Origin of the sequence: Mesorhizobium koreense, assembly GCF_031656215.1 — a bacterium.
In the GTDB taxonomy this organism is placed as follows: domain Bacteria; phylum Pseudomonadota; class Alphaproteobacteria; order Rhizobiales; family Rhizobiaceae; genus Mesorhizobium_L; species Mesorhizobium_L koreense.
This window is the reverse complement of record NZ_CP134228.1, coordinates 517,962-632,643: the sequence shown is the minus strand read 5'-3', so window position 1 is coordinate 632,643 and position 114,682 is coordinate 517,962. Positions and strand designations below refer to the sequence as shown.

Sequence of the window (114,682 nt, the reverse complement as noted above, 5' to 3'; positions counted from 1 at the left end):
CCGCGCCGTAGGAGAAGGCGGATGCACTGGCTGAATGCCGCAATCGGTGAGATCTACGGCCTTTTCGTCGACGACGGGCACTTCGCGCTCGCCATCCTCGTCTGGCTTCTCCTCATATGGCTCGCCGTCAGCCTGCTGCCGTCGCTTGCCGCCTGGGGCGGCCTCGTCTTTTTCCTCGGCCTTGCCGCCATCCTGCTCGTGAACGCAAGTCAGGCCGCCCGCCGGTGAAAGGATCGATGATGCCAGCGGCACCCATGTTGTTGACACGATTGCGCCAAGGGCGCACCTAGCCCTCAACCAGAAGATACAGCCGAACAGACGACAGGAAACGCCATGCCCGCCTACCGTTCCCGCACCACCACCCATGGCCGCAACATGGCCGGCGCCCGTGGCCTGTGGCGCGCCACAGGCATGAAGGACGGCGATTTCGGCAAGCCGATCATCGCGGTGGTGAATTCCTTCACGCAGTTCGTGCCGGGTCATGTGCATCTGAAAGACCTCGGCCAGCTCGTCGCCCGCGAGATCGAGGCGGCCGGCGGCGTCGCCAAGGAGTTCAACACCATCGCGGTCGATGACGGCATCGCCATGGGCCATGACGGCATGCTCTATTCACTGCCTAGCCGCGAGATCATCGCCGACTCGGTCGAATACATGGTCAACGCGCATTGCGCCGACGCCATGGTCTGCATCTCCAATTGCGACAAGATCACGCCCGGCATGCTTATGGCCGCGCTTCGCCTCAACATCCCCTGCGTCTTCGTTTCCGGCGGTCCGATGGAGGCCGGCAAGGTGGTGCTTTCGACCGGCGAGAAGAAGGCGCTGGACCTCGTAGACGCCATGGTGGCGGCCGCCGACGACAGCGTGCCCGAAGAGGACGTGAAGATCATCGAGCGTTCCGCCTGCCCGACCTGCGGCTCCTGCTCGGGCATGTTCACCGCCAATTCCATGAACTGCCTGACCGAGGCGCTCGGCCTGTCGCTGCCCGGCAACGGCTCGACGCTCGCAACGCACGCCGACCGCAAGCGCCTGTTCGTCGAGGCCGGCCATCTCGTCGTCGATCTCGCCCGTCGCCATTACGAGCAGGACGACGAAACCGTGCTGCCGCGCAACATCGCCTCCTTCGCCGCCTTCGAGAACGCCATGACGCTCGACATCGCCATGGGCGGCTCGACCAACACGGTGCTGCACCTGCTCGCCGCCGCGCACGAGGCGGAAGTCGACTTCACCATGGCCGATATCGACCGGCTGTCGCGGCGCGTGCCGTGCCTGTGCAAGGTGGCGCCGTCGAAGGCCGACGTGCATGTGGAGGACGTCCACCGCGCCGGCGGCATCATGGCGATCCTCGGCGAGCTCGACCGCGCCGGCCTGATCGACACATCCGTCGGCTCGGTGCACTCCGAGACGCTCGGCCATGCGCTCGCCCACTGGGACGTCATGCAGAACGATAGCGCCAATGTGCGCGACTTCTATCGCGCCGCGCCCGGCGGTGTGCCGACACAGGTGGCTTTCAGCCAGGAGCGCCGCTGGGACGAACTCGACCTCGACCGCAAGAAGGGCGTCATCCGCGATGCCGAACACGCCTTCTCGAAGGATGGCGGGCTTGCCGTGCTGTACGGCAATCTCGCCGAGGACGGCTGCATCGTAAAGACGGCGGGCGTCGACGAATCGATCCTGAAATTCTCCGGCCCGGCGCGCATCTTCGAAAGCCAGGATTCGGCGGTGAGCGGCATTCTCGGCGGCAAGGTGGCCGCGGGCGACATCGTGCTCATCCGCTATGAGGGACCGAAGGGCGGCCCGGGCATGCAGGAGATGCTCTACCCGACCAGCTATCTGAAGTCGAAGGGGCTGGGCAAGGCCTGCGCTCTGGTCACGGACGGCCGCTTCTCCGGCGGCAGTTCCGGTCTCTCCATCGGCCATGTCTCGCCGGAAGCCGCCGAAGGCGGCGCCATCGCCCTTGTACAGGAGGGCGATACGATCGAGATAGACATCCCGGCCCGCAAGATCCGTCTCGCCATAGACGACGCCGAGATGGCGCGCCGCCGCGAGGCGATGGAAGCGAAGGGGGCGGGTGCCTGGAAACCGACCGAAAAGCGCAAGCGCAAGATCACGATGGCGTTGCGCGCCTACGCCGCCATGGCGACGAGCGCCGCGCGCGGCGCCGTCCGCCATGTACCGGAGTGACGGCGCCGGTCTGAATTCAAGATCGCGGCTTCGCCAAACCGTGCTTGCCATGGCCGGCATGGTGTGGCAAATGTCCGCGGCGCTTCGGCCTGCTGCGGTAGCTCAGTGGTAGAGCACCCCCTTGGTAAGGGGGAGGTCGAGAGTTCAATCCTCTCTCGCAGCACCATCTTATCTTCCCGAGATCACTGAACGTTTCGCATGCGCGCGAGCCGGCGTCCCGAGAGGCTCTTTGCCAGACCGTCCACCGACCGGCTGCCTCAGTCGGGCGGTTTCCCCTCCTTCCATTTCAATCTCGAACTCCTTCGATCGGCGTTAGAGCGCCCGGGACCGTCACCGTCGACTGACCGGATTGCTTGAGCGGGCGGTTTCCGCTCAGCCGCCGCATGACCACGTAGAAGACAGGCGTGAGGAAGATGCCGAATGCCGTCACGCCGATCATGCCGGCGAACACTGCAATACCCATTGCCGAACGCATTTCGGCGCCAGCTCCGGTCGATAGCACGAGCGGCACCACGCCCATGATGAAAGCCATAGACGTCATCAGGATCGGGCGCAGCCTCAAGCGGCTGGCCTCGATTGCCGCTTCCCTCGACGTTAGGCCGGAAAACTCCAGTTCACGTGCAAATTCCACGATGAGAATGGCGTTCTTGGCTGAGAGGCCGACAAGCACCATGAAGCCGATCTGGGTGAAGATGTTGTTGTCTCCGTGGGTGAGCCAGATGCCGGCGAGCGCCGCAAGGAGCCCCATCGGCACGATCATGATGATCGCCACGGGCAGCGCGAGACTTTCATACTGCGCCGCCAGAACGAGGAAGACCAGAAGCAGTGCCAGGGGAAAGATGATAAGGCTCGAGTTCCCGGCGATGATCTGCTGATAGGTGAGATCCGTCCATTCGAACTCGATCCCCTTCGGCAGCGTTTCGGCGGCGATCTTTTCGACGGCGGCCTGCGCCTCGCCGGAAGAATAGCCGGGCGCCGGCCCGCCGTTGATATCGGCCGAGAGGAAGCCGTTATAGCGATTGACCCGCTCCGGCCCCGCCGCCGGCTCGACCTTCATCAAGGCAGACAGCGGGATCATCTCGCCGGACTTGGAGCGCACTTCGAGCCGGCCGATATCGTCCGGCCGGCCGCGATAGGGCGCATCCGCCTGTGCACGCACCGAGTAAGTCCGTCCGAAGCGGTTGAAATCATTGACGTAGAGCGAACCCAGATAGATCTGCAGCGTGTCGAATACGTCGGTGACGGCGACGCCAAGCTGGTGCGCTTTTGTCCGATCGAGATCGGCATAAAGCTGCGGCACATTGATCTGATAGCTCGAAAAGAGTCCGGCGAGCGACGGCGTCTGGTAGGCCTTCGCGAGAAACGCCTTGGTCGCGTCGTCGAGCGCCTTGTAGCCGAGGCCGTTGCGGTCCTCGATCTGGAGCTTGAAGCCGCCGATCGTGCCAAGCCCCTGCACCGGTGGCGGCGGGAACATCGCGATGAAGGCTTCCTGGAGCGCGGCGTATTTCTGGTTGAGCTGCATCGCGATCGCGCCGCCGGAAAGGTCCGGCGTGAGGCGCTCGGAAAACGGCTTCAGCGTGACGAAGACGATGCCGGCGTTGGAGCTGTTGGTGAATCCGTTGATCGAGAGGCCCGGAAAGGCGACGGCATGCTCGACGCCCGGCTGTTTCAGCGCGATCTCGCTCATCTTGCGTATGACGCTGTCTGTGCGGTCGAGCGTCGCCCCGTCGGGAAGTTGTGCAAAGCCGACGAGGTATTGCTTGTCCTGCGCCGGCACGAAACCGCCGGGTACGGTCCTGAACATGCCGATGGTTGTGGCGGCGAGGACGAGATAGACCCCCATCACCAGCGTCTTTCTCGACAAGAGCCGCCCCACGCCGCCGCTATAGGCTTTCGAACCCGCCCCGAAAGCGCGGTTGAAGCCGCGGAAGAACCAGCCGAGCGGAAGCTCGATTGCACGTGTGAGCCAATCCTTCGGCGCATCGTGGGCACGCAGAAGGAGCGCTGCGAGAGCGGGCGACAATGTCAGCGAATTGAAGGCTGAAATCACCGTGGAGATTGCGATCGTCAGGGCGAACTGGCGGTAGAACTGACCGGTCAGGCCCGAGATGAAGGCGAGCGGCGCGAACACGGCGACAAGCACCAGCGCGATCGCGATGATGGGGCCCGAGACCTCACGCATGGCGCGGTGCGCCGCCTCGAGTGGCGACAGGCCCGCCTCGATGTTGCGCTCGACATTCTCGACCACGACGATCGCGTCGTCGACGACGATGCCGATCGCCAGCACCAGTCCGAAGAGCGACAGCGCATTGATGGAGAAGCCGAAGAGATGCATCACCGCGAAGGTGCCGATGACCGAGACCGGCACGGCAACGAGCGGGATGATCGAGGCGCGCCATGTCTGCAGGAACAGGATGACCACCAGGACGACCAGCACAATCGCCTCGAGGAGGGTATGCACGACGGCCTCGATCGACGAGCGCACGAACTGGGTCGTGTCGTAGACGATGCTGTATTTAACTCCGTCCGGCATTGTCCGCTGGAGTTCATCCATTGTTTTGCGGATGTTGTCGGAAATCTGGATCGCGTTGGAATTCGGCGCCTGGAAGATGCCGATGGCGACCGCGGGCTTGTTGTCGAGCAGCGAGCGTAGCGAATAATTCGCCGCGCCGAGTTCGACGCGCGCCACGTCGCGCAGGCGCGTGACCTGCCCGTCCGCTCCCGTCTTGACGATGATGTTGCCGAACTCCTCGGCCGTTTGCAGACGGCCTTGCGCGTTGACCGACAATTGCAGGTCGAGGCCGTTCGAGCCAGGCGAGGCACCGACGATGCCGGCCGCCGCCTGCACGTTCTGTTCGCGGACGGCATTGACGACATCGCTGGCTGCGAGATCGAGCCTGGCGAGCTTTTCCGGATCGAGCCAGATGCGCATGGAATAGTCGCCCGAGCCGAAGACCTGCACGTCGCCGACGCCCTCGATGCGGGCGATCCGGTCCCTGACGTTGAGCACCGCGTAGTTGCGCAGATAGGTGATGTCGTAGCGATTGTTCGGCGACAGGAGGTGCACGACCATGGTCAGGTCGGGAGAGCTCTTGGTCGTGGTGATGCCGAGCTGGCGCACTTCTTCCGGCAGTCGCGGCTCGGCCTGGGCCACGCGATTCTGGACGAGCTGCTGGTCCTTGTCCGGATCGGTGCCGAGCTTGAAGGTGACCGTCAGTGTCATCTGGCCGTCGGTCGTCGTCTGGCTCGACATATAGAGCATGTTCTCGACGCCGTTGATCGCTTCCTCGATAGGTGTCGCCACCGTCTCGGCGATCACCTTGGGGTTGGCGCCGGGATATTGCGCTCTGACCACGATCGAAGGCGGCACGACTTCGGGATATTCGGAAATCGGCAAGGCGTTGAGGCCGAGCAGGCCGGCCACGAGGATCAGCACCGACAGAACCCCGGCGAAGACCGGTCGATCGATGAAGAATCTGGAAATGTTCATGTTACGTCCCCTGATTGGCGCGTGCGGCGGGCGAACTGGCCCGTGCATGGCCGGAAACCGGCCATGCTGGCGCGTTGGGAATTCGGATCGCTCCCGGCCGACGGGTGGGAAGCCGGCCGAAAGCTCAGATGGCTAGCGTTCGGCCACGTCTATTGCAGCCGGTTGTTCTACCGAGGCCATTGCGACCGGCTCCGGCGCGACGACCGCGCCGGGGCGCACGTGCTGAAGTCCATTGACGACGATGCGTTCGCCCGGCTTCAGCCCCGTCTTGACGATGCGCAGCCCGTTCGCCCAGTCGCCGAGAGCGATCTGGCGATAGTCGAGTTTGTTCTGCGGATCGACGACGAGGACGAACTTCTTGTCTTGGTCCGTTCCGACGGCACGCTCGCTGATGAGAAGCTGCGGCTGCGGTTTCGGCTGGCCGATGCGCACCCTTACGAACTGTCCGGGCAGGAGCAACCCGTCGGGATTGTCGAACACCGCGCGGAGCTGGACGGTACCGCTCGCCGTATCGACCCGATTGTCGATAAACTGCAGGTGGCCACGGACCGGCTCGCCGTCTCCATCAATCTCCATCTCTACGGGAATGCTTTCGGTCGCGCGCCCTCCTGACGGGTCGGACGGAAGTTCGGACAGAACACGGGCCACGACCCCTTCATTGACGTCGAAGCCCACATAGATCGGGTCCACGGAAACGAGCGTGCTGAGCACGGGAGATCCCGAGCCTGCGGCGACGAGATTGCCGACCGTGACCTGAAGCTTTCCGATCCGACCGGATATCGGCGCGCGGATCTCGGTATAGCCGAGGTCGAGTTCCGCCGATTGGAGAGCCGCCTGGGCGGAACGGAGCGATGCCGTCGCCTCATGGTAGGCGCTCATGCGTTGGTCGAGATCGCTCTGGGAGACGGTGCGGCTTTCGACGAGCTTCCGGCCTCGGTCGAGCTCGAGCTTGGTGAGTTCGACGCGCGCTTCGGCGGCCGAAACCTGGGCCCTGGCCTGGGCAACCGTCGCTTCGAAGGGAGCGGGGTCGATCGTCACGAGCACGTCGCCTTTCTTGACGAGCGCGCCCTCGCGGAAGTTGACCGACTGGATCGCTCCGGCCACGCGTGACCGCAGATCGACCCGGTCGACCGCTTCAAGCCGCCCGGAAAACTCCTGCCATGTGGTGACGTCCTGCAACTTCACCGTCGCTACCGATACCGAAACAGCGGCGGGCTCAGTGGCGGCGCTTGCACCGGCCTTGGCACCGTTGGATTCGTCGATGAGCGCGGTCGCGGCCAGGAGAGACAAAACCGCACCAAGTCCGGCGCCGGCAAGCAGTCGGCGGGAACCGAAAATCGTCATAGCAATCTCCTTTACGGCCTCCGGGCCGAAAAATGGGGGAGCGGCTCTCTCATGAGAGCAGCGCTCCGGTCTGTTGGAAGAACGCGGCGAAATCGCCACGGATTTTTTCCTCCCAATCCTGCCTGCCCCCTGCCTCGTCCGCATAGGCGGCCGGCCAGCCTGTCGGGCCGGTCAGAACATGTTCGCGCACGAGCACACCCGCCTCCCGCAGGCGCCGCGCGTAATTCAGGCTTTCGTCACGCATCGGGTCGTCTTCGGCCGTGATGACCAATGCCGGGGCGATCCCGGCAAGCCTCGTCGACAAGGCCGGCGCCGCGTAGGGATGGCAGGCCTTGGCGGCGAAGCCGAGATAGCGGTTCCAGCCATCGGCCCACTTGCATCGCCCCGCGCTCGGCTCCGTGGCGCGGAAGGACCGCGTCGCCATGCAAGGATCAAGCATCGGCGACAGCAGGATCTGCCCGCGAAGCGCGCTCATTTGCTGGTCGCGCGCCATCAAGGCGACGCCTGCCGCAAGATTGCCGCCCGCCTCCTCGCCTGCGACGAAAAGAAAGGATTTACGGTTGGCCAACTTGGCGCAGCGCCGCTTCAACGCCTCCAACACGTCGAAAACGAATTTGAGTGCGGCCGGAAACGGGTTGGCGTTGGCCAGCGCATACTCGACGGAAACCACGATGGCGCCGGCATCGGCCAATTGCCCGGCGACCCGCGCGCCGCTTGCAAGCGAGCCGCCTAGAAAGAGGCCGCCATGCAGATGCAGCACCAGCGGTGGCGTCTCCGGCAACCGGTCGCCGACATAGACCCTCACGGGAACGGGTCCCGCTTCGTCGCAATCGAGGATCTCTTCTTTGAAGGTCATGACGCTGTTCCACTCTTGCCTGCGAAGACCCGGCGCCGGTCCATCGGCGGCGGTAATATCGCATGTGCTCCTGCCAACTCACTGTCAGGATGGTTCGCCCAGCCCTCGGTGCGTGTCGGTTCAGCCCGCAACAAGTGGGATTGTTTTTGTGTTGGAAAAAGAAGCGAAGATCGGATTACACTGTTTCTGTCTGTGAATAATCGGCATGTAGTCGTGGAGGTTTCCAGTGGATCAGCTCGCGGCGATGCGCGCCTTCGTCAGGGTGGTGGAAGCCGGCACCTTCACGCGGGCATCGGATTCCCTTTCGATGCCGAAGGCGACCGTCACCAAGCTCATTCAGGGGCTGGAGGCGCATTTGCGCACCAAGCTCCTCAACCGCACGACCAGGCGCGTCCTCGTCACAACGGACGGTGCTCTCTACTACGAGCGTTCGAAGCGGCTCATTGCCGACATCGACGAACTGGACGGCAGCATGGCGTCTTTGCAGGCGCTCCCCAAGGGAAAATTGCGCGTCGAGATGTCAAGCGCGCTGGCGAGCATGATTCTCGTTCCGGCGCTGTGCCGGTTCCATAAGATCTATCCCGACATCCAGATCGATCTCGGTGTTTCGGACCGGGAGATCGACATCCTTGCGGAGAATGTCGACTGCGCCATACGTGTCGGACAGCTTTCCGACCAGTCCCTTATCGCACGCCGGATCGCCGAGATAAGTTTCGTGACCTGCGCGGCGCCGCTCTACCTGGAGAAATTCGGGGAGCCCCGGCATCCGCGCGATCTTGAAGACGGGCATCGGGTCGTCAGCTATTTTCGTCCGCCGAACGCCCGGCAGGTGCCTTTCGTCTTCACCCGCGACGGCGAACAGGCCGAAGTGACGGGCCGTTGCCTGGTATCGGTCGACGAGGGGATAACCTACGTGTCGGCGGCGCGAGCCGGCCTTGGGATCGTCCAGGCGCCGACCTTCATGGTCCGGGAAGCGATCGGCAAGAGCGAGCTTCGCCCTGTTCTATCCGACTGGCATCGCGAGCCGCTGCCGGTCTACGTCGTCTACCCGCCGAACCGGCATCTCGGCAACAAGCTGCGCGTCTTCGTTGATTGGGCCGCCAATCTCTTTGCCGGTTCCGGTATTGACCGAGGCCTGGACGCCTGACCGACTGGCCGCGTTAGACAGCGTCCCATGCAATGGACATATTGTCGGCCGCGGCGCGTAGCAGCGGAAGAACTTCTGCTATTCTCTCCTCGGAGAACCGGGTTAGAGGCGCGGCGACACTCATCGTACCGACAATCGCGCCACGAACACGGATCGGGACCGCCATCGCTCCGACGCCGGCCTCGGCCTCTTCGTGCGCAAGGCCATAGCCCCGCCGTGAGGTCATATCCAATTCCTTTGCAAGAGCCTCGATCGTGCCGATGGCCTTGGCAGTCCCAATTTCCTCGTGTCCCAGGCCAGCCTCGATCGCGATCCGGAGTGCTTGTTCGCGCGGCATGCCAGCCAGCCAGGCCTTGCCGTTTGCCGTCGCGAACGGAATGATCTTTTCATTCATGTCGGGTTCGTAGACAAGGCCCGAGCGGCGACCGCGCGAGGAACCGATCCAGACCAGCGTCCCGTTCTGAACCGTCGTCAGGCGCACAAGCTCCTTGGTGCGCTGAGCCAGATCGTCGAGGATCGGTTGCCTGAGGTCGACGGTTTCCAGGCGCCTGAGCTGGCGCTGGCCAATGAGGGCCATGCGAAGGGTGAGGTCATAGCATTCGCTCTCGCTGTTCTGGCGAGCCCAGCCATTGTCGATCAGCGTGCCCAGGATGCGATGTGCGGCACTCTTGGGAATATCCAGCTGATGCGCCATGTCGGATAATCGCAGAGGCTGGTCCGCCATCGCCATGACCTCGACCATCGCGAGAGCCCGGTCGACCGCCCCACTTGATTTCCTATTGGCTTCGGTCATGTGTGATCCCTGTTTCTCCCATGCAGCACGCCACGGGAGAGGAATATGTCTGTGACCTCCCCCGCCTTTTCCAGAAACTCGGCTTCGCGTTTCGCCGCCAGCCCGCGGGGACGGGGCAGCTTTATCTCCAGCACACGGTCGATACGCCCCGGTCTGGGTGTCATGACGATCACGCGGTCGGCAAGCAATATTGCCTCGTCGATCGAATGGGTGATGAACAAAACGGTCATCCGGTTCTTGAGCCAGAGATCCTCAAGATCGATCCGCATCTGCTCCCTCGTCAGCGCATCGAGCGCTCCGAAGGGTTCATCCATCAGGAGCAAACGCGGCTTGAGAAGCAGCGCCCTGGCGATTGACACGCGCTGGCGCATACCGCCCGAAAGTTCATGTGGGTATCGATCCGCGAACTCAGCCAGGCCCACGGATTCCAGGAGTTCAAGTGCGTTCGGACGCAACTGCTCCCTGCTCGCCGATGTCATCTCCGCTGGAAACAGGACATTGTCGATGACCGTCCTCCACGGCAGAAGAACGTGGTTCTGGAAGACAATGCTCATGCCCCGTGGCGGCTGCGTGCCTGTGTCGCCGAAAACCGAAATCGTCCCCGTAGTAGCCGCGGAAAGCCTCGATATCATGCGCAGGAGCGTGGATTTCCCGCAGCCGGACGGGCCTACCACAGCGACGAATTCGCCTTCCCCTATGGCAAGGTCCACGCGTTCCAGGGCCTGGATCGCAGCTCCGGCCTTGCCAAATGATTTGCTTACATTGTCGAGAACGACCCCTCGCAGATCATTCCGCTGCACCGGCATTGTCATCCTTTTCTCCTCCGCCGGCGAAAGACTTTACCCTGCGCCCGCACTTTTGATCGGCTACCACTTGACGGAACGATAGTCCATATGGAACATCGTTCCAATATTGGCTACGGCCTCGTGACGAAAGCTATGGGAATGGCGATCCGGCGGCAGACCTCCACCATCATCAGCCTTGTCGGCGCCGCCGTGGCGTGGGAACTGGCAGTCCGGCTTTTCGCGGTTCCGGAATATATCTTGCCGGCACCAAGCCGGGTCTTTTCCGATCTCGTGAAGAACCTCCACGTCGTTCTTCCGGCGGCCTATTTTACGCTGGAGCCGATGATCCTGGGCTTCCTCATGGCTGTTGTCCTTGGCGTCGCGGTGTCGCTTGTCGTCGTCTATTCGCACGTGTTCGAAGCGGTCCTCTATCCGCTCCTGGTGGTGCTGCAGATCATCCCGAAGATCGCGATAGCGCCGCTGTTCATCATATGGGTGGGTTTTGGGCTTCCCTCGAAGATCCTGCTCGTGTTCCTGCTTTCTTTCTTTCCGGTCGTCGTCAATTCGATCGTCGCGTTCAAATCGGTGGAGGCGGAACTCTATGATCTCGCGAGGAGCTATCGCGCGAACCGGCTGAAGATATTCTGGAAGGTCGAGTTGCCGGGGGCGCTGCCGTCACTTTTCGCCGGCTTCAAGGTCGCCGCCGCGCTTTCGGCGACCGCGGCGGTCGTTGCCGAATTCGTCGCTTCGGACAACGGGCTCGGCTACCTGCTCCTTGGCTATAACGGCAATATGAATACGAGCATGTCGTTTGCCGTGATCGTCGTCCTCAGCGTGCTCGGCCTTCTTCTTTATGGCGTGGTCGAACTGATCGAGCGCTGGGCAATCCCATGGCACGTTTCGCAACGGCGCGACGACTTCACCGTCGGCCAGAGCCCTGCCTGACCGCGCCTGTCGACCCACATGCAACTGACTTAACCGGGAGGATCCTAGACATGAGACTGATTGGAAAGACTATTGCCGCCGGGGCGCTTGCGCTGGCGTTTGGTGTCGCTTCCGCGGCACCGACATTGGCGGCAGACAAGGTGAGCCTTCGCCTCAACTGGCTGCTCAGCGGTGTCCACTCGATTTTCTACCTCGGTGTGGAGAAAGGTTTCTACAAGGATGCCGGCATCGATTTGACCATCGGCGAGGGTCAGGGATCGGCGCGCACGGTCCAGGTGATTGCGACTGGAGGCGATACGTTCGGTCTTGTGGACGGCGGCAGCGTGATCGCGGGAGCAAGCCGTGGCGCGCCGGTGAAATCGGTGCTCGGGATCATGAACACCTCTCCTTACGGCATGTCGTTCCGTGCCGATTCCGGCGTGAAAACGATCAAGGACGTCGAAGGAAAAACAATTGCCGCCACCGCCGGGGAAGCTTCCCTGCCGCTGCTGCCGGCGATCTGGAAGCAGAACGATGTCGATGCGAGCAAGGTAAAGATCCTGAATGTCGACGGTCCAGGCAAGATCGTCGCGATCCTTCAGAAGCAGGCGGACGGTATTCTTGCGGGCCTCGAGGGCCAGGTTGTCATCCTCAACCAGAAAGGTCTCGACCAGAAGGTCTTCTCTTTCGCCGAACTCGGCGTCAACACGCAGGGCCTCACCATCATCGCGAACGACGAGGAGACCAAGTCCAATCCGGATCTCGTAAAGCGCTTCGTTGCGGCGACCCTCAAATCGATGGAGGCCGCGAAGGCTGACCCGGACGCCGCGGTGGCGGCCGCCGCAAAGGCCAAGCCCCAGGCCGACCCCGAACTGCTGAAGGCGCAGTTGAAGGTCTCGCTGACATTGATACCGTCCCCGTCGAAGCCGGACGCGCCGCTCGGCCAGATGGAACTGGCGGATTGGCAGCGGACGCTCGACCTGATGAAGCAGTATCAGGATATCGAGACGGACAAGGCCGCGGACAGTTTCTTCACCAACGAGTTCATCGGCAAATAGCCGGCGTTGTCGCGGGCGTCATGGTGCGCCCGCGACGTATCCTTGCAGGCAGGTGCGCGGTGATGGATGCGGCAACATACGATCTGTCCGGAAGGATCGCCGTGGTGACGGGAGCCAATGGCGGATTCGGTACGGCAATTTGCCGGCGGCTCGAAGCGTGTGGCGCAACGATTGTCCGCTGGGACCTGAGGCAGGATGATCGCGGTGACGGTGTCGAAGTCGACGTAACCGACCAGATGAGCGTCGAGCGGGCCGCTGCCGTTCTTCGAGAGCAGCATGGCCGGCTCGACATCCTCGTCAACAATGCCGGCATCGTCGGCGACGTCCACCCGACTTGGGAAATTCCGGTCGAGGAGTTCCGGCGCATCCTGGATGTGAATCTCTTCGGTTCTTTCCTCGTCTGTCGCTCGCTCGTTCCGTTGATGATCGAAAGCGCGGCTCGGAGCGGGTTTGGGCGCATTGTCAACATGGCCTCCATCCAGGCGAAGGAGGGCATGCACATGGCGGCTGCCTACAGTGCCGCCAAGGCGGGCCTCGTTGCGTTGACCAAGAGCCTTGGCAAGGAACTGGCGCCCAGCGGAATTCTCGTCAACGCGATCACCCCGTCGGCTTCCCTGACGGCGATGAGCCGGGACGCACCGAAGGAACGGCTTGACGACATCCTGTCGCGTATCCCGATGGGACGCTTTCTTGAACCGGACGAAGTGGCGGCGATGGTTGCGTGGCTCTCATCCGAAGAATGCAGTTTCAGCACCGGCGCCGTTTTCGACCTTTCAGGCGGCCGGGCCACCTATTGAAGCGAGGTAGAATGGCGCTCCTTGGAAAAGCAGTCGTTGCCATCTGGAACGACATCACGCCCGAAGGGCGGTCGAACTTCATCGAGTGGCACAACCGGCAGCATATTCCAGAGCGGGTCGGCATACCGGGGTTCCATCGCGGCCGACGCTACATAGCCGAACATGGCGCTCCCGAATATTTCACGCTCTACGAAGCGGTGGATGAAACGGTTCTTTCCGGCCCTGGGTATCTGCAGAGGCTCAACAATCCGACCGACTGGACGCGGGAAGCGACCAGCGCCTTCCGCAACACCGAACGGGGCGTGTGCGGCATCGTTCATTCCATCGGCTCAGGCGACGGCGGTTACATGCTGACTGCTCGTTTTGATGCCGAAGCAGGAGAAAGAACAACGCTTCAGAAGCATCTGGTGGAGCGGCTCGGCGCCATCGAACGTCTTCCGTGGATCAGCGGGGCGCATCTGTGCATTGCGGATACCGCCGCAAGCGGTATCGAGACGGCAGAACGAAAAGGCCGTCAGGTGAGCGTGCCAAACTGGATCGTGATGATCGAAGGCTCGTCGGCGTCCATGGTCGAAACCGCTGCGTCCGAGCTTATCGAAGGGGATCTTGTCGCCAACGGGATGAAGGGGGCGTCTCAGCGCGGGCTGTATCGGCTGGAATATTCCCTTGCCGAGTTTGAAGGTCCCGGCATTGGGTGAATCCTACCCCTCTTCAATCCGGGACCAACTCGGCAGTCTGCTTGCCGGGCTCGCCCAATCAGGCGATCTCATTGGCCTCCCCGAGATCGAAGCACGTGGGCTTCTGCCGGAGAGCGTCGAGGACGTGATGCGTGTGCAGGCTGCTTCCGTGGAAGGGCATCCTGTTGCGGGATGGAAAGTCGCTATCGGTCCCGGCGGGCTTCCGGTCGCGGCGCCGCTGCTGAATCTAGTGAAAGCCGATAGTAGCAGGCATGCAACCTGCAACTGTCCGAACCTGACGGCAGTCGAGGTCGAGATTGCCTTTTGCCTCAAATCCGATCTTGCACCGGACAGAGTCTACGGGCGAGAGGACGTGCTCGCGCACATCGGTTCTGTTCACTTGGGCATCGAACTGATTGCACCGCGGCTCCACGAAGGAGACAAGGCGCCTTTCCTTCTTTTCCTGGCCGATCGACTCGGCAATGGTGGTTATGTGGTTGGACCCGAACTGGATCCTGCCGTGCTTGACATGCTGGCGTCAGCCGCCTCACGGCCATTAATGAAAATCCAGATCAACGGCACCGAGAAACAAGCCGTTTGTCCCGCCCATGCAAATGGTGACCCGCTGGCGCCCTTGGTCGCCTACGCCAACGCACAGAACGATCGTCTGGACGGGCTCCGGGGAGGACAATTCGTCACGACGGGAAGTCTATGCGGAGTCCTGCCGGTTCGGGGGGATTGTCGTCTTCAGATCGACTGGCTGGGCACCCTGTCGATCGATTGCCAGGATATCCAGCGTCCAAATCCGGCTGCTTCGGGTAGCCAAAGAGCAAGTCCGGGCTGCAGCCAGACGAGAAACATGCCGAAGATCAGCAGCAGGACGTAGGGTGCCGCACCTCCTCACGCTTCGCGCTTGCGCACCGTGCCGTAGACTATGTTCCGGTTCGATCCGTAATAGACTTCTGCCTCCACCACATTCCTATCGACCGCGGCGTTGATGATGTCCCACATGTCGTCGGCGGAGCGGAGAAGGAGCGGCCAGTCCATGAATGTCTCCATGTAACCGTCCGTGGTGATCTCGTCGCTGAAATTGGCGAACAGAAACCTGCCGCCGGGTTTGACCAGTTCCATTGACCTTTGCAGCAGGCGAACGCCGACAGCGCGCGGAAGATAGTCATACAGACCAGAGGCGTAGACGAGATCGAACGTACCGAGGCTGTACGCGCGCCTAAGAATACCGCGAACGGAACCGTCCCTCGCCTCGACCACGTTCCCGGCCCGATCACGGTTCACCACGGCCACGCTGACGGGATCCTGATCCAGGCCGACCCAGCGTTTCAATTTTCCCCGGGCAAGAGCCTCGGAAAGCTCTGTTTCGCGCAAATGGCCGCACGCAATCGCCAGAATCTCGGCCTGGTCGATGCGGTTGGCGGTCTCGTCGACGCTCTTCGCCAATATATCCCGTCGTTCGCGCCCGGCCACCGAACTCGGAGCATCGCTGGTATAGGCATAAATCTCCTGTCCAAGCGCGGATGACGACGCCACGATCCCGGCCGCGCTTGGGTGCTTGTAATAGATGTCCAACAAGCTCGCATCGCCCGAATAGCCACGCGGCTTCTCAAAGGACCAGCGCGTGAATGGATCCTGCAAAAGATATTTTGCGACACGATGCTCTTGGGCGAGCGGAATGAGCTGTCGCCAAACGCCAGGACTCGCTTCACGGCGAAGCTCGTGAAGCCTGCCCGCAAGACGATCGACGATGGGAGCAGCAGGCTGCTGGCCGGCGAAGCCCTGATAGGCAAGATCGAGGATAAGCGCCAGTTGGGCGGTCCGCTCGCGCAATTCGCCGGGATCTGGGGCGAGTCCGGATACTGGATCGTGCTTCCGGATCAGGTCGGACGTTATAAGACTGGATTTGTCTAATCTCAGTTTTGCCTTCGCCATCGAATGTCCCCGTAGCCGAATGAACAAGCATAGGCACGCGACCTCATAGGTGCGACGCTTTTTCGTAAAATTTTACATAATGCGCGAAATTGGGGCGAGGCTTGCCGCGTGTTGTCGAGAACGGGGTTAACGGTCGGTTAGCGACATTCGGGTTTTCTTGTGCGGGGCGATCCATTCGATCGCGATGCATAACCAGTTCTTTGTTACTTCGACCGTAAGGGGTAGCCGCCGAGGAACGCTTCAATGCATCTGTCGAAGGACATCGCTCGAAAAGTCTTCAAGGCTACCGCGCGTTCGCGCTGGAAGCCTGCCGATCCAACGCTTTGGGCATTGCTCATGCGGAAATATGCGGATCGGAACCGGACGATTCTCCGCTGGGGGATGGCCGCGGCCGTCCTCAGCTATATCGGCTATGGCCTCTTCGACTGGTTGTTGTTTCCGGATATCGCCGGGCGCCTCATCCTCACTCGCCTGACGCTTGGCCTGGGGTTCCTTACCCTTATCGAGGTGTGCGCTCGCCGGGGGGCAGAACTCGCTACCCTGCATCTCATCGCCGCGTCGGCGATCGTGGCCGGCGCCGTCGGATGGCTCGCTTTTGCTATCGGCACGAGCCATCAATCGGAGCTGTCCTATTTCATGGTGTTCGGGACGGTCTTTATCCTCGGGGCGAATCTCTTCTTCAATTTTCGCCTTTGGCTTTCAATCGCCTCCTCGGTCGTGGTGACCGTAGCCTTCATCGCGGCTGCGCTGTTCTCGCTTAATGCCGACATTGTGGGCCGGGCGATAGTGTCCGTCTACTTTGCGAATTGCTTTATCTTGTCGCTCTACCTTTCATGGCGGCTCAGTCTGGAGCGATATCAGGAATTCTTGCATACTCTTCGCGCTCAGGTTCAGGAGCGGGCTGCTCTGGAAAAGGGCGAAAAGCTGGGCGAAATCGCTAATACGGATCCGTTGACCGGGTTAAGGAACCGGCGGGCGATCGCGCGCGAATTCTCGGAATTGAGCAAGCAGTGGGCTGCGGGTGGTCGCGACATCGGCGACGACGCAATCGGCGTGTTGCTCATAGACGTCGACCATTTCAAGGCGTTCAACGACCGGCTCGGACATCAGGCCGGCGACGATTGCCTAATGATGCTCGCGGATGCCTTTGCCGAGACGGCATCCAGGCACAAAGCTATTGCCGGTCGCTACGGCGGCGAAGAATTCGTCGTTTTATGCCGGATCGAAGGGGAATCGAAACTCCGCGTGGTCGCGGAAGAATTTTGTCGCGCCGTCGAAAACCTGCGGATCTCCCATCCCAATCGCAGCGACGGCCATGACATTGTCACGATTAGCGTCGGCGCCACGCTGACACGCGCAGACAAAAGCATGGAGCTTCGTGTGCTTTTGCAAGAGGCGGACCGAGCTCTCTACGCCTCGAAGTTCGCAGGCCGTGCGACGTTGTCGATCTACGACCCGGCGGCCACCGACCAGGAAAGATCCGACGAAAATCTATCCCGCCTGCTGAAGGTCGCCGTCGACCGGGGGCTCGTTTCGGTGGCCTATCAGCCGATCTACGATATCGTATCCGAGCAAGTGCTTGGCCATGAAGCCCTCATGCGTCTGCGCGACCAGGACGGCAGCGACATCAGTCCGGAGGTTTTCATACCCGCCGCGGAGCAGAACGGCTCGATCGTCGAACTGGGCACATGGCTGATCGACCAGGCATGCAAGGACATGGTCGAGCACGAGTTGGGCTCGCTCGTGACGGCGAACGTGTCGGTCGTTCAGCTCAGGACGCCCGGTTTTCCCCTGCAGATCACCGATATTCTTGGCCGACATGGACTCTCGCCGCAGAAACTCGCGCTCGAAGTGACAGAGGGCAGCGACATTTTCCTCGAGGCGCGGGCCGCAAGGAATATCGAGCACCTGAGAAGTCTGGGTGTCCAAATCTGGCTGGACGATTTTGGAACGGGATTTGCAGGCCTCGCCTGGCTGCGCCGTTTCAAGTTCGACGTTGTCAAGATCGATCGCAGCTTCCTGCACGACTCCGACACGCCGCGAGGAGCCGGCTTGCTGCAAGACATGGTAAGACTTCTTCGCAATCTCGGCTACGCCGTGCTCATCGAGGGTGTGGAGACTGAACAGCAAATGATGGTCCTGAAGCAGATGGACATTCATTGGATTCAGGGTTTCCTCAAAGGACGCCCTGTCCCGATCGAGGAGGTTGGCCAAATGATGGAAGGGCCATTCGCCAGCAGGTCGGTGCCGAAAGCGCGAGCAGGGGTAAATTAGTCTCCGACCCCTTCCGCCAGGACGGTCGATATAGCGTATTGGCTTCTTGCCCGAGGGTCGAGCGAGACTGCGCCTGGTCGATCCGTTTCCGAGCGATAGAAAGCAGCCTCGATTCCAATGGCCGGGAATTAACTTGCACTCCGGGAAACGAGGAGGACGAAACAAGATCATGGCGATCTCGGTGCTCTCGCCCGTGACTGAGAATATGATTGTCGCCTTCGCACCCGGCGCGTGTCGCTTTCACGACCTTGCACCAGGCCGTTCCATGATGTGATGGATTTGTTCGAGGTGCTCTCCGGCTTGTGGCCGGAGGGAGAATTGGGAAGCCGGTTGATGCCGGCGCTGCCCCCGCAACGGTAGCGGAGCGAAAAACCCCGACGAATGCCACTGGATCCGAATGATCCGGGAAGGCGTCGGGAAGGCCTGACAAGGCCAGCTCCGGAGTCCGGAAACCAGCCTGGAACATGTTGAAACCGACTGATCGCGGTGGGCGGTCAAGAGGCGGAGCGTTCCGGGCGGTCGTGCCCGTGGCCATCCACCCCTCCATCACCACCAAGTTCAGTCCTTGTGCCAATTGCGAGGACGGACATGGACGCGCGCAACGAAATGCCGAGGCTGCTTGGCAGCCGCCGGCAAGGGTTTTCCCTTCAACAACCCTTCTACATCGACCCGGAATTCTTTCGGCTGGACATGGAACTGATCTGGTATCGCGACTGGCTGTTCGTCGGCCATGATTGCGAGATCGCCAGGCCGGGCAGCTACTTCACCTTACAGGTAGGCGACTATCCGATTGTCGTGGTGCGCGGGCGCGACGGCGCCATCCGCGCCCTGCACAACACCTGTCGCCATCGCGGCAGCCGGGTATGCACGGCGGAGCGTGGGAGTTCAGCACGGCTGGTCTGCCCCTATCATCAGTGGACCTACGACCTCGACGGATCGCTGATTTTCGCGCGCCAGATGGCGGACGGCTTCTGCAAGGCGGATTTCGGCATGAAGCCGATCGCCTGCGAGAGCGTCGCCGGCTACATCTTCATCTGTCTTGCGGACGAGCCTGCCGATTTCGCGCCGTTCCGCACGCTGATGGAGCCCTATTTCGCGCCGCATGACCTTGCCGAGGCCAAGGTCGCGCACGAGACGACGATCATCGAGAAGGGCAACTGGAAGCTGGTCTGGGAAAACAACCGCGAGTGCTATCACTGCGCCGCGAACCACCCGGAACTCTGCAAGACTTTCCCGGAAGCGCCGACCATCACCGGCGTGCCGAGCGTCGACAGCGATCCGGAAATGCTGGAGCACTGGGCGCACTGCGAGAGGGCAGGCCTGCCGTCACGCTTCCGCATCGACGAGGCCGGCCAGTATCGGGCCGTGCGTGCGCCGCTTCTAAGGAACGCGGTCTCCTACACGATGAGCGGCAAGCCGGCCGTGCATAGGAACCTGTCCGATGCCGTTTCGGCCGACCGCATCGGCACGCTCATGCTCTACCACTATCCGACGACGTGGAACCACGTCCTGGTCGATCATGCGACCACCTTTCGTGTCCTGCCGATCAGCGCCACGGAAACGGCGGTGACGACCAAATGGCTGGTCCACAAGGATGCGGTCGAGGGTGTCGATTACACCGTCGACGAACTCACCCATGTCTGGGCGATGACCAATGACGAGGACCGGCGCATCGTGGAGGAGAACGCCTTCGGCATCAAGTCGCCGGCCTATGAGCCGGGACCCTATTCGGAACTGCATGAGGGCGGCGTGATCCAGTTCGTCGACTGGTATGCGGGCTTCATGGAGCGGCGGCTGGCCGAGGGCGCGGAGCCGGCACTTCGTTCCGTCGCTTGAGGAGGCGGACATGAACGCCATGACAGAGCTTTCCCTTTATCGCCATCTAGACGAGATGACGCCGTGGGACGATCGGCTTCAGGTGCTGGAGGTGATCGGCATCGCCGACGAGGCGCCGGAAGTGAAGACTTTCGCCTTCCGTTCGGATGCGCAAACCTGGTTCCGCTACAAGCCCGGCCAGTTCGTGACGCTGGAACTGCCTCTTGGAGAAGAGCCGCTGATGCGCAGCTACACGCTGTCGTCCTCTCCGTCGCGACCCTTCTCGGTCGCCGTGACGGTGAAGGCGCAGCCGGACAGTGTCGGCACGCGCTGGATGTTCGAGAACCTGAGGGTCGGCGATCATGTCAAGGCCTATGGTCCGGCCGGCGACTTCTCGCATCATGATCATCCGGCGGCGAAATATCTCTTTCTCTCGGCCGGCTCCGGCATCACACCGATGATGTCGATGCTGCGATGGTTCTCCGACTGTGCGCCGTGGACGGACGTCGCCTTCGTCAATTGCACAAGACGGCCGCAAGATGTGATCTTCCGCAGGGAACTCGAACTGCTCGGCAACCGCATGCCGGGCCTGTCACTCGACTTCCTGGTCGAGGAGCGTTCGGGAAACGAAAAGTCCTTCGGTCACCGCGGCCGCATCGACGACAGACTGCTGCCGCTGCTGGTCGCCGATTTTCCGGACCGGGAGATCTTCTGTTGCGGGCCGGAGCCCTTCATGCGTTCCGTGCGCGACATGCTGGAAACCGCGGGCTTCGATATGGCCCATTATCATGAGGAGAGTTTCGGCAGGCCAGCGGCGATGGCGGTATCGCCGCCGTTTTCGGACGAACCGTCGGCCGATGCGCAGGAAGCTCCGACCCGGGAGGCAGTGGCAATCCGTTTCGCCGCCTCCGACGTCGAGGCGCAGTGCCTTCCCGGGCAGACCGTGCTTCAGGCCGCACGCGGCGCCGGCGTGCGCATTTCCGCCGCCTGCGAGTTCGGCCTGTGCGGCACCTGCAAGACGAGGAAGCTCTCCGGCGAGGTCGAGATGAGCCACAATGGCGGCATTCTCGATGAGGAGATCGCCGAGGGCTATATTCTCTGCTGCTGTTCCAGGCCTCTTACGCCGATCGAGATCGAAGCATGAGGCGCCGTCGCGAAGAACTCGTTACGCGCGGCCACTGGATCGACCGGGCAACCATGGCCCGGATATCGCCGCTGCCGCCGCCCGAGGAGGTGTTCGCCGACTGGCTGCTGTCATTGCCGCCTGACGTGGACATCGAAGCTGCGGCCAGGCAGCAAATCGAACTGATCGATCGGCGCGTGAATTTCCATCCGGACGTTCACTGCCTGCGTATGCTGCTTGTGGCTGTCGCGGGCGAAGGTGCCTGGCAACGATCTTCGAGGAATCTCTGAGGAGCGTCATGTACTGAGGCTGGCTTGCAGGCGCCTCTGGTCGCCCTCGCGGATCAGATTGCCTTCCCCGGTCGAGGTGAAGCGCTTGCGGGCCGCCTTGACGGCGGCCGGGCGAAGAAGCGAGCCGACATTATCGGCCCGGAAGGGAGGTGCTTCAGGCATGGATCTTCCGTTCTCCCCGCTGTGCATCGGTCGGCGATTTGGCTTGTGTTCTCAATTGTCTTGCTGCTTCCACCATATTGAGAAGTGCCGGGCGCACTTCTTCCCATTTGCGCGTCTTCAACCCGCAGTCAGGGTTGACCCAGAGCTGTCTGTCGGAAAGCCGATGGCGGGCAAGGATCAGCAGGTCGAGCATTTCCTCGACCGGCGGAACGCGGGGCGAGTGGATATCATAGACGCCCGGGCCGATCTCGTTCGGATAGCGATAGTTCCGGAACGCATCGAGTAGTTCCATGCGCGACCGCGATGTCTCGATGGAGATGACGTCGGCATCCATGGCCGCGATCGCATCGATAATATCGTTGAACTCGGAGTAGCACATATGGGTGTGGATCTGCGTTGCGTCGTCCACACCTGTGGACGCCAGGCGAAAGCATCCGACCGCCCATTCGAGATAGGATGCCCAATCGGACTTGCGCAGGGGCAACCCCTCACGCAAGGCGGCCTCATCGATCTGGATGATGCGGGCACCCGCCTTTTCAAGATCGGAAACCTCGTCGCGGATGGCCAGAGCGATCTGTTCGCATACGGCGCTACGGGCGATGTCGTCACGGACGAAAGACCAATTCAGGATCGTCACTGGACCGGTCAGCATTCCCTTCACCGGTTTCGCCGTCAGCGACTGGGCATGCCGCCACCAACGCACCGTCATGGGATTCGGGCGCGAGACGTCACCGAAGATGATCGGCGGACGCACATAACGGGAGCCGTAGCTCTGCACCCAGGCGTGCCTGGTGAAGGCGAAGCCGGACAGTTGCTCGCCGAAATATTGCACCATGTCGTTGCGCTCGAATTCGCCATGGACGAGTACGTCCAGGCCGAGGCCCTCCTGCCAGCGGATCGCCGCGGCTGTCTCTTTCTTCAGGAAGGATTCGTAGTCGACGAAACTCAGTTCGCCCCTGGCATGCGCTGCACGCGCCTTGCGAACCCCCGGTGTCTGCGGAAAGGAACCGATCGTGGTGGTGGGGAAGTGGGGAAGGCCCAGTCGCTTGTCCTGCTTTCCGGCACGTTCAACGAATGCGCTTTGCCTGCGCCTCATGTCCCCCGTGATTGCCGCGATACGGCCCTCGACCAGCGGATCATGCACCTTGAGAGATGCCGCCCTTGCGGCGGCGGCCCTGGCCGAGGCGCCCAGTTGCGACGCGACGACATTTTTCCCGTCGGCGAGTGCACGCGACAGGACAACCAGCTCGTCGGCCTTCTGGACGGCGAAAGCGAGCCAGGATTTGACGTCCGCGTCCAGCGCCGTCTCCAGCTCGAGGTCGATTGGCACATGCAGGAGCGAGCAGGACGGGGCGATCTCGATGCGCTCCGGCGGCCAGCCGGCGACAATCGGCCGAATCTTCTCAAGCATCGCTGGCAGGTTCGCACGCCACACATTACGGCCGTCGATCAAACCCAGCGACAGCACCATCTCCTTGCGTGCGAGCCGGCCGACCGCTTCCAACTGTTCGGCCGCGCGCACGAGATCGACGTGCAGCCCCGCCACGGGCAGCGAAAGCGCCGTATCGAGATTGTCTCCAAGGGCACCGAAATAGGTGGCAAGCATGATCTTCAGTTCCGGTGCGGCCTTGGCCAGCCTGCCATAGGCGAATCGGAAGGCTTCCTGTTCGTTCGGGATCAGGTCGAGCACCAGCGCCGGCTCGTCTATCTGCACCCAATCGGCGCCGGCCCTGGCCAGCCTCCTGAGGAGTTGCGCATAGACGGGAATCAACTTCGGCAGCAGGGCCAGTGGATTGAAGCCTTCCGCCGTCGATTTCGCCAGTTTGAGGAAGGTGACGGGGCCGATGATGACGGGTCGTGTATGGACACCGAGCGCCTTCGCCTCGAGGAATTCGTCCACGGGCTTTGTCGAAGAAAGCGCGAACGCCTGATCGTCGGAGAGTTCCGGCACCATATAGTGGTAATTGGTGTCGAACCATTTTGTCATTTCCAGCGCGGTAGCGCCATGTAAGTGGCCAGGATGGCCGCATCCTCCGGCTTCGCCTTCACTGCCGCGCGCCATGGCAAAGTAGGTGTCGAGCGATACCGGGCCTTCCTTCCAGCCGAAGCGTGACGGCACCGTGCCGACCATGACCGCCGTGTCGAGGACGTGGTCGTAAAGCGAGAAATCGTTGGACGGGATCTTCGTCACGCCCCGGTCGCGTTGCTCGATCCAGTTTTCGGCACGGAGCTTCTTCGCCATTGCGAGGAGGCCATCGGCAGAGGATTTGTCGGACCAGTAGGATTCCAATGCGAATTTGAGCTCACGCCTGCGGCCAATCCGCGGAAAGCCAAGCGTTGCGACAGGAACTTTCAGATCGATAGACATGCCATACCCCGATAACTGGGGCGGCGTGGCGATGAATGTCGGCGAACCAGGCCCTGAGGCCACAGACACCGCAGCCATCGGACACCCCGCCCGTGGACGTTGTTTGCGCCACGGCAGGTCTCCTGGCTCGCGGGTCATCGCCTCGGCCCGTCTTCCCGAAGCCGTTCGGCCTCAGTGACATGAATGGGCTGGGCTCGCCGCCTACAGTTGCGGGGGCAGCGCCGGCCTTCCGTGCGGGTTACCGGCTTCCCTCTTAGCCTCCGGACGATGATTGACCCGGAGGAACCTTGGCACGCCCATCATATTTGCGCCGCCGGCCGAGTCAAGAGGATATAAAGAGATGTTTATATCGTTACGTCTTCGCTATCTGGTGTCTTCAAGGAAAGCGGCACCGGCCGGATCTCGTCCTCATCCGCCCTTGACCGCTCCGGCGGTAAGGCCTTCCACGATCTGCCTCTGTGCAAAAAGGGTGAGGATCAGTACGGGCGCCGTCACCACCAGCGCGGCTGCCGATAGCGGCCCCCAGCTCACCTGTTCGTAGGAAAGCATGTTGTAGACGGCAACCGGCAGCGTGCGTGTCTCATGGTTGGCGAGAACGATGCCGAAGACGAAATTGTTCCAGGAAAAGATCACGGCCAGGATCAGCGCCACGACGATCCCGGGCTTGGCGATCGGCAGGGCGACCAGCCGGAAAATCTGCCAGGAGTTTGCCCCGTCGATGCTGGCTGCCTCCTCCAGTTCGATGGGCGTCGCCTCGAAGTAACCGATCATCACCCACACTACGATCGGCACGGTGACGACGAGGTGGATGATGACCTGGGGCCAGATCGTTCCAACCAGCCCGATCCACTGGAAGAGCAGGAAAAGCGGGATCAGATAGGAGAGCCCCGGCGTCATGCGTGCGATCATGACGACGATGGCCGCCTTGTCTGCCTTCAGCCGCGCGATGCCGTAGCCGGCCGGCACCCCGACGAGCAGCGCCAGGATGGTCGCGGAGCCCGTCACCAGGATGGAGTTCAGGAAATACAGGAAGAAATCGTTCTCGCGGAACACCTGGACATAGTTCTGCCAGGCAAAGCGGTCCGGTATGAGGATCGGCGGATAGGCGCCGTTGTCGATCTCGAATTTCAGCGACAGGGACAGCATCCAGATGAAGAAAAGCACCACCGGTGAAACGATCACCAGCGCTACGAAGAAGAGCGCTATCCGGTCCAGCAGGCGCGAAGTCATCTGGTTTTTGCCTCCGACCACTGCATGCGCGACCTGATCATGAGCAGCACCATCGAGAGCACGATGATAAGCACGAAAAAGACGATCACCATCGCCGACGAGTAGCCGATGTTGTAGTAGGCGAAGGCGGTGTTGAAGAGGTAGATGTTGATTGTCTCCGAGGCCGTGCCCGGGCCGCCTTGCGTCATCGCGTAGATGATGTCGAAGCTCTTCAACGCATCGATGGTGCGAATGATCGTCGCGACCATGATGAAGGGCGCGATCATCGGCAGCGTCAGGTAACGGAACTGCTGCCATGCGTTGGCGCCGTCGATCTCGGCGCTCTCGTAAGGTTCCCGCGGCACCGAAGCCAGCCCGCCGAGCACGATCAGCATGATCAGCGGCGTCCACTGCCATGTCTCCACCGCGACGAGGGAGGGAATGACGGTCCTCGGATTGAAGATCCACTCCTGGGCCGGAATGCCCACGAGCGACAGCAGATAGTTGAGCACGCCGAGCTGCGGATGGAACATCATGGTCCATACCAGCGAGATGGCCACCGGAGTCGCCATCATCGGCATGACGAAAATGCTGCGCAGAAAACCGCGCAGCGGAAAGCGTGCATTGAAGACGAGAGCCGAGAACGTGCCGAGGACCACCGGCGCGACCACCGACATCACCGTGTAGTAAAGCGTGTGCACGAGCGATTCCCAGAACCGCTCATCGCTCCAGAGATGCGCGTAGTTCGCCAGACCCACGAAACTGCGGCCCTGGCCGAGGGTCCACTCGTTGGCGCTCATCCAGATCGTGAATGCCCAGGGAAAGATGATGACTGCCAGCACCACGATCAGCGCCGGCAGCACGAACGGCCAGTAGTTGGGGGCCAGCCTGAAACGCCGGCCCACCAATTCCTCGCTGCCCGATGCCTGCGCCAAATCGGCCATCAGGCCTTTTCGCTCTTTTCGAGCACTGGCTTGAACGCTTCGGTCGCCTTCTTCAGTTCATCGGCCGGATCGCTGCCCGAAATCATGTTGGTAAGCGCGACGCCGAAGACGTCGCGGAACTCGGTCACCGGAATGATGACCGGCAGCGCCAGCCGGCTGATCTCGCCCGAGCCGACGACGGCGTCCACCCAGTCGCTGGGCATCGTGACGCCCTCGCGGACCTTCGGGTCGTTGAGGATCGACTTGCGGAACGGCACGCCTGCCCCAGCCTGCAGGAGCCGTGCGCCCATGATCGGCGACACCGCCCATTGGCAGAACAGATAGGCCGCCTCTTTCTTCTGGCTGGCCGCGGTAACGCCGATCCCGTCGCCGAATGTGCCCGAAGCATGCGCCTTCGGTCCTTTCGGCATGATGCCGTAGCCGACCTTTCCGACCACGCGCGACTTGTTGGGATCCTCCAGCGGCGGTGCGAATCCGACGCCGTCGAACCACATGCCGATCCTGCCTTGCAGGAAGGCCGATTGCGACTCCGCCCAGTTGAAGCCGGCCACGCCGGGAGGCGCCGACTTCGTCATCAGCCGCTGGAATATCTTCGCGGCTTCGATCGCTTCCGGCGTTTCGGTCTGCAATTGGCCTTTCTCGACCGAGTATTTGTCGAAGCCGAGCATCAGCGATGTCCAGACAGGCACGTTGGCGTTCTTCAGGCCGCGCGCCACGAAACCGAAGACGTTCTTGTCCCTGTCGGTGATCGCTTCGGCCGCCTTCATCATGTCGTCGAAGGACGCGGGATAATTTATGCCCTTGGCCTCGAATAGTTCCTTGTTCCAGTAGATGATCCAGTAATCGACCGAGAACGGCAGCGAGCGGAGCGTGCCGTCGCTGTCCTTGGCGAAATCGAGACCCGCCTGGGCGAAATCGGCTTCGGTCAGCCCCGCGTCGGTAAGCGACGGATCCTTGAGGTAGCCGCCGATGTCGGCCAGCCAGCCGGCCTTCTCGAACTGCCGCTTCTGGACGTGATAGCTGAGATGCACCACGTCGAAACTCGGCTTGCCGGAACTCAATTCGATCACGGTCTTCTGGCGCTGCTGCTGTTCCGGCGTCGCCTCGGCATTGACCTTCATGCCCGTCATTTCCTCGAATTCGGACATGTATTTGAGGAGCGTCTCGCTTCGCGGGCTCTTCACGAGGTTGACGTCGAGCGTCTGGCCGGAAAACTTCTTCCAGTCCACATCGGCGGAAAAGGCAGGCCGGCCGCCGAACATCGCAGCGGCCCCCAGGCCCGCGGCGCCGGCAAGGAATTCTCGCCTGGTCGCCCTGAACACATTCTTGGTCATCGTCTCCTCCATCTGTTTTCGTATTCTCGCGTTGTTTCGTTCGCCTTGCCGGGCTGCGAGCACCCGACGCGGCCGACTGCCTCCGGAGTTAAAATTCCACCGCCCTGCGCCGCGCGGTCTCGATATGACTTGCAATGGCCCGTGACGCTTCATCCTCATCGCGCCGTTCGAACGTTTCGATTATCCTCAGGTGCTCTCCCATCACCGCAGGGATCATGGGCACATATAAACGTGTTTCGGCCAGCCGGATCAATTTGATCTTGATCCAGTTCACCCGATACGCGTTGCTCAGGATCTCGTTTTTCTGCAGGTCGATGATCGCCTCGTGCAGGCTGAGGTCCACCGCCTCGGCGTCTTCCATCAGGTTGGCGTCGTCGCCGGCCTCGTGCCGTGAGAGGATGCGCTCGTGGCTTTCGCGCAAGGCGGCGATCGCGTCGGCGGAGGCATCACGGGCGAACAGCCGCGCCGCCGGCTCCTCCAGGAAGGCGCGGAACTGGAAGGCATTGCGCACCAATGCCAGATCCACCTGCGGAACCTGCATACCGCGCTGCGGGACGGTGCGGATCAGCCCCTCCGCTTCGAGCCTCGGTACAAGTTCGCGGATTGATCCGAGCGGAAAGCCGGTGATCTGCACAAGTTCGCGCTGGGTGATGAACTGGCCGGGCCTGATTTGCTGTTCGAGCAGGCTCTTCGTGTAGCCGCGATAGGCCTGGTCGCGGAGATTCTGGCCTTCACTGGCGCGGGTCTGCATTGGATTGCTCATCCCGCCTCTCGTTGGTCACGTTGCCAGGATCGTGTCGAATTCGGCCGCCGCCTTTCGCGCGAGCGCCGGATCGAGATCGGTGGCGGGCGGCCGCATCCTCCCATAGCCGCCATCCTTGCGGACATGGGCGGTCAGCGCCTTCACGGTCGGCAATACAGGCAGGCGGCAGATCATGTCGACAAGCCTGACGACCTTGTCGCTGTCCTTGCCTTCGTGGATGACGGGCCTGAGCAGGCCGGGCGCGACGTTGGCGAGCCCGCAGATGGAGCCCTGTGCGCCGGCGCGGACGGCACGCGCCAGGAGGCGTTCATCGCCGATAAGGATCGCCAATTCGCCGTGCTCGCGCAGGAAGGCTTGCGCGTCCTCCCAGCGTCCGGACGAATCCTTGACGCCGATGATGACGCCAGGGAAGCTCTTTTTCAGCCGCGACACCAGTTCGACGGAAATCGGAACCGAGGTCTGGCCTGGGATGTGATAGAGGATGATGCCCCGCGCCATCCGTCCGATACGTTCGATGGCGCGCGAGAACCAGGCGTAGAGCCCCTCGTCCTCCACGCCTTTCAGATAGAAGGGTGGCGCGAAAAGCAGGCCCCGCACGTCCGCGTCGAGCGCAAGCTTCGACTGGGACACCGCGTCGTCGATGGAGACGGCGGAGACCCCTGCATAGATCTTGTCGCCCATGTCGAGATCGGTTCCGGCAACGGCCGCCAGGATTGCCTCGCGCTCCTTCATGCTGAGGCCATACCCCTCGCCGGTGGTCCCGAACAATGTGAAGCTGTCGCAGCCTTCCGCGAGAACCTTTCCGGCGTGCGACACCAGGCGCGCCGCGTCGACACTTCCGTCAGCGGCAAAGGGCGTTACCAGCGCTGCGGATAGACCGAATATTCGATCGGATTTCATGTTGCCCAACTATGTTGCAACTAACATGTTAGACGGATGTCAGTGCGTGTCAAGGCCTCGAAACGCGCCGGAAGCCGGCGGTCATTGCACGACGGCCGTGGCGGTGAAGGTGTAGCCGACGCCGTAGACGGCTTTGATGGGCGCCGGAAGCTCGGTGCGTTCCTCCAGCTTGCGGCGCAGGCGGCTGACGACGGCGTCGAGATGCCGACTATCGAAGTTGGATTTCGGGCGAGCGACGATTCCCATCAGCTCCGCACGCTCGCAGATCTCGCCGGAGCGGCTGCATAGAACGTTCATGAAGGCGAATTCGGTCGCGGTAAGCCTGAGCGAACAACGGTTGGGCGCGATCAGCATCCAGTTTTTGCCGTCCAGCACCCACCGGTCGTCAACGTCGGGCGCGACCTCGGGCAGGTTGCCCGTCCGTCGCAACAAGCTGCGGATCGCGGCTTCGATCTCCCGCAACGTGCTGTCCTTGACGAGATAGATGTCTGCGCCGCTTTCGAACCCACGGATACGATCGTCGCTGCCGCCGAGCGCAGTCAGCATGACGATGCCGCAGGCATGCGACTTGCGGATTTCTGCGGCCAGTTCGAATCCGTTCCCGTCGGGCAGTCCGACGTCGAGGACAATGACGGCGGGAGAGCTGCCGTCCGTGAGCGCCTGGCGCAGTTCCCGCGCGGTTCCGACGCCTTCTGCCGTGAAGCCCGTCAGTTCCAGGAAGTCGGTAAGGTCCTTGCGCAGCCGCGGCTCGTCCTCGACGATCAGGATATATGTCATGCCGTCAGTTCCTCCGGCATGAGCCGATCCGCCGCTGCTTCTGACAGGGGCAGCCTCACGACGGCTGTTATGCCCCGGTCGTCGTTGGCGAGTAGCTGCAATGTGCCGTCGTGATAGGCGAGCAGCTTGCGCGACGTGTAGAGGCCGAGCCCGGTCCCTGTCCCCGCCACCGTATTGGAGGCCCGGAAGAAGCGCCGGCCGATCTTGTGAAGCTCGGCTTGCGGAATGCCGATGCCGCGATCGCGAATCCGGATGACGACGCATCGACCCTCCTTCCGGGCATCGATGTCGACCGGCTGGTCTTCCGGTGAATATTTGAGCGCATTGTCGATGAGGTCGATAAGGACGGTCGCCAGCATTTCGGGATCGGCGAAGAGAGAAACCGCGTCGTCATCCGCCCTGAAAACCAGGCGCTCGCCGCGTCCGGTCATGCCGAAATGCAGACGCACGTCGGCGATGAGGGAACCGGCCCGTATCGGCTCCGGCTGGAAGCCGCTGTCGCGGTCGTTGGCCATAAAGCGGTCGATCAGCGAGAACAGGCGATCGAGCGCCTCGCCGATGCCAGCAATCCGCTCCTTCGTCGCTCCAGGCGGCCTGTTACCGACAAGGCCGATCATGTCGACGGCGTTGCGGATGACGGCGAGCGGCGTGCGGAATTCGTGGCTGACGACCCGCATGAAATCCGTCTGCTCGTCGCGCAGCGCGCGCTCGGTCTCCAGGCTTGCATTCAATTGGCGTTCCAGCCGCCGCCGTTCCTGCACCTCCCGCGACAAGGCGGCGTTTTTCTCACGCAAGTCGGCGGACAGCCGCGAGCTGACCATGAAGAGCAGGCAGGCGAAAAACGCGATCAGGAAGAGCGTGCCCTGCAGCAGATACCAGGCATTGCGGTCGGCCAGCACGGGGCCGCTCTGGAAATCGGCTGGCAGGCGGTATTCGATGACGCTCTGGACGATGGAGGCCGCCATGTACTCAACGAGCAAAGCGATCGTGATCCAGCGCAGCAACGGCGGTTGCGTCCGGTCGCGCACAAGCCCAAGGCACATCACCGACATCAGGGCCACGGTGAACAGGGTGGACGTGTGGATGCGGATCGCCAGATTGTCCGGATCGAGCGCGACGGCTACGCTCCAGCACACGACATGGAAAGCCAGTAGCGAGACGCCGACCCAGCTATAGCGCGGCTGCCCGAGGAAACGGGCAAGCCCCTCGGCGAGAAGCACGAGGCCGAGCTTGATGATTGTGTTGGTGAGCACGATCGCCCATGCAGGCGGCTGTTCGGCGCGCACGAGCATGAGCAACACACCCGCCGCGATGGCGATGAAGCCTGCGGCCAGGAATTTCAGTTCGTAGAGACGACGCCATGCCCGCCAGACGAATATCCAGGCGACGGCCTGCAGGCTTGCCGTCGCCAGCGTGACGACCAGAACCGTCTTGAGATCAAGCATCCCTGCGCTTTCACACCGGGCCCCCTGCCGCAACCTCGTCCAGATTCGAAGCCGGAACTTTGCAGGTGTTGAACGGACGCGCAAGCGCGACCGGCAATTGCAAGAATTGGTCAGAATTCATTGGAATTGATCGGTGGAACTCGCGGACACATTGACCTTATGGTGGGATTTGATGCGGCGAACCTTTCCGCCGCGGTCGAGCGTTTCGGCCGCGGCGCGAAAGCTGAAAGGATTGAGCGGGCCGACGCCATGAGGAGGCGTTGCCCCGTGATCGTGCAACGTTCACCCGCCGTATGAAGCAGCCGCCGGCCATTGTGATGGTCCCGGCCATATTCGTGCGGGGGAAACATGGCGGTCGTTTCAGCTAACCATCGTTCGGCGGCGCGCATGCTCGCGCTTTTGTGCTCCACCGCGCTTGCAGGCGTGTTAGCCGGTCCAGCCTGGTCCCAAACAAGCTGGACCGGCGCTGTGTCAGAAGACTGGTTCGAGGCGGGCAACTGGTCAAACTTAGTGCCGGACGCGTCTGATAACGTCAATATAGATACCGCCACGCCCAATTCTCCTGTGATCAATGGCGGCGATGCTGCCACCGGGTGGTTGCTGGTGTCCCAATTCGGGATCGCCGAGTTGAGGATCGTCAATGGCGGCACGCTATCCAGCACGCAAGCGCGAATTGGCAACGATTTGGGCAGTCAGGGCAGCGCCACAGTTTCCGGACCCGGCTCGGCCTGGAGCATTCCCGGTGATTTCCTCGTCGGCACCGACGGCATCGGTAGCCTCACCATCACTGACGGCGGCGCAGTCACTTCCGGTAGATCGTATATCGGCGTTGGAGGATCTGGCGACGGTACGGTCAACGTGACCGGTGCGGACTCGGTTTGGAACGTGAATGGCCCGTTTGTTGTCGGCAACAATGGCGAAGCCGAGCTTAAGATCACCGATGGCGGATCGGTGGTCGCGCCAGCAATGCAGATCGCCAGCGCGCCGGGTAGCCAGGGGCGTGTCGCCGTTGACGGCAGCAACAGCACCCTGCTGCTAGCGAACAGGCTGACGATAGGCGCCGCCGGCGACGCGGCGCTGACTGCGGCGGATGGCGGCACGGTTTCCGCAACGCAGATAACGATTGCCGGCCAGGCCGGCAGCGTCGGTACGCTCAATATCGGCGCCGCGGCCGGTGATCCGGCGGCCGCGCCGGGGACCATCGATACGCCCTTGATCATCCTGGGCGAAGGCGACGGGACGATCAATTTCAAGCACACAGCCTCCAGCTACGTGTTTACGCCGAGTATCAGCGGCGCCGGAACCGTGAACGTGCTCCTCGGACCCACCATATTCACCGGCGAGAACACCTACACCGGCACGACCAATGTCATTGCCGGCGCCACGCTTCAGATCGGCAATGGCGGCAACACAGGTAGCCTGGCGAGCGACGCCGTCGTCAATGGCGCGTTGACCTTCGATCGTACCGGCGAGCTCACCTATGCCGGCGCGATCTCCGGCAGCGGGCGGTTTTCCAAACGCGGCTCCGGCACGCTGACCCTGACAAGTGACAATGAGATCGGTATTTTCACCGTGCGTGACGGTACGCTGGCGGTCGACGGCGGCACGTTCGACCAGCCGGATTACGTATCGGGGCGCGAGAACTATGTCGGCGAGAGCACCGGCGACGATGCCGCGCTCCTCATCACCAATGGTGGGAAGGTATCCACGGCCAACAGCTTTCTTATAGGAAATTCGGCAGGATCGAAGGGCAGCGTCATCGTCGAAGGCGACCAATCGCGCCTGGACATAGCAGGTGGCTTCGCTGGTTTAAGTGTAGGGTTTGGCGGTGACGGGACTTTGTCCGTTACCGAAGGCGGGCACGTTTCCTCTCTTAGTTTCCTGAACGTCGGCGGAGGCAATTGGGGCCAATTGGGCAATGGTCTTTTTTCGATCGACGGCGCGGGGTCGAGCGCGGAGATTGGTACTCTTACCATAGCCGGATACGGGGATGGCTCCACAGGCGCGGTCACAGTGTCGGACGGTGGCGTGCTAAATGCCCATGACACGATCCGGATGAGCCTAAATAACACCACCGGCTCCGCCGATCTCAATATCGGCGCCGCCTCGACAAACCCGGCCGACGCCGTAGCGCCCGGTACGCTCCATGCCCCGGAAATGGACTTTTACAACGACAGCGCCAGCCTCAATTTCAACCACACGGGCGACGCCTATGTGTTCGACACGCCGCTTGTTAGTATGAATGCGGGCGACGGCTTCGTCCTTCATTATGCCGGCGTTACCAGCCTGACCGGTGACAGTTCCGGTTTTTCCGGCGACACGATCGTCCATGGCGGCACTCTCAAGGTGAACGGGACGCTGGGCGGGATGGTCGATGTCGAATCCGGTGGCACGCTGGGCGGCAGCGGCACGATCGGAGGCAATGTAACAGTTGATGGCACGCTGTCGGCAGGCAATTCGCCGGGTACGCTGACGATCGACGGCGATTTGGCGCTGAATAGTGGTTCGACGTCCATATTCGAACTCAACACGCCGGGCGTGGTCGGCGGCGTCGGCAACGACCTCGTCAACGTCCACAACAACCTGACGCTCGGCGGCGCGCTCGACGCGCGCGTCGCGGCGGCTGGCTATTACCGGCTGTTCAATTATGACGGCACGCTGACGGGCACGTTCGATAGCGGCACGCTCACCGGCACCGGCGGCTTCACGCCGCTTTTCCCCAACAGTCCCGACATCCGCTACGACACGCCCCATCAGGTCAATCTGTCGGTGCTCGCAGCCGGGCAGACAATGCTGTTCTGGGATGGCACGAATACCACCGCCAACGGCACGGTCGACGGCGGTGACGGCACCTGGAACTCGGCCGGCGACAACTGGACCGACAGCGCCGGCGGCGCCAATGGCAGCTGGGGTGGTACAGTCGGCGTGTTCGCGGGCAGCGCCGGCACGGTGACGGTCGACGGCACGCAAAGCTTTGACACGCTTCAGTTCAAGACCGATGACTATGAGCTCACTGGCGGTACGCTCGCGTTGTCACCCGCGACGGGAACCACAGGCACGCTCAATATCGACAATGGTGTCTCCACGACCATCGCCTCCACCATCGCCGACGGAACAGGGAACAGCCTGAAGAAAGTCGGCGGCGGCACGCTCGTTCTGAAAGGGAGCAACACCTATACCGGCGGCACGCAGCTTTTCGGCGGAACAGTGTCGGTTTCCTCCGACGCCAATCTTGGCGATGCGTCCGGCGACCTGACCTTCGATGGCGGTACGCTGCGGAACACAGCGGACCTGACGACGGCACGTAACATCACGTTGGACGCGGGCGGCGGCACGTTCCAGGCCGATGCCGACCTGGCGCTGAACGGTATGATCTCCGGCGCAGGCAGCCTGACCAAGGCTGGAGCTGGTGTACTGACGCTGTCGAACGCCAGCAGCTATGACGGAGGCACCACGATCTCGCAGGGACAACTCACGGCAGCCGCCACCGGCGCGCTCAGCACCGGCGCCGTGGACGTGAAGGATAGCGCCGCGCTCGCCTTCATCAACGACAACACCAGCGCCGGGACCTCGCCATCACGCTGGGCGATCACTCGACCATACGCTTCAACGATGCTTCTTCGGCGGGAACGGCAACGATCGCTAATACGCAAGGCTACATCAATTTCTACGATACCGCCGCCGCCGGAAGCGCGACGATCGTGAACGATTTCGGCGGAACCTCGTTCAATGCCAACTCGTCCGCAGGCAATGCCGACATTACGGCCAAGAATAACGGAACGATCGACTTCTACGACATTGCCACGGCCGGCACCGCAACGCTCACCAGCATGGCCGATGGCTTGATCCGGTTCCACGGTGACACTACGGCGGATGACGCCACCGTCGTGGGCAAAGCCGGCGGGTTGATCGACATTTCCGACCTGACCTCCAGCGGCATCGGCATCGGCTCGCTGTCGAGCGACGGCGAGGTCGTTCTCGGCTCGAAAGCCCTGACGCTGGGCGGGCTCGGCAAGGACGACACCATCGGCGGCGCCATCGCCGACGGAACGGACGGCACTGGCGGTTCGCTCGTCAAGATGGGTACGGGCACGCTGACGCTGAACGGAGTGAACACCTACACGGGCCTGACGACCATCGACGACGGAAAGCTCGTCGTCGGCGACGACGGCCATGCGACGGCAAGCCTTGCCGGCGAGGTCTTCGTCAACAGCGGTGGTACGCTGGGCGGCATCGGTACGGTGGGGTCGACGACAGTCGCATCGGGCGGCACGATCGCGCCGGGCAATTCGATCGGCACGCTCACCGTCAAGGGCGACATCACCTTCGAGGCCGGCTCGACCTATCTGGCCGAGATCAACCCGGCGCTCGACAGCGATTTGATCGACGCCAGCGGCATGGCCACGATCAATGGCGGCACGGTCTATGCGGCAAAAGTCGCCGGCGTCTACACACCCGGCAGCCGCTGGACCATTGTCGGCGCCGACGGCGGAGTGACAGGAGCGTTCGACACGCTCGATCAGAACATGCCGTTCGTCGATCTGGCGCTCGCCTATGATGCCACCCATGTCTACATCGACGCCACGCGTAACGCAGTGGCGTTCTGCGACGTGGCGATGACCTTCAACCAGTGTTCGACGGGTGACGGCCTCGAAAGCGTCGGCACCGGCAATTCCCTCTATGACACCGTTGCAGCCCTGCCGGACAAGGAGAGTGCCCGCGCCGCCTTCGACGCGCTCTCGGGCGAGATATATGCCTCGACGAAGTCGGCGCTGATCGAGGACAGCCATTTCGTGCGCGATGCGGTGAACGACCGCATCCGTTCCGCCTTCGGCGACCGGTCGGCGCCTCCCATGCCGGTCATGGCCTATGGCGAGGGCGGCCCACGCCTCTCCCCGCCTGATAGCCCTGGCCCGGTCGCCTGGGGCCATGCCTTCGGCTCATGGGGTTCCTTCGACGGTGACGGCAATGCGGCGGCCATGGATACTTCCACGGGCGGCTTCCTCGCCGGCATCGATGGCGGGATCGCTTCGGATATCCGCCTCGGCTTCCTCACTGGATACAGTCATTCCACCTTCGACGTCGATGGTCGCTCTTCCTCCGGCTCGAGCGACAATTACCATCTCGGCCTCTACGCCGGCGCCAGGTGGAATGCGCTGCGCCTGACGGGCGGCCTTGCCTATACCTGGCACGATATCGAGACGGGCCGTTCGGTCGCCTTTCCCGGTTTCAGCGACAGCCTGACGGGGGACTATAGCGCCGGTACCTTCCAGGCCTTCGGCGAGGCCGGCTACAAGATCGGTATAGGCGCCGCCTCCTTCGAACCCTTTGCCAATCTCGCTTATGTCAACCTGCATACGGACGGCTTCACCGAGAAGGGCGGAGCGGCAGCGCTCCATGTCCGCGGCGAGACCACCGAAACGACCTTCACCACGCTTGGCATCCATCTCGCCTCCGCCTTCGACCTCGGCGGCATGAAGGCGAAGGCGCGCGGGACGCTCGGCTGGCGCCACGCCTTCGGTGACATAACGCCGCTCTCCACCCAGGCCTTTGCCGGCGGCGACCCATTCGACATCGCCGGCGTGCCGATCGCGAAGGACGCCGCGCTCGTCGAGGCCGGGCTCGACCTGAACCTCACCGAAGCCGCTACCCTCGGCATCGCCTATCAGGGCCAGTTCGGCGACGGCGCGACCGAGAACGGCTTCAACGCCAGGCTCCAGGTCAGATTCTGACCCGGAATGACCCCTGGCGGGAAGCCGCCGCACGATCCGAAAACGCCATGACCCCTCGGGGTCAGATCGGGACTTTCACGGCTCTCGAGATTGACGTCGATCGCCTTTGCCCGGCGTAATGCGGGTGTAGCGGATTGGGGCGATTGATGCGGCAAGGCAGGATATGGCTTTTCGGCGAAGTCGCTGCCTCGAGCGTCGGCCTCGCGCTCGCTTCCGCTGGACCGGCCTTCGCCCATGCCGGTGACGCCGGCTTCGTTCTTCTCTTGCCGACGGGCTACTACCTTGCCGGCGGGGCACTGGCGGTGGCGCTGAGCTTTGCCATTCTGGCCGCGGTGCCGCCCGGCCCCCTTGCCCGGTTGGCGGAATGGCGCGGCAAGTTCTTTTCCGTGCCCATCGAATGGCGGCTTGTCCTTTCCTGGCTTTCCTTTGCCGGCTTCGTGGCGCTCCTCCTCGCCGGCTGGTGGGGTAGCCGCGACCCGCTCTCCAACCCTCTGCCTCTGGTCTTCTGGACCATCCTCTGGGGCGCGCTCGCGATCGTGGAGGGGCTGGTCGGCGATTTCTGGTTCTGGATCAACCCTTGGTACGGTCCATATCGGCTGCTCGCCGCGGCGCTCGGACGTTTCGGCGCGGAGGACCGCGACCGGCCGCTACCCGGCGGTCTCGCCTATTGGCCGGCGGCGGTTCTTTTCCTCGCCTTCGCCTGGCTGGAACTGGTCTACCCGGCGCCGGAGGACCCGGACCGGTTGGCTGCCGTCCTGCTCGCCTACTATCTCGCCAACCTCGTCGCCGCGCTCGCCTTCGGCTATTCCGCCTGGATGCGGCAGGGCGAATGCCTTTCGGCCTTCTTCCTCATGATCTCGCGGCTCGCCGTGCTTTCGGGCCGCAAACAAGATGGCGCGCGCGATCGCCCGATCGACGTCGCCTTACCCGGCGCCCGCCTGGCCTCCGCCGAGGCGCTTCCGCCGAGCGGCATCGTCTTTCTCCTGCTTGCATTGAGTTCGGTTTCCTTCGACGGACTGTCGCGCACATTCGCCTGGCTCGGCCTCGTCGGCATCAATCCGCTCGACTTTCCCGGCCGCTCGGCGGTCGTCGGTGTCAACACGGCGGGGCTGGTCGGCATGGCCGGCGCGCTTTGCGGCGCCTTTCTCCTCGCCGTGTGGCTCGGCCAGCTTCTTTCCGGCAGCGCCGTGTCGTTCAGGCGCGCGGCGGGAACGCTCGCATGGTCGATCATCCCGATCTCGCTCGCCTACCACATCGCCCACAACCTCACCGAAATTCTCGTCAACGCCCAATATGCGCTGGCCGCCGTCTCCGATCCGCTGGCGAAGGGATGGGACCTGTTCGGCACGGCCGGCATGTATGTCCATGCCGGCATCACCGCCGGTTACGATTCGGCATGGGCGATCTGGAATACGCAGGCCGCGGTCATCATCGCCGGCCATGTGCTGGCGGTGCTCGTCGCGCATGTCATCGCCTGGCGCCTGTACGGCACCGCCAGGAAAGCGGTACTGAGCCAGATCCCGCTTGCGCTCCTGATGGTCTTCTATACGGTGTTCGGACTGTGGCTGCTCGCATCGCCGACCGGCGCCTGAACGCGCCAAGTGATTGAAACATGGGGCTTCGCGGCGCTCTATTGCCAGCCGGAATGTTTGATGATTTAGTTTGTACACATGCAATTTTCCACCTGTCCGGAACAGCGGGCGGAAGGCATGAAAATGCGGTCGGGATCGAACAAAAAGGGGAACCGGCATGACCGACAAGCACAAATCCAGCCTCATTCTGACGAAGCCGCTGACGCGACGCACGGCGCTGAAAGGATTGGCCGGGGGTCTGGGCGCGGCCGCCGCGCTCGGCACCGCGCCGGGCTTCGTGCGCTACGCGCAGGCCGCCTCCTCCGCGCCGATCAAGATCGGCTTCGAATGCCATCGTACCGGTATCGGCGCCGCCTATGGCCGCTGGTACGAGCGCACGACGAACGCCGCCGTGAAGCTGATCAACGACGCCGGCGGCATCAACGGAAGGCCGATCCAGCTGATCGTCGAGGATGACGGCACCGACGCCAAGCGCGGCACCGAGGTGATGGAGAAATTCGCCTCCGAGCATAAGGTCGACGTCGTCTTCGGCACGCTGTTCTCCAACGTCGTCATCGCCAACGGGCCGACGGCCGGCGAACTCAAGATGCCCTATTACGTGGTGAGCGAAGGCCATCAGGTCGCATCGGGCAAGATGAACCGCTACGTCTTCCAGCCCGGCATCACCGACGTGAAGTCGCAGGTCATGTCGGTTGCGCCCTTCATCGTCGGCAGCCTCGGCAAGAAGGTGACGCAGATCTTCCCCGACTACGCCTTCGGCTACGACCACCGCGACAACCTGCCGCCGGCAATAGAGAAGGCTGGCGGCAAGGTCGTGGCGCAGATCGCCATTCCGCCGACCGAAAAATCCTTCACCCGCTATTTCCCGCAGATTCCGACCGACACGGACGTGATCTACCATGTCATGGTTGGCCCGGCCGTTCTCACCTTCGTCAAGGAGATGGGCGAGTTCTACGGCTCGAAGGGACCGCAGCTTTTCGGCTTCATCGATTCGCTGGAAGCGGTCGACATGGCGACGCCCGGCCTCGAATTCCTGAACGGTAGTCATTTCTGGGAAGGCTCGCCGCGCTATCTGCAGGCGAACGATGGCGAGGCGCAGAAATTCTACCGCGACCATGTCGGCATCGACGACAATGGCGCCGCCAAGGGCGATCCCAAGGATGTCTCGACCGCCGGCCATATGTTCGGCTGCTGGGAGACGCTCTACGTCATCAAGAAAGCGATGGAAGATTCCCGCTACCAGGGGCCGGACGACAAGAAGAAGCTGATCGAGGCAACCGAGGCGATGACCGCCTTCGCCGAAAGCAAGGAGCATCCGCAGGGCGACAAGACCTTCAACGGCAAGATCCATCAGTGCTTCGGCCACCAGAACATCTCGCAGTTCAAGGACAAGAAGCTGACCGTCGTGCACCGCACCTCGATCGAGGACGGTATGTACGAACCGGAAGGCGACTACACGACCGAGAAGCTGTGAGGCCGATGCAGGGCTGCTACCCTCCCGTTTGCGGCAGGGCAATTGCGCATGAAGATCGACCCCCACTCCGATCAGCTTCGCTGACCACCTCTCCCCCGATCGACGGGGGAGAGGAAGCGCCGGCCGCAAGGCATGGCTCCCTTCCTCTACCCCACGAATGTGGGGGAGAGGTGGCCCGCGAAGCGGGACGGAGTGGGGGTTACCCGGCCATATCCAATTGCTCTGTTCTTCCCCTGGAGAGTGCGAGCACCCCCTAAATGGCCTTCGGACCCCATCTCCTGCTCGCCGTTCTTGAAGGCCTCGTCAGTTCCGCCGTGCTGGCGCTGACGGCGCTCGGGCTGTCGCTTGTCTTCGGCGTGATGCGCATCGTCAACGTCGCCCATGGCGAGTTCTTCATGCTCGGCGCCGTGTTCGCCTGGTGGTTCTCCACCATGGTCGCCGGCGACCCGGCGCTCGGCTTCCTTCTGGCGCTGGTGCTGGCACCGCTCGTGGTGGGTGCGATCGCGCTCGTTGCCGAGCGGCTGGTATTGCGCCGGCTGAACTACGACCCGGAAGCGACCATCGTCGCCACCATCGGCATGCTCTACATCTTCGAACAGCTTGCGCTGATGTTCTACGGGCCGGAGGCGCGCGCCGTTCCCGCCCCTTTCGATTTCCGCATCACGCTGCCCTGGTTCGGCTATTCCGCCTACAAGCTTGCCATCGTCGCCGCCTCGATCCTCGTCATGCTGGCCACATGGTTCGTCCTGACCCGCACCAAGATCGGGCTGGTCATGCGCGCCACGCAATATGACCGCGAGACGGCACAGGCCTTCGGCATTCCAGTGGACAGGGTCTATGCCGGCGTCTTCGCGCTCGGCGCCATGCTCGCGGCCATCGCCGCCGTGCTGATCGTGCCCATCCAGCAGGCGGATTACCTGATGGGCACCGATCCGCTGCTCTTGTCCTTCATCGTCGTCATCATCGGCGGGCTCGGCTCGCTCCGCGGCACGGTCGTGGCGGCCGTGCTGATCGGCCTGACCGAAGGTATCGTCGCGGTCTTCTTCTCGCCGACGCTCGCCAAGATGCTGGCGACCCTCTTCGTCGCGCTGGTGCTGGTCTTCCGCCCGCAGGGCCTGTTCGGGACAACTGCGCGATGAGTCTCCCGGCCATTCGCAATGATAGGCCGATGGCGGCCATCCTGCTTCATGTCGTCATTGTCCTCGTGCTTGTGGCGCTGCAATATATCCTGCCGGACTATCACCGCGCCGTCTTCTCGCGCGTCCTGGTGCTGGCCGTCTTCGCCATGGGCTACAATCTCGCCTTCGGCTATACTGGCCTCCTCAGCCTCGGCCACGCCATGTTCTTCTGCGCGGGTCTTTACGGAGCCGGAATGACCATGTCGATGCTCGGCTGGAACGCCGCCGCGGCGCTAGCGGCGGGCCTCGTCTGCGGCGCGGTTCTGGCGCTCGTCATCGGCCTTCTGGCGCTTCGCACCACCGGCGTCGCCTTCATGATCGTCACGCTCATGTTCGCGCAGGTGCTTTATCTGGTGATCCTCTATTTCAACGAATATACCGGGGGCGACCAGGGCTTTTCGCTTCGCCCCGCCGCGCGCCAGCTCGGGACGCTCGACCTGACCGACCCGACGATTCGCTATTTCGCGGCGCTCATTCTCTTCGCGGTCGCGCTTGCGGTGACGCACATGATCGTGCGCTCGCCGCGCGGCCGCGTGCTCGTCGCCATCCGCGAGAACGAGGACCGTGTCCGCATGCTCGGCTACGACGTCTTCGCAGCAAAGCTCGCGGCGGTGGTGCTCTCCGGCGTGCTCTGCGCCGCTGCCGGCGCGACCTATGCCATTCTCTTCGGCTATGTCGGCGCCACTTTCGCCACCATCCAGTATTCGATCCTGCCATTGTTATGGGTACTGCTCGGCGGCGCGGCGACGGTGCTCGGGCCGCTGATCGGCACGCTCTTCATGTACTACGTCGTCGACATCACCTCGAACTACACCACCGCCTACCTGCTCTTCGTCGGCGTCGCGCTGATCCTGCTCGTCCTCTATTTCCCGAAGGGCATACTCGGAACGGTGCGGGAAAGATGGCTGCCATGGCTGCCGTGATGCCGCTTCTCGAGACGCGCGGCCTCAGCCGCTCCTTCGGCGGCCTGAAGGCGGTGGACCATGTGGACTTCACGCTCCAGCCAGGCGAGATCCGCGCCATCATCGGCCCGAACGGCGCCGGTAAGACCACTTTCGTCAGCCTCGTCTGCGGCCGCTTTGCGCCGGGCGCGGGAAGCGTCATCTTCGACGGCGAGGATATCACCGCGCTGCCGGCGCACAGGCGCGTCCGCAAGGGCATCGCTTATACGTTCCAGATCACCTCTATCTTCGGAAAGCTGACAGTCTTCGACAATGTCGCGCTCTCGGTCCAGCGGGCGCTCTTGAGCGGGGGCGGGCTCGGCATGGCCGCATTGCGGCGCGGCGTCATGGAGGCGCTGGAGCGCACCGGCCTCGCCGGCCGCGCGCACGAAACCGCCGGCAACCTCGCCTACGGCCATCAGCGTCTGCTCGAAGTCGCGATGGGGCTGGCGCTGAAGCCGCGCCTCCTCATCCTCGACGAGCCGACCCAGGGCCTCTCCGACGGCGAGATCGAAGGCTTCGTCACGCTGGTGCGCCGGATCGCCGAGGACGCCACCGTACTCCTGATCGAACACAACATGCCGCTCGTCATGGAGCTTGCGCATCGGATCACGGTTTTCGACCGCGGCCGCATCCTCGCCGAAGGCACGCCGGTCGAGATACGCGACAATCGCGCCGTGCAGGACGCCTATCTCGGAGTGGCGGCCGATGCCTGAGCTGCTGAAGATCGAAAAGCTGCACGCCTCATATGGTGGCGTCGAGGTGCTGCGCGACATCTCGCTCGAATTCGGGGAAAGCGAGGTGCTCTGCCTGCTCGGCCGCAACGGCGCTGGCAAGACGACGCTCCTGAAGACCATCATGGGTCTGGTGCGCGCGACGTCCGGCTCCGTCACACTCGAAGGCACGGAACTGACGAAGCTGCTGGCGCATGAGGTGCCCCGTCACGGCGTCGCCTACGTGCCGCAGGGACGCCGGCTCTTCGCCGAGCTTTCGGTGGCGGAAAACATCGAGATCGGCTTGATGACGCGAGGCAAGGGCAGGGAAACCCGCGACGCCGTACTCGATCTCTTCCCTGTTTTGCGCGAGCGGCTCAACCAGCGTTCCGGCACGCTCTCCGGCGGCGAGCAGCAGATGCTGGCCATGGCCCGCGCGCTGGCGATCGAGCCAAAGGTGCTGCTGCTCGACGAGCCGACCGAGGGTCTGATGCCCTCCGCGATCGCCAGGATCCGCGAGACGGTGGCGGCCCTGAGGGAGCGCGGCGTTTCCACGCTCCTGGTCGAGCAGCGCGTCGACGCCGTCCTGCCGGTCGCCGACCGCGTTGCCTTCATCGAAAACGGCCGCAGCGTGAAGACGGTCGGTGTCGCCGAACTGCGCGAAGACCCGGCCATGGTGCGCCACTATGTCGGGGTCGGGTGAAACGAGCGTCCGCTCGGCAACCCGGGACGGCCCTTACCCCCACCCCTAGCCCCTCCCCATAAGGGGGAGGGGAACTTTGTTCCAGTGCGTGGAGCGCAAACTTCACCGTCTCTATCTCGAGAAGCGATGCCAGCGTCTCCCACCCCCTTGCGGGGAAGGGACAGGGGTGAGGGTGCGCGGCCGCGCAGCTTCCTTATGCGATATGCAATCGCCCCAGCCTCAAAGACCGCTCTTACGAATGCGCGAAGATATCCGCCTCCGCCCAGCCCATGAGATCGAGCTTCGCCCGCGTCGGCAGGAAGCGGAAACAGGCTTCCGCTTCCTTGACGCGGTTTTCGCGGGCGAGGCGCTGGGCGAGCTTGTCGCGTAGCTGGTGCAGGTAGAGCACGTCGGAGGCCGCATATTCCAGTTGCTCGGGCGACAGCGTCTCCGCCGCCCAGTCGGAGGATTGCTGCACCTTCGACAGGCTGACGCCGATCAGTTCCGAGCAAAGGTCCTTCAACCCGTGCCGGTCGGTGTAGGTGCGCGTCAGGCGCGAGGCGATCTTGGTGCAGAAGACCGGCTCGGCCATGACGCCGAAGGCATGGTAGAGAACGGCGATATCGAAGCGGCCGTAATGGAAGAGTTTCGTGATCCGGCGGTTGCGCAGGAGGCTGGCGAGGTTCGGCGCCTTCCTCTGGCCCTGCGCAATTTGGATCACGTCGGCCGACCCGTCGCCCGGCGATATCTGCACCACGCAGAGCCGGTCGCGATGCGGGTTCAGGCCGAGCGTCTCGGTGTCGATCGCCACCGCCTCGACAGCGTAGTTCGAAAGGTCCGGCAGGTCGTTCTTGTGGAAGCGGATCGTCATCGAAACTCCAGTCTTGAAAAGGTCGGAAGGCTCAGCCCGGCAGCCTGCCAGCGGCGCGCGCTTCGGCGAGGGCGGCGAGGATGCGCGCCCAGGAGCGCTGGCCCTTGTGGAAGGAGGAAAGCTCGTATTTCTCGTTCGGCGAATGCACCCGGTCGTCCGGCAAGCCGAAGCCGACGAGGAGCGATTCCATGCCGAGGAAGCTCTGGAAATCGCCGACGATCGGGATCGAGCCGCCCATGGCGATCATCACCGCCTTGTTCGGCCATTCCGCGTCGAGCGCGGCCTTCGCCGTCTTCAGGACGGGCGAATCGTAGGAAAGCTGGATCGCCGGCGAGGAGCCGTGCTCCTGGAAGGAGACCGAGCAGTCGGCGGGGATGCGTTCCCTGACGAAGGCGCGGAAGGCCTCGCGGATCTTCTTCGGATCCTGCCGATGGACGAGGCGAAAGGAGACTTTTGCCGAGGCCTCCGCCGGGATCACCGTCTTGAAACCCTTGCCCGTATAGCCGCCATTGATGCCGTTGATCTCGGCTGTCGGCCGCGCCCAGGTGAGTTCCAACACCGAGCGGCCCTTCTCGCCCGACGGGATCGAGAGCCCGATATCGGCAAGGAAACTTTCCGGCCGGCCGGAAAGCCCTTCCCACATCTTGAGGATGTCCGGCGGCGTCTCGTCCACACCATCGTAGAAGCCGGGAATAGTCACCCGGCCGTCTGCGTCGTGCATGTCGGCGAGCACCCTGGTCAGGATATGGATCGGATTGGCGGCCGCGCCGCCGTAAAGCCCGGAATGCAGGTCGCGGTCGGCGGCCTTGACGGTGATCTCCTCGCCGACCAGCCCGCGCAGGCCGGTCGAGATCGCCGGCGTCTCGGCGTCCCACATGCCGGTGTCGCAGACCAACGCGAAATCCGCCTTCAGTTCCTCGGCGTTGGCCTCGAGGAACGGTTTGAGCGAAGGCGAACCCGATTCCTCCTCGCCCTCGAACAGGATGGTGATCTCGCAGGGCAGGCTGCCGTTCACCTGCTTGTAGGCGCGGCAGGCCTCGACGAAGGTCATCAACTGTCCCTTGTCGTCAGCCGAGCCGCGGCCGGTGATGATCTTGCGGCCGCCGCCGGCATCGCGCACGGCGGGCTGGAAGGGATCGTTTTCCCATAGATCGAGCGGATCGACCGGCTGCACGTCGTAATGGCCGTAGAAGAGCGCGTGCGGGGCATTGCCGTCCGGGCCGGGATGGTGCGCCACCACCATCGGGTGCCCCTTGGTGTCGCGCACGCTCGCCGTGAAGCCGATCGTTTCGAGATCCTTCACCAGCCACTCGGCCGCCTTGCGGCAATCCTTGGCGAAGGCCGGGTCGGTCGAGATCGACGGGATGGAGACGAGTTCGAACAGCCGTTTCAGGCTGGCGTCGAGATTCTTGTCGAGCGTGGAGAGAACGCGATCGGTGCTGGCGGACATGGCTACCCTTTCGAAATGCGAGGGCAAACTATGCCGGAGCGTCCGAAACGAAAAGCCCCCTGTCGACGGATAAAGCGATCCGGGCCGAGAGCGCCACCGCTTCCTTGACCCGCTTGCCGCCGAGTCTTCGCGGCGGCGCGGCAAATTGACGGAACCGCCGTTATTTTCCTTGTGCGCAGGCGGCTGGCTTCTTAAATGCGATGGCAGGATCGCAAAGGCGGCACGAAGAGGGGACTTCCAGCGCCGGGCGGTCTGCCGTTCGATTGGCTTCCAATCGGCGGGGCGCCGTTCCGTGATTGTTCATCGCAGTGCGGTCGCCGGATCGCGATTTCCGATGCAGCGTCCGCTGCAATCCGGCCTGTTGAAACGAAGAAGAGGGTCCGGGGGCCGCCCGGAGATGAACAGCGGAATGCACCTCCTCACGCCGGAAGCGATCACAGCCTTCTTTCAAGTCATCGCGATCGATCTGGTGTTGGCGGGCGACAACGCCGTTGTCATCGGTCTCGCGGCCGCCGGCCTGCCCAAGGCCAACCGCGCCAAGGTCATCCTGATCGGCATTCTCGCCGCGACCGTGCTGCGCATCGTCTTTGCGCTTCTGGCAACCGAATTCCTGAAGATTCTCGGCCTGTTGCTCGCCGGCGGCATTCTGCTCCTGTGGGTGTGCTGGAAGCTGTGGCGGGACCTTAGGGAAGCGCCGGGCGATCCGGACGAGGCCCTGCCGCACGATGAGGCCGAGGCCGCCGCCGGTGGCGTGAAACGCAAGACGTTCGGCCAGGCCGTTTGGCAGATCGTGGTGGCCGACGTGTCCATGTCGCTCGACAATGTCCTGGCCGTGGCCGGCGCGGCGCGCGAGCATCCCGCGGTGCTCGTGGCCGGTCTCGCGCTTTCCATCGCGCTGATGGGCCTTGCCGCCTCGTTCATCGCGAGGCTGCTCCACCGCCACCGCTGGATCGCCTATCTCGGGCTTGCGGTGATTCTCTATGTGTCGCTCGACATGATCGTGCGTGGTGCGCTGGAAGTCTGGCCGGTCGCCAACAGCGCCGCGCAGACTCTCATGAATTGAGCGATCCCGCCCTTCCGGCTCAGCTTGGCTTCTTCTTCGTGATCAGGGTGAGCGTGCCGTTATTGTCGAGGCTCGCTGCAACGACCTCTTCGGAGGTCATGCCCTTCTGCTGAAGCGCCGACTTCGCCTCGGGCGTGGAATCGATCGACTGGCGCAGCTTCTGCAGTCCGTCATTGCCCTGCTTGGCGACATATTGGTCCACCTGCGTCTTCGTCTCGGGCGGCAGTTGCTCGACATCGACGATGTTGACGACGGTGATCGTCGGAGCGCCTGTGTTCGGCGCCTGCTGCGTCTGGGCGGGAGCCGGGCTGGGCGAGGCCGGTTGCTGTTGCGCGCCAGCGGCGGCCGAGAGCGCCAGCGTCATCGCGGATGCGAGAAAAACGGTCTTCAACATGGTTCTGCCTTTCCATCATTGGCCAGAATCGTTTTGAGGCGGGACAACCAGTTCAACCGTTCAATGTGATGGGAAACCGGCCAGCTTCGGGTCATTCGATGGTCATACGATGGCCGAAATGCGCAAAATGGCAGTATTTTCACCAATCGTAACAGCACATTACTGGACGTGCCTGCCTTTTCGTGCAGACCATGGGCGAAGGAAGGCCAATTTGATGAACGTTCCTCTCACCTGCCTTTACGGCACACTCGCTTTTCTTGTGACGCTGATGGGGCCGACCGCCTTCGCTGCCGATGCTCCCCATATCGCGCTCACAGTCGAGAACGGTAGCCCGAACATGCGCACCCCCGCGCATTACGATTGCGCCGGCAACGCGGTCGACGTCGAATATGTCAATGTCGAGCCCGATCACCTCGCCATCGTCCCCGTTGACGGCAGGAAGCGCATCTTCGTGCTGGTGATGTCGGGCTCAGGCGCGCGCTACGCGTCCGGCCAATATATCTGGTGGTCGAAGGGCAAGGAGGCTTCGCTCTACGATGAGATGAAGGGCGCCGACACTCGGCCGATCCTCACATGCACGGAGTGATCCCGGTCCCGATAAAGATGAGCAGATAGCCGTGGCGATCGAAGCACCCTCCGCCGCCGAAATCTTCCCGCATGTCCGCATCGTCATGGGCATGGTGATCGGTCTCGGCGTGACGCGACTGCTCTCCGGCGTCGCGCGCATCGTCCAGCATCCGAGCCGTACGCCGGTCTATGCGGTGCATCTCGGCTGGACGCTATCCGTCCTCCTGATGCTTGTGCATTTCTGGTGGTGGGAGTTCGGCCTCTACCACATCGGCGAATGGACGTTCGGCATCTATCTCTTCCTGATCTCCTATTCGATCGTCCTCTTCCTGCTCTGCGCCTTCCTGTTCCCCGAAAGCATGACCGACTACAGCGGCTACGAGGACTATTTCCTGTCCAAGCGCATCTGGTTCTTCGGCATTCTCGCTTCGACCTATCTGTTCGACTATGCCGATACGCTCATCAAGGGGCGGCAGCACCTGGAATCCTTCGGCACGGAATATCTCGTGCGCCTGCCGGTGTTCGTCGCGCTATGCCTTGCCGCCATAGCCACTAGGAACCGGACCGTCCATGCCATGCTCGTCATCGGCACCATCATCTACCAGGTTTCTTTCATATTGCGGCTCTTCGATACGCTGAGCTGAGCCGGTCGCCAGCGTTTTGATGCCGGTGTTTTGATGCCGGTGTTTTGACGGTTGAAGGTTTCCGGGCGTCGGGGCATGCTGTGGCGAGACAATCGGAGGATCGCCATGAGCATCACCCACCTTGCCGCCGAGCGCCGCTCCAACCTGCCCAATTACGAGGAGCGGGTGGATTTGGCGGCAGCGTTTCGCTGGACGGCGCGGCTCAACATGCACGAGGCGGTGGCCAACCATTTCTCGCTCGCCGTCGATGAAGGCGGGACGAAGTTCCTGATCAATCCCAACCAGATGCATTTTTCGCGTATCCGCGCGAGCGACCTCCTCCTGATCGACGCCGACGACCCGAAGACGATGGAGCGGCCGGACGCGCCCGACCCGACGGCCTGGGGCCTGCACGGCGCGATCCACCGCCGCTGCGGCCATGCACGCTGCGTCATGCATGTGCACTCCATCCACGCGACGGTGCTGGCTTCACTGGCCGATTCCACCCTGCCGCCGATCGACCAGAACTCGGCCATGTTCTTCAAGCGCCATGTGGTGGATGCGCATTATGGCGGGCTCGCCTTCGAGGAGGAGGGCGAACGCTGCGCCACGCTTCTGGCCGACCCGAAGGTCAAGGTGATGGTCATGGGCAATCACGGCGTGCTCGTCATCGGCGATACCGTCGCCGATACGTTCGACCGGCTCTATTATTTCGAGCGCGCCTGCGAGACCTACATAAAGGCGCTGTGGACGGGAAGGAAGCTGCGCGTGCTGCCCGACGCGGTGGCCGAGAGAGTCGGTGTCGAGATGGACAATTATCCCGTGCCGCAGGCGGCGAGGCATCTCGGCGAACTGAAGCTCATCCTCGACGAGGAAGGCTCGACATACCGGGACTGACGAGACGGCTTCCTCATTCCGTCACGGCAGCTACCGAAGCGGGGAGGTCGGCGAAAACGTGGACAGGCTCATACGGGCGGCCCCGGCAACCTGCTGATCCCGCTGCCTTTCCGTATTTTCTTCGCCTGTCTTTCTCCACGTCCCCCGCGCTTCATCCATAATCCCCGTCAGTTCCTCCCATCGGGAACACCGATCATGACGGTGATTGCGTGGGGAGGAGCCGGCGCCTCCGCCGTGATGCCGACGTGGCATTACGGCCGGGGAGGTCCCGCCTGGAGGTTCCCCTGGGGGCACTATGACCCCTGCGTGCCGGATGAAGGCACACAGACCCGAAGCAGAAGAGCGCTTCGGGAGCAGCGGAACAGGCGGGAACAGAAATCGCCGGCGGGGCGCGTGTATCGCGCCACTTATTTCAATTCGGAAGGCACGGCCGCGCGCCCCGCTTCCCGATCCTCATCCTGAGCTTGTCGAAGGATCAATGGCCAGACCGGAAAACGGGGCGTGGCGAGGATGAAACATGCCCACGAGGAGTAGGCATGCCCCAAACAAAGCCCGCCCAATAAGCCTATTTGTGCATCGCGCCCGTTGGCGCGCCCTCGCGGAGCCCAGCCGCGCAGCGGCGGTACGGGCGTGAGCGAAAGGAGACTCCCGCGAAAATGCCGCGCGTCCGCTTGCCGCGAGCATCGGGAACGAAAATCGGATAAGCTTCGCTCCGCCTCAACCGTGTCGGCGAGCTGCCGAAGGGAAAGGAGAGGGCGGATGTTTGAAGGGATCGACGCCATCACGCTGGCGCGGGCGCAGTTCGCGTTCACCATGTCCTTCCACATCATTTTCCCGGCGCTCTCGATCGGGCTGGCGAGCTATCTGGCCGTACTGGAGGGGCTGTGGCTGTGGACGGGCCGTGACGCCTATCTCAACCTCTTCCGCTACTGGCTGAAGATCTTCGCCGTCGCCTTCGGCATGGGCGTCGTTTCCGGCATCGTCATGTCCTACCAGTTCGGCACCAACTGGTCGGCCTTCTCCGACAAGACCGGCCCGATATTGGGGCCGCTGATGGCCTATGAGGTGCTGTCGGCCTTCTTCCTCGAAGCCGGCTTCCTCGGCGTGATGCTTTTCGGCATGGGCCGGGTCGGCAAGGGGCTGCATTACATGGCGACTCTGCTGGTCGCTCTCGGCACGCTTCTCTCCGCCTTCTGGATCCTGTCGGCCAATTCCTGGATGCAGACGCCGCAGGGCTACGGCACCAATGAGGCCGGCCAGTTCGTGCCGCTCGACTGGTGGGCGATCATCTTCAACCCGTCCTTCCCCTACCGTCTCGTCCACATGGTCATCGCCGCCTACCTGACGACGGCGCTCGTCGTCGGCGGTGTCGCGGCCTGGCATCTCTTGCGCCGAAAGGCGGGGCAGGGAAGCCGCATCATGTTCTCGATGGCGATGTGGATGGCGACCATCGTCGCGCCGATCCAGATCCTCGCCGGCGACCAGCACGGGCTGAACACGCTCGAACACCAGCCGGCCAAGGTGATGGCCATGGAAGGCCATTTCCAGAGCCATCCGGACGGCGCCCCGCTCCTGCTCTTCGGCCTTCCCGACCAGAAGGACGCGACCGTGAAATATGCGGTCGAGATACCTAAGCTCTCCTCGCTCATCCTGAAACACTCGCTCGACGCGCCTCTCGCCGGCCTCGACACGGTCGAGCGCGCCGACTGGCCGAACGTGGGAATCGTGTTCTGGTCCTTCCGCATCATGGTCGGGCTCGGGTTGCTGATGGCGCTGCTCGGCGTCACCAGCCTTTTCCTGCGCTGGCGCGGCCGGCTCAACGATGCCCGCTGGTTCCATTATTATGCGCTTCTCATGGGACCGGCGGGCTTCGTCGCCGTCATCGCTGGATGGGTGACGACCGAGGTCGGCCGCCAGCCCTATACCGTCTACGGCCTGTTGCGCACGGCCGATTCGGCCTCGCCGCTCGCCGCTCCGGCGGTCGGTTCGGCGCTGGTCGCCTTCGTCATCGTCTATTTCATCATTTTCGCCGCCGGCGCCTTCTATATCCTGCGGCTGATGAACAATCCGCCGCATCCGGGCGAGGAAGGCCCGCGCGAGGGCGAGCCCGTGCGCGCCGCCGGCGTCACGCCGGCAACCGCTATGCATCCCGGCCGCACGCTGGCGGGGGAGGCTTGAGCCCATGTCCGTCGATCTTACCACGCTGTGGGCCTTCATCATCGCTTTTGCCGTCTTCGCCTATGTCGTGCTCGACGGGTTCGACCTCGGCGTCGCGCTGCTCTTTCCCCTGTTCAAGAAGCGCCATGACCGCGATGTCATGATGAACTCGGTCGCGCCCGTATGGGACGGCAACGAGACATGGCTGGTGCTCGGCGGCGGCGGTCTGTTCGCCGCCTTCCCGCTTGCCTATTCGATCCTGATTCCGGCGATCTTCACGCCGGTCATCGGCATGCTGCTCGGGCTCGTCTTCCGTGGCGTCGCCTTCGAGTTCCGCTGGCACACCGAGCGCGGCAAATTCCTCTGGGACATCGCCTTCTTCGGCGGCTCGTTCATAGCCGCGCTCTGCCAGGGCATCGCGCTCGGCGCCATCCTGCAGGGCGTAAAGGTTTCCGGCCGCGCCTATGGCGGCGGCTGGTGGGACTGGCTGACACCCTTCACGCTTCTGACCGGCGTCGCCGTCGTCGTCGGCTATGCGCTGCTCGGCGCATGCTGGCTGGTGATGAAGACGGAAGGCGATCTGCGCGCCCGCGCCTATCGGCTGGCGCGGCTTGCGGTGATCGCCGCCCTTCTCTTCATCGTCGCCGTCAGTCTGGCGACGCCGTTCCTGGAGGAAGCCTATTGGCAGCGCTGGTTCGCCTGGCCGGGCATTTTGATCACCGCGCCGGTGCCGGTCGCGGTCGCCATCGTCGCCTTCTTCCTGTTCCGGGCCATTGAGAGGGAGAAGGACTATCAGCCCTTCTTCCTGACGCTCATTTTGTTCTTCCTCTGCTTCGTCGGGCTCGGCGTCAGCATGTGGCCGCATATCGTTCCCGGCGCCGTCACCATCTGGCAGGCGGCCGCCCCCGCCTCGAGCCAGAAATTCATGCTCTTCGGCGTTGCCATCCTGGTCCCGATGATCCTTGCCTATACCGGTTATGCCTACTGGGTCTTCCGCGGGAAGGTCGACCCGGAGGTCGGCTACCATTGATGCCGGACGGCGCCCCCGGATCGCTCTCGAAGCGGCTCGCCTGGTTTATCGGCCTGTGGCTGGCGGGCGTGCTGGCGGTTGCGCTGGTCGCCTACGGGCTGCGGCTGTGGCTGGTTTGAGGGGGCGTCTTTCAGAAGATGGATTGCCAAGCCGCGTTCATGGAGGATAGGACGCGGACGAAGCAAGGGGAGGAACGGTATGGCTGAACGCATCGACGGCAAGGCGATCGCCGCCGAGGTCATCGCGTCGGTGAAGGAAGGGACGGCGCGCCTGCTCGACGAGAAGGGCATCCGGCCGGGCCTCGCGGTGATCATCGTGGGCGAGGATCCGGCGAGCGAGGTCTATGTCGCCTCCAAATCGCGCATGGCGAACGAATGCGGCTTCCTTTCCGTGAAACGCGAACTGCCCGCCGCGACCGGCGAAGCCGAGCTCGTCCGCTTGATCGAGGAACTGGATGCCGATCCGAAGATCCACGGCATCCTCGTGCAATTGCCGCTGCCGGGCCATATCGACGCCAAGCGCATCATCCAGCTCGTCGCGCCCGAAAAGGATGTCGACGGGTTCAGCTTCGTCAATATAGGCAAGCTCAGGACAGGCGAACTCGATACGGCTTTCCTGCCCTGCACGCCGGCGGGATGCATGCTTCTGATCGAGCGGGTCCGCGGCAGGGACCTTGCCGGTCTCGACGCCGTGGTCGTCGGCCGCTCCAATATCGTCGGTAAGCCGATGGCCAATCTGCTGCTCGCCGCGGATTGCACCGTGACGATCGCCCACAGCCGCACGCGAGACCTCGCTTCAGTGATCGGCCGCGCCGACATCCTCGTCGCCGCCGTCGGTCGCCCGGAGATGATCAAGGGCGAATGGATCAAGCCGGGCGCCACCGTCATCGATGTCGGCATCAACCGCATCCCCGCGCCGGAGCGCGGCGAAGGCAAGACGCGGCTGGTCGGCGATGTCGAGCACGCCGCCGCGGAGAAGGTCGCCGGCGCCATCACGCCGGTTCCCGGCGGCGTCGGCCCGATGACCATCGCCATGCTCATGGTGAACACGCTCACCTCCGCCTACCGCTCGGCAGGGATGGAGCCGCCATCGTTCTGACCGCGTGCGGGGCGGCCCGTCTTCTCGCGCCCGCCTCCTTCCTGTAAGTGATATCCATGCCCGATCAGAGCCAGACCAGCCGTCACTTCGCTTTCCTGCTCGTCGACAAATTCTCGATGTTCTCGCTTGCCGCTGCGATCGACACGGTGCGCTCGGCGAACCGCCTGCTCGGCCGCGATTACTACGGCTGGACGACGGTCTCCGCCGATGGCGAGGCGGTGATGGCGTCGAACGGACTGCCGATCAAGATCGACTACTCGATCGGCGACGTCCCGCCTGCGGATATTCTTTTCGTCTGCGTCGGGCTGACGACCGAGTTTCCTGGAAAGTCGAAGGTGCTGGGCGCGCTCAGAAGCCTCGGCCGGCGGGGTGCGGCGCTCGGCGCGCTGTCGGTCGGCTCCTACCTGCTCGCCGAGGCGGGGCAACTCGAGGGACACCGCTGCACTATTCACTGGGAGAACCGCGCCGGCTTCAAGGAGCGTTTTCCCGAGATCGAATGCACCGGCAACGTCTTCGAGATCGACCGCAAGCGCTACACCTGTGCCGGCGGCACCACCTCCATCGACCTGATGCTGGAGATCGTGCGCGTCGATTTCGGCACCAGCCTCGCCAATGAGGTCGCCAACCAGTTCCAGCACGAGCGCATCCGCTCGGCCGGCGACCGCCAGCGCGTCGGACCGGAGCGCGACCTGACCGGCAAGTCGGAGAAGCTCAGGAAGATCGTCGAACTCATGGCCGACAATCTCGACGAGCCCTTCTCGGCCGTGCAACTCGCCAAGGCGGCTGGCCTGTCGGTGCGACAGGTCGAGCGGCTTTTCCTCCGTCACCTCAACATGACGCCGGGGCGCTACTACATGCGTCTGCGTCTAGAGCGTGCGCGCGAATTGCTGCGCCAGACCAATCTGCCGATCCTCGATGTCGCGATCGCTACCGGCTTCACGTCGCATTCCTATTTCGCGCAGAGCTACCGGCTTCAGTTCGGCCGGCCGCCCAGCGAGGAGAGGCGCACGACTTATTGAGGGCGCCGATTCGTGACGATGAGGCGAGAGAGGAGAGGAGGGATGGAGCGGAAAAGAGACGGAAGCGCGCGCCATATCTCGGCGCCGACAGAGCCATGCCGCCCGTGGGCGTGAAGGCGCGCTCGCGGCGAGGCGGCGGCCGCCCGACCATCGCCGACGTGGCGTCGAAAGCCGGCGTCGGGGCGATAACGGTCTCGCGCGCTCTGCGCGAGCCCGAGCGTGTCTCGCTGGAACTCCGACGGCAGATCATGGCCGTCGTCGACGAACTCGGCTATGTGCCCGACCGCAATGCCCGCGCGCTGGCCTCGGCCCGCGCCGACGTGATCGGCGTGCTCGTCCCTTCGCTCACCAACAACGTCTTCGCCGAAGTGGTGCGCGGCATTTACGACGGGCTCGGCCGAGGCCATCTACAGGTGCAGATCGGCAACACCCATTATTCGCAGGAAGCGGAAGAGGACCTGCTTCAGACGTTCCTGAGCCAGAGGCCGTCGGCGCTGATTGTTTCGGGTATCGACCAGAGCCCCGCCGCCACGGTACTCCTTGAAAGGGCCGATTGCCCGGTCGTCCAGATCATGGAGATCGGCCCTGAACCGGTCGACATGATGATCGGCTTCTCGCACTATGAAGGGGGAAAGGTGGCTACCCGGCATCTGGTTGAAGCCGGCTACCGAAAGGTCGCCTTCATCGGCGCGCGCATGGACCCGCGCTCGCAGCGCCGGCTGGCGGGCTACCGCGCCGCGATGGAGGAGGCGGGACTGTTCGACAAGCGCCTCGTGACGACCACCGCGCGGCCGTCGAGCGTGACGATCGGCAGCGAACTGTTCCGAGAGGCGCTGGCGAAAGCGCCGGCGCTCGATGCCGCCTTCTGCAACAATGACGACATGGCGCTCGGAGCGCTTTTCGAGTGCCATCGTCAGGGTCGGGCGGTGCCTTCGGAAATCGGCATCGCCGGCTTCAACGACCTCGAAATGATGCAGGTCGCCTATCCTTCCGTCACCAGCCTGCGCACCTATCGTTACGACATGGGGCGCCGTGCGATCGCCATGGCGCTGGAAGCAATCGCAGGCCGCCGCCCCGCCGCCCCGGTCGTCGACCTCGGCTTCGAGCTTATCGTCCGCGAAAGTACCAGACGCTGATGCGCCTGCCGGTCAAATCGGCTCTCGATGCGCCTTTACAAGATTTCTTGGTAGCGCTACCGTTCCCCTGCGTCAGGCCGAGAAGAGATATCGATCCCGCCGTGACCGGACGATCGGCGCGGCCTCGGCTGCCCGTCGCCCGTCCGACGGCGCCCGATGACAGGGCCGCCGGGCGGGTTGTGACGTGCATGAAATCATCTGATTATTCGATCGAACTGGGAGGAATCAAATCATGAAGAGACTTCTAGGCGGCTTTCTTGCCGCCGCCGCAGTGGTGTTGATGAGTTCGTCGGCATTCGCCGAGCCGAAAATTGTATCCGGCCCGGCAGCGGAGGCCGACTGCTTCGCGCCATGGTCCACCGACACGAAATTCTTCCAGTACGAGGCCAAGAAGGGCCCGTACCGGATCGCACTCGCCAACGGCTACATCGCCAACACCTGGCGCATCCAGATGATCCAGACCGCGAAGGCCTATGCCAAGCAGCCCGATGTCGCGGCCAAACTGAAGGAATTCAAGGTCGTCTCCACCGGCGAGGATGTTCCCGCGCAGATTTCCGCGATCAACAACTTCATCGATTCCGGCTATGACGCCATCGTCACCGACGCCCAGAACCCGACCGCCTTCGGCCGCGTCATCAAGCGCGCCAAGGAAGCCGGCGTCGTCCTTGTCGCATTCGACAACATCCTCGACACGAAAGACGCCATCAACGTCAATGTCGATCAGGAAGGCCTCGGCGAATTGTGGGGCAAGTGGCTGGTCGACAAGGTGCCGAACGGCGGCAAGGTCCTCGAAGTGCGCGGCGTCGCCGGCACTTCGGTCGATACCGACCGCCATGCCGGCATCCACAAGGTCCTCGACGCCTCCGGCAAGAAGTGGAATGTGACCGAAGTGATGGGCAAGTGGGACGACGGCGTCGCCCAGAAGGTGTCGGCCGACGCGATCGCCACCAACGGCCCGTTCGACGGCATCACCGGCCAGGGCGGCGACACCGGCATCGTCCAGGCCATGCTCGACGCCAAGCATCCGATGGTACCCTTCGGCGGCGAGACGGAGAACGGCTTCCGCAAGTTCTGCAACAAATACGCTGATCAGGGCTTGAAATGCACGTCCGCCGGCTCCGGTCCCGCCCAGGTGGCTGTCGCGATCAAGACGGCGATCGCGGCGCTGGAAGGCCAGGTGATCCCGCAGGAGATCAAGCTTCCGCTCGCGGTCGCCTCCTATCCGGACATGAAGGAGGGACAGGACTTCTTCCCTGACCAGTCCGACAATTTCTTCGTCGGCAACTCCTTCCCGAGCTGCAAGATCAACTTCTCGGCCCAGGAAATCATGGGCCAGACGAAGGAAAACCAGTAAACTGACGTCAGTCGTTGCGGCGCCGTGGTATGCTTTCCACGGCGCCGTCGTGCGCCGGGAGGAATGAATGAGTCGGGCCGTTCCGCTTTTCCGGATGGAGGGCGTATCGAAGCGCTATGGCGGCGTGCGCGCGCTCGACGGCGCCGAACTGACGGTCAATGCCGGCCAGATCCACGGCATACTCGGCGAGAACGGCGCCGGCAAATCGACGCTCATCAAGATCATGTCGGGTGTCGTCGAGCCGGACGAAGGCCGCATGGTGCTCGACGGCAAGGAGATAGCCTTCGCCTCGCCGGCAGCCGCCAACGATGCCGGTATCGTCTGCGTCTTCCAGGAATTGTCGCTCATCCCGCACCTTTCGGTCGCGGACAATATCGTCATCAGCAACCCGCCCAAGCGCTTCGGCATGATCGACCGCAAGAAGCAGCGCGCCATTGCCGAGGAGGCGCTGGCGCGTGCCGGCGCGGCCGATATCCATCCGCTGGCGTTGGTCAAGGACCTGCCGTTATCCCGCCGGCAGATGGTCGAGATCGCCAAGGCGCTCGCCCGCAAGCCACGCATCCTTATTCTCGACGAGGCGACCTCCGCACTAACTGCTTCCGACGTCTCGAAGGTCTTCGACGTGCTGAAGCGCCTGCGCGAGGAGAGGCTCGCGTTGCTCTACATCTCGCACCGCATGCATGAAATCTCCGAACTGGCGGATGTCTGCACCGTGTTCCGGAATGGCAGCAATGTCGCCAGCTTCGCGACCGGAACGAAGTCCGGCAACGAGATCGTGGAGATGATGATCGGCCGCGAATATACGAGCGTCTTTCCCGCCAAGACGCCGCTGGTTCCGTCGGACAGGCCGCCGGTTATCGAGTGCCGGCATCTCGCCTGGACGGACCAGTTGAAGGATATCTCGTTTTCGGTGCGCGCCGGCGAAGTGGTCGGTCTCGGCGGCCTCGACGGGCAGGGGCAGCGCGAACTTCTGCTCGCCCTGTTTGGCGTCCTTCGTGGCATCGGCGGAGAGGTGCTTGTCGAGGGCAAGCCTGTCGGGATCGGCGGGCCACGACAGGCCAAGCGCGACGAGATCGGCATGGCGCTCATCCCGGAGGACCGCAAGACCGAAGGCCTGCTGCTCCCGATGAGCGTGCGCGACAATCTTTCCTTCGCCGCGCTCGACCGCGTGTCCCGGGGCGGCGTCATCGACGGGACGGCCGAGAAAAGCCGTATCGACGAGATGATCCGCCTGCTCGCCATCAAGACGGCCGGCACCGATATCCCCGCCGGCGCGCTTTCCGGCGGCAACCAGCAGAAGATCGTCATCGCCAAATGGCTGATGAACCAGCCGCGCATCATCCTTCTCAACGACCCGACCCGCGGCATCGATGTCGGCACCAAGCAGGAGATCTACCAGCTCCTGCGCAGGCTCGCCGACGAGGGTGCGGCGATCGTCTTCTATTCGACCGACTATGACGAGCTGATCGGTTGCTGCGACCGCGTTCTCGTCATGTATGACGGCGGCATCCGGCGCGAACTGGCGGGTGAAGAGATCACCGAGCACGCGCTGATCGCCAGCGCGCTCAATGTCGAGGAAGCAAGCGTGGATCGGGCGCAGGTGGCCGGGGCATGAAGGACTGGAAATACTGGGTCGCCGAGCAGCGCGGCACGCTTTTCGCCTTCGCCACCTTCGTGGTGATGTTCACGATCTATGTTTCCAACCATCCGGCCGGCTTCACGGCCAATGTCGTGCAGACGGCTGCGAACAAAGGCGTGCTGCTCGCCTTCGTCGCCATGGCGCAGGCGCTTGTGGTCATCACCGCCGGCATCGACCTTTCCGTCGGCATGATCTTCATCCTGACCAATTGCCTCGCCTCGTGGATCGTGGTCGGCACGCCGCTCGAGACGACGCTCGGCATCGTCGGCGTCCTGCTCGCGGGGCTGGCGTGCGGCGCGGTCAACGGCCTGATCGTCATCTACGGACGGCTGCAGCCGATCGTGACGACCATCGCCACCGGCGCCGTCTATTACGGCATCGCTCTCCTGTTGCGGCCCTTTCCCGGCGGAAGCGTCAACGAGGATCTCGCCGATTTCCTCACCGGTAAGATCTGGGGCGTGGTCCCGGTGAGCCTTGTGGTGCTTGTGGTGGTCGTCCTCCTCGTCTGGGTGCCGTTCAGCCGCTCGGTGATGGGCCGTGCCGCCTACGCCACAGGCTCGTCGGAAGCCGCGGCCTACATGTCGGCGATGCCGATCCGCCGCGCCAAGTTCCTGACCTATACGCTGGCCGGCCTGCTTGCCGGTATCGGCGGACTGTTCCTGACTTTCTTCACCTATACGGGCGAGGCGGCGCTAGCGAGCGGCAACGCCTATACGCTCTTTTCCATTGCCGCGGTCGTGCTCGGCGGCATCTCGCTCTATGGCGGCACCGGCAGCGCCATCGGCGCGGTGTTCGGCGCACTCGCCTTCCGCGCGATCGGCGATCTTCTCTTCGTCTTCGACCTCGATCCGCTGTGGCAGCCGCTGTTCCAGGGGGTCGTCCTCCTGATCGCCGTCAGCCTCGGCGCGTTTGCGCTGCTTCGCGTCCGCAACAAGCTGGACTGGTTCACATGAGCGAAATCTCCTCAACGGGCAGGCAGGGGTTGTGGCGGCGCATCGATCCCGCCGTGGCCACGGCGTTCGGCTGCATTGTGCTCCTGCTTCTGGTGGGAAGCATCTATTCGTCGAACTTCCTGCATCTCGATTATCTTCTCCTGCAGTTGAAGGTCGCCTCCTTCCTCGGCGTGATCGCGACAGGCGCCATGCTGGTCATCCTGCTCGGCCAGATCGACCTTTCGGCTCCGTGGACGATCACTACCGGCGCGATGATGTCCTGCGCAGCGGCCGCCTACGGACCGGCCGGCGTCGCGCTTGCCATACCTTTCGGCATTCTCTGCGGGGTGGCGATCGGCATCGTGAACGGTATCGGCGTTGCCTATCTGCGCATTCCCGCGATGATCATCACGCTTGCCACCAACGCCGTCGCGCAAGGGCTGATGGTGGTCTATACGGGCGGCTTCTCGCCGCAGGACGAGGCGACGGAAGCGATGCGCTATATCGCCACCGGCTTTCTCGTTCCCGGCGTACCCAACGCCGTGCTCGTCTGGGTGGTAGTCGGCGCCGGCGCGGTGTTCCTCCTGACGCGTACGACCTTCGGCCGTGCCGTCTACGGCATCGGCAACAGCGAGCGCGCCGCCTACCTCTCCGGCGTCGACACGCGCCGCATCCTCGTCATCGCCTTCGCCATTGCCGGAGGGCTGGCGGCATTCGGCGGCGTGCTCCTAGCCGGTTATTCCTCCAAGGCGGCCCAATCGATGGGCGACGTCTACCTGCTGCCGGCGATCGCCGCCGTAGTGCTCGGGGGCACCTCCATTCTCGGCGGGCGTGGCTCCTATCTCGGTACGGTCGCCGGCGCGATCCTCATCACGCTCTTGCAGTCCATCCTCTCGGTGATGCAAATTCCCGAAGCCGGCCGCCAGGTCATCTATGGCATCGTCATCGTCATCATGCTGCTGCTCTACGGACGGGCACCGGCGAGCCGCTGAGAAACACTCGATACTCCCGGGAGGAAGAATTGCCGGAAAATCCTTTTGAAATCCTCGACAAGCGCTTCAACGGGCTGTTCATCCCGACCGCGCATCTCGACAAGCTCTTCACCGGCTGCCGCTGGGCGGAAGGCCCCGCCTATTTCCCTGCCGGACGTTACCTAGTCTGGTCAGACAACCCGAACAACCGCATGCTGCGCTATGACGAATGCGACGGCTCGGTCAGCGTCTTCAGGCATCCGTCCAACTATTCAAACGGCAACACGGTCGACCGCATGGGCCGGCTGGTGTCGTGCGAGCACGGCGCGCGCCGGGTCTCGCGCACCGAGTTCGACGGCACGGTGACGACGGTCGCCGACCGCTATAATGGCAAGCGACTGAACAGCCCGAACGACGTTATTGTGAAATCCGACGGCAGCATCTGGTTCTCCGATCCGACCTACGGCATCGATTCGGATTACGAAGGCCACAAATCCGAATCCGAACAGGGCGGCAGCCACGTCTATCGCGTCGATCCGAACAGCGGTGAAGTCGCGAAAATGACGGACGATTTCGTCAAGCCGAACGGGCTGGCCTTCTCGCCGGACGAAAAGCTGCTCTACGTCGTCGATACCGGCCGCACCCATGTCGAGAACGGGCCGGCTCATATCCGCCGTTTCAAGGTCGGTGCGAACGGCAAGCTGTCGGGCGGCGAGGTCTTCGCCGAATGCACGAACGGCCTGTTCGACGGCTTCCGCCTCGACACGGAGGGCCGTATCTGGACCAGCGCCTTCGACGGTGTCCATTGCTATCATCCGGACGGCACGCTGATCGGCAAGATCCATGTGCCGGAAGTGGTGGCGAATGTCTGCTTCGGCGGCGACAAGCGCAACTATCTCTACATTTGCGGCACCACCTCGCTTTACGGCGTGCGGCTGCCGATCAACGGGGCGAAGACCTTCTGAGAGGCAGTGAAGGACAGGCCTACCGCCGCGTGACCCGCATCGGCAGGCCGCCCTGCGGCTGTGTCGTCAGCTTCTGCACCGGCCATGGTTTCGTTTCCGCCACCGTATCGAAGCGGTAGCGTGACATCAGCACGACGAGCGCGATCATCGCCTCCTGCATGGCGAAGCTCGCGCCGATGCAGACGCGCGGACCTGCGCCGAAGGGCAGGTACTGGAAGCGGTCGATCTTCTCGCGCGCGCCGGGCGCGAAACGCGCAGGGATGAAGGCCTCGGGGTCGCTCCATAGCGCCCTGTGGCGATGGATCGTCCATGGCATGACCAGGACCTGCGTACCCTTCGGGATGACGAGGTCCTGATAGGTATCGTCCTCCACCGCCTCGCGATTGATCGAGGGCGCTGGCGGATAAAGCCTCAGCGCCTCCTCGAAGGCGGCGCGCGTCAGCGGCATCTTCTCAATCCACTCGGCCGGACCTGTTCCGCTTGCCATCACGGCATCCACTTCTTTCTCGATCGGCTCGCGCTCCCACGGGCTCTCGGCGAGGCAATAAAGCATCCAGCCGAGCGCGCGCGCCGTGGTCTCGTGGCCGGCGCCGATGAAGGTGATGATGTTGTCCTCGATCTCGGCGCGCGTCAGCCCGTCGGGGCCTTCCGCCCGCAAGAGCAAGGTAAGGAAATCCTCGGGCGTTCCGTCCGGATAGCGCGCAATCCTTTGCCGGCGCATTTCCATCGTCTCGGCGACGATGCGGCGGAAGAAGGCAAGCGAGTTGCGCCCGAGCAGGCGCGTGATGCGCGGCAGCCAGTCGGGCGCGCCGAGAAGGTCGAGCGGGTCGACCCGTCCCATCGTCTCGAACAGCCGGTCGACCTGTTTGGCGAAACTGCCGGATTCTCCCGCGATCTCTCCTGAAAACAGTGTCTCGGCGAGGATATCGTAGGTCAGCATCGTCATGTCGCGCGCGAGATCGGTCGTGCCACCCGCTTCGTAACGTTTCGCGAATTCCTCGGCGCATTTCAGCATCGGCGGGGCGAAGCCGTGGATGTGACGCGGCGTGAAGACGGGCGCCATCGCCTTGCGCGAGCGACGCCAGACTTCGCCCTCCGCCGTCAGGAGCCCGTCGCGCAGGATCGGCCGCAGAATCTTCTGGCGCACCCGCGCCATCTTGTAGTTTTTCGCATTGTCGACGAGCACGCGGCGGATGAGGCCCGGATCGTTGGCGATCAAAAGCGGTCCGCCGATCGACGAGACGGAGATCCATTTTTCATTGTAGGAAGGCTCGCCCCACAATTCGAGCGGATTCCTGTAGACGATACGGATCATCTGCAGGGTCGAGGGCGGGCTCGCGCGTGGCTTCGGCGCCGGCGGCACGAAGGGAGCGGGGTGAGCATCCATGTCGGGTTCCCGTATTCCCACCGAATGTAGGTGCGCCGGCCGGGCGCGTCCATGGCCGGAAACGGGCGATGCCGTCAGGAATATTGACGCATCACCCACAGGCCGAAGAACAGTGCGCCGACCGCCACGACGAGGGAAAGCGCCGCATAGAGCGCGCAGAGCGCCAGCGCGCCGCGCTCCCAAAGGGCTGCGATATCGAGTGAGAAGGTTGAGAAGGTGGTGAAGCCGCCAAGGATGCCGGTCGTTAGGAACAGCCGGAAATGCTGGCTCGCGGCGCCTTTCTGCGCGAACCAGCCGGCGAGCAGGCCCATGGCCAGCGAGCCGACGATATTGACCGTCAGCGTCGCGTACGGAAAGCCGGTGCCCAGAAGCCGCATGCCGAGCGAGTTGACGCCGTGGCGCAGCGCGCCACCCACGCCGGCGCCCATAAAGACGATCAGGAAATTCATCCGCACTTCTCCTCTCCGTACGACATCGGTTGTGGCTGCGGAGAGGGTTGGCAATGCTCCCGCCGACGCAGCGCGCCATGGCAGGAGTCATCAGCCTTTTCGGCGGTTATCGGGGGCACTCCATCCCCATCACGGTGAGAATTAGCCGAAACGAAGTCTCGCGTCAAAGGCGGCGTTCACTTTGCTCCTGCTGCAAACCGCGATGACGGGAGGTGGGCGGCGTGGAAAAGCCCGCTCAATTTGGAAAAACGGCCGGAAATGCCTATATTCGGGCTACCATCATATGCATGATTCGGGGCCTCCTTCAGGCACCGGCCCGACAGCTCTCAGACGAAAGCATTACATGAACGAGACGCCCGAAATCCTCCCCGGCGAACCGGCCGAATATGGCGCCGATTCCATCAAGGTCCTCAAGGGCCTCGATGCCGTGCGCAAGCGGCCCGGCATGTATATCGGAGACACGGATGACGGCTCCGGCCTGCATCACATGGTCTACGAGGTGGTCGACAACGCGATCGACGAGGCGCTGGCCGGCCATGCCGACGTCGTGACGGTGACGCTCAATCCGGACGGCTCCTGCACGGTCACCGACAATGGCCGCGGCATCCCGACGGATATCCACACCGGCGAGGGCATCTCGGCGGCCGAAGTCATCATGACCCAGCTTCACGCCGGCGGTAAGTTCGACCAGAATTCCTACAAGGTCTCGGGCGGTTTGCACGGCGTCGGCGTGTCGGTCGTCAACGCGTTGTCGGTCTGGCTGAAGCTCAAGATCCGCCGCAAGGGCCGCATCCACGAGATGTCGTTCACGAACGGGGTAGCGGACGCGCCTCTGAGACAGACGGGTGACGCGGGCAGCGAGACCGGCACGGAAGTCACCTTCCTGCCCTCGCCCGGAACCTTCACCATGACGGAGTTCGACTATCCGACGTTGGAGCATCGGCTGCGCGAACTCGCCTTCCTGAATTCCGGCGTGCGCATCGTTCTGACCGACCGGCGCCATGCCGATCTGAAGCAGCAGGAACTGCATTACGAAGGCGGGCTGACCGAGTTCGCCAAATATCTCGACAAGGCGAAGAAACCGCTGATCGCCGAGCCGATCGCCATTTCGCGCGAGCGCGACGGCATCACGGTCGAGGTCGCCATGTGGTGGAACGACAGCTATCACGAAAACGTGCTGGCCTTCACCAACAACATCCCCCAGCGCGACGGCGGCACGCACCTGGCCGGCTTCCGTGGCGCGCTGACGCGTCAGATGACTGGCTATGCGGAAAGCTCCGGCCTGACCAAGAAGGAGAAGGTGTCGCTTACCGGCGACGACTGCCGCGAAGGGCTGACGGCGGTGCTCTCGGTGAAGGTTCCGGACCCGAAATTTTCCTCGCAGACCAAGGACAAGCTGGTCTCGTCCGAGGTGCGGCCGGTGGTGGAGAACCTCCTCAACGAGGAACTCGGCGCGTGGCTGGAAGAGCATCCGGCGGAAGCCAAGGTACTGGTCGGCAAGATCGTTGAGGCCGCCGCAGCGCGCGAGGCGGCGCGCAAGGCGCGCGAACTCACCCGCCGCAAAGGCGCGCTCGACATCACCTCGCTGCCAGGCAAGCTCGCCGACTGCCAGGAACGCGATCCGGCAAAGTCCGAAATCTTCATCGTCGAGGGCGATTCGGCCGGCGGCTCAGCCAAGGGGGGGCGCTCGCGCCAGAACCAGGCAATCCTGCCCTTGCGCGGAAAGATCCTGAATGTCGAGCGCGCACGCTTCGACCGCATGCTTTCTTCCGACATGATCGGCACGCTCATCACCGCGCTCGGTACGTCGATCGGCAAGGACGAGTTCGACGCGAACAAGCTGCGCTACCACAAAATCATCATCATGACCGACGCCGATGTCGACGGCGCCCATATCCGCACGCTGCTTTTGACCTTCTTCTTCCGCCAGATGCCGGAACTGATCGAGCGCGGACACCTCTATATCGCCCAGCCGCCGCTTTATAAGGTCACGCGCGGCAAGAGTGCGCAGTACATAAAGGACGAGCAGGCCTTCGAGGATTATCTGATCGGCACGGGCCTGGAGGAAGCCGGGTTGGAACTCGCCTCGGGTGAGGTGCGGGCGGGACAGGATCTGCGCGCTGTGGTCGATGACGCCCTTGCCGTGCGGTCGCTCATCAACGGCCTGCATTCGCGCTATAACCGCCCTGTCGTGGAGCAGGCGGCGATCGTCGGCGGGCTGAACGCCGAGACGCTTTCCGATCCGGGCTCGGCAGAAGCCATGGCGAAGCGTGTCGCGGAAAGGCTTGACATGATCGCAGACGAGACGGAACGAGGCTGGCAGGGCCGGGTCAACCCGTCCAACGAGGGCGCCGGTGGCTACGTCTTCGAGCGTACCGTACGCGGCGTGAAGGAAATTGCCATGCTCGACGCGGCGTTGATCGGCTCGGCCGACGCGCGCGCGCTCGACCGCTATGCGTCGCGCCTTGAAGATATCTACGAAAAGCCCGCCATCCTCAGGCGCAGGGAGAGCGTCGAGACCATCACCGGCCCGATGAAGCTTCTTGAGGCGGTCTTCGCCACCGGCCGCAAGGGTTTGACCATGCAGCGCTACAAGGGGCTTGGCGAGATGAACGCCGAGCAGCTTTGGGAGACGACGCTCGATCCGGCCGCGCGTTCGCTGCTGCAGGTCAAGGTCAACGATGCCGTGAACGCGGACTCGCTGTTCTCGCGGCTGATGGGTGACGATGTCGAGCCGCGCCGCGAGTTCATCCAGGACAACGCGCTCTCCGTCGCCAATCTCGATATCTGACGATCCGTTCGAGAATCCGTGAGACCGGGCTGCAGACGGCTTTCGTCCGTGCTCCGATGTTTACCGAACACGTTTTCGCTTTGGTGTGTCGATTTCTCAAACTGTTTCTGAGTGCGTTAAGTGGCCCTATTTGGCCTCGACCATCCCGATCAGCGCCTTTACGGCCATCGGATAACCGCGCGGCCCCAGCCCCGCGAGCACGGCGGTCGCGACGCTCGATACCAGCGAGCGGTGATAGATTTCTTCGCGCCGGTGGATATTCGATATGTGGAATTCGATGATCGGGCCGGGGAACATCTTCAGCGCATCGAGGAGCGGGATCGAGCGGAAGCTCAGGCCGGCCGGATTGATCAGGATGCCGGCGCCCTCGTCGATCGCTTCATGCACCCAGTCGACAAGCTGGTGCTCGGCGTTCGACTGATGGAACCGGAGCGGCCGCTCGCCGGCCGCTTCCCGGCACATCGTCTCGATCTCCGCCAGCGTGGTCTTCCCGTATATTTCCGGCTCGCGCGTGCCGAGGCGGTTCAGGTTCGGTCCGTTGAGGACAAAGATGGGCTTGGCCATTTTCACGGAACTCCGGTTGCTTCCCCGCCTCAGCTACCCTGGTAGCCGAAGAGATGCGGCAGCCACAGCACCGTCTCGGGGAAGAAGGTGATGATGATGAGCGACAGCAGCATTACTCCGATGAACGGCAGCACGTCGCGCACTAGGTCGCGCATCGGCACTTCCGCTATGCGCACCATGATGAAGAGAAGCAGGCCGTAGGGCGGCGTCACGAGACCGAGCATGATGTTGACCACGCACATCACGCCGAAATGCACGAGGTCGATGCCGAGCGCGTGCGCGGTCGGGATGAAGACGGGCAGGATGACGAGGATGATCGTGGTGCCTTCAAGCAGGCAGCCGAGAAAGAGCAGGATCACGTTGACAAGAATCAGGAACGTGGTCGGTGAGAGATGCCAGCTCGCAAGCAGGACACTGAGATGCTGCGGGATGTTCTCGACGGTCACGACATAGTTGAAGACCAGCGCGCCGGCGATCAGCATGCCGATAGAGGCGGTGGTGTGCGCGCTCGACCGGACCGATTCGTAGAAGTCGGCGAAGCTGACGCTGCGGTAGAGGACGACTGAAATGACGAGCGCGTAGGCCGCGGCGACGGCGGCGGCCTCGGTCGGCGTCGTCACGCCGGTATAGATGCCGCCGAGCAGCACGACCGGCATCATCAGCGCGGGCAAGGCACGCAAGGTGATGCCGGGCAGTTCCCTGATCGGCGTCGGCGGCTCGACGGGAAAACCCTTGCGACGCGCGTCGATGGCGACGAGGACCATTTGCATGCCTGCCATCAACAGGCCGGGCACGACGCCACCTAGGAACAGATAGCCGATCGACGCATCGGAGACGAGCGCATAGACGATCATCGGGATGGAAGGCGGGATGATCGGTCCGATGACGGCTGTGGCGGCCGTCAGCGCCGCCGCGTAGCTTGCCGGATATTTGCCGTCCGCCGTCATCAGCCTCTGCATGATCTTGCCGGACCCGGCCGCGTCGGCAATGGCCGATCCGGACATGCCGGCGAAGATGATCGACTGCAGCACATTGACCTGAGCCAGCCCGCCGCGGAAACGGCCGACGAACGCGTTGCAGAACACCATGAGTCGGTCGGTCATCGAGCCGATATTCATGAGTTCGGCGGCGAGGATGAAAAGCGGCACGGCCAGGATGATGTAGTTGGAATACATCCCGTTGAGGATTTGTTCGGCGGCGGTGCCCATGTCGAGCCCCGACATCCACAGATAGAGGATGGAGGCGGCGATCATGGCGTGCCCGATCGGCAGGCCGAGAAGCGCCAGCGCCGTGACCGCGAAGATCGTGATGAGGAAGGGGTCGGCGAAGCTCATAGGCCCGACCCCGCCTGCGTGGGATCGAACTCCTCCGGCGCCTTGCCCCGGAGGGCCTGCCAGCCGAGCCACAGATAGCGCACGATGATGGCGATGACGAAGACGATATAGATGGAATAGAGCCAGTCGAAGCGGATGCCCATATAAGCGCTGCTTTCAACCTTCATGAAAGTGACGTAGCTGACGATCGCCGGAAAGGACATCCCGTAGAGCACGAGGAGCGCGGCGGCGGAAACGAGGAACATGACGCGACGCACCTTCGGGCCGACGGCGGCATAGATCAGATCGAAGCGCATTTCCTCCTGCTCGGTCACCACGAAGGACGCGCCCCACAGAACCAGCCAGATCCACAGGATGGCGGAGAGTTCGTTGGTCCATCCCGTCGGCCAGTCGAAGAGGTAGCGAGCGGCAATCTGGAACAGGAAAGCGAAGAACATCACTGCCAGCATGGCGGTGAGGATGAATTCACCATATTTGTAGAGCCGGGAGCCGAACCGGCGCGCTCGGGGGTTCATCGTCGTTCTCCGCGATCGGATTAAGGGTATGCGCGGACTGGCAATGAGCGCCGGCCCGGAAGAAGGGGGCCGGAAAGGATGATTCCCTAAAGGTTAATCCCTCCGGCCTGATCGCCCTAGAGCGCGTTGATCTTGTCGAGCATGCCCGCCGGCCAGGATTTGGCGAGATCCGAGGCGAGATACATCTTCTGCGCATATTCGCGGAAGGCGTCCACGTCCGGCTTGTAGATCTTCAGGCCCTTTTTCTCGAAGGAGGAAGCCAGTTCCTTCTCGCGCGCGAGATGCTGACCGGTGCTCCAGTCGATGGCGTCGTCTGCGGCCTTCTGGAATTTCTTCTGCAGTTCGGGCGACATGGCGTTCCAGGTCTTGCTGGAAACAGTCAGAAGGTCGAAGCCGACCAGATGCGAGGTCAGCACGATCTGCGACATCACTTCATAGAACTTCATGTTCTGGACGTTGGGGAGCGGGTTGTCCTGCCCGTCGATCGCACCCGTCTGCAGGCCGGTATAGACCTCCGCATAGGCCATCGCGACAGGGTTCGCGCCGAGCGATTTGCCGAGGAACTGCCAGGCTTCCCCGCCCGGCATGCGAAGCTTGATACCGGCCATGTCGGCGGGCTTATCGATCTTCTTGTCGGGCTTCAGTCCAACCTGGCGGACGCCGAAATAGGTCGGTCCGAGCACGCGCACATGCAATTGTTCCTCAGTCTTCTTCTTGAGGTCCTGGCCCATTTCGCTGGCGAAGAATTTCTTCAGATGATCAGTGTCGCGGAAGACATAGGCGGCGGTGACGATCGACCATTCGGGCATCTGCTTGGAGAAGTCCTGGGGCGCGATATTGCTCATCTCCAGATTGCCGCGCTGCAGCGCGACCAGTTCGGTGCCCTGCTTGAACAGCGTGCCGCCATAATAGCCTTCGTAGTCGAAATCGTCCTTTATGGCGTCGGAGAATTTTTTCATCATCTCCGCCCTGATGTCCTGGTCGGAGAAGACGGCCGAGAAGCGCAGTTTCGGCTTGTCCGCCGCGAGCGCCGGAAGCGCGGTCGAAGCTGCCAGAAGGCCGCCTGCTACGAGCGTCTGCCTGCGTGTCAGGTTGAGTTTCATTGTCTTTTTCCTCCCATGCTTGGAGCAATGCTCCGGTGAATGCGCCGAGGCGCGTTGATGTCTCAGGCCGCGCGGAAATGCTCCGTCATTGCGGCAACGTCCGGCCGCGCGCCGGTGAACAGCTCGAAAGCCCGGACCGCCTGATAGACCGCCATCCCCGAACCGGGCACGCTCCGGCAGCCGACCTCCCGCGCGGCGCGCAACAATTCCGTGTCTTCCGGGAAGTAGACGATGTCAGCTACCCAGTGCCGGGCGGACAGAAGGCCGGTCGAAAAGGGCGTGCCCGGATAGTTCGCCATCCCTACCGGCGTCGCGTTGACGATGCCCTGTGCCCATCCGATCTTTTCTTCGACGGCTTGCGACGCCTTGAAGATACGGCTCGAGCGTTGCCCGAGCCGGGTGGCCAGCGCCTCGGCGCGTTCCGGCGACTGGTCGACGATGGCGAGTTCGCCGACGCCGAGACCGTCGAGTGCGTGCGCGACCGCGGCACCTGCCCCGCCGGCGCCGAACTGCACGACGCGCTCGATGGGAAGCGCTGGCCGGGCCTGCCGCAGGCTCTCCGCGAAACCCCAGCTATCGGTATTGTGGCCGACGCATCGCCCGTCCCGTATCACCACAGTATTCACCGCACCGATCGATTCGGCCTCCGGCGAGAGTTCGTTCAGCGCCGGGATCACGGTCTGCTTGAAGGGATGTGTTATGTTCAGACCGGCGAAACCCAATTCCGCCGCAGCGCGAACCACCGCGGCGATGCCGGAATCCTTCAGGCCGAGCGTGTCGAAATCGATCAGCACATATCGGAAGGGGATTCCGAGCCGCGCACCCTCGCGCTCGTGCATGATCGGCGACCGGGAAGCCTGTATGCCGCGACCGGCGAGCCCGACGAGGACGGCGTTGCCGCCGACAGCGACCGGCGCGCCTTGTCGGGCAAGCGTGCGCAGACGCTCGATCGCCATCTCCCTGAACTCGTCCACCGGACCCTCCCCGATCGGCGTTTTGTGCCGTACTTGTCTTCGGCGGACCGAGACCGGTATATGATCCGCGAAGCCGAAACATGATGTACGAACTGGTTAGTTCTGTCAATCGAACCGCCACAGCGAAGAGTTAAGCCTATGAACGAGAAGGCCAGGCCCAAGGGCGGAAGCGGTTCGGGAAGCGGCGCGACACGCAGCTACGATCGCGAGGGAACGCGGCGGAACATACTCGAGATAGCCTCCGAGGAGTTCGCGCTGAACGGCCTTTCAGGCGCCCGCATCGATGAGATCGCCGCGCGCACCCGCGCCAGCAAGCGGATGATCTACTATTATTTCGACGACAAGGAGAGCCTCTACGTCGCCGCGCTGGAGAATGCCTATCGGCTGGTGCGCGAGGGCGAAGCGAAGCTGGACACCAAGGGCCTGCCCCCCATCGAGGCGCTGCGCCGGCTTGTCGAATTCACCTTCGACCATCACCAGAGCCATGAGGAATTCATCCGCATGGTGATGATCGAGAACATCCATCATGGGGAATATCTCGACCGGTCCGGCGTGATCCGCGAACTGAATGCCCGTGCCATCGACCATATCGCCGAGATCTATTCTCGCGGCGTGGCCGAAGGGGTCTTCCGCGAAGGCCTGGACCCGCTGGAGCTTCATTGGCAGGTCAGCGCGCTCTGCTTCTTCAACGTCTCCAACCGGGCGACCTTCTCCAAGATTTTCGGGCGCGACCTCGCCGCCGAGGGTAATCTGGAAACGCTGCGCGGCAATGTCGTCGACATGGTGCTGCGTTTCGTGACACGCAACGAGAAACTCGGCTGAACGTCCGCTCCGTTCGACCGGGCGACTTTCCGTAGTTCGAACCCGCTTCGCCGCCCCTGTTCGCTGTCTCGGTTGGCAGCCATTGCCTCTCCCTTCTCTTAGTAATAATGTACGAACTGGTTCGTTTATGTCGTTGAGAGGACAAGCGGCGTGAAGACCTCGATAGCGACGGTGTCGATCAGCGGCGACTTCCGCGAGAAGCTCGCGGCGATCGCAGGTGCCGGCTTTGACGGGGTGGAGATCTTCGAGACGGACTTCCTCGCCTTCGACGGGCCGCCGGCCGAAGTTGGCCGCATGGTCCGGGACCATGGGCTGGAGATCACGCTGTTCCAGCCTTTCCGCGATTTCGAGGGTATGCCGGAACCGCAGCGGGCGAAGGCGTTCGACCGCGCCGAGCGCAAGTTCGACGTGATGGGCGAGCTCGGCACCGACCTGATGCTTATCTGCTCCAACGTCTCGCCGCTGGCGCTCGGCGGCATCGACCGGGCGGCGGCGGACTTCGCCGAGCTCGGCGAGCGGGCCGCGAGGCGCGGTCTTCGCGTCGGCTACGAGGCGCTGGCCTGGGGTCGCCACATCAACGACCACCGCGATGCCTGGGAGATCGTGCGGCGTGCCGATCATCCCTCGGTCGGGCTGATCCTCGACAGTTTCCATACGCTGGCGCGGAAGATCGATGTCGAGACGATCCGCGCCATTCCCGGCGACCGTATCTTCATCGTGCAGCTTGCCGACGCGCCGCTGATCGCCATGGATCTGCTCTACTGGAGCCGCCATTTCCGCAACATGCCGGGCGAAGGCGATTTGCCGGTCGTCGACTTCATGCGCGCGGTGGCGGCGACCGGTTATCGCGGGCCGCTGTCGCTGGAGATCTTCAACGACCAGTTCCGTGGCGGTTCACCGCGCTCGATCGCGGTCGACGGCCGCCGCTCGCTGGTCGCGTTGATGGATCGGGTCAGGCGCGAGGAGCCAGGCATCCGGATCGAGGTTCCCGATATGCCGGACCGCATTGCTGTCGAAGGCGTCGAGTTTGTCGAGTTCGCAGCGAACGAGACGGAGGCGGAGGAACTCGGCGCGCTGCTCTCCACCATGGGCTTCTCGTTGGCCGCCGAGCATCGTAACCGCGATGTCGCGGTCTGGCGCCAGGGCAAGGCGGGCGGCATCAACATCGTCGTCAACACAAGCCAGGAGGGTTTTGCCCATTCCTCCTATCTCGTCCATGGCACCAACGCCTATGCGCTCGGCCTGCATGTGGCGGATGCGGCCGCGACGGTGGCGCGCGCAAGGGCGCTCGGCGCCGAGACTTTTGCCGAGCAGCGCGGCGCGGGCGAGCTTTCCATCCCCGCGATCAGGGGCGTCGGCGGAGGCGTGATCTACTTCATCGACGACGCACTTGCCGATGTCTGGAATGTCGAGTTCGAGCCCGTGGAACAGGTCGGCTCACACGAGGCGAGGCTGGTCGGGATCGACCATGTCGCCCAGACGATGAACTATGAGGAGATGCTGACCTGGCTGCTCTTCTATACCGCGATCTTCGAGACGTCGAAGCAGCCGATGGTCGATGTCGTCGATCCGGCCGGATTGGTGCGCAGCCAGGTGGTCGAGAGCCCCGACGGGCGGCTGCGGCTGACGCTCAACGGCGCGGAGAGCCGCAAGACGCTTGCCGGACATTTCGTCGCCGAGAGCTTCGGCTCCAGCGTCCAGCACATCGCCTTTGCCACCGACGATATTCTCGAAACCGCCGCGCGACTTGCCCAGCTTGGTTTCCGGTCGCTGGAGATATCGCCCAACTACTATGACGATCTCGAGGCCCGCTTCGATATCGCGCCGGAACTGGTCGACAGGCTGCGCAAGGCGAACATCCTCTACGACCGTGACGAGGGCGGCGAGTTCTTCCAGTTCTACAGCCGCAATTTCGGCGAAGGCTTCTTCTTCGAAATCATCGAGCGCCGCGACAACTATGCCGGCTATGGCGGCCCCAACGCCCCCTTCCGCATCGCCGCCCAGAAACGCGCAATGCTGCCGAAGGGCATGCCGAAGACGCTGTAAGCAGCGTGAGGCCGGTCTTTGGGGACAATGCGCAGGAGGTCTTGGACAAAAAAGTGCCGCCGTGGTGGAGGGGGAACCACGGCGGCCTTACTCGAAACGATGCGGCAGCCCGGAGAGGGGGATGAGGCTGCCGCAATGTCCGGTTAGGCGGGGGACGAGCCTTGACCGAACTCGGCGTTAATTGCCGATGCGTTCTATCTGGTCTCCGGATGATGGCGATTCAAGGGCACGAAAATTACAAGTTTGTAACATGCTCGTGATGGCGCCTTGTCAGGAGAAATAAGCCTCGCCCGCACCAGGCGCCTTTGCCATGGACAGGTCTGGTGGCACGGGTTACCGGTAGTCCATGAAGAAAGGCGATCACCTCTTCCTTGTCGACGGGTCCGGCTACATCTTCCGCGCTTATCATGCGTTGCCGCCGCTCACCCGCAAATCCGACGGGCTGCCGGTGGGCGCGGTGGCCGGCTTCTGCAACATGCTGTGGAAGCTCTTGCGCGATGCGCGCGACACTTCCGTCGGCGTGACGCCGACCCATTTCGCCGTCATCTTCGACTATTCCTCGAAGACATTCCGCAACGAGCTTTTCCCTGAATACAAGGCAAACCGCTCGGAGCCGCCGGAGGATTTGATCCCGCAATTCGGGCTGATCCGGCACGCCACCCGTGCCTTCGGCCTGCCCTGCATCGAAATGGAAGGCTTCGAGGCCGACGATCTGATCGCTACCTATTCCAGGCTTGCTTGCGAGGCGGGTGCGGACACGACCATCGTTTCCTCCGACAAGGACCTCATGCAACTCGTCGGCCAGACGGTCTCCATGTACGACCCGATGAAGGACCGGGAAATCCGCGTACCCGAAGTGATCGAGAAATGGGGCGTGCCGCCGGAAAAGATGATCGACCTGCAGGCGCTGACGGGCGATTCGGTCGACAACGTGCCGGGCGTGCCGGGCATCGGTCCGAAGACGGCGGCGCAGCTTCTCGCCGAATATGGCGATCTCGATACGCTCCTGGCGCGCGCCTCCGAGATCAAGCAGAATAAAAGACGGGAAGCGATCATCGAGAACGCCGATAAGGCGCGTGTTTCGCGGCTTCTGGTGACGCTGAAGAACGATATCGAGGTCACGGAGGGTCTGGATGCACTGGCGCTCGATCCCCCGGACGGGCCGAAGCTGATCGCTTTCCTGAAGGCGATGGAATTTTCGACCCTGACGCGGCGCGTCGCGGATGCCACCGGCGCCGAGCCCGCGGAGATCGATCCGGCCTATGTCGAGGTGGTGACGGCCGAAGCACATGGCCCGGATATGGGAGCAAGCGCGCCGGCCGAAGTTGCGGAAAGTCCCGAAGTAGCAAAACCGTCGCTCCCGGCCGGAGCCCCCGACGGTACGGCGACACCGTCCATGCTGGCGGCGTTGCGCGCCGAGGAGGCTGTCGCCGACAAGATAGACGTCAACGCCTATCACTGCATCCGTGATCTTGCGACGCTCCAGGCCTGGGTGAGGGAGGCGATGGAAGCCGGACTGGTCGCCTTCGATACGGAAACCACCTCGCTCGACCCGATGCAGGCGGAACTCTGCGGCTTTTCGCTCGCCATCCGGCCGGGCCACGCGGCCTATGTCCCCTTGAACCACAAGTCGGGGACCGGCGATCTTCTCGGTGGCGGATTGCACGAGAACCAGATCCCGATCCGTGAGGCGCTCGCCGCCATCAAGCCGATGATGGAAGACGCTTCGGTCCTCAAGATCGCCCAGAACGCGAAATATGACTGGCTGGTCATGCGCCGTCACGGCATCGATGCCGCGCCGATCGACGACACGATGCTGATCTCCTATGTGCTCGATGCCGGAACGTCGGGCGGGCACGGCATGGATGCGCTCTCCGAACGCTGGCTCGGCCACACGCCGATCCCCTACAAGGAGGTCGCCGGTTCCGGCAAATCGGCGGTCACCTTCGATTTCGTCGATATCGACCGCGCAGTCTGCTATGCGGCGGAAGACGCCGACGTGACGCTGAGGCTCTGGCGCGTATTGAAGCCCCGGCTTGCCGCCAAGGGCATGGTCTCGGTCTATGAGCGGCTGGAGCGGCCAATGGTGGCCGTGCTGGGCCGCATGGAAGAGCGCGGCATCTCGGTCGACCGGCAGATTCTTAGCCGGCTTTCGGGCGATCTCGCCCAAGGCGCGGCCGCGCTGGAAGACGAAATCTACAAGCTTGCCGGCGAGCGCTTCACCATCGGTTCGCCGAAGCAGCTCGGCGATATCCTGTTTGGGCGCATGGGCCTGCCTGGCGCCAGCAAGACCAAGACGGGCCAGTGGACGACCTCGGCACGCGTGCTCGAAGACCTTGCGGCGGAAGGCCACGAATTGCCGCGCAAGATTGTCGACTGGCGCCAGCTCACCAAGCTTAAATCGACCTATACGGATGCGCTTCCGGGCTACATCCATCCCGACACGAAACGCGTGCACACCTCTTACGCGCTCGCCGCGACCACGACCGGGCGGCTCTCTTCCTCGGAACCCAATCTGCAGAACATCCCGATTCGTACGGCGGAGGGGCGCAAGATCCGCACCGCCTTCATCGCCGCGTCCGGTCACAAGCTGATCTCGGCCGACTACAGCCAGATCGAACTGCGCGTACTGGCGCATGTCGCCGATATCCCGCAACTCCGCCAGGCCTTCGCCGACGGCATTGATATCCACGCCATGACGGCGTCGGAGATGTTTTCCGTGCCGGTCGAAGGCATGCCGCCGGAGGTGCGCCGCCGCGCCAAGGCGATCAATTTTGGCATCATCTACGGCATCTCGGCCTTCGGGCTGGCCAACCAGCTTTCCATCCCGCGCGAGGAGGCGGCCGACTACATCAAGCGCTATTTCGAGCGTTTCCCCGGCATCCGCGACTATATGGAAGGTACCAAGGCTTTCGCCCGCGCCAATGGCTATGTCGAGACGATCTTCGGACGCCGCGCGCATTATCCGGAAATCCGCTCGTCCAACCCCTCCATGCGTGCGTTCAACGAGCGCGCCGCCATCAACGCGCCGATCCAGGGTTCGGCAGCCGACATCATCCGCCGTGCCATGGTGCGGATGGAGGACGCGCTGGCTAAAGCAGGGTTGAAGCATACCGACATGCTGCTCCAGGTGCACGACGAACTGATCTTCGAGGCGCCGGAGGACGAGGTCGAGAGAGCGATCCCCGTCATCCGCAAGGTTATGGAGAATGCCGCCATGCCGGCGATCCATATGGCGGTTCCGCTGCATGTCGATGCCCGCGCCGCGCACAATTGGGATGAGGCGCATTGAGGCGGCGGGCCGGTCAAGGGCGTCCTGCCATCCACTGACATACTACTCGGTATTTTCTCGTTGACCCGGTGCCGCCGCGATGTTTGTATCCGGTGGCGTGGACACTGGTCCGCCGCCCGGACGAAACGGAGACAAAAGAGGACGGCTGCCCGGGATGGCAAGCCGGCCCGGGTTTCGTCCGCCAGTGGGAGGAGAATGCGTGCCGCAGCAGGAATCTGCCCCGACCCCGCTTCTCGCGATCCGCGACGTTTCGGTGGCATTCGGCGGCATCAGGGCGCTGGATGGCATAAGCTTCGGTCTTGAGCGCGGCCGAATCCTCGGCCTGATCGGGCCGAACGGAGCAGGCAAGACGACGCTCTTCAACTGTTTGAGCCGGCTTTATACGCCGACCGCCGGCGACATCCTTTTCGAGGGGAAGAGCATCCTCAAGAGAGCCGCCAACCGCATGGCGGAAATCGGCATCGGCCGGACCTTCCAGAACCTCGCTTCCTTCTCACGGCTCTCCGTGCGCGACAATATCCGTGTCGGTGCGCATTGCCAGGCGAGAACCGACATGCTGAGCGACGGGCTCAGGCTGCCCACCATGCGCCGCGCCGAAGAGCGGATAAATGGTATCGTCGATGAACTGATCGCCTATCTCGAACTGGGCTCGGTCGCTGACCTGCCGATGGCCGGTCTGCCCTTGGGCACGCTGAAACGGGCGGAGATGGCGCGCGCTCTCGCCGTCGGCCCGAAACTTCTCCTCCTGGACGAGCCGGCCGGCGGCCTGAACCATGACGAGATCGGCGAACTCGGCCGGTTGATCCGCCGCATACGTGACGAGCGCGCCGTCACCGTGCTGCTCGTGGAACACCACATGAATTTGGTGATGGGTATTTCAGACAAGGTCGTCGTGCTCAATTTCGGCCGCAAGATCTGTGAGGGTGATCCGGCCAGGGTGCAAGCGGACGCGGAAGTGATCCGCGCCTATCTCGGAGACGGGAAATCGTGAAACCGCTGCTTTCCGTGCGCGGCCTCGAGGCCTCCTACGGCGACCTGAAGGTGCTGCGCGGGTTGGATTTTGCGATTGCCGAAGGCAGCGTCACGGCGCTTCTCGGCGCCAACGGCGCCGGCAAGACGACGACGTTGAGGGCGCTTTGCGGCACGATCGCCCGCTCCGGCGAGATCGAGTTCGACGGTCGGCCGATCTCCCGCGCCAGGACCGAGGACATCGTGCGCCTCGGCATCGCGCATGTGCCGGAAGGGCGCGGCACCTTCTTCAACCTCACGGTGGAGGAAAACCTTGAGCTTGGCGCGATGTCGCGGCCGGCGGGCCGGGAGGTGGCGGACGACATCGAACGCATCTACGGCTATTTCCCGCGCCTGAAGGAGCGACGCCGGCAGCAGGCGGGGACGCTTTCGGGCGGCGAGCAGCAGATGCTGGCGATCGGCAGGGCGCTGATGCTCCGTCCCAGGCTGATGCTGCTCGACGAACCCTCCTTTGGCCTCGCGCCGCTGATCGTGGAGGAGGTCTTCCGTATACTGGCGCATGTCAGGGACATGATGAAGGTGAGTATGCTGCTCGTCGAACAGAACGCCAGTTTCGCGCTGGCGCTCGCCGACCATGCCTATCTGCTGGAAACGGGCGAGATCGCCATCGCCGGGCCGGCCGAAGAGATCAGGAACGACGAATCCATCCGCAACGCCTATCTGGGATACTGATAGAGATGGAAATCCTCATCCAGCAGATCGTGTCGGGGATCGCGACGGGCGCGATCTATGCCTGCATGGCGCTGGCGATCGTCATGATCTACCAGGCCATCCACCATCTGAATTTCGCGCAGGGTGAGATGGCGATGTTCTCCACCTTCGTCGCCTGGCAGCTTCTCACCTGGGGTATGCCCTACTGGCTGGCCTTCGTGCTGACGGTTGCGCTTTCCTTCGCCGGCGGCATCATCGTGGAAAGGCTTGTCTTCAAGCCAATCGAGAACGCGCCGGTCCTCAGCCACGTCGTCGTTTTCATAGCGCTTTTCGCTATTTTCAACAGCCTCGCGGGCTTCATCTGGAATTTCGAGATCAAGCCGTTCCCGAGCCCCTTCGGCTCCGGCGCGCTCTTCGGTGGTCTCATGAGCCCGCACCAGGCCGGGATGATCGCCGTCACGCTGGTCGTGCTGGTGCTTCTCTACATCTTCTTCCGCTTCACACGGATCGGGCTTGCCATGCGCGCCGCCGCCGCCAATCCGGAATCGGCGCGCCTCGTCGGTGTCCGCGTAAGCTGGATGACGGCCCTCGGCTGGGGCATGGCGTCGGCGATCGGTGCGGTTGCCGGTATGATGATCGCGCCGGTCGTCTTCCTCGAGCCGAACATGATGGTCAGCATACTGCTCTATGGCTTCGCCGGCGCCGTGCTCGGCGGCCTCACCAGTCCAGTCGGCGCCGTCATCGGCGGCCTTGCCGTCGGCGTCATCGAGAACCTCGCCGGCACATACATACCGGTCGTTGGGCCGGAGTTGAAACTGCCCGTCGCGCTTTTCGTCATCGTCGCGGTGCTCGTCGTCCGTCCCTCCGGCCTGCTCGGCCGCAAGATCGTGCAGAGGGTCTGACATGAGCGTCCGCGAAGAAGGCTCCGCGATTGCCGCTGCCGCGAGACCCGTCTCCCGTTTTAGGGCGCGCAATTGGGTGGGGATCGTCATCGTGGTGGTGCTGGCGGCGCTGCCGCTCTTTCTCGCCAATTTCACCATCTTCCAGCTCACCATGATGCTGATCTATGCGATCGCTATCCTCGGCCTGAACCTGCTCACTGGCATCAACGGCCAGTTCTCGCTCGGCCATGGCGCCTTCTATGCGATCGGCGCCTACACCGCTGCGATCCTGATGGAGGATGCCGGACTGGCCTATGGCTGGACGCTGCCCGTGGCCGGGATCATCTGCTTCGTATCCGGCTTCCTCTTCGGACTGCCGGCGCTCCGGCTCGAAGGAATCTATCTGGCGCTCGCCACTTTCGGGCTTGCGGTCGCCATGCCGCAATTCCTCAAGCTCTCCGTGATCGAGCCGTGGACCGGCGGTGTGCAGGGCATCGTCATCACGAAACCCGATGCCCCTTTCGGCTTGCCGCTCAGCCAGGATCAGTGGCTTTATTATTTCACGCTCGTCATAGGGCTGCTGCTCTACTGGTTCGCGGTCAATCTCGTCTCCAGCCGTTCCGGTCGGGCGCTGATGGCGATCCGCGACAACCCGCTCGCGGCGCGCGCGATGGGCGTCAACAGCGCCCTTTACAAGTCGCTCGCCTTCGGGATCAGCGCTGCCTTCACCGGCATCGCCGGCGCTCTCGGCGCCATCGTCGTGCAGTTCGTGGCTCCTGACAGCTTTACCTTCTTCCTGTCCGTTGCGCTGTTCGTCGGCCTTGTCGTCGGCGGCGTCGGCTGGCTGCCGGGCGCGCTGGTCGGCGGCGCGTTCGTCGTCTTCGTCCCGAACCTCGCCGAGCACTTCAACAAGGCGCTCGCCGGCGCGGTTTACGGGGTGATCCTCATCCTGCTCATCTACCTGATGCCGACAGGCGCGGGTGGTCTCGTCCGCAAGGTCGCGGACTTTATCGGACGGCGAATGAAATCGCGTCCGGATCGCTGAAAGGGAGGTTTAAGCCAATGAAAAGACGGATAGATTCCAGACTGGTATTTTGGGGCGCATTGGCAGCCGCCACTGCGCTTGCGGCAACAGCCGCCTTTGCCGACGAAACCACCGGCATCACCGACAAGACCATCAAGATCGGCAACATCATGCCCTATAGCGGGCCGGCCTCGGCCTATTCGCAGATCGCCAAGGCCGACGCCGCCTATATGAAGATGCTGAACGACAATGGCGGCGTGTGCGGTCGTCAGATCGATTTCATCAGCTATGACGACGGCTACAGCCCGCCGAAAACCGTCGAGCAGGCCCGCAAGCTGGTGGAGAGCGATCAGGTCGCGTTGATCTTCAACAGCCTCGGCACCGGCACCAACACGGCCATCCAGAAATACATGAATGCGAAGAAGACGCCGCAGCTCTTCGTTGCCACCGGCGCTTCAAAATTCGGCGACCCTAAGCATTTCCCCTGGACCATGGGCTGGCAGCCCGACTACGTGTCCGAGGGCAAGATCTACGCCCGCTTCCTCCTGAAGAACATGCCCGACGCCAAGGTCGGCGTGCTCTACCAGAACGACGATTACGGCAAGGACTATCTTGCCGGCCTCAAGCAGGGGCTTGGCGACAAGGCCTCGATGATCGTCGCCGAGCAACCCTATGAGACTTCCGATCCGACGGTCGATTCGCAGATGGTGAACCTCAAGGGATCGGGCGCCGATGTCTTCTTCAACGTGGCGACACCGAAATTCGCCGCCCAGGCCATCAAGAAAGCGGCCGAACTCGGCTGGAAGCCGACGCAATTGCTGAACAGCGTCTCCAATTCCGTCGGCGCAGTGCTGAAGCCGGCCGGTCTCGAAGCCTCGAAGGGCGTGATCAGCGCCCTATACCTGAAGGATTCGCAGGATCCGCAATGGAAGGACGACGAAGGCATGAAGAAGTGGAATGCCTTCATGGACAAATACTATCCAGACGGTGACAAGAATTCGAGCTTCACGCTCTATGGCTACAGTGTCAGCCAGACGCTGGAGAAGGTGCTGAAGGGCGCCTGCGACGACCTCACCCATTCCGGCATCATGAAGTCCGCCGCAAACCTGAAGAATGTCGATCTCGACCTGACGCCTCCCGGCATCCAGGTGAACACGAGCGCCACCGACTTCTATCCGCTGCAGGACATGCAGTTGATCAAGTTCGACGGCGAACGCTGGCAGCCTTTCGGCGAGGTCGTATCGGGCGCCGACACGCAGTAAGGATCGGGGCTGGGGCGGCCGGTCCTGAAAAGGCCGGCCGTCTCTATCTGGCCAGTTCAGTCGATCGCCTTTTTGCCGCCTCCACCGCTTCTGCCACAAGATCGCGGAGGTGGTTTCCGCCCATCAGCACGGCGAGTGCGGCGGCGGTGGTGCCGTTCGGGCTGGTGACCTGTTCGCGCAGCCGGCCCGGCTCCTCACCGCTCTCCGCAGCCAGCGAGGCCGCCCCATAGACGGTCTGCATGGCGAGCAGCTTCGCCGTTTCGGGCGGCAGGCCGGCCTTCTCGGCCGCGGCGGAAAGGCATTCGATGAAATGGAAGATATAGGCCGGACCGGACCCGGAAACGGCCGTGACCGCGTCCATCAGATCTTCCGAATCGATGCGGGCGACGCGGCCGCTGGTCGACATGAGAGCTTCGACGAAGCCATCCATGGCGGGCGTGATCTTGCCGTTCGACACCAGCACCATCATGCCCTTGCCGATGGAGGCCGGTGTGTTGGGCATGCAGCGCATCATGGCGATACCGTCGCCCAGAAGCTCTTCGAAAAGCGCAATACGCGTGCCGGCGGCGATCGAGACAAAGGTCGCGCCTGAAGTGGCGAAACGGCGATAGGCGGGCGCGACTGCGCGGATCACCTGCGGCTTCACTGCGAACAGGACGAGGTCCGGCGCAAGCCCGTCAGGCAGATCGGATGCGTCGGCGACGGCCTCGACATTCAGATCGGCTACCCGGCGGCGCAGCACCTCCCCCGGTTCCACGACAACGACGTCGCCCGACTTGAGTGTGCCGGTCTTCAGCCATCCCGAAAGCATCGCGAAGCCCATATTGCCGCAACCGACCAGGACCAGCTTCTTGTGCACCTTCACCTCCGAACGCCTGTCTTCGAAATCCGATGGCCGCGTGGTAGCGCATGCGTATGAGGATAGGAAGCCCGAGCGGACCGGACGGGGACCGCGCGTCAGGCGTCGGCCGTCATCATGATCGCGAGCAACACCAGCCCGAACAGCGCCACCATCAGGGCGAAGAACGACGCCAGATACGGCCCGTGATAGGCCGGAAGCTCATGTCGCCGCCGCCACACCCGGGCGTAGGCCAGGAAACGCAGCCCGGTCGTGATCACCATGATCACGCCGAACAGCACCAGCCCGATGCTCGTCCACGACGATATCCGGTCGAGCGGCAGGCCGCGTGTCGGGCCGGTACTCTCGCCGACCATCAATCCGAAGCGGTCGATGGCGAGGCCGCAGATCATCAGCGCCAGCGCCGTGCGTATCCAGACCGACAGGGTACGCTCGGCATTCTGGTAAGAGCGCACCTCCGACATCTCCGAGCGCTGCAGCGAATAGCTCGTCTGCTTTTCGGCGAACGCCACCATCCGCCGTATCATCTCGATCTGCTTCGCTTCGTGTTCTTCAGCCATGGGAGCCTCGCTGCCACCGCCTGCCTATTGTGAGCGAGCGGTGGTATCGGCAAGTATACGTCCGAACGGCCGATTGCGTTGCCGATCAGCCGGCCGGCGCCCGGTTCCGTGCGAGAAAATCGCGGATCGTCGCGATCTCGCCTGGTTCGATCCCGTGACCGCCACCGTGCCATTGGAGCCGTAGTTCCGCGCCCTGGCGACGAAAATAATCGCCGAGCCTCTCCGTCAGCGGCGGTGGGCAGATCGGATCGTTGCGGCCGGCGGTGATGAGCACGCGTGTGCCCGCGAGGCCGGGATTCTCCGGCGGTTCGAACGGGATGAGCGGGTGCATCAGCACCGCATCGTCGAACAGATCCGCCGCCTCGAACAGCACCGAAGCTAGGATGTTGGCGCCGTTGGAATAGCCAAGCCCGATGACGCGCGACGGCGAATGCTCCGCCTTCAGGCCCGACACGAAACGCTTCATCTTCTCGGTGCGAAGCGCCAGATCGGCCATGTCATAGACGCCCTCGCCGGTGCGTCGGAAGAAGCGCGCCGCGCCATATTCGGAGACATCGCCGCGCGGCGAAATGATCGTCGCATCGGGCATCAATTGCGCGGCAAGTCCGGTGAACTGGTGCTCGTCGCCGCCGGTGCCGTGGAAGGTCAGGAAAAGCACGCCGCCCGGGGCGCCCTTCCTTTCGTCGTAGGTATAGATATCGGTGGTCATGAGAGTGCCCTTCAATCCGTGATCGGCTGCAGGTGCTTCTCGAGGAATGCGCGCAAGTGCTCGTGCTGCGTCGGCAGCTTCAGCGCCTCGCCGAGATGCGCCCTGTCCTCGTCGCGGTCGAAGCCGGGCTCGTTCGTCGCCACCTCGAAGAGTACCCCGCCCGGCGTGCGGAAGTAGATCGACCAGAAATAGTCGCGATCAATAACAGGCGTCACCCGGTAGCCGGTGTCGGTCAAAGCCTGACGGACCTCAAGCTGCTTGGCGCGATCCTTGACGGCGAACGCGACATGGTGGACCGAGCCCGCGCCCTGGTCGGCCATGGCGATATTGGGCATAGTCTCGACATCGACGAAATCGGCGCCATTGCCGCCTTCGATGCCGAAGCGCGTGACGCCGTCCTTCGCGTCAATCTGCTGATAGCCCATATAGCGCAGAAGCTCGGCCGTGGCGCCGTCGTCGCGCAACCTGAGCGAAGCCGAATGGAAGCCGCGGATCGCATGGTCGGCGTCGATCTCGCCCGTCCATGGCGCGCGCTTGTCATTACCGGCCTCGACCAGCACGAAGCCATCGCCGTCGGGGCCGCTGAAGTGCAGACGCTTTTCGCCGAAGCTCTCGTCTTCCTTCAACCCGTCGACGCCCATCCCGGAGAGCCGCTTTTTCCAGAATTCCAACGCGCCGGCCGGCACCGAGAAGGCCGTGGCGCCGACCTCGCCGGTGCCGGGCCGGCCGCGAGCGATGCCGGGAAAGGGGAAATAGGTCATGACGGAACCCGGCGTTCCGGCCTCGTCGCCGTAATAGAGATGATAGACTTCCGGCGCGTCGAAATTGACGGTCTTCTTCACCCTGCGGAGCCCAAGTGTGTCGGTAAAGAAGGCATTGTTGCGCACCGCGTCGCTTGAAAGCGATGTGACGTGGTGGAGCCCCTTGATCCCTTCGATCATCTTTCTTCTCCTCTTGGCCGATCTCCCATAGAACAGGATCGGCGCTCTCGATCACAGAAAGCTAATCGGCCGTCGTCGATAAGAAAGAGGCGCTATCCCGGATTGTCTGTTCAATAATTGAAGACGGGATTGCTCAGGATGGTATTAAATAATGGACCTATGGCGATTTCCATCGATGCAGCCATGAAGCCGCCGTCATGAGAACGATGGCCTAGATCCATAGAAAACAGAACAATTATAATATCTTAGGAAGAAGTGGCGGAGAGAAAGTCCGACATACTACTGGCCATCATTGTTCTCGGAAGTTCGTGAGACGCCCAGATTTCTGGCATCCGGCTTGCCATTCGGTTCGCCACGGTCCATCATCATACGCGATTATCCCCACTCATAAATGGGGAAGAAAGTGGGGATGGAATGGCGCAACTGCACAAGCTCTCCGAAGTGAAGGCGAGGTCTTCAAACCTGAAGCCGGGCCGACACAGCGACGGCGGCGGCCTCTATTTGAACGTCTCACCATCGGGCACCAAATCTTGGCTGTTCATGTGGGTACGGCAAGGAAAGCGGCGCGAAATGGGGCTGGGTGCCTATCCGGCTGTGTCGCTCGCAAACGCACGGACCGAAGCGGGCAAATGCCGGGAAGCGGTTGCGGCGGGCGGCGATCCTATTGCCGAGCGAAACAAGACGGCCGAACCGACATTCGGTGAATGTGCCGATCAGTTCCTGTCATCGATGGAAGGCTCGTGGCGCAACGAGAAGCACCGGGCGCAGTGGCGCATGACGTTGACGGAGTACTGCCAGCCCATACGCTCGAAACGCGTTTCGCTGATTGCCACCGACGACGTGTTGTCGGTGCTCAACCCCATCTGGCAGGATAAGCCGGAAACCGCCTCCCGCCTCCGTGGCCGCATCGAACGCGTACTGGACTTCGCGAAGGCAAAGGGCTGGCGAACAGGGGAAAACCCCGCGCTTTGGCGTGGCCACCTGAAGAATGTGCTGCCACCCCGGCAGCGTCTATCCCGAGGGCACCATGCGGCCATGCCATTCAGGCAGTTGCCCGCGTTCATAGCCCGGCTTCGTGCCTCGGAGGCCATGGCGGCTCGGGCACTGGAGTTTCTGATCCTGACCGCTGCACGGTCCGGAGAGGTCTACCATGCTCAATGGTCGGAATTCGATCTGGAGCAAGGGATATGGACGATTCCCGCTGATCGGATGAAGGCTGGTCGGGAACATCGCGTTCCGCTCTCTGATCAGGCTCTTTCCCTAATACAAACGCTCAAGGAAACGCCCGTCTCGGAATACGTATTTCCGGGCCACCGGACAAATTGTCCGCTGTCGTCGGCGGCCATGGAAATGCTTTTGCGTCGGATGAAGGCGAACGACTACACCGTTCACGGCTTCCGGTCATCGTTCCGGGATTGGGCGGGCGATGAAACGCACTTCGCTCGTGAGATCGCTGAAGCGGCTCTCGCCCATCGTGTGGGGGATGCTACGGAACAGGCCTATCGGCGGACCGATGCGCTTGCGAAGCGCCGCGATCTCATGCAGTCATGGGCGAATTATGGCGATGAAAAGAGCGCGAAAATTGTCCCGCTGAAGAGTGCCTGATGACAGACTTCCTTGATGATGATCCGCAGGCTGCCACATATCACTGGCTCAGGAAGGAGCGCGGGCAGAATGCCGCACGCGAGTATCTGGCGGAGCAGCTTCGCCTGCTTGGTGGCATCGGTCAGATTGCGGCCGACATCCTCGATCCTAATGTAAAGGCGCTACGCGGTCGCCCTCATGGGGGGCGGCTTGATTCGCTCTGGCATGAGATCGGTCAGGAATTTGAACGTATAAGGAATAGGAAGGGGAAAGACGGGAAACCAACGCCCATTGGTCAGGCTTATTCCGCGTTGGCGGATGAATATGGATCAGAAAAGCGCACCATTGAAAATCTGGTCCGCTCCTACCGAAGTGAGATGGCGGCGGCGCAGGCTCATCATCAGGCGTGGCAGGATGAATTCGATAGCTTGCCGGCTGAGGAACGGCAGGCGTTTTGGGACGATTTCGAGCGAGACATGGCTGCGATTAAGGCCGACCCTGCCTACGCGCAGGCGATGAGCGACCTCCAGAATGCCATTGAAGAGGAAGAAGCTTAAGTTAATCGGACGCTATAGCAACATCTGCGTGAAATGCTCGGAAGGTTGCAAGAGATACAGCATGCCCCTGCCATGCGTCTCTACCGGTTCTCTGCCTCTCCTCGCAATAAATTCCGTAATTAAATCGAGATTTGTTTTCGTAGAAAGCGGCATCTCCTCCTGCGATCACATGCATATCCATCTGAATGGTGACGGATATGCTGACATATATTCAGGCCTACACAATCAATGATTTTTGCCGGTGCTACGGCATCGGCAGGACCAAGACGTATGCCGAGATTGCTGCTGGGCGGCTCCCTGCCCGCAAGCTCGGCAAACGTACCCTCATCCTGAAATCTGACGCGGACAGGTGGCTGACCACCTTGCCTACGGTGGCCAAGCGCTCGGGTACGCACGGCTAGTAGGCCAGCCTCCTTGCGCGTAGGGCCTGATAGCCAGCCGCTTCGGACAAACGGCGACTCGTCCCCCACACCTTCGGCGGACGGGCCTGTCACGCTCCCGCATGAAAACAAAGACAATGCCGGTTCTCTCGGGCTGGTCACGTTTGCTGGCCCGTTTGGCGACGGTGCGCTGAGCGCCCTCCGGCGCGGATTCCAACCCGTACCGTTGACGGGCAAGAAGCCGGCTGTGCGAAACTGGAACAGCCGTCCTCTCGGTCAGCAGGCGATCCGTAACTTCATCCAGAAAAAGGAGATTGCTGAAGCCAATTTAGGTGTACGTACAGGCAAGTTGCTTGCAATCGATATCGACGCCGATGACGAAGATCGTGCCTACAGAATTGAGGCTATGGTACGCGGCGCGCTCGGGGCAACCCCGTTCATCCGCGTCGGCCAGTGGCCCAGAAGAACGCTTTTCTATCGCCTTCGATGGCCCATTGGTTCGAAACACTATGGTGAGGTGGACATCCTGAGCGCCAACAAGGTTTGCGTCGTGGTTGGCGTTCACCCGTCCACGGGCAAACCCTATCGTTGGCCTGAAGAATGTCTGCTGGACCATGAATTTCAGGACGTGCCGTTCGTGGATGAGCGTGCCGTAGAATATTTGACGGATTGGCTGACGGAGGAAACGCAGAACCGAAAAACGCTTCTCGCGGCAACTATGATGAAGACCGCCGTCCAATCGGCGAAAGCTGCTGGGCACACAGTCGTGTCTACAGCGGCCAAGGGGAAAGTGCCGGCCCACATTGCTGAAGCAGATAAAGGAGAGCGAAACGACGCGCTGTTTCGTGAGTTGCTTCGCAGGGCCAGCAGGCTTTCGGCGGACAACATACGTGCTCGCGCGATTGAACTGAATAGGGGGTTCCGTAAACCTCTCCCTACCCATGAGGTCGCGGGAATTGCCGAGAGCGTTATCAAATATAAGTCCGAAGACAGGCTATTCGTTCGCGGTGAACAGAAGGTTCTTCTTCCTTTCGGGAAGGACGTGATCGAATCTTTCAAGTCTGCTCCCGGGGCGCTCTACCTGTACGCATATTTGCGGGCGAACGTTTCCCATAAAGACACCTTTACGATCCCGCAGAAGGCGACCGCTGAAGTGCTTGGCTGGGGATCAAATCGTGTGGCTGACGCAATTGACGTTCTTATCCGGCATGGCCTGATCAGTCTCATCAGAACCGGGGGAAAGACGAAAACAAGGCGTATGCTCAGCCAGTACAGATGGTGTGCATAGCTCTCCTGAAAGGGGCGGGACTTACTGTCCCGTTATGTTCGTCTCCGAATTGGAGACACGAACGGAAGGCCCGACACAGCAAAATAGCGGGCTCTCTGCCGTGCAAGCGAACGCAAGATGCGAGCTATTCGGGCAGGTCAATCACGTCGTGAAGGTTGGTAACGGAATAAGCTACTGGCCTGCCTTCTCTTCGTCGCACGTTCACGTCCACGACGAAGCCCTTCTTGTAGACGTTCTCGTCAGCCTCTCGGATTTCATGCTTAATCCGATGCTCGGCCAATGCCGAACCGTACATCAGGGCAAGGGATTTGTCCGAAACTTCTTCAATCTTGACGCGTTCTCCCGAGCGTTTGCCGATATCGGCTTTATTCACATCTGAGCGAGTAAAGACCATAAGCACCCGTTCGTGATCAGATGCCTCCTGCTTCTCCATCTCGCGCCGCCGGCTTTCGATCTCTAGTCGGGCTTCACGAGCTTGTTGGCTGTTGAACCTGAATGCCGCCGTTATTTCTTTTTTCCCATCTTTGAAGACCGCCGCCTCTATGATTGCGCTGCCCTTCGGGTCGTTCGCGATGGCTTGTATCGTGTCGGAAAACGACTGGAACTCTGCTTTTGTACGTGGCTGATCATTTCTGTTGCCCGCGATCAAAGCACGGAATCGGCCACCGTATTTGCGGACGAACTCTTCAACGACTAAGGCCTTGTCCATATCGTTGATGATCGCGTGAATGATCGGAACCAGATCGGCGACAATCGAGCCGGATTCAATCTTGCGGACGAACATATGTGAGGATTCGGAGAGGTCGGGAGCGACCTCGTGCACATGCCGCTTGTACTCGTCGGCAAGGCCGGAAAACGCCTTTACGAAATCGCCGATTTCAATAGGCTCTTTCGTGTCCAGCGTGAAAACAATATGCGCCGGATGCTCCCCCATAAGTCGAGGGTAAACATTTACGGTGAATTGTCCATCTGCCCGGTGGCCGATACCGCCCTACGACAGGCCGCACAGACAACTTACACGGCAGATCAATAGAGCCCAGCCGCTTTTCCGAGGGCGACCAGCGCCCGGATGCGAGCTATCGCGGCACGGCGTGTGGTTATCGCTTCTTTCGTGTTGCGGCCGTGCTTGTAGTTGCCATTCCGCATACCGGTCGGCGCACCGGCACGGCCTCCGTGGAGCTGACAACGCTTTCTTCCTGATAGTGCCGGCTTCAGGCACGCCGTTCCTTGACGCGTCTTCGCGCCACATCTCTTCCCCGGCCAATCAATGCCGAAATGCCATTTCGTCTGGCTTGGGGTCTGCGGGTCACCGATCATGGGATTGATCCCGTTCGTCTGGCGGGCTCTCCAATTCAACCCGATATTACGATGCTACCCTCTCCATGTGAATCGGCACGAAACTGCACCGGAAGCGGTGGTTTCTGCTCTACCCATATCTACGATAAGCATTTGATCTATCTGGAAATCTTATGCTTTTTGGCATAATGTTCTACCCTCAACACCATCCCATCATAGAAAAATCAGGAGGCGTCATGAGGCTGACTGCGGAAGATGCTTTGCAGGCCTATGCGGAAATGATCAATACCCTGCAGATAAGCCATTTTCTGCCGCTTTTGGCCGATGATTTCCATTACGCGTCGCAGTCTGTGCTCGCGGAAATTTCCTCGAAGGAGGAGTTTACCGAATACATGACGGCCAAGCTGGAGACGCTGAAACAGAGTGGCGTCGAGACAATCGCAGAACTGGACTATTGGTCGGCCTATGGCGGTGGCCCTTGCGTAGTGCTGTCTCAGGATCATCGGCCGATCTGCACAGCAATAGCCGCATTAAAGGACGGGAAATTGTCGCGCATCGATCTGTGCACCGTGCCGCCGCCGGAAAGTGTAACGATCTGATTTCTGCGTCTAGTCGGGACGATCACCCTGACTGCCTTCCTCGGCTCCCCTTTCCGGCAGGCAAAACACCGTTGATTTCCGCAGTCGCCACCCTAGACGACGATCAAGAAATCGGAAGTCAACGTGCCTTGGTTAGCCTCAAGCCATGCCTTCGGCCGCTCAAAATCGGGTGATATGGACCTCAGAAAAGTCCAGAACTCTTCCCGATGAGAGCGATGCCTGAGGTGGGCAAGCTCGTGAATAACAACGTAGTCCAGCACCTGCTTCGGCGCGAAGATCAGGTGCCAATTAACGAGAATATTGCCTTCCGGGCCACACGATCCCCATCCGTTTGGAAATTCCGCAACGCGAATCGAACGGGGAACGAGGCCGAACCGCGTTCCATAGGTAGTAGCAACTTCCTTCACGTCCCGACGAACACGCCGCCTCATCCAGAGCTTGAGTTCGGTGGCAACAACGCGGTCGAGCTCATTCCATGCCCAATGCGGCAGATCGACGATGAAGCCATTGCGGTAGGTGGTGGTAATTAGGTCGGCGTCGGTCCGGCGCACGGTCAGCGGCATTTTCCGCCCACGATACGGTATCTTCGAGCCGGTCATAAAGCGGGGCACGGCATGGCGGCTGGCAGTAATCCGCTCCATCTCGCGCACGGTGTTGAATACCCATTGACGCTTACGTGTCAAAAAGCCTGCAATGTCGTCGTCCTTGTCGCTGGTAAGTGCCAGCACCTCCACATGGCCCGGCGTGACGGTGATACGACGCTCCGTTGCCGCAGCCGAGCGGCGAAGCTCGTAAGGGATTTCCTTCCGGCCGATCTGCAACGTCGGCATCAGACACCGCCTCCATAGGCGTGAATGGCAAACTCCTCGACTTTCTCGCGGATTGCCTTCGTCTCGCCAATACCATGCTCGGTTAGGATGCGCCGGACCTGCTGGCGAAGGCTGCGCAGATAAGCGTCCATGTGCGCGAAAGCAGGCTGGCTCGCGGCGGCATCAGCATAGACCGTACCGATAGCGATAGCGGCATCCTGTAACGCGGCGTGGTCGGCATCAGGCACGATGGTCTCAATGATGCGCAGGATCGAGAAGGCGTTCTCGTCCATGCCAAGTTCGGCATGTGCGCCCTGCTCGGCGTGAATGTGGCCGGTCAGGCCCTCGAACTCGCGCAAGCCGTCGGCGGCGGCAAGTTGACCTTCCTCGAAACGGCGGATGATCTCCAGCACCCGTTCGGAGAAACGGCCATACTGTGCCGGATTTTTGTCCACCAGTTCGCGGGTGATGCGGCGAAGCTCGGCGGATTTGCGCACGAACGCCTCATGCAACTCGTCCTCTGACTTTTCGCCGGTATCGAAATCGTCGGCGAAGTTCGGATCAGTAATGTTGCGCAGCCGGATCGTGGTGGATAGGCCGGTGACATGCACATGCTGCTCCAGCATTTCCCTGATCTTGGCCGAGTAGCTCCTGTGATCAAGGCTTTCGTCTTTCGAGATCGCCTGTGTAGCCAGCCGCAGGAAGGCGGCGGCCCATTTCACCTCGGCGGTGAACTCAAGGATCGCCGGATCGGGCGACAGGTCACCATAGACCCCGATGAAGGCGCGGGTCAGCCGCTGGAGATCGAACCAGTCGTCTTCCCGGCCACCTGCCGCAATCTTGGCGGCTGCATAGGCCGCAGCCTTCTCGTCCATGCCCTCCAGCCCCATGGCGCGCTTCTGGGCACGATAGCGGGCATGGGCTTCCTTCAGATCGTTGCGCAGAATGGCGATGTCGCGCATCGCGTTCTCGACATCCTCGGAGCGGTAGGATTGCAGCGCGTCGTCGAGATGGCTGGTTACGCCAATGTAATCGACGATCCGGCCGTTGGGCTTTTCGATCTCGCCGCCATTCGGCAGCTTGACCGTGCAGGTGCGGTTGGTGCGGGCGATGGCCTGAAGCAGGTTATGCTCCTTCAGCGGCTTGTCGAGGTACATGACGTGTTCGACGGGCGCGTCGAAGCCGGTCAGCAGCTTGTCGCAGACGATCAGGAATTGTGGGTCTTGCCCCACGGCCTTGAACCGCTTCTTCACGTCCTTCTCGGCGGCATTGTCGAGGTAGTGCGCCTCCAGTTCGGCCCGCAGCAAAGCGATCTCCAGGTTCTCGCTGGGTTTGTTGTCCTCTTGGCTTTTGGAATAGACACAGGCGATCATGGCGTCGGCCTTCGCCTGAGCGGCCTCGACCTCTATCCCGCCGCGTTGTAGGTCAGCGGCGATGACGGTGGAGAGTGCGGCGCGGTACAGGATCACCGCCTCTCGATCCACGGCAACGATCTGCGCCTTGAAGCCGTCCGGCTGGCAGACGGTCTTGAAGTGCACCCAGATGTCCATCGCGATCAGCCGGATGCGTTCGGGGTGCTTGGCGATGCTGGCGACGGTCAGGCCCTTGCGTTTGAGTTCATCGCGCTTGTCGTCGGGCAGGTCCACGAACCAGCGGTCGAACAGGATGTCGATCTCGGCCTCATTGATCGCCCAATCGGTTTTTCGGCCTTCGTAGAGGATCGGCACGGTGGCACCATCGCGCACGGCGTCGTCGATGCCATACTTGTCGAGATAGCCTTCCCCCGCGATGCTGAACCGAGCGTAGGTGTCTTTGTCGGTCGATTTGATCGGGGTGCCGGTGAAGCCGTAGAAATGCGCGTCCGGCAGGGTCGCCTGCAAGAACGCACCTAAATCCTTTTCCTGCGTGCGGTGCGCTTCATCCACCAATACGATCCAGTCGCCCGAGTTCGGGATCGGCTCCTTTGACCCGGCGAACTTAAAGATGGTGGAGAGCAGAATTTGCCCGTTGCCGCCCCGGTTGACCGCTTCGCGCAGTGCTGCGACCGATCCGCACTGTGTTGGGTTCGGCAGACCGCAGGCGACAAAAGTCTTGCTGATCTGATCGTCGAGGTCGATCCGGTCAGTCAACACAAGGATGTTGGGGTTCGCCAGCGTTGGCGCGTCCAGCGTCAAATGGGTTTTGAGCTTGAGGGCAAGGAACACCATTGTCAGGCTCTTCCCCGAGCCCTGCGTGTGCCAAATTAGACCCTTACGATGCTCACCTAACGCGACACGCGACACAGCCTTGTTGACGGCGCGGAATTGCTGATAGCGGCAGACCTTCTTGATCTTCCGGCCCGTTTCCGGATCAGTCTCGAACACGATGAAATGTGCCAGAAGGTCGAGTAGCCGCGAAGGCTCGCACAGGCACCATATGTCTTTGGCGAGGTTGTCGGCGAACTCGTCGCGGTGACGTGGCCATGCGTCAGGCCACAAGGCATAGAACTGCGACGATGCGCCCGTCGCACCATAGAGCGTCGCCATGCCATCGGTAACGAGATTGAAGGCATTAGAATAGAACAGTCGGGGGATGTCCCGCTCATACTGCTTGATCTGCTCGAAGGCTTCCTCGGCTTTGGCCGTGGTTTTCAGCGGGGACTTGGCTTCGATCACCACCAGCGGGATACCGTTCACGAACAGCACGATGTCAGGGATGCGCGGACGCTGGGTTGCGACACGGAACTGGTTGGTGACGTGGAAGATGTTGCGGCTTTGATTCTTGAAGTCGATCAGCGCAATCGGACGGTCGCGGTTCTCACCGGTCAGACGACGCGAATAGCCGCCGCGCAGCTTGCGTTGCCACTCCTCGTTGTCAGACAGAGTGGCAAGGTCATTGTAGATCGCCTCGGCATCCTCCGCACCAATGCCGTTGAGCGTGCGTAGCGCGTCGATCAGCACAGGCTTCAGGATGGTGCGGTTTTCCTCTTCGCGCATCGCCAGAGCCTGTGCTGGGGGCAACACTTGCCAGCCCAGTGCCGCCAGCATATCGAGCGCGGGCTTCTCGGCGAGGCGGTATTCGCTCATGCGGGCACCCGCACGCGACCCGAGAGGAGGTCGGACATGAGAGACTGGCGCATTTCTCTATAGGATCGGGCGACAGCTTGAGCAGACAACATGGCGCTTTCCATTGCCGTCAATATGTCAACGGCGCGTTCCTGCTCCGTGTATTCCGGAACGTGCATCGCGATGTCCGAAAGTCGGGCTTTGGAAATATTTTTCATGGAGCCGCTCGTGCCGCTGGCAATGTCCACAATCTGCGCACGGAAACGTACGGTCTTCATGTAGAAGGCCAACCATCGACACATAATGTTTGGCTTGGTCTTCAGCAGCCATAACCGGTCAGGCAGATAGAGATCAGGGCAATCCTCTGCGACAAAGGCATTCGCCCCAACAAGGTCAAGGGTGTTCATACGGCTTATGATGATGGAGTTGGCCGTTGGCTGCACGCGGGTTCGCGCCACCTCGTCAGGTAGAACGACCTTGTTTTCGTCGGGATCAAAATACCCACCAGAGACACAACTTGTCTTGAGTATTCCAATCTCACCATCAGCCGCAGGTCGCCCTTCGGAATTGACACTAACACCTGCATCAAGCGATGCGATCAAATCTACCAACCGGCGCTCGTTCGCAGTCTCCGTTAAGTCATGAACAAGCAGCTTTTCAGCGTTCAAATGGAGCGCGGTGTTGGCTTGCACGACGGCGTTCTCCGCCGCCGCAATCGCCTCATCCACCGACCGCAGAACCTCGGCGATCCGCCGCTGCTCGTCGAGCGGTGGGAGCCAGATTGGAATGGTAGAGAACGTGGACTTGTTGATGATCGGGACGGCGGTCGTTCCGGCTAACTGCCTGATTTCGTCGCCCATAGCCTGCAACTGGCTGTAAAGGAAATAGCTGTCGGTCGAAGGGCCGGGGATGCAAGCATTGATCTGTTGGTTGAAGGCCGAACGTTCTGAGAGAATGCAAGACTTTCCGATAGAGGCGATGCAAGTAAACAGGACTGCGCCAGCAGGTGCAGTCGAAACCGTTGAGGCCCCGAGGGTCGAAAGGTGGCGCTCAACCGTATCGCACCACGGGCTATCTCCGATGTCGCTAGGCGTGACAAATGGCACTTTGCCATTCCAGAACCTGTCATCTTTCGTACTCGGCGTTTTTCCTGTGACGACCCGGACGACCTGACCAAGCTGCTGCGCCGCCCAGCCTTTCGGCACCTCACTCGACATAGCCGAGCCTCCGCAGGTGACTGAACATCACGGCTTCGGCTTCGTTGCGCTTGGCGATCAGAGCTTGCAGTTTGACCACCTCGGCAGCGACATCGACTGCCTCGGCATCCGCGCCCGTCTGCACGTAGCGGCTGATGTTGAGGTTGTGGCCGTTGGCGGCGATCTCGGCGATGGGGACGACGCGGGCCAGCTTCTCGACATCGGCGAAGCCATGGACGGCATCAGCCAGCGTGCGGACGTGATCGTCGGTCAGGAAGTTCTGCGCCTTACCCGGCTGTAAGGTGGTGTCGCCGTTGACGATCAGCACCTTGCCTCGTCGTTCGGCAGGCTTGGCCTTGCTGCACACCAACAGGGCGGCAGGGATGCCCGCGCCATAGAACAAGTTGGGAGCGAGGCCCACGATGGCCTCGATCACATCTGCGGCAAGCATGGCCTCCCTGATGCGCCCCTCGGCCCCGCCACGGAACAGGACGCCATGTGGCACGACCACCGCCAGCATACCGTCATCCTTTAGGCTGGCGAGCATATGCTGAACGAAAGCGAGATCACCATAGCCCTTCGGTGGGCAACCATAGGCATCGCGCCCGAACGGATCGCCGTTCTGCCAGACCTCATAACCCCACACCTTTTCCGAGAATGGCGGATTGGCCAGCACCCGGTCATAGGCTCCAATGCCCTCCACGAACTCATGAGCCTTGGGATCATACCGCTTCGGCGAAAGGATCGTGTCGCCCTTGGCGATGAAGGCGTCGTCCACATTGTGCAGGAACAGGTTGATCTCGGCGATGCCCCACGTGGCGAAGTTCTTCTCCTGCCCATAGAGCGACAGGGTGCGGGCATCCTCGCCCCGATCCTTCAGATACTGGACCGCCTCCAGCAACATGCCGCCTGAGCCACAGGTCGGATCGTAGATCGACATGCCGGGACGCGGCTCGACGATCTCAACCATAAGGCGTACGATTTGTCGGGGCGTGTAGAACTCCCCACCCTTCTTGCCCGCGCCCTCGGCGAACATCTTGATGAGATAGAGGTAGGCGTCGCCCAGCATGTCGGCGGGAACATCAACATTGCGCAACCGGTGCTTCTCGAAATGCGCGAGCAGCTTTTCCAGCAGGGCGTCGGAAAAGCGGTCCTGATTGGCGAAATCCACATCGCCGAACACGCCACGCAGCCGGATATTGGCATCTTCGATGGCGTTCAGCGCGTTGTTCAGCCGCTGGCCAATCAGGGTCGACTGCTGGCGCACGGCATCCCAGCGGTGTTCCTTCGGAATGTGGAAGCGGTGCTCATCGGGATCAGCGGCTTCCTCCCGGTCGCCCGTCTCGGCCAGAAGCGCCTCGAACTCCTCGTCCCACACGTCGCACAGGCGCTTATAGAACAGCAGACCGAAAATGTACTGTTTGTAGTCTGCGGCATCGACCGTGCCACGAAGGATGTCTGCCGCGCCCCAAAGGTGCCGTTCAAGTTCTGTTTGTGAAAGCCTGGCCATGGAATTCGCATACGCTGTGAAACTCGCGCCGGCCTGACGCCTGCGTAACCAGCCTCAATAAGGACGCCAAAATGAACAGTCCAGCATAGCGTTAGCTATCTCGAACGCGCAAAGGGATTGCCAACGAAAGATGCCACAGACCGAGCGACGCATTTCTCTTGTCTCGCGTTTATGTTAACCTCCGGCCCAATTTGGGGGACAGCATGCAATGCCAAGCGTGCGGGGCGTCGGTGCCGATAAATTTACAGAACGGCTCATCGAATTGGTTCTGGTTCTGCAACCAGTGGTGTTTATATACTTTGCAGGAATAATTTATCTTTCAAAATTCCTAAGTATTTTTGGTATATCAATTCACGAAATTGATCTTCCACTTCCTATAGTTTTATCATATTCGGCAAATGTCTTCTTCAGCTACGCTATTATAATTCCTATACTGATATTAATAATATTTATCACTGCAGTTTATTTTATAATTGACAATATATATCTCCATGCAAGAAAATATATTAAAAGCAATACAGGAATAGTTGTACTCAGCGTTGCTTTTGTAGTCATCGCATATCCATATGTCGCGAGCGTTGCCGAGGCAAAAGCTACAAAGAAGGCAGATAACATTTGGGAGCTCCACGGAGCACAGATTGCGTTCAGGCGGAGCTTAAATGAATCCTCATTTAGATTACCCCTCCGCCGCACGGCGGCAATCGAAGATTGCTTTCAGAAGCAGCGGTTCGTACTCGTAATTGCAACTGCAAATAATGTTGTCTACACAATCTGCCCACTTGCCGCCGGGGTGGCGAATAACAAGGAATCTAAGAAAGAGGGATTTCTCGTCATTGGAAATCAATCCACGGGAGATATCATCGGCATTCGAGATGTGACAAGGGACGTGGACGATGATTAGGATTGTTTGCGCGGTATGTCTTCTAGCTCTGCTGCAGCACCCGGCTAACGCACAATCGGCCTCGGACATAAAGCAGGTGAATAGGCAGGAAGATTTCAGTAAATTTTTGTCGAAATTGAATAAAGGAGAGCAGGGTACAATTTACGTCACCACTCAGAAGATTTTTGCTTTTGTCAAGAAATCGTATGATATTGGCTTTTTTTACGGACATCCGTCCGGAAAAACTGTGACGTTTTACTATTGCGACGACAAGAAAACGCCACCTAGCGAACCTATGGCGGTTGATGATCTCACCGTCGACCCTTCAAGCGACTGTGGTTCTGACGTTAAGCCGCCTGACAGCCCTATCGAAGCTGGAGCCAAGCTTTCCATAAAGTGGTCATATGTCGCGTCCAAGGCTGGGTACGAAGTCTCGGTTCCCGGCACAACAAGCCCGACGTTTTTCGTTGCCTGCAGTGGCGTGCCTAAGGCTCTGATCAAAACTGCTGCGACAACGACTAGTCAGAGAGACATCGCATTCTACGATCAGGCGTCTCCCGCAATAGAATTGGCTTTCAGGACGCAGTTTCCCGAAACTACCCTCAGGTCAGCGCGCGACTTGCCTGCTCCTTCGCCGGACGAATGCTCCAGTGCTCGCAGCTTCTCGCTGATACCTATCGGCGCAACCGAGGCAACGAGCATGTCGTGGTTGGATACGTATACTTCCAGCAACGTGCTAGGAGTGGTCAAAAGTCATAAATAGAATGATATTTCTTCCCCCGCTTTCGCCACGGCGTATGCACCGTGCTTCGGGAGTGGGTAAGCCCTCGATGGCATCGAGCCATAGGAGCCTAATCCGATCCATCGCCGGGCAAAAAGATGGACCGGCTGGAACTCGTTTTAAAATCGCGCTCCTTGATTAGTATGTAGGCAATCGGAGGGACCCGCTCATAAAGTGGACGGGTGCACCCCGGTGGGTTGCGTCATGCGGTCGCCCGGAGATGGGACCCGATCCATCGATTGGGGAAAGAAGTGGGGATGAGATAATAATTATCAGGATAAGTATGTTAAAACAATTGCTTAGAGAACAAATTTGGCGGAGAGAAAGGGATTCGAACCCTTGATACGGTTGCCCGTATACACGCGTTCCAGGCGTGCGCCTTCGACCACTCGGCCACCTCTCCGCGGCCAGGATATCCGCCGTTTTGCCGGCTTGATCCCCGCACCCCGGCTCATCTAGTCGATCCGAACCGGAATGCCAAGCGCTGCGAACGCGGCTTTTGGCCCTTTCCCCGCCATTGCCGATCGGCGGCGGCGCGGCTACGCTTTGCCATGATCCGATTTGTCTTTCGTCTTCTCGCCACGATCTCACTGGCGCTGGCCGTGATCCTGGCGGTTCTCGATGCCACCCGATCGGTGGCGATGTCGAGGCTGGTTCTGACCCCACTCGGCGAGAGCTGGAAGACATTGTCGCCCGCTACGCTGGATAGTCTGCGGGCGATGGTGGAAGGCCGCTGGCCGCTCCTCTGGGATATTGTCGCGGTGTGGCTTCTCTCCGCACCGGGCGCGATCGTCTTTGCCGTGCTTGCTCTTCTTCTTTACGCGATCGGGCACCGTCCCGAGCGGCACGGCGACTTTGCCGCCGAATGATCGGGCAACAAGCGTTTCCTGGAGCCTTGCATGTTTTTCCTGAGCGATATGCTGAACAAGAGACTGCATCTGCCGAAGGCCGGCGAGGCGCTCCCGGGCCACGCCCGGCCGATCCGCACGGCGACAAGGCATCGCGCCTCGAAGCGGCCCCTGAAAGAGCCTTATCCGCAAGGCATGGAAATAGCGCTGTTCGCCATGGGTAATTTCTGGTGCGCGGAGGCTCTTTTCTGGAAGATACCGGGCGTTTGGGTCACGGCCGTCGGATATGCTGGCGGTTCGACGCCGAACCCCACCTATCAGGAAGTGTGCACCGGCCTGACCGGCCATGCCGAAACAGTGCGCGTCGTCTTCGACCCTGGGACCGTTCCCTATGGGGAACTGCTCAAGTTCTTCTGGGAGAACCATGATCCGACACAGGGCATGCGCCAGGGCAGCGATATCGGAACGATCTATCGCTCGGCGATCTATGTGACGACCGAAGACCAGCACGCGGCGACACTTGCTGCACGCGATGCCTATCAGGCCGCGCTGCGAGAGGCAGGGTTCGCCCGTATCACCACCGTGGTCGAGCCTGCTTCCGACTTCTACTTCGCCGAGGCCGAGCACCAGCAATATCTGAGCCGCAATCCGGGCGACAGTTCGGTATTACGGGGAGCAGGCGTCCGTTATCCGGCGCCCGAAGTGGCGGTCGGCGCTTCCTGAGCACGGGGGTTGCGGACGCGCTCACCAGCTGGCGCGCCGTTTTCCAGACGGTCAAAAAATCCGCGTGTAATTTGCGCTGCGTCATGCAAAAGTGCCTTTCAAGCGGGGGTAGGAATCCCTGCCAGGGCCGCGCCGGCAACCATAAGAGGATGTCGGGGCGCAATATTATTGGGAAAAAGACAACCGACAGGGTGTGGATCACATGAAGCGTATCGTTCTCGGCCTTCTGGCCGCAGCCGCAATGACCCTTCCGGCCTTTGCCGCCGACATCAAACCCGCCATCATTTACGATCTGGGCGGAAAGTTCGACAAATCCTTCAACGAGGCAGCCTTCCACGGTGCCGAGAAGTTCAAGAAGGAGACCGGCATCGCCTACCGCGATTTCGAGATTTCCAATGACACGCAGCGCGAGCAGGCGCTGGAGAAGTTCGCCGAGGACGGCAACAGCCCGATCGTGGTGATGAGCTTCTCCTTCGAGCAGGCGCTGAAGAAGGTGGCGCCCGAATATCCCAACACCCAGTTTGCCATCGTCGACACCGTCGTCGACCTGCCGAACGTGCGCTCGATCGTCTTCAAGGAGAATGAGGGCTCCTATGTCGTCGGCGTGATGGCGGCGCTCGCCTCCAAGACCGGCACGGTCGGCTTCGTCGGCGGAATGGACGTGCCGCTGATCCGCAAATTCGCCTGCGGCTATGTCGGCGGCGTCAAGGCCGCCAAGCCGGATGACAAGGTGATCCAGAACATGACCGGCGACACCCCGGCGGCATGGAACGACCCGACCAAGGGTGGTGAAATCACCAAGGCTCAGATCGATCAGGGCGCGGACGTGGTCTATGCGGCGGCCGGCGGCACCGGCGTCGGCGTCCTGCAGGCGGCGGCGGATGCGGGCAAGCTCGCCATCGGCGTCGATTCCAACCAGAACGGTCTGCAGCCCGGCCATGTGCTGACCTCGATGGTCAAGCATGTCGACGTTGCCGTCTACAACGCCTTCATGGACGCGAAGGACGGGAAGTTCTCCTTCGGCGTCGAGAATCTCGGCCTTGCCGAGGACGGCGTCGGCTACGCCATGGACGACAACAACAAGTCGCTGGTCACGCCGGAAATGCAGAAGGCGGCCGATGCGGCCAAAGCCGACATCATCTCCGGCAAGATCAAGGTCCACGACTATATGTCGGACAATGCCTGCCCTTACTGAGCAGCACCGGATATAGACAGGAAGGCCGTCGGCTTAGAGCCGGCGGCCTTTTTCATGCGGCGATGCCTACCAATGCGGCGGCTTCGTCACCGGCACGTCGGGCCGCGCCTGCTCCTCCAGCTCGAGAAAGCGCTCCGCCAGCGTATCGAGCTTCTTGCGCATCCGTTCGATCGTCTTCCACTGCCCGGCGATCTCCGCCGAAAGCTCGCCAATGATCTTTTCCTGCTCGGCGAGGGTGATCTCAAGCCGGGTCAGCCGGTCCTCGTCTGCCGCGCTCATGCGCTTATCCCTTCCAGCGCACGGCGAAAGGGTGTTTCGAGCGGTGCCGGCTTGCGTGTTTTCTTATCGACATAGACATGGACGAAAAAGCCTTCCGCCGCGGCGACGGTCTCGTCATTGCGGAACAGGCCGATCTCGTAGCGTACGGAAGAGGTCCCGAGCTTCGCCACCTTCAGCCCGGACGTGATCATGTCCGGATAGCCCATCTCGGCGAAATAGCGGCAGCCCGTCTCCACAACCAGCCCGATCCGATCGCCCCCGTGGATATCGAGCAGGCCGTTCTCGATCAGCCAGCAATTCACGCTCGTGTCGAACAGCGTGTAATGCACCGCATTGTTCATATGGCCGTAGATGTCGTTGTCGAGCCACCGCGTCGGGATGGCGCGGAACACCCGGTAGGCATCGCGTATCGAAGGCGCGGGTCGCTCACTCATGGCCTCGCCTGGCCGTTCGTGCAGCGAGTGAACGTGGAGATTTGGGAATTTGTCATGGTTTCCGAAATTGACAAGCGATGCTCGATTTGTCGAGAGTGGTGGCGGGGTTCTTGATGTTGACAGCCCCTTGGGAGCGGCGTGTCGATTGGCAGCGCGGAAGCGCCATGCTAATCTTTGACCAAATGATAAAAATCCTTCGGGGAACGGTGGATGGCTGAAGCCGCGATCGAGTTGATCGGCATCAACAAGAGTTTTGGCGCCGTCCGCGCCAACCGCGATATCCATCTCGCGGTCGAGAAGGGCACGATCCATGGCATCGTCGGGGAAAACGGCGCCGGCAAGTCGACACTGATGTCAATCCTCTACGGCTTCTACCAGGCCGACAGCGGCGAAATCCGCGTCGACGGCAAGCCGACGAGGATCGCGACGCCGAACGACGCCATCGCCGCGGGTATCGGCATGGTGCATCAGCATTTCATGCTGGTGCATAATTTCACGGTTATCGAAAACGTGATCCTCGGCGTCGAGGGCGAGCCATTGCTGAGGGCCAGCATCGCCAAGGCGCGCTCGGAGCTGCAACGCCTGGAGCGTGAATATGGGTTGGAGGTCCACCCCGACGCCATCATCGAGACGCTACCGGTCGGATTGCAGCAGCGGGTCGAAATCCTGAAAGCGCTCTATCGCGGCGCCGAAACGCTTATCCTGGACGAACCGACCGGCGTCTTGACGCCGGCGGAGGCGGATCACCTTTTCCGTATCCTGCGCCAGCTCAAGGAACAGGGAAAGACGGTCGTCCTCATCACGCACAAGCTGCGCGAGATCATGGCCGTCACAGATAATGTTTCGGTCATGCGTCAGGGCACGATGGTGGCTACCCGCAAAACCGCTGAAACGACGGTCGGCGAACTGGCGGAACTGATGGTCGGGCGCCGCGTGTTGCTGCGCGTCGAAAAAGGCGAGGCGAAGCCTGGCGATTACAAGCTTGTCGTGGACGGCCTGACGGTCAAGGACTCTCGCGGCGTCACCATGGTGGACGGCGTCTCCTTCGGCGTGCGTGCCGGCGAGATCGTCGGCATCGCGGGCGTCGCCGGCAACGGGCAATCGGAATTGATCGAGGCGATAGCCGGCATCCGCCATGCCGTCTCCGGCAGCGTGATGCTCGACGGCAAGCCCATCCGGGTGACCGGCAATGCCGATCCGGGTGAATTGCGGGAGCGCGGTCTGGCACACGTGCCGGAGGACCGCCACCATGTCGGCCTCGTGCTCGCCTTCGAGGAGAACGAGAACTCGATCCTCGGCTACCACGATCAGGAGAAATACCTGAACGGCGCCTTCCTCGATATTCCGGCTATCCGCAAGGACGCGGTGGAGAAGATCCAGAAATATGACATCCGCCCAGCCGACATTCGTCTGAAAACCGCGAATTTTTCCGGTGGCAACCAGCAGAAGATCGTGCTCGCGCGCGAAATGGAGCAGGACCCGGGCGTGCTGATCGTCGGCCAGCCGACACGCGGCGTCGATGTCGGCGCGATCGAATTCATCCACAAGCGCCTGATCGAGATGCGCGACAAGGGAAAGGCCGTACTGCTGGTCTCGGTCGAACTCGACGAGATACGCTCGCTTTCCGACCGCATCCTCGTCATGTTCGACGGCCGCATCGTCGGCGAGCGCGGACCGGACGCCACGGAAGGCGAACTCGGCCTGCTGATGGCCGGCGTCGAGGCGAAGGAAGCGGCGGAATGAGCGCACCATATGCCAGGCTGCCCGGCTGGGTGGATTATGGCCTGATCCCGCTGATCAACCTGATCGTCGCGTTTCTCGTCGCGGGTCTCGTCGTGCTTCTGGTCGGCGAGAACCCGTTCGACGCGGCCGTCATCCTTGTCGATGGTGCGCTGGGGGGCGGCCAGAACATAGCCTACACGCTCTACTATGCCACCAATTTCATCTTCACCGGGCTGGCGGTTGCCATAGCCTTCCATTGCAGCCTCTTCAATATCGGCGGCGAGGGGCAGGCCTATGTCGGCGGTCTCGGATTGTCGATCGTCTGTCTGGCCTTCGACGGCATCTTTCCCTGGTGGATCAATTTTCCGCTGGCGATTATCGCCAGCGCCCTGTTCGGCGCGCTCTGGGCGCTGATCCCCGCCTATCTTCAGGCGAAGCGCGGCTCCCACATCGTCATCACGACGATCATGTTCAATTTCATCGCCGCGAGCCTGATGGTCTATCTCCTCGTCGGCCCGCTGAAGCCGTTCCATTCGCAGGCACCGCAGACGCGTGATTTCCTGCCCGGCGGGCAATTGCCCAAACTCGGCTTCATCTTCGAATGGATGGGCATGCGGGTGCGCACCGCACCCTTCAACGTCTCCTTCCTGCTGGCGCTCGCCGCCTCCGTCTTTGTCTGGCTTCTGGTCTGGCGTACCCGCTTCGGCTACGAGCTGCGCACCATGGGTTTCAGTCCCGAGGCTGCGCGCTACGCCGGCATCAACGAGTCGCGCATCATCATCATCACCATGATGATCTCGGGCGCGTTGGCCGGGCTGATGTCAATCAACGTCATCATGGGCGATCAGCATCACATGGCGCTCGATTTCGCCTCCGGCGCAGGCTTCGTCGGCATCGCAGTTGCGCTAATGGGGCGCTCTCACCCGTTCGGCATTATCCCGGCCGCGATCCTGTTCGGCATGCTCTACCAGGGCGGCGCCGACCTCTCCTTCGAGATGCCCGAAATCTCGCGCGACATGATCGTCATCATCCAGGGGCTGGTCATCCTCTTCGCCGGCGCGCTGGAGCATATGTTCCGCCCGGCGATACAGACGATCTTCGCGAGCCTCAGTCCCCGCTCCGTCGGTGTGGAAGCCAAGGCGGGAACGGGATCATGATGGAAGCCTACACGGTCCTCGTGCAGATCGCCGACGCCACGGTTCGCGTCTCGGTTCCGTTGCTCCTGGCGGCGCTCGCCGGCCTCTATTCGGAGCGATCCGGCATTTTCGACATCGGGCTGGAGGGCAAGATGCTGGCCGGCGCCTTCGCCGCCGGGGCCGCAGCCTATGTCAGCGGTTCGGCCTGGGTGGGGTTGAGCGCGGCGATCGTCGTTTCGATCGCCATGTCGCTCATCCACGGCGTCGCCTCGATAACCTATCGCGGCAATCAGATCGTCTCCGGCGTGGCGATCAACTTCATCGCTTCCGGCTCGACGGTCATCCTCGGCCAGGCCTGGTTTCATCAGGGCGGGCGCACGCCGTCGGTCTCGGGCCAAGCGCGCTTCGGCGACATCGCCTTTCCGTTCGCCGACGCCATCCGCCCGGTCCCGATCATCGGCCCGATCTATTCGAACGTGATCTCGGGCCATTCGATCATCGTCTATTTTGCCTTCCTGATGGTGCCCTTCACCTGGTGGGTGCTTTTCCGCACGCGTTTCGGTTTGCGACTGCGCGCCGTCGGCGAGAATCCGGCGGCGGTGGATACGGCAGGCATTTCGGTGGCGTGGCTCCGCTATCGCGCGGTGATCTGCACGGGCGTGCTTACCGGTTTCGCCGGCGCCTATCTGTCGATCGCGCAGCAGGCCGGCTTCGTGAAGGAGATGTCGGCGGGACGCGGCTTCATCGCGCTTGCCGCGCTCATCTTCGCCAAGTGGAAGCCGGTGCCGGTCATGTTCGCCTGCCTGCTGTTCGGCTTCCTCGACGCCATCTCGATCCGCTGGCAGGGCATCGCGCTGCCGGGTATCGGCAAGCTGCCGGTACAGTTGATGCAGGCGCTGCCCTATATCCTCACCTGCGTGCTGCTCGCCGGCTTCATCGGCAAGGCCATCCCGCCGCGTGCCGGCGGCGTGCCCTACGTGAAGGAAAGATAGGGCGAACGCCCGAGGGAAGATAATGTCCAGGGACCTATTCGAAGCGGCGCGGGCCGCGATGGCCAAATCGCATTCGCCCTATTCACGCTTTCCCGTCGGAGCGGCGCTGAGGACGGAAGACGGCAGTATCTATGCCGGCGCCAATATCGAGGTTGCATCCTATCCGGAAGGCTGGTGCGCCGAAACCACCGCGCTCGGCCATTATGTCATGGGCGGCGGCGGCCGGATAACGGAGATTGCGGTCGTCGCCGAAAAAATGGCCCGCATTACGCCTTGCGGCGGCTGCCGCCAGCGGCTCGCGGAATTCGCGGCGGCGGACACGAAGCTTCATCTGTGCGATGATACTGGCATCGTGGAGACAGTGACGATGGGCGAGATGCTGCCGCTCGGCTTCAGCCGCGAGACGCTGAAATGAAACCGGCCATCGACCTTCTGGTCGAAAGGCTGCGCGGGCTACAGCCGACGACGGCGCTGGTGCTGGGCTCCGGGCTCGGCAGCCTCGCGGCCGCGGTCGAAGACGCGATCCGCATCCCCTACGCCGACCTGCCTGGCTTTCCGCGGGGCGGCGTCAGCGGCCATACCGGCGAACTGGTCGCGGGCAGGCTTTCCGGCAAACCCGTGCTCATGCTGGCCGGCCGTGTCCATTACTACGAGCATGGGGATGCCGCCGCGATGCGTCCGGCGCTCGAAATCCTCGCTGGGCTCGGCGTGACGACGCTGCTTTTGACCAACGCAGCGGGGTCGCTCAGGGAAGACATGCCGCCCGGCTCGGTCATGCTGATCGAGGACCATATCAATTTTTCCGGCGCCAACCCGCTGATCGGCGAGCCGAGCGACCGCCGTTTCGTCGGCATGACCGGCGCCTATGACACCGACCTTCGCAAGGCTCTCGGCAAGGCGGCGGAACGGGCCGGCATTCCGCTTCATCGCGGCGTCTATATGTGGCTCTCTGGTCCGTCCTTCGAGACACCGGCGGAAATCCGCATGATCCGCATGCTGGGCGCCGACGCGGTCGGCATGTCGACCGTGCCGGAAGTCATCCTTGCCCGCTTTCTCGGGCTTCGCGTGGCGGCCTGCTCGGTCATCACCAATCTCGCCGCCGGCATGACCGGCGCAGAACTTTCCCATCAGGAGACGAAGGATATGGCGCCGGTTGGCGGCGCGCGGCTTGCAGCCATCCTTCGCGAAGCGATCGGAGAAATCGCATGAACGTCAAGACGGATCACGCGGGCATGGCGACCGCCAGGCCCGCCTCGGAAAACGGCCTCGTCCCGGTCCATGTCGCAATCAAGCGCAACGAGGGCATGGCTCTCGAGCCGTCGCTTTTCGAGGCAGCGGACGTCAATTTGTCCGCCGCCGAGCGACGCGCCGCCACGCTCACCACCCGCCGCTCGGTCAAGAAGGCCTGGCAGGCGGCCTGGCTGGTCCGCGCCATCGAATGCATGGACCTGACCACGCTGGTGGGCGACGACACGCCGGGCCGCGTCGAAAGGCTCTGCGCCAAGGCGAAGCATCCGCTCAGGGACGATCTCGTCGAGGCGCTCGGGCTCTCAGGCCAGCGGCTGCACACCGGCGCGGTCTGCGTCTATCCCGCCATGGTGCCGATCGCGGTGAAGGCGCTGGAAGGCTCGGGCATCCCGGTGGCATCCGTCGCGACCGGTTTCCCGGCCGGGCTGACGCCGCTGCCGCAGCGGCTTGCCGAAATCCGCTACGCGGTCGGAGAGGGTGCGGCCGAGATCGATATCGTCGTCACGCGCGCCCACGTGCTGACCGGCAACTGGACCGCACTCTATGAGGAGGTCCGGCAGATGCGCGAGGCCTGCGGCGAGGCGCATCTGAAGGCGATCCTTGCCACCGGCGAACTGAAGACGCTGACCAATGTCTACAAGGCTTCCATGGTGGCGATGATGGCCGGGGCCGATTTCATCAAGACCTCGACCGGCATGGAGGCGGTCAACGCCACGCTGCCTGTCAGCCTTGTCATGGTCCGCGCCATCCGCGCCTATCTGGAGGCGACCGGGTACCAGATCGGCTTCAAGCCGGCCGGCGGCATCCGTGCCGCCAAGGATGCGCTCGCCTGGCTGATCCTTATGAAGGAAGAGCTCGGCCGCGACTGGATGGGGCCTGAGCTATTCCGCCTCGGCGCAAGCTCGCTGCTTGGCGACATCGAGCGCCAGATCGAGCATTTCGTCACCGGCCGGTACTCTTCGAGCGACCGGCATGGCATGGCGTAGCAGTCCTATGTTGGATAGTTCACCTCCCTTCGCACCCCCCTCTGGCCCGCCGGCCATCTCCCCCACAAGGGGGGAGATTAGTTCTTCATCGACGCCGACACGTCATCACCAGCGTTGGCGGTCAGCGGCCTCAAAAATGAGGGCTGATCTCCCCCCTTGTGGGGGAGATATCCGGCAGGACAGAGGGGGGCAACGTAGAGCGAAGACCTCCGAACATTGCCAGCGAGACCTCCCATGAACCAGATCCAGGACATCCTGCGCACGATGGAATACGGCCCGGCCCCCGAAGAGGACGCGCATGTGCGCGCCTGGCTGAAGCGCCATGGCGGCCGGTTCGGGCACTTCATCGGCGGCCGCTTCTCCAGACCCGAGAACAAGAGTTTCAAGGTTTTCAACCCCTCGACCGGCGAGGAGATCGGCGAAGTCGCGGAAGGCACGGAGAAGGACGTCGACAAGGCGGTGAAAGCGGCCACCTCGGCCTTCGCCAAATGGTCCGCGCTATCCGGCAACGAGCGCGCACGCCACCTCTATGCGCTTGCCCGCTCGGTGCAGAAACATGCGCGCTTCCTCGCCGTGCTTGAGACGATCGACAACGGCAAGCCGATCCGCGAGACGCGCGACCTCGACATCCCGCTGGTCGCCCGTCATTTCTATCACCATGCCGGTTGGGCCGAGCTTCGCGACGAGCAGTTTCCTGGCCATGCGCCGGCCGGGGTCTGCGGCCAGATCATCCCGTGGAATTTCCCGCTCCTGATGCTGGCGTGGAAAGTCGCGCCGGCGCTTGCGGCAGGCTGCACAGTGGTGCTGAAGCCGGCCGAGCATACCCCCCTCACCGCGCTCGCCTTCGCCGAGATCTGCAACGAGGCGGGCCTGCCCGCCGGTGTCTTCAACGTCGTCAATGGCGGCGGCGAAACCGGCGCGGCGATGGTCGCACATCCGGGCTTTTCCAAGATCGCCTTCACCGGCTCGACCGAGGTCGGCCGCATCATCCGCCGCCAGACCGCGGGTACGGGCAAGAAGCTGTCGCTCGAACTCGGCGGCAAGTCGCCCTTCATCGTCTTCGCGGATGCCGATCTCGACGCGGCGGTGGAAGGCGTGGTCGACGCCATCTGGTTCAACCAGGGCGAAGTCTGCTGCGCCGGTTCGCGCGCGCTCGTGCAGGAAGGCGTCGCCGAGCGCTTCTACGGCAAGCTGCGCGCCCGAATGGAGAAGCTGCGCGTCGGCGACCCGCTCGACAAATCGACCGATATCGGCGCAGTCGTCGCCCCGGTCCAGGTCGAGGCGATCACCGCCAAGGTGAAGGCCGGCATGAAGGAAGGTGCAGCGCTCTTCCAACCGAGCTGGGCGAAGGAGGTTTCGGGACGGCCCGGCTGCTTCTTCCCGCCGAGCCTGTTCACCGGCGTGTCGCCGGCATCGCCGCTGGCGCAAGAGGAAATCTTCGGCCCGGTGCTCGTGGCGATGACATTCCGTACACCGGGCGAGGCGGTGCAGCTTGCCAACAACAGCCGTTACGGGCTGGCGGCCTCGATCTGGTCTCAAAACCTCGACACGGCTTTCGACGCCGCGCGGCAGGTAAAATCAGGCGTGGTCTGGATCAACTCGACCAATCTGTTCGACGGCGCGGTCGGCTTCGGCGGTTACAAGGAAAGCGGCTTCGGGCGCGAGGGCGGCCGCGAAGGCATGCACGAATATCTGGTGCCGGCATGGATGAAGAAGGCGAAGCCGGCGCGGGTCGCGCCGCCGCTCGATGCTCCGCTGCCCGCCGGCGAAGACCTGCCGGGCAGCGGACGGGCGCTCGACCGAACGGTAAAACTCTATATCGGCGGCAAGCAGGCGCGACCGGATTCGGGCTATTCCTACCCGGTCCACGACCATGCGGGCAAAATCGTCACAGAAGCAGGTTTCGGCAACCGCAAGGATATCCGCAACGCCGTTGAGGCGGCGCGCAAGGCCGAGGGCTGGAGCGGCATGACCGGTCATGCGCGCGCGCAGGTTCTCTATTTCCTCGCCGAGAACCTCGAATTGAGGGCCGACGAATTCGCCGCCCGCCTGCGCCAGTCAACCGGCGCTTCCCCCGCGCAGGCGCGGAAGGAAGTCGCTGCTTCCGTGGCGCGGATCATGTATTATGCGGCCTGGGCCGATAAATATGACGGCGCGGTACGCGGGCCGCAGCCGCGCATGCTGTCGCTGGCACTGCCGGAGCACTTCGAGGTGATCGGCATCTCCTGCCCCGACGAGGCGCCGCTGCTTTCCTTCCTGTCGCTTACCCTGCCGGCGATCGCCATGGGCAACCGGGTCGTGGTGACGCCGTCGCCGCGCCAGCCGCTTGCCGCCTGCGACCTCTATCAGGTGCTCGACACCAGCGATGTGCCCGGCGGCGTGGTGAACATCGTCACCGGCGACCGCGACCAGCTGGCCTCCGTCATCGCCAAGCACGACGACATCGCCGCGCACTGGTATTTCGGCTCGGCGGAAGGTTCGGCGATGGTCGAACGCGAATCGGCCGGCAATTTGAAACTCACCTGGGTCAACAATGGCAAGGCCCGCGACTGGTACGACCCCAAGGAGGGCCAGGGCGAGGAATTCCTGTTCAAGGCGACCCGCATCAAGTCCATCTGGACGCCGTTCGGGGTTTGATGGCTTTGATGTCGCGCCCTATGTTGCCCCCCTCTGTCCTGCCGGACATCTCCCCCACGAGGGGGGAGATTAAGCTGCCACTCGGGCCGACCCCAATCTCCATGGTTGCAGAATTAGAGCAACCAACGAAGCGCATGATCTCCCCCCTCGTGGGGGAGATGTCCGGCAGGACAGAGGGGGGCGCGGCCGAGCACTGCGTCTCCGGATTCTTGGCGGCGCTCCGCTAATGCTTCCCGCCGAATTCATCCGCCGCAAGCGCGACGGAAGGCCGCTGCCGGCGGAGGAGATCGCCGCTTTCGTCGAGGGCATCGTCTCCGGCGCGGTTTCGGAGGGGCAGGCCGCCGCCTTCGCCATGGCCGTCTTCTTCAACGGCATGAGCCGCGAGGAGGCGGTGGCGCTGACGCTCGCCATGCGCGATTCGGGCGACGTGCTGGAATGGTCCGACCTGCCGGGTCCGGTCACCGACAAGCATTCGACCGGCGGCGTCGGCGACAATGTCTCGCTTATGCTTGCGCCGATCGTGGCTTCCTGCGGCGCCTACGTGCCGATGATCTCGGGGCGCGGGCTTGGCCATACCGGCGGCACGCTCGACAAGATGGATTCGATCCCCGGCTATGTCAGCCAGCCGGACAGTGCGCTTTTCCGCAAGGCCGTGCGCGAGACCGGCTGCGCCATCATCGGCCAGACTGCGAACCTGGCGCCGGCCGACAAGCGGCTCTACGCCATCCGCGACGTCACCGCGACCGTCGAGTCCATCCCGCTCATCACCGCGTCGATCCTCTCGAAGAAACTCGCCGCAGGGCTCCAGTCGCTGGTGCTCGACGTCAAGGCCGGCAACGGTGCCTTCATGGCGCGTGCCCGAGACGCCTCGGCGCTGGCGAAGAGCCTCGTCGAGGTCGCGAACGGCGCCGGGCTGAAGACCACCGCACTGATCACCAATATGGACGAGCCTTTGGCATCCGCCGCCGGCAACGCCGTCGAGGTGGAGAATGCCGTCGATTTCCTGACCGGGCGGCGGCGCGACGACCGCCTGGAAGAGGTGACGCTGGCGCTCGCCGCCGAGATGCTGGGCGCCGCTGGCATCGCCGCATCCAATGCCGACGGGATGCGCCTGGCACGCGAAGCGCTCGACGGCGGCCGTGCCGCCGAAACCTTCGGCCGCATGGTGCATGCGCTCGGCGGGCCCTCCGGTTTCATCGAGGATTGCAGTCCCTTCCTGCCGAAAGCGGAGGTGGATCATGCGGTGAAGGCGCCTCGCGGCGGCTATGTCACCGGGATCGCCACGCGCGAGATCGGGCTTGCGGTGGTCGGGCTCGGCGGCGGGCGCAGGAAGCCGGAAGACGCCGTCGATCATGCAGTCGGCATAACCGGCCTGCTGCCGGTCGGCGCGGAAGTGGCGAAGGGCGATGCGCTGGCGATCGTCCGGGCGCGCTCAAAGGCAAGCGCGGAAGAAGCGGCGGCAACCATCCTTGCCGCCTATTCGCTCGGCGAGACGAGGCCGTCGCGCCGCAAGCCGGTCATGCGCAGGGTGGCGGAATAGCGGGCGCGCCTACTGCTATTGCTGCAGGATCATGGCGCCGTTCTCGACCTCGTATTTCGACAGGCGCTTGAGGAAGCTCATGCCGACCAGCGTGCCGGTGAGCGCGGAGTCCTCCAGCACCACGGCCGGCACCTTGTCGACATAGATCTTGCCGATCTGGATGGCGTCGATGGTGGCGGCGGCCGCCTTCGCCTTGCCGTTGGCGGTGGTGACGACATAGGTGAAGTCCGATGGCGTCAAGACGATGCCGATACGCCGCGCGGTCGTGACGTTGATAGCCACAACCGTCGCACCGGTGTCGATCATGGCCGGGATATCATGCCCGTTCAGCCTGAACTCGGCCGCGAAATGACCCCGGGGATCGGCTGGGAGCCGTACCTTGCGCCCGAGCAGTGCCGGTTCTTCCGTCCGGACCGCCGCAAGCCTCGGCGGCGCGGCTGGAAGGGTTTGCTGCGCCGGCGCTGTTTGCCGCCCGGACAGGCCGAAGCGAAGCATGGCCTCGAATGCCTGCGGGTGCGACTGGTAAAGGGCCGGGATGGACGCGGCGATGCCGGCGACGGCGCCTGCGAGGATCAGCTTGTTCATCGGCGGGTTCCTGAGCGCGCCGAGCCTATCCTGCCCGCCCTCACCGGCGCCTTAATTTGCGTCGTACCGGCCGCTCGCGGCGATAAATCCGCCGATCTCGGTTAGCGGTGCCTGAACACGCTCCGGAGAATTTTCCAGACAGGCCTATTTGGTGCCGTACATGCGGTCACCCGCGTCGCCCAGGCCGGGGAGGATATACCCCACCTCGTTGAGGCGCTCGTCGATCGCCGCGGTGAAGACCGGCACATCCGGATGCGCCCTGGTGAAGCGCTCGATCCCCTCCGGCGCGGCAAGCAGGCACAGAAAGCGCATATTGGTCGCGCCGCGCGCCTTCAGCATCTCCACCGCCGCGATTGCCGAGTTGGCGGTCGCCAGCATCGGATCGACGATGATGATCAGCCTGTCGGCGAGGTCGCTCGGCGCCTTGAAGAAATACTCTATCGCCTCAAGAGTCTCATGGTCGCGGTAAAGCCCGATATGGGCGACGCGTGCGGCCGGCACGAGATCGAGCAGCCCTTCGAGCAGGCCGTTGCCGGCCCGAAGCACCGAGGCGAAAACCAGCTTCTTGCCTTCCAGCGTCGGCGCTTCCATCGTCGTCAGCGGCGTCTCGATGGTCTTGGTCGTCAGTTCCAGATTGCGCGTCACCTCGTAGCCGAGCAGCAGCGATATCTCGCGCAGCAGGCGCCGGAAGCCTGCGGTCGAGGTTTCCTTGCTGCGCATGATCGTCAGCTTGTGCTGCACCAGCGGGTGGTCGACGACGGTCACGCCCTGCATTTCCTGTCCCTCGATTTCGCGATATCCGGAAGATACTAACGGCTGGGAGCCCGCCGACAAATCCCGCATGACCGCCCGACCACAGTTTTATGCGATCCGCGCGGTTTACCACGCGTCCGTTCATCGCGGCTTTGACGATAGCGCCCCGGATTTCGATCGGTTATGGTCCCGCCGTTTTCAGGACAGGACATAGGAATGTCGGAACAACGCGCTGCCGCCGGCGAAGGCATGCGGACCTCCTTCGGTTTCCGCCCGGTCGCCGATGGCGAGAAGCAGGGACTGGTCGACACGGTTTTCCACCGCGTCGCCGAACGCTACGACCTGATGAACGACCTGATGTCGGGCGGGCTGCACCGGCTGTGGAAGGACGGCATGGTCGCCTGGCTCAACCCGCCGAAGCGGGCGGGCTGGAAGGCGCTCGACGTTGCCGGCGGCACCGGCGACATCGCTTTCCGCATCGTCGAGGCCTCGAACCGGGCCGCCCATGTCACGGTGCTCGACATCAACGGCTCCATGCTCGCCGTCGGCCAGGATCGGGCGACACGCCGCCACGTTGCGGAGAATGTCGATTTCGTCGAGGCGAACGCG

103 protein-coding genes, 2 tRNA genes and 3 riboswitches (2 of these 108 only partly in view) are annotated in these 114,682 nt (G+C 62.5%); of the genes, 65 read left to right on the top strand and 40 right to left on the bottom strand.

The window, feature by feature from the left end:
• From RBH77_RS02925 to RBH77_RS02910, 4 genes are all read left to right on the top strand, one after another.
• Positions 1–11 carry the final stretch of a COG4280 domain-containing protein gene (locus tag RBH77_RS02925; RefSeq protein WP_311030659.1) on the top strand. Its footprint begins 742 nt before the window's first position, so the window shows 11 of its 753 coding nt (coding positions 743–753); its start codon lies off the left edge, out of view; the stop codon is at positions 9–11.
• Positions 12–21: 10 nt separating this feature from the next.
• Complete coding sequence (locus RBH77_RS02920) at positions 22–228, top strand: hypothetical protein (RefSeq protein ID WP_311030658.1); 207 nt, start codon at positions 22–24, stop codon at positions 226–228.
• A gap of 105 nt (positions 229–333) precedes the next feature.
• The gene (ilvD, locus tag RBH77_RS02915; RefSeq protein WP_311030657.1) at positions 334–2,181 is read left to right on the top strand and encodes a dihydroxy-acid dehydratase; all 1,848 of its coding nucleotides are present in this window, start codon (positions 334–336) and stop codon (positions 2,179–2,181) included.
• Between the two features lie 91 nt (positions 2,182–2,272).
• A tRNA-Thr gene (locus RBH77_RS02910) sits at positions 2,273–2,347 on the top strand.
• Positions 2,348–2,467: 120 nt separating this feature from the next.
• Here RBH77_RS02910 and RBH77_RS02905 read toward each other — a convergent pair.
• The 3 genes from RBH77_RS02905 to RBH77_RS02895 form a co-directional block, all read right to left on the bottom strand.
• Positions 2,468–5,671: an efflux RND transporter permease subunit gene (locus RBH77_RS02905; protein WP_311030656.1), complete on the bottom strand. Its 3,204-nt coding sequence runs from the start codon at positions 5,669–5,671 to the stop codon at positions 2,468–2,470.
• A gap of 132 nt (positions 5,672–5,803) precedes the next feature.
• On the bottom strand, positions 5,804–7,015 hold the full coding sequence (locus RBH77_RS02900) for an efflux RND transporter periplasmic adaptor subunit (protein ID WP_311030655.1): 1,212 nt from the start codon (positions 7,013–7,015) through the stop codon (positions 5,804–5,806).
• A gap of 49 nt (positions 7,016–7,064) precedes the next feature.
• Positions 7,065–7,871, bottom strand: a complete 807-nt coding sequence (locus tag RBH77_RS02895; RefSeq protein ID WP_311030654.1) for an alpha/beta hydrolase — start codon at positions 7,869–7,871, stop codon at positions 7,065–7,067.
• A gap of 226 nt (positions 7,872–8,097) precedes the next feature.
• Here RBH77_RS02895 and RBH77_RS02890 point away from each other — a divergent pair, with 226 nt between their 5' ends.
• Positions 8,098–9,018 carry a LysR family transcriptional regulator gene (locus RBH77_RS02890; RefSeq protein ID WP_311030653.1) on the top strand — a complete coding sequence of 307 codons (921 nt, stop codon included), beginning with the start codon at positions 8,098–8,100 and terminating at the stop codon, positions 9,016–9,018.
• 13 nt (positions 9,019–9,031) lie between these two features.
• On the opposite strand, the gene RBH77_RS02885 is transcribed toward RBH77_RS02890, so the two are convergent.
• Positions 9,032–9,760, bottom strand: coding sequence for an IclR family transcriptional regulator (locus RBH77_RS02885; protein WP_311030652.1), 729 nt, complete (start codon positions 9,758–9,760; stop codon positions 9,032–9,034).
• Between the two features lie 47 nt (positions 9,761–9,807).
• Positions 9,808–10,623, bottom strand: a complete 816-nt coding sequence (locus tag RBH77_RS02880; protein WP_311030651.1) for an ABC transporter ATP-binding protein — start codon at positions 10,621–10,623, stop codon at positions 9,808–9,810.
• Between the two features lie 81 nt (positions 10,624–10,704).
• On the opposite strand from RBH77_RS02880, the gene RBH77_RS02875 reads away from it, so the two are divergent.
• The 5 genes from RBH77_RS02875 to RBH77_RS02855 all read left to right on the top strand — a co-directional run bounded on the left by RBH77_RS02875 (position 10,705) and on the right by RBH77_RS02855 (position 14,938).
• Entirely contained in the window at positions 10,705–11,541 is an 837-nt protein-coding gene (locus tag RBH77_RS02875) for an ABC transporter permease (RefSeq protein WP_311030650.1), read from the top strand.
• A gap of 50 nt (positions 11,542–11,591) precedes the next feature.
• On the top strand, positions 11,592–12,578 hold the full coding sequence (locus RBH77_RS02870) for an ABC transporter substrate-binding protein (RefSeq protein WP_311030649.1): 987 nt from the start codon (positions 11,592–11,594) through the stop codon (positions 12,576–12,578).
• 62 nt (positions 12,579–12,640) lie between these two features.
• Positions 12,641–13,375 carry an SDR family NAD(P)-dependent oxidoreductase gene (locus RBH77_RS02865; RefSeq protein ID WP_311030648.1) on the top strand — a complete coding sequence of 245 codons (735 nt, stop codon included), beginning with the start codon at positions 12,641–12,643 and terminating at the stop codon, positions 13,373–13,375.
• Positions 13,318–14,073, top strand: coding sequence for a DUF4286 family protein (locus RBH77_RS02860; protein WP_311030647.1), 756 nt, complete (start codon positions 13,318–13,320; stop codon positions 14,071–14,073). Before RBH77_RS02865 ends, RBH77_RS02860 begins: the two co-directional genes overlap by 58 nt.
• Entirely contained in the window at positions 14,042–14,938 is an 897-nt protein-coding gene (locus tag RBH77_RS02855; protein WP_311030646.1) for a 2-keto-4-pentenoate hydratase, read from the top strand. Before RBH77_RS02860 ends, RBH77_RS02855 begins: the two co-directional genes overlap by 32 nt.
• 14 nt (positions 14,939–14,952) lie before the next feature.
• On the opposite strand, the gene RBH77_RS02850 is transcribed toward RBH77_RS02855, so the two are convergent.
• Positions 14,953–15,996, bottom strand: coding sequence for a class I SAM-dependent methyltransferase (locus tag RBH77_RS02850; RefSeq protein WP_311030645.1), 1,044 nt, complete (start codon positions 15,994–15,996; stop codon positions 14,953–14,955).
• 243 nt (positions 15,997–16,239) lie between these two features.
• Between RBH77_RS02850 and RBH77_RS02845 the strand changes: the two genes are divergently transcribed.
• The 4 genes from RBH77_RS02845 (at position 16,240) to RBH77_RS02830 (ending at position 21,498) form a co-directional block, all read left to right on the top strand.
• On the top strand, positions 16,240–18,270 hold the full coding sequence (locus RBH77_RS02845) for a putative bifunctional diguanylate cyclase/phosphodiesterase (RefSeq protein ID WP_311030644.1): 2,031 nt from the start codon (positions 16,240–16,242) through the stop codon (positions 18,268–18,270).
• Between the two features lie 269 nt (positions 18,271–18,539).
• Positions 18,540–18,745, top strand: a riboswitch (cobalamin riboswitch).
• A gap of 113 nt (positions 18,746–18,858) precedes the next feature.
• The gene (locus RBH77_RS02840) at positions 18,859–20,106 is read left to right on the top strand and encodes an aromatic ring-hydroxylating oxygenase subunit alpha (protein ID WP_311030643.1); all 1,248 of its coding nucleotides are present in this window, start codon (positions 18,859–18,861) and stop codon (positions 20,104–20,106) included.
• Between the two features lie 19 nt (positions 20,107–20,125).
• A complete protein-coding gene (locus tag RBH77_RS02835) occupies positions 20,126–21,229 on the top strand; it encodes an FAD-binding oxidoreductase (RefSeq protein WP_371832863.1) in 1,104 nt (367 codons plus the stop codon).
• A complete protein-coding gene (locus RBH77_RS02830; RefSeq protein WP_311030641.1) occupies positions 21,226–21,498 on the top strand; it encodes a hypothetical protein in 273 nt (90 codons plus the stop codon). Before RBH77_RS02835 ends, RBH77_RS02830 begins: the two co-directional genes overlap by 4 nt.
• Positions 21,499–21,504: 6 nt before the next feature.
• Here RBH77_RS02830 and RBH77_RS02825 read toward each other — a convergent pair whose 3' ends face one another.
• The 9 genes from RBH77_RS02825 to RBH77_RS02785 form a co-directional block, all read right to left on the bottom strand.
• Positions 21,505–21,660 (bottom strand): hypothetical protein, encoded by a 156-nt coding sequence (locus tag RBH77_RS02825; RefSeq protein WP_311030640.1) that lies wholly within the window; start codon positions 21,658–21,660, stop codon positions 21,505–21,507.
• Complete coding sequence (gene metE / locus RBH77_RS02820; RefSeq protein ID WP_311030639.1) at positions 21,653–24,028, bottom strand: 5-methyltetrahydropteroyltriglutamate--homocysteine S-methyltransferase; 2,376 nt, start codon at positions 24,026–24,028, stop codon at positions 21,653–21,655. The genes RBH77_RS02825 and metE overlap by 8 nt, the downstream gene beginning before the upstream one ends.
• 95 nt (positions 24,029–24,123) lie before the next feature.
• Positions 24,124–24,333, bottom strand: a riboswitch (cobalamin riboswitch).
• A gap of 103 nt (positions 24,334–24,436) precedes the next feature.
• The gene (locus RBH77_RS02815) at positions 24,437–25,258 is read right to left on the bottom strand and encodes a carbohydrate ABC transporter permease (RefSeq protein WP_311030638.1); all 822 of its coding nucleotides are present in this window, start codon (positions 25,256–25,258) and stop codon (positions 24,437–24,439) included.
• Positions 25,255–26,181 (bottom strand): carbohydrate ABC transporter permease, encoded by a 927-nt coding sequence (locus RBH77_RS02810; RefSeq protein ID WP_311030637.1) that lies wholly within the window; start codon positions 26,179–26,181, stop codon positions 25,255–25,257. Before RBH77_RS02810 ends, RBH77_RS02815 begins: the two co-directional genes overlap by 4 nt.
• On the bottom strand, positions 26,181–27,515 hold the full coding sequence (locus RBH77_RS02805; RefSeq protein ID WP_311030636.1) for an ABC transporter substrate-binding protein: 1,335 nt from the start codon (positions 27,513–27,515) through the stop codon (positions 26,181–26,183). The genes RBH77_RS02810 and RBH77_RS02805 overlap by 1 nt, the downstream gene beginning before the upstream one ends.
• A gap of 88 nt (positions 27,516–27,603) precedes the next feature.
• On the bottom strand, positions 27,604–28,266 hold the full coding sequence (locus RBH77_RS02800; protein WP_311030635.1) for a GntR family transcriptional regulator: 663 nt from the start codon (positions 28,264–28,266) through the stop codon (positions 27,604–27,606).
• 27 nt (positions 28,267–28,293) lie between these two features.
• Positions 28,294–29,178, bottom strand: coding sequence for a dihydrodipicolinate synthase family protein (locus tag RBH77_RS02795; protein ID WP_311030634.1), 885 nt, complete (start codon positions 29,176–29,178; stop codon positions 28,294–28,296).
• Positions 29,179–29,259: 81 nt separating this feature from the next.
• Positions 29,260–29,955, bottom strand: coding sequence for a response regulator transcription factor (locus RBH77_RS02790; RefSeq protein WP_311030633.1), 696 nt, complete (start codon positions 29,953–29,955; stop codon positions 29,260–29,262).
• Positions 29,952–31,400 carry a sensor histidine kinase gene (locus tag RBH77_RS02785; RefSeq protein WP_311030632.1) on the bottom strand — a complete coding sequence of 483 codons (1,449 nt, stop codon included), beginning with the start codon at positions 31,398–31,400 and terminating at the stop codon, positions 29,952–29,954. Before RBH77_RS02785 ends, RBH77_RS02790 begins: the two co-directional genes overlap by 4 nt.
• Before the next feature lie 348 nt (positions 31,401–31,748).
• Between RBH77_RS02785 and RBH77_RS02780 the strand changes: the two genes are divergently transcribed.
• The 8 genes from RBH77_RS02780 (at position 31,749) to RBH77_RS02745 (ending at position 43,733) form a co-directional block, all read left to right on the top strand.
• Entirely contained in the window at positions 31,749–35,105 is a 3,357-nt protein-coding gene (locus RBH77_RS02780) for a beta strand repeat-containing protein (protein WP_311030631.1), read from the top strand.
• Positions 35,102–37,132: an autotransporter outer membrane beta-barrel domain-containing protein gene (locus RBH77_RS02775; RefSeq protein ID WP_311030630.1), complete on the top strand. Its 2,031-nt coding sequence runs from the start codon at positions 35,102–35,104 to the stop codon at positions 37,130–37,132. Before RBH77_RS02780 ends, RBH77_RS02775 begins: the two co-directional genes overlap by 4 nt.
• A gap of 146 nt (positions 37,133–37,278) precedes the next feature.
• Positions 37,279–38,724 carry a hypothetical protein gene (locus RBH77_RS02770; RefSeq protein WP_311030629.1) on the top strand — a complete coding sequence of 482 codons (1,446 nt, stop codon included), beginning with the start codon at positions 37,279–37,281 and terminating at the stop codon, positions 38,722–38,724.
• A 157-nt stretch (positions 38,725–38,881) separates the two neighbouring features.
• Positions 38,882–40,198, top strand: coding sequence for an ABC transporter substrate-binding protein (locus RBH77_RS02765; protein WP_311030628.1), 1,317 nt, complete (start codon positions 38,882–38,884; stop codon positions 40,196–40,198).
• 257 nt (positions 40,199–40,455) lie between these two features.
• Positions 40,456–41,337, top strand: coding sequence for a branched-chain amino acid ABC transporter permease (locus RBH77_RS02760; RefSeq protein WP_311030627.1), 882 nt, complete (start codon positions 40,456–40,458; stop codon positions 41,335–41,337).
• 11 nt (positions 41,338–41,348) lie between these two features.
• A complete protein-coding gene (locus tag RBH77_RS02755) occupies positions 41,349–42,299 on the top strand; it encodes a branched-chain amino acid ABC transporter permease (protein ID WP_442920464.1) in 951 nt (316 codons plus the stop codon).
• Complete coding sequence (locus RBH77_RS02750; protein ID WP_311032405.1) at positions 42,296–43,033, top strand: ABC transporter ATP-binding protein; 738 nt, start codon at positions 42,296–42,298, stop codon at positions 43,031–43,033. Before RBH77_RS02755 ends, RBH77_RS02750 begins: the two co-directional genes overlap by 4 nt.
• Positions 43,026–43,733, top strand: a complete 708-nt coding sequence (locus RBH77_RS02745) for an ABC transporter ATP-binding protein (RefSeq protein ID WP_311030625.1) — start codon at positions 43,026–43,028, stop codon at positions 43,731–43,733. The genes RBH77_RS02750 and RBH77_RS02745 overlap by 8 nt, the downstream gene beginning before the upstream one ends.
• 232 nt (positions 43,734–43,965) lie before the next feature.
• Here the strand turns inward: RBH77_RS02745 and RBH77_RS02740 are convergent, their stop codons facing one another.
• A complete protein-coding gene (locus tag RBH77_RS02740; protein ID WP_311030624.1) occupies positions 43,966–44,583 on the bottom strand; it encodes a ribonuclease D in 618 nt (205 codons plus the stop codon).
• A 31-nt stretch (positions 44,584–44,614) separates the two neighbouring features.
• Positions 44,615–46,033, bottom strand: a complete 1,419-nt coding sequence (locus tag RBH77_RS02735; protein ID WP_311030623.1) for a dipeptidase — start codon at positions 46,031–46,033, stop codon at positions 44,615–44,617.
• Between the two features lie 409 nt (positions 46,034–46,442).
• Between RBH77_RS02735 and RBH77_RS02730 the strand changes: the two genes are divergently transcribed.
• On the top strand, positions 46,443–47,096 hold the full coding sequence (locus RBH77_RS02730) for a TerC family protein (RefSeq protein ID WP_371832829.1): 654 nt from the start codon (positions 46,443–46,445) through the stop codon (positions 47,094–47,096).
• A 19-nt stretch (positions 47,097–47,115) separates the two neighbouring features.
• On the opposite strand, the gene RBH77_RS02725 is transcribed toward RBH77_RS02730, so the two are convergent.
• Positions 47,116–47,490 (bottom strand): hypothetical protein, encoded by a 375-nt coding sequence (locus RBH77_RS02725; protein ID WP_311030621.1) that lies wholly within the window; start codon positions 47,488–47,490, stop codon positions 47,116–47,118.
• A gap of 214 nt (positions 47,491–47,704) precedes the next feature.
• On the opposite strand from RBH77_RS02725, the gene RBH77_RS02720 reads away from it, so the two are divergent.
• The 14 genes from RBH77_RS02720 to RBH77_RS02655 all read left to right on the top strand — a co-directional run bounded on the left by RBH77_RS02720 (position 47,705) and on the right by RBH77_RS02655 (position 61,878).
• A complete protein-coding gene (locus RBH77_RS02720) occupies positions 47,705–48,076 on the top strand; it encodes an MliC family protein (protein ID WP_311030620.1) in 372 nt (123 codons plus the stop codon).
• 37 nt (positions 48,077–48,113) lie between these two features.
• Complete coding sequence (locus tag RBH77_RS02715) at positions 48,114–48,701, top strand: hypothetical protein (protein ID WP_311032403.1); 588 nt, start codon at positions 48,114–48,116, stop codon at positions 48,699–48,701.
• A 105-nt stretch (positions 48,702–48,806) separates the two neighbouring features.
• A complete protein-coding gene (locus RBH77_RS02710) occupies positions 48,807–49,577 on the top strand; it encodes a class II aldolase and adducin N-terminal domain-containing protein (protein ID WP_311030619.1) in 771 nt (256 codons plus the stop codon).
• A 759-nt stretch (positions 49,578–50,336) separates the two neighbouring features.
• Entirely contained in the window at positions 50,337–51,755 is a 1,419-nt protein-coding gene (locus RBH77_RS02705; protein ID WP_311030618.1) for a cytochrome ubiquinol oxidase subunit I, read from the top strand.
• Positions 51,756–51,759: 4 nt separating this feature from the next.
• The gene (gene cydB / locus RBH77_RS02700) at positions 51,760–52,764 is read left to right on the top strand and encodes a cytochrome d ubiquinol oxidase subunit II (protein WP_311030617.1); all 1,005 of its coding nucleotides are present in this window, start codon (positions 51,760–51,762) and stop codon (positions 52,762–52,764) included.
• Positions 52,764–52,883, top strand: a complete 120-nt coding sequence (locus tag RBH77_RS02695) for a DUF2474 family protein (protein WP_311030616.1) — start codon at positions 52,764–52,766, stop codon at positions 52,881–52,883. The genes cydB and RBH77_RS02695 overlap by 1 nt, the downstream gene beginning before the upstream one ends.
• A gap of 79 nt (positions 52,884–52,962) precedes the next feature.
• Positions 52,963–53,862, top strand: coding sequence for a bifunctional methylenetetrahydrofolate dehydrogenase/methenyltetrahydrofolate cyclohydrolase (locus tag RBH77_RS02690; RefSeq protein ID WP_311030615.1), 900 nt, complete (start codon positions 52,963–52,965; stop codon positions 53,860–53,862).
• A gap of 56 nt (positions 53,863–53,918) precedes the next feature.
• Entirely contained in the window at positions 53,919–54,881 is a 963-nt protein-coding gene (locus RBH77_RS02685; protein WP_311030614.1) for a GlxA family transcriptional regulator, read from the top strand.
• Between the two features lie 95 nt (positions 54,882–54,976).
• Positions 54,977–56,017 carry an HTH-type transcriptional regulator GntR gene (gene gntR, locus RBH77_RS02680; RefSeq protein ID WP_311030613.1) on the top strand — a complete coding sequence of 347 codons (1,041 nt, stop codon included), beginning with the start codon at positions 54,977–54,979 and terminating at the stop codon, positions 56,015–56,017.
• Between the two features lie 232 nt (positions 56,018–56,249).
• Positions 56,250–57,371 (top strand): sugar ABC transporter substrate-binding protein, encoded by a 1,122-nt coding sequence (locus RBH77_RS02675; RefSeq protein WP_371832828.1) that lies wholly within the window; start codon positions 56,250–56,252, stop codon positions 57,369–57,371.
• A 67-nt stretch (positions 57,372–57,438) separates the two neighbouring features.
• Positions 57,439–58,986 carry a sugar ABC transporter ATP-binding protein gene (locus RBH77_RS02670; protein ID WP_311030612.1) on the top strand — a complete coding sequence of 516 codons (1,548 nt, stop codon included), beginning with the start codon at positions 57,439–57,441 and terminating at the stop codon, positions 58,984–58,986.
• Positions 58,983–59,963, top strand: coding sequence for an ABC transporter permease (locus tag RBH77_RS02665; protein WP_311030611.1), 981 nt, complete (start codon positions 58,983–58,985; stop codon positions 59,961–59,963). Before RBH77_RS02670 ends, RBH77_RS02665 begins: the two co-directional genes overlap by 4 nt.
• A complete protein-coding gene (locus RBH77_RS02660) occupies positions 59,960–60,934 on the top strand; it encodes an ABC transporter permease (RefSeq protein ID WP_311030610.1) in 975 nt (324 codons plus the stop codon). Before RBH77_RS02665 ends, RBH77_RS02660 begins: the two co-directional genes overlap by 4 nt.
• Positions 60,935–60,963: 29 nt before the next feature.
• Positions 60,964–61,878: an SMP-30/gluconolactonase/LRE family protein gene (locus RBH77_RS02655; RefSeq protein WP_311030609.1), complete on the top strand. Its 915-nt coding sequence runs from the start codon at positions 60,964–60,966 to the stop codon at positions 61,876–61,878.
• A gap of 19 nt (positions 61,879–61,897) precedes the next feature.
• On the opposite strand, the gene RBH77_RS02650 is transcribed toward RBH77_RS02655, so the two are convergent.
• Entirely contained in the window at positions 61,898–63,265 is a 1,368-nt protein-coding gene (locus tag RBH77_RS02650; RefSeq protein ID WP_311030608.1) for a cytochrome P450, read from the bottom strand.
• A 74-nt stretch (positions 63,266–63,339) separates the two neighbouring features.
• Positions 63,340–63,714 carry a fluoride efflux transporter CrcB gene (gene crcB / locus RBH77_RS02645; RefSeq protein WP_311030607.1) on the bottom strand — a complete coding sequence of 125 codons (375 nt, stop codon included), beginning with the start codon at positions 63,712–63,714 and terminating at the stop codon, positions 63,340–63,342.
• 74 nt (positions 63,715–63,788) lie between these two features.
• Positions 63,789–63,851: riboswitch (Fluoride riboswitch) on the bottom strand.
• 206 nt (positions 63,852–64,057) lie between these two features.
• On the opposite strand from crcB, the gene gyrB reads away from it, so the two are divergent.
• The gene (gene gyrB, locus RBH77_RS02640) at positions 64,058–66,505 is read left to right on the top strand and encodes a DNA topoisomerase (ATP-hydrolyzing) subunit B (RefSeq protein WP_311030606.1); all 2,448 of its coding nucleotides are present in this window, start codon (positions 64,058–64,060) and stop codon (positions 66,503–66,505) included.
• A gap of 126 nt (positions 66,506–66,631) precedes the next feature.
• On the opposite strand, the gene RBH77_RS02635 is transcribed toward gyrB, so the two are convergent.
• The 5 genes from RBH77_RS02635 to RBH77_RS02615 all read right to left on the bottom strand — a co-directional run bounded on the left by RBH77_RS02635 (position 66,632) and on the right by RBH77_RS02615 (position 70,995).
• On the bottom strand, positions 66,632–67,069 hold the full coding sequence (locus tag RBH77_RS02635; protein WP_311030605.1) for a type II 3-dehydroquinate dehydratase: 438 nt from the start codon (positions 67,067–67,069) through the stop codon (positions 66,632–66,634).
• 29 nt (positions 67,070–67,098) lie between these two features.
• A complete protein-coding gene (locus RBH77_RS02630; RefSeq protein ID WP_311030604.1) occupies positions 67,099–68,403 on the bottom strand; it encodes a TRAP transporter large permease in 1,305 nt (434 codons plus the stop codon).
• Entirely contained in the window at positions 68,400–68,918 is a 519-nt protein-coding gene (locus RBH77_RS02625) for a TRAP transporter small permease (protein WP_311030603.1), read from the bottom strand. The genes RBH77_RS02630 and RBH77_RS02625 overlap by 4 nt, the downstream gene beginning before the upstream one ends.
• A 116-nt stretch (positions 68,919–69,034) precedes the next feature.
• Positions 69,035–70,021, bottom strand: a complete 987-nt coding sequence (gene dctP, locus RBH77_RS02620) for a TRAP transporter substrate-binding protein DctP (RefSeq protein WP_311030602.1) — start codon at positions 70,019–70,021, stop codon at positions 69,035–69,037.
• A gap of 62 nt (positions 70,022–70,083) precedes the next feature.
• The gene (locus RBH77_RS02615; protein ID WP_311030601.1) at positions 70,084–70,995 is read right to left on the bottom strand and encodes a shikimate dehydrogenase; all 912 of its coding nucleotides are present in this window, start codon (positions 70,993–70,995) and stop codon (positions 70,084–70,086) included.
• A 138-nt stretch (positions 70,996–71,133) separates the two neighbouring features.
• Between RBH77_RS02615 and RBH77_RS02610 the strand changes: the two genes are divergently transcribed.
• From RBH77_RS02610 to RBH77_RS02575, 8 genes are all read left to right on the top strand, one after another.
• The gene (locus RBH77_RS02610) at positions 71,134–71,817 is read left to right on the top strand and encodes a TetR/AcrR family transcriptional regulator (protein ID WP_311030600.1); all 684 of its coding nucleotides are present in this window, start codon (positions 71,134–71,136) and stop codon (positions 71,815–71,817) included.
• A 150-nt stretch (positions 71,818–71,967) separates the two neighbouring features.
• Positions 71,968–73,863: a bifunctional sugar phosphate isomerase/epimerase/4-hydroxyphenylpyruvate dioxygenase family protein gene (locus RBH77_RS02605; RefSeq protein WP_311030599.1), complete on the top strand. Its 1,896-nt coding sequence runs from the start codon at positions 71,968–71,970 to the stop codon at positions 73,861–73,863.
• A gap of 346 nt (positions 73,864–74,209) precedes the next feature.
• On the top strand, positions 74,210–77,155 hold the full coding sequence (polA, locus tag RBH77_RS02600) for a DNA polymerase I (protein ID WP_311030598.1): 2,946 nt from the start codon (positions 74,210–74,212) through the stop codon (positions 77,153–77,155).
• Positions 77,156–77,354: 199 nt separating this feature from the next.
• On the top strand, positions 77,355–78,146 hold the full coding sequence (locus RBH77_RS02595; RefSeq protein WP_311030597.1) for an ABC transporter ATP-binding protein: 792 nt from the start codon (positions 77,355–77,357) through the stop codon (positions 78,144–78,146).
• Positions 78,143–78,856, top strand: a complete 714-nt coding sequence (locus RBH77_RS02590) for an ABC transporter ATP-binding protein (RefSeq protein WP_311030596.1) — start codon at positions 78,143–78,145, stop codon at positions 78,854–78,856. Before RBH77_RS02595 ends, RBH77_RS02590 begins: the two co-directional genes overlap by 4 nt.
• Positions 78,857–78,861: 5 nt before the next feature.
• The gene (locus tag RBH77_RS02585; RefSeq protein ID WP_311030595.1) at positions 78,862–79,737 is read left to right on the top strand and encodes a branched-chain amino acid ABC transporter permease; all 876 of its coding nucleotides are present in this window, start codon (positions 78,862–78,864) and stop codon (positions 79,735–79,737) included.
• 1 nt (position 79,738) lies between these two features.
• Positions 79,739–80,761, top strand: a complete 1,023-nt coding sequence (locus RBH77_RS02580; protein WP_311030594.1) for a branched-chain amino acid ABC transporter permease — start codon at positions 79,739–79,741, stop codon at positions 80,759–80,761.
• Positions 80,762–80,778: 17 nt separating this feature from the next.
• The gene (locus RBH77_RS02575) at positions 80,779–82,002 is read left to right on the top strand and encodes an ABC transporter substrate-binding protein (protein ID WP_311030593.1); all 1,224 of its coding nucleotides are present in this window, start codon (positions 80,779–80,781) and stop codon (positions 82,000–82,002) included.
• A gap of 43 nt (positions 82,003–82,045) precedes the next feature.
• Here RBH77_RS02575 and proC read toward each other — a convergent pair whose 3' ends face one another.
• The 4 genes from proC to RBH77_RS02555 all read right to left on the bottom strand — a co-directional run bounded on the left by proC (position 82,046) and on the right by RBH77_RS02555 (position 85,071).
• Positions 82,046–82,861, bottom strand: a complete 816-nt coding sequence (gene proC, locus RBH77_RS02570; protein WP_311030592.1) for a pyrroline-5-carboxylate reductase — start codon at positions 82,859–82,861, stop codon at positions 82,046–82,048.
• Between the two features lie 98 nt (positions 82,862–82,959).
• Positions 82,960–83,421 carry a YidH family protein gene (locus tag RBH77_RS02565; protein ID WP_311030591.1) on the bottom strand — a complete coding sequence of 154 codons (462 nt, stop codon included), beginning with the start codon at positions 83,419–83,421 and terminating at the stop codon, positions 82,960–82,962.
• Between the two features lie 85 nt (positions 83,422–83,506).
• Positions 83,507–84,130: an alpha/beta hydrolase gene (locus tag RBH77_RS02560; protein WP_311030590.1), complete on the bottom strand. Its 624-nt coding sequence runs from the start codon at positions 84,128–84,130 to the stop codon at positions 83,507–83,509.
• Between the two features lie 11 nt (positions 84,131–84,141).
• Positions 84,142–85,071, bottom strand: a complete 930-nt coding sequence (locus RBH77_RS02555) for a VOC family protein (protein ID WP_311030589.1) — start codon at positions 85,069–85,071, stop codon at positions 84,142–84,144.
• Positions 85,072–85,485: 414 nt separating this feature from the next.
• Between RBH77_RS02555 and RBH77_RS02550 the strand changes: the two genes are divergently transcribed.
• The 4 genes from RBH77_RS02550 to RBH77_RS02535 all read left to right on the top strand — a co-directional run bounded on the left by RBH77_RS02550 (position 85,486) and on the right by RBH77_RS02535 (position 88,880).
• Positions 85,486–86,676: a tyrosine-type recombinase/integrase gene (locus tag RBH77_RS02550; protein ID WP_311030588.1), complete on the top strand. Its 1,191-nt coding sequence runs from the start codon at positions 85,486–85,488 to the stop codon at positions 86,674–86,676.
• A complete protein-coding gene (locus RBH77_RS02545; RefSeq protein WP_311030587.1) occupies positions 86,676–87,212 on the top strand; it encodes a hypothetical protein in 537 nt (178 codons plus the stop codon). The genes RBH77_RS02550 and RBH77_RS02545 overlap by 1 nt, the downstream gene beginning before the upstream one ends.
• Before the next feature lie 197 nt (positions 87,213–87,409).
• On the top strand, positions 87,410–87,613 hold the full coding sequence (locus tag RBH77_RS02540) for a helix-turn-helix domain-containing protein (protein WP_311030586.1): 204 nt from the start codon (positions 87,410–87,412) through the stop codon (positions 87,611–87,613).
• Between the two features lie 205 nt (positions 87,614–87,818).
• Positions 87,819–88,880: a bifunctional DNA primase/polymerase gene (locus RBH77_RS02535; RefSeq protein ID WP_311030585.1), complete on the top strand. Its 1,062-nt coding sequence runs from the start codon at positions 87,819–87,821 to the stop codon at positions 88,878–88,880.
• 124 nt (positions 88,881–89,004) lie between these two features.
• On the opposite strand, the gene RBH77_RS02530 is transcribed toward RBH77_RS02535, so the two are convergent.
• Positions 89,005–89,814 (bottom strand): hypothetical protein, encoded by an 810-nt coding sequence (locus tag RBH77_RS02530; RefSeq protein ID WP_311030584.1) that lies wholly within the window; start codon positions 89,812–89,814, stop codon positions 89,005–89,007.
• A gap of 92 nt (positions 89,815–89,906) precedes the next feature.
• Positions 89,907–90,197, bottom strand: coding sequence for an HGGxSTG domain-containing protein (locus RBH77_RS02525; RefSeq protein ID WP_311030583.1), 291 nt, complete (start codon positions 90,195–90,197; stop codon positions 89,907–89,909).
• Positions 90,198–90,412: 215 nt separating this feature from the next.
• Here RBH77_RS02525 and RBH77_RS02520 point away from each other — a divergent pair, with 215 nt between their 5' ends.
• Positions 90,413–90,775 (top strand): hypothetical protein, encoded by a 363-nt coding sequence (locus RBH77_RS02520; RefSeq protein WP_311030582.1) that lies wholly within the window; start codon positions 90,413–90,415, stop codon positions 90,773–90,775.
• A gap of 92 nt (positions 90,776–90,867) precedes the next feature.
• On the opposite strand, the gene RBH77_RS02515 is transcribed toward RBH77_RS02520, so the two are convergent.
• Genes RBH77_RS02515 through RBH77_RS02500 form a run of 4 tightly spaced genes read right to left on the bottom strand, consistent with a single transcriptional unit; the run spans position 90,868 to position 97,334 of the window.
• On the bottom strand, positions 90,868–91,605 hold the full coding sequence (locus tag RBH77_RS02515; RefSeq protein WP_311030581.1) for a M48 family metallopeptidase: 738 nt from the start codon (positions 91,603–91,605) through the stop codon (positions 90,868–90,870).
• Complete coding sequence (locus RBH77_RS02510) at positions 91,605–94,649, bottom strand: type I restriction endonuclease subunit R (protein WP_311030580.1); 3,045 nt, start codon at positions 94,647–94,649, stop codon at positions 91,605–91,607. The genes RBH77_RS02515 and RBH77_RS02510 overlap by 1 nt, the downstream gene beginning before the upstream one ends.
• Positions 94,646–95,845: a restriction endonuclease subunit S gene (locus RBH77_RS02505; protein WP_311030579.1), complete on the bottom strand. Its 1,200-nt coding sequence runs from the start codon at positions 95,843–95,845 to the stop codon at positions 94,646–94,648. Before RBH77_RS02505 ends, RBH77_RS02510 begins: the two co-directional genes overlap by 4 nt.
• Positions 95,835–97,334, bottom strand: coding sequence for a type I restriction-modification system subunit M (locus RBH77_RS02500; RefSeq protein ID WP_311030578.1), 1,500 nt, complete (start codon positions 97,332–97,334; stop codon positions 95,835–95,837). Before RBH77_RS02500 ends, RBH77_RS02505 begins: the two co-directional genes overlap by 11 nt.
• 208 nt (positions 97,335–97,542) lie before the next feature.
• Between RBH77_RS02500 and RBH77_RS02495 the strand changes: the two genes are divergently transcribed.
• A complete protein-coding gene (locus RBH77_RS02495) occupies positions 97,543–98,235 on the top strand; it encodes a hypothetical protein (RefSeq protein WP_311030577.1) in 693 nt (230 codons plus the stop codon).
• 76 nt (positions 98,236–98,311) lie between these two features.
• Complete coding sequence (locus RBH77_RS02490) at positions 98,312–98,977, top strand: hypothetical protein (protein WP_311030576.1); 666 nt, start codon at positions 98,312–98,314, stop codon at positions 98,975–98,977.
• Between the two features lie 331 nt (positions 98,978–99,308).
• Here RBH77_RS02490 and RBH77_RS02485 read toward each other — a convergent pair.
• Positions 99,309–99,398 (bottom strand) — tRNA-Ser (locus RBH77_RS02485).
• Positions 99,399–99,546: 148 nt separating this feature from the next.
• Here RBH77_RS02485 and RBH77_RS02480 point away from each other — a divergent pair.
• The 3 genes from RBH77_RS02480 (at position 99,547) to RBH77_RS02470 (ending at position 101,761) form a co-directional block, all read left to right on the top strand.
• A complete protein-coding gene (locus tag RBH77_RS02480) occupies positions 99,547–99,864 on the top strand; it encodes a hypothetical protein (RefSeq protein WP_311030575.1) in 318 nt (105 codons plus the stop codon).
• Between the two features lie 30 nt (positions 99,865–99,894).
• A complete protein-coding gene (gene msrA / locus RBH77_RS02475; RefSeq protein WP_311030574.1) occupies positions 99,895–100,566 on the top strand; it encodes a peptide-methionine (S)-S-oxide reductase MsrA in 672 nt (223 codons plus the stop codon).
• Positions 100,567–100,768: 202 nt separating this feature from the next.
• Complete coding sequence (locus tag RBH77_RS02470) at positions 100,769–101,761, top strand: BMP family lipoprotein (protein ID WP_311030573.1); 993 nt, start codon at positions 100,769–100,771, stop codon at positions 101,759–101,761.
• Positions 101,762–101,827: 66 nt separating this feature from the next.
• Here RBH77_RS02470 and RBH77_RS02465 read toward each other — a convergent pair whose 3' ends face one another.
• Together RBH77_RS02465 and RBH77_RS02460 are read right to left on the bottom strand one after the other, a co-directional pair.
• The gene (locus RBH77_RS02465; protein ID WP_311030572.1) at positions 101,828–102,040 is read right to left on the bottom strand and encodes a SlyX family protein; all 213 of its coding nucleotides are present in this window, start codon (positions 102,038–102,040) and stop codon (positions 101,828–101,830) included.
• A complete protein-coding gene (locus RBH77_RS02460) occupies positions 102,037–102,474 on the bottom strand; it encodes an acyl-CoA thioesterase (protein ID WP_311030571.1) in 438 nt (145 codons plus the stop codon). The genes RBH77_RS02465 and RBH77_RS02460 overlap by 4 nt, the downstream gene beginning before the upstream one ends.
• Positions 102,475–102,684: 210 nt before the next feature.
• Here RBH77_RS02460 and RBH77_RS02455 point away from each other — a divergent pair, with 210 nt between their 5' ends.
• The 8 genes from RBH77_RS02455 to deoA all read left to right on the top strand — a co-directional run bounded on the left by RBH77_RS02455 (position 102,685) and on the right by deoA (position 112,735).
• On the top strand, positions 102,685–104,217 hold the full coding sequence (locus RBH77_RS02455; RefSeq protein ID WP_311030570.1) for an ABC transporter ATP-binding protein: 1,533 nt from the start codon (positions 102,685–102,687) through the stop codon (positions 104,215–104,217).
• The gene (locus RBH77_RS02450) at positions 104,214–105,353 is read left to right on the top strand and encodes an ABC transporter permease (protein ID WP_311030569.1); all 1,140 of its coding nucleotides are present in this window, start codon (positions 104,214–104,216) and stop codon (positions 105,351–105,353) included. The genes RBH77_RS02455 and RBH77_RS02450 overlap by 4 nt, the downstream gene beginning before the upstream one ends.
• The gene (locus tag RBH77_RS02445; RefSeq protein WP_311032401.1) at positions 105,353–106,324 is read left to right on the top strand and encodes an ABC transporter permease; all 972 of its coding nucleotides are present in this window, start codon (positions 105,353–105,355) and stop codon (positions 106,322–106,324) included. Before RBH77_RS02450 ends, RBH77_RS02445 begins: the two co-directional genes overlap by 1 nt.
• A gap of 22 nt (positions 106,325–106,346) precedes the next feature.
• Complete coding sequence (cdd, locus tag RBH77_RS02440) at positions 106,347–106,739, top strand: cytidine deaminase (protein ID WP_311030568.1); 393 nt, start codon at positions 106,347–106,349, stop codon at positions 106,737–106,739.
• Complete coding sequence (locus tag RBH77_RS02435) at positions 106,736–107,533, top strand: purine-nucleoside phosphorylase (RefSeq protein ID WP_311030567.1); 798 nt, start codon at positions 106,736–106,738, stop codon at positions 107,531–107,533. Before cdd ends, RBH77_RS02435 begins: the two co-directional genes overlap by 4 nt.
• A 23-nt stretch (positions 107,534–107,556) precedes the next feature.
• Positions 107,557–108,558 carry a deoxyribose-phosphate aldolase gene (deoC, locus tag RBH77_RS02430; RefSeq protein ID WP_311032400.1) on the top strand — a complete coding sequence of 334 codons (1,002 nt, stop codon included), beginning with the start codon at positions 107,557–107,559 and terminating at the stop codon, positions 108,556–108,558.
• Positions 108,559–108,792: 234 nt separating this feature from the next.
• Positions 108,793–111,195, top strand: a complete 2,403-nt coding sequence (locus RBH77_RS02425; protein WP_311030566.1) for an aldehyde dehydrogenase family protein — start codon at positions 108,793–108,795, stop codon at positions 111,193–111,195.
• 226 nt (positions 111,196–111,421) lie between these two features.
• Complete coding sequence (gene deoA / locus RBH77_RS02420; protein WP_311030565.1) at positions 111,422–112,735, top strand: thymidine phosphorylase; 1,314 nt, start codon at positions 111,422–111,424, stop codon at positions 112,733–112,735.
• A 15-nt stretch (positions 112,736–112,750) separates the two neighbouring features.
• Here the strand turns inward: deoA and RBH77_RS02415 are convergent, their stop codons facing one another.
• Positions 112,751–113,320: a TIGR02281 family clan AA aspartic protease gene (locus tag RBH77_RS02415; protein WP_311030564.1), complete on the bottom strand. Its 570-nt coding sequence runs from the start codon at positions 113,318–113,320 to the stop codon at positions 112,751–112,753.
• A 144-nt stretch (positions 113,321–113,464) separates the two neighbouring features.
• Positions 113,465–114,094: a uracil phosphoribosyltransferase gene (gene upp / locus RBH77_RS02410; protein ID WP_311030563.1), complete on the bottom strand. Its 630-nt coding sequence runs from the start codon at positions 114,092–114,094 to the stop codon at positions 113,465–113,467.
• A gap of 195 nt (positions 114,095–114,289) precedes the next feature.
• Between upp and ubiE the strand changes: the two genes are divergently transcribed.
• Positions 114,290–114,682, top strand: the 5' portion of a protein-coding gene (gene ubiE, locus RBH77_RS02405) for a bifunctional demethylmenaquinone methyltransferase/2-methoxy-6-polyprenyl-1,4-benzoquinol methylase UbiE (RefSeq protein WP_311030562.1). It continues 384 nt past the right edge of the window; the window shows 393 of its 777 coding nt (coding positions 1–393); it begins with the start codon at positions 114,290–114,292; its stop codon lies off the right edge, out of view.

Excerpts from the sequence above, each read along its gene's own strand:
- RBH77_RS02920 (WP_311030658.1), top strand. The coding sequence starts at position 22 with ATGCACTGGCTGAATGCCGCAATCGGTGAGATCTACGGCCTTTTCGTC.
- ilvD (WP_311030657.1), top strand. The coding sequence starts at position 334 with ATGCCCGCCTACCGTTCCCGCACCACCACCCATGGCCGCAACATGGCC.
- RBH77_RS02905 (WP_311030656.1), bottom strand. The coding sequence starts at position 5,671 with ATGAACATTTCCAGATTCTTCATCGATCGACCGGTCTTCGCCGGGGTT.
- RBH77_RS02900 (WP_311030655.1), bottom strand. The coding sequence starts at position 7,015 with ATGACGATTTTCGGTTCCCGCCGACTGCTTGCCGGCGCCGGACTTGGT.
- RBH77_RS02895 (WP_311030654.1), bottom strand. The coding sequence starts at position 7,871 with ATGACCTTCAAAGAAGAGATCCTCGATTGCGACGAAGCGGGACCCGTT.
- RBH77_RS02885 (WP_311030652.1), bottom strand. The coding sequence starts at position 9,760 with ATGGTCGAGGTCATGGCGATGGCGGACCAGCCTCTGCGATTATCCGAC.
- RBH77_RS02880 (WP_311030651.1), bottom strand. The coding sequence starts at position 10,623 with ATGACAATGCCGGTGCAGCGGAATGATCTGCGAGGGGTCGTTCTCGAC.
- RBH77_RS02875 (WP_311030650.1), top strand. The coding sequence starts at position 10,705 with ATGGAACATCGTTCCAATATTGGCTACGGCCTCGTGACGAAAGCTATG.
- RBH77_RS02870 (WP_311030649.1), top strand. The coding sequence starts at position 11,592 with ATGAGACTGATTGGAAAGACTATTGCCGCCGGGGCGCTTGCGCTGGCG.
- RBH77_RS02865 (WP_311030648.1), top strand. The coding sequence starts at position 12,641 with ATGGATGCGGCAACATACGATCTGTCCGGAAGGATCGCCGTGGTGACG.
- RBH77_RS02860 (WP_311030647.1), top strand. The coding sequence starts at position 13,318 with ATGCAGTTTCAGCACCGGCGCCGTTTTCGACCTTTCAGGCGGCCGGGC.
- RBH77_RS02850 (WP_311030645.1), bottom strand. The coding sequence starts at position 15,996 with ATGGCGAAGGCAAAACTGAGATTAGACAAATCCAGTCTTATAACGTCC.
- RBH77_RS02845 (WP_311030644.1), top strand. The coding sequence starts at position 16,240 with ATGCATCTGTCGAAGGACATCGCTCGAAAAGTCTTCAAGGCTACCGCG.
- RBH77_RS02840 (WP_311030643.1), top strand. The coding sequence starts at position 18,859 with ATGGACGCGCGCAACGAAATGCCGAGGCTGCTTGGCAGCCGCCGGCAA.
- RBH77_RS02835 (WP_371832863.1), top strand. The coding sequence starts at position 20,126 with ATGACAGAGCTTTCCCTTTATCGCCATCTAGACGAGATGACGCCGTGG.
- RBH77_RS02830 (WP_311030641.1), top strand. The coding sequence starts at position 21,226 with ATGAGGCGCCGTCGCGAAGAACTCGTTACGCGCGGCCACTGGATCGAC.
- RBH77_RS02825 (WP_311030640.1), bottom strand. The coding sequence starts at position 21,660 with ATGCCTGAAGCACCTCCCTTCCGGGCCGATAATGTCGGCTCGCTTCTT.
- metE (WP_311030639.1), bottom strand. The coding sequence starts at position 24,028 with ATGTCTATCGATCTGAAAGTTCCTGTCGCAACGCTTGGCTTTCCGCGG.
- RBH77_RS02815 (WP_311030638.1), bottom strand. The coding sequence starts at position 25,258 with ATGACTTCGCGCCTGCTGGACCGGATAGCGCTCTTCTTCGTAGCGCTG.
- RBH77_RS02810 (WP_311030637.1), bottom strand. The coding sequence starts at position 26,181 with ATGGCCGATTTGGCGCAGGCATCGGGCAGCGAGGAATTGGTGGGCCGG.
- RBH77_RS02805 (WP_311030636.1), bottom strand. The coding sequence starts at position 27,515 with ATGACCAAGAATGTGTTCAGGGCGACCAGGCGAGAATTCCTTGCCGGC.
- RBH77_RS02800 (WP_311030635.1), bottom strand. The coding sequence starts at position 28,266 with ATGCAGACCCGCGCCAGTGAAGGCCAGAATCTCCGCGACCAGGCCTAT.
- RBH77_RS02795 (WP_311030634.1), bottom strand. The coding sequence starts at position 29,178 with ATGAAATCCGATCGAATATTCGGTCTATCCGCAGCGCTGGTAACGCCC.
- RBH77_RS02790 (WP_311030633.1), bottom strand. The coding sequence starts at position 29,955 with ATGACATATATCCTGATCGTCGAGGACGAGCCGCGGCTGCGCAAGGAC.
- RBH77_RS02785 (WP_311030632.1), bottom strand. The coding sequence starts at position 31,400 with ATGCTTGATCTCAAGACGGTTCTGGTCGTCACGCTGGCGACGGCAAGC.
- RBH77_RS02780 (WP_311030631.1), top strand. The coding sequence starts at position 31,749 with ATGGCGGTCGTTTCAGCTAACCATCGTTCGGCGGCGCGCATGCTCGCG.
- RBH77_RS02770 (WP_311030629.1), top strand. The coding sequence starts at position 37,279 with ATGCGGCAAGGCAGGATATGGCTTTTCGGCGAAGTCGCTGCCTCGAGC.
- RBH77_RS02765 (WP_311030628.1), top strand. The coding sequence starts at position 38,882 with ATGACCGACAAGCACAAATCCAGCCTCATTCTGACGAAGCCGCTGACG.
- RBH77_RS02760 (WP_311030627.1), top strand. The coding sequence starts at position 40,456 with ATGGCCTTCGGACCCCATCTCCTGCTCGCCGTTCTTGAAGGCCTCGTC.
- RBH77_RS02745 (WP_311030625.1), top strand. The coding sequence starts at position 43,026 with ATGCCTGAGCTGCTGAAGATCGAAAAGCTGCACGCCTCATATGGTGGC.
- RBH77_RS02740 (WP_311030624.1), bottom strand. The coding sequence starts at position 44,583 with ATGACGATCCGCTTCCACAAGAACGACCTGCCGGACCTTTCGAACTAC.
- RBH77_RS02735 (WP_311030623.1), bottom strand. The coding sequence starts at position 46,033 with ATGTCCGCCAGCACCGATCGCGTTCTCTCCACGCTCGACAAGAATCTC.
- RBH77_RS02730 (WP_371832829.1), top strand. The coding sequence starts at position 46,443 with ATGCACCTCCTCACGCCGGAAGCGATCACAGCCTTCTTTCAAGTCATC.
- RBH77_RS02725 (WP_311030621.1), bottom strand. The coding sequence starts at position 47,490 with ATGTTGAAGACCGTTTTTCTCGCATCCGCGATGACGCTGGCGCTCTCG.
- RBH77_RS02720 (WP_311030620.1), top strand. The coding sequence starts at position 47,705 with ATGAACGTTCCTCTCACCTGCCTTTACGGCACACTCGCTTTTCTTGTG.
- RBH77_RS02710 (WP_311030619.1), top strand. The coding sequence starts at position 48,807 with ATGAGCATCACCCACCTTGCCGCCGAGCGCCGCTCCAACCTGCCCAAT.
- RBH77_RS02705 (WP_311030618.1), top strand. The coding sequence starts at position 50,337 with ATGTTTGAAGGGATCGACGCCATCACGCTGGCGCGGGCGCAGTTCGCG.
- cydB (WP_311030617.1), top strand. The coding sequence starts at position 51,760 with ATGTCCGTCGATCTTACCACGCTGTGGGCCTTCATCATCGCTTTTGCC.
- RBH77_RS02695 (WP_311030616.1), top strand. The coding sequence starts at position 52,764 with ATGCCGGACGGCGCCCCCGGATCGCTCTCGAAGCGGCTCGCCTGGTTT.
- RBH77_RS02690 (WP_311030615.1), top strand. The coding sequence starts at position 52,963 with ATGGCTGAACGCATCGACGGCAAGGCGATCGCCGCCGAGGTCATCGCG.
- RBH77_RS02685 (WP_311030614.1), top strand. The coding sequence starts at position 53,919 with ATGCCCGATCAGAGCCAGACCAGCCGTCACTTCGCTTTCCTGCTCGTC.
- gntR (WP_311030613.1), top strand. The coding sequence starts at position 54,977 with ATGCCGCCCGTGGGCGTGAAGGCGCGCTCGCGGCGAGGCGGCGGCCGC.
- RBH77_RS02675 (WP_371832828.1), top strand. The coding sequence starts at position 56,250 with ATGAAGAGACTTCTAGGCGGCTTTCTTGCCGCCGCCGCAGTGGTGTTG.
- RBH77_RS02670 (WP_311030612.1), top strand. The coding sequence starts at position 57,439 with ATGAGTCGGGCCGTTCCGCTTTTCCGGATGGAGGGCGTATCGAAGCGC.
- RBH77_RS02665 (WP_311030611.1), top strand. The coding sequence starts at position 58,983 with ATGAAGGACTGGAAATACTGGGTCGCCGAGCAGCGCGGCACGCTTTTC.
- RBH77_RS02660 (WP_311030610.1), top strand. The coding sequence starts at position 59,960 with ATGAGCGAAATCTCCTCAACGGGCAGGCAGGGGTTGTGGCGGCGCATC.
- RBH77_RS02650 (WP_311030608.1), bottom strand. The coding sequence starts at position 63,265 with ATGGATGCTCACCCCGCTCCCTTCGTGCCGCCGGCGCCGAAGCCACGC.
- crcB (WP_311030607.1), bottom strand. The coding sequence starts at position 63,714 with ATGAATTTCCTGATCGTCTTTATGGGCGCCGGCGTGGGTGGCGCGCTG.
- gyrB (WP_311030606.1), top strand. The coding sequence starts at position 64,058 with ATGAACGAGACGCCCGAAATCCTCCCCGGCGAACCGGCCGAATATGGC.
- RBH77_RS02635 (WP_311030605.1), bottom strand. The coding sequence starts at position 67,069 with ATGGCCAAGCCCATCTTTGTCCTCAACGGACCGAACCTGAACCGCCTC.
- RBH77_RS02630 (WP_311030604.1), bottom strand. The coding sequence starts at position 68,403 with ATGAGCTTCGCCGACCCCTTCCTCATCACGATCTTCGCGGTCACGGCG.
- RBH77_RS02625 (WP_311030603.1), bottom strand. The coding sequence starts at position 68,918 with ATGAACCCCCGAGCGCGCCGGTTCGGCTCCCGGCTCTACAAATATGGT.
- dctP (WP_311030602.1), bottom strand. The coding sequence starts at position 70,021 with ATGAAACTCAACCTGACACGCAGGCAGACGCTCGTAGCAGGCGGCCTT.
- RBH77_RS02610 (WP_311030600.1), top strand. The coding sequence starts at position 71,134 with ATGAACGAGAAGGCCAGGCCCAAGGGCGGAAGCGGTTCGGGAAGCGGC.
- polA (WP_311030598.1), top strand. The coding sequence starts at position 74,210 with ATGAAGAAAGGCGATCACCTCTTCCTTGTCGACGGGTCCGGCTACATC.
- RBH77_RS02585 (WP_311030595.1), top strand. The coding sequence starts at position 78,862 with ATGGAAATCCTCATCCAGCAGATCGTGTCGGGGATCGCGACGGGCGCG.
- RBH77_RS02580 (WP_311030594.1), top strand. The coding sequence starts at position 79,739 with ATGAGCGTCCGCGAAGAAGGCTCCGCGATTGCCGCTGCCGCGAGACCC.
- RBH77_RS02575 (WP_311030593.1), top strand. The coding sequence starts at position 80,779 with ATGAAAAGACGGATAGATTCCAGACTGGTATTTTGGGGCGCATTGGCA.
- RBH77_RS02565 (WP_311030591.1), bottom strand. The coding sequence starts at position 83,421 with ATGGCTGAAGAACACGAAGCGAAGCAGATCGAGATGATACGGCGGATG.
- RBH77_RS02560 (WP_311030590.1), bottom strand. The coding sequence starts at position 84,130 with ATGACCACCGATATCTATACCTACGACGAAAGGAAGGGCGCCCCGGGC.
- RBH77_RS02555 (WP_311030589.1), bottom strand. The coding sequence starts at position 85,071 with ATGATCGAAGGGATCAAGGGGCTCCACCACGTCACATCGCTTTCAAGC.
- RBH77_RS02550 (WP_311030588.1), top strand. The coding sequence starts at position 85,486 with ATGGCGCAACTGCACAAGCTCTCCGAAGTGAAGGCGAGGTCTTCAAAC.
- RBH77_RS02545 (WP_311030587.1), top strand. The coding sequence starts at position 86,676 with ATGACAGACTTCCTTGATGATGATCCGCAGGCTGCCACATATCACTGG.
- RBH77_RS02540 (WP_311030586.1), top strand. The coding sequence starts at position 87,410 with ATGCTGACATATATTCAGGCCTACACAATCAATGATTTTTGCCGGTGC.
- RBH77_RS02530 (WP_311030584.1), bottom strand. The coding sequence starts at position 89,814 with ATGGGGGAGCATCCGGCGCATATTGTTTTCACGCTGGACACGAAAGAG.
- RBH77_RS02525 (WP_311030583.1), bottom strand. The coding sequence starts at position 90,197 with ATGATCGGTGACCCGCAGACCCCAAGCCAGACGAAATGGCATTTCGGC.
- RBH77_RS02520 (WP_311030582.1), top strand. The coding sequence starts at position 90,413 with ATGAGGCTGACTGCGGAAGATGCTTTGCAGGCCTATGCGGAAATGATC.
- RBH77_RS02515 (WP_311030581.1), bottom strand. The coding sequence starts at position 91,605 with ATGCCGACGTTGCAGATCGGCCGGAAGGAAATCCCTTACGAGCTTCGC.
- RBH77_RS02510 (WP_311030580.1), bottom strand. The coding sequence starts at position 94,649 with ATGAGCGAATACCGCCTCGCCGAGAAGCCCGCGCTCGATATGCTGGCG.
- RBH77_RS02505 (WP_311030579.1), bottom strand. The coding sequence starts at position 95,845 with ATGTCGAGTGAGGTGCCGAAAGGCTGGGCGGCGCAGCAGCTTGGTCAG.
- RBH77_RS02500 (WP_311030578.1), bottom strand. The coding sequence starts at position 97,334 with ATGGCCAGGCTTTCACAAACAGAACTTGAACGGCACCTTTGGGGCGCG.
- RBH77_RS02495 (WP_311030577.1), top strand. The coding sequence starts at position 97,543 with ATGCCAAGCGTGCGGGGCGTCGGTGCCGATAAATTTACAGAACGGCTC.
- RBH77_RS02480 (WP_311030575.1), top strand. The coding sequence starts at position 99,547 with ATGATCCGATTTGTCTTTCGTCTTCTCGCCACGATCTCACTGGCGCTG.
- msrA (WP_311030574.1), top strand. The coding sequence starts at position 99,895 with ATGTTTTTCCTGAGCGATATGCTGAACAAGAGACTGCATCTGCCGAAG.
- RBH77_RS02470 (WP_311030573.1), top strand. The coding sequence starts at position 100,769 with ATGAAGCGTATCGTTCTCGGCCTTCTGGCCGCAGCCGCAATGACCCTT.
- RBH77_RS02465 (WP_311030572.1), bottom strand. The coding sequence starts at position 102,040 with ATGAGCGCGGCAGACGAGGACCGGCTGACCCGGCTTGAGATCACCCTC.
- RBH77_RS02460 (WP_311030571.1), bottom strand. The coding sequence starts at position 102,474 with ATGAGTGAGCGACCCGCGCCTTCGATACGCGATGCCTACCGGGTGTTC.
- RBH77_RS02455 (WP_311030570.1), top strand. The coding sequence starts at position 102,685 with ATGGCTGAAGCCGCGATCGAGTTGATCGGCATCAACAAGAGTTTTGGC.
- RBH77_RS02450 (WP_311030569.1), top strand. The coding sequence starts at position 104,214 with ATGAGCGCACCATATGCCAGGCTGCCCGGCTGGGTGGATTATGGCCTG.
- RBH77_RS02445 (WP_311032401.1), top strand. The coding sequence starts at position 105,353 with ATGGAAGCCTACACGGTCCTCGTGCAGATCGCCGACGCCACGGTTCGC.
- cdd (WP_311030568.1), top strand. The coding sequence starts at position 106,347 with ATGTCCAGGGACCTATTCGAAGCGGCGCGGGCCGCGATGGCCAAATCG.
- RBH77_RS02435 (WP_311030567.1), top strand. The coding sequence starts at position 106,736 with ATGAAACCGGCCATCGACCTTCTGGTCGAAAGGCTGCGCGGGCTACAG.
- deoC (WP_311032400.1), top strand. The coding sequence starts at position 107,557 with ATGGCGACCGCCAGGCCCGCCTCGGAAAACGGCCTCGTCCCGGTCCAT.
- RBH77_RS02425 (WP_311030566.1), top strand. The coding sequence starts at position 108,793 with ATGAACCAGATCCAGGACATCCTGCGCACGATGGAATACGGCCCGGCC.
- deoA (WP_311030565.1), top strand. The coding sequence starts at position 111,422 with ATGCTTCCCGCCGAATTCATCCGCCGCAAGCGCGACGGAAGGCCGCTG.
- RBH77_RS02415 (WP_311030564.1), bottom strand. The coding sequence starts at position 113,320 with ATGAACAAGCTGATCCTCGCAGGCGCCGTCGCCGGCATCGCCGCGTCC.
- upp (WP_311030563.1), bottom strand. The coding sequence starts at position 114,094 with ATGCAGGGCGTGACCGTCGTCGACCACCCGCTGGTGCAGCACAAGCTG.